Source organism: Colwellia demingiae (assembly GCF_007954275.1).
Classification (GTDB): Bacteria; Pseudomonadota; Gammaproteobacteria; order Enterobacterales; family Alteromonadaceae; genus Colwellia; species Colwellia demingiae.
Genome location: NZ_VOLT01000011.1, coordinates 57,672 through 164,188, shown reverse-complemented (window position 1 = coordinate 164,188; position 106,517 = coordinate 57,672). Strand labels below are relative to the sequence as shown.

Sequence of the window (106,517 nt, the reverse complement as noted above, 5' to 3'; positions counted from 1 at the left end):
GCCAACAAGGTGAAAGGTTGATTTCCCAATATCAATTCCAAGAATGTTAATAGTAGACATGATGATTCTCCTCATTTAATAATCTCCCTAAGTGTAGCTTAGGGGAGGCGGACCATCTTATTAGCGCTTTAGATATAATACTCTAATTCACCTTGATTCTTTAAAAGGTGAATGTCCGCAATGGTGGCATTTGCGACTATTAGGATGAGGGATAATCAGAGTTGATACGTCTATGTCTCCTGCAAGCTCATAGCTGCCGTACATATTCGATTCTTGAACGTTAACTATCAGCCTAAATCGGTCGTTATCTTTTGTTCATCTAGCTGAGTCTCTTCCTTAAGCCAAGCGGTAAATACATCCAGACGTAATTTTTTCGCCGAATTAGGATCAAAAACAAAGTATCGTTTAAAGGATATAGGGTGTTTAATATTAAAAGGTATAACCAATTGCCCGGTATTAACGTATTGAGAAAATAGCGCTTGCGATGCTAAGGTAAAACCATGACCACTCAATACCGCACTTAACGCCATATCTCCAGTACTCACTTCAGTCCATTTTTTATGACCTCGATAGTTCTTAACGCCAGCCTCCTTAAACCAAGTAGGCCAGTCAATGCGACCTTGATTTTCTAAACTCACCAACCAACAATTTAGAATATCTTTTGGCTCTTTAAATTTATACTCCTCTACTAGTTGTGGAGAGCAAGCGGGATAAACATGATCTTCGGCAATAAATTCATAAGCCATACCATCACTTGTATCGGTTTCGTTAGCCGTTATAAAACGTATAGCTAAGTCTATATGACCTTGGCGAAGGTCTTCAATACTGTTGGAAGAAACAATTTTCACTTTGATTTCAGGGTATTTAATTGAAAACTTATACAACCTAGGCATAAGCCATAAGGAGGTAAAAGCTTGAGTGGAAGTGATCGTTAAGGTACCAGCCACCTCTTCAGTTTGAATACTATTAAAACCTTTTAACAGTGCATCAAACGCTGTTTGAGTCGCAATATATAGCTTCACACCACTTTCGGTTAATTCCATCTTTCTACCGTTACGCGTAAATAAGCGACTCCCCATAGCCGCTTCTAACTGCCTCATTTGCTGGCTGACGGCCGCTTGTGTGACAAACAGTTCTTTTGCTGCTTTACTGTAACTTTGATGTCGGGCTGCACTTTCAAAACTTCGTAAATTATTCAACTGCTTTAATCTTTTATCCACCTTTACTCTCCTTTATTCCATAAAACTATAAAAAGAAAACATTCTACATAAGCTGTGCTTATTGGTAGGTTAAATTTTTATTGTTGGTTCATTAGTGTTTATCTAGTCACAATACCCTTAAGCAACATAAAGAGGTAATTAAAATGAACACACAAACAACCGAAAATACCAATAAATATATGACGAAAGTACTTAAATCAAAAAACTGCTGTGAAAATATAGCTAACTCTTTAAGTACTTTCAATCGAATACTTTTTAACACTTCAAATAAGCTAGGGTTATCGAAAGCGATTTATCAAAAATAATAGTAATATCAGATCACATAAATTGTTTTTCTAAAAAATAAGAAAAAATATAGGACATTACTCATGAAAAAAACTAAATACCTAACGTCTCTATTAATCTCTTGTGCCTTGCTAATACCTTTAACAGTCTTAGCTGGTGTTAGTAACGTTGCTACAAAAGCTGCACAATATGCAGAATCAACATATCAAAAAGAAATGCTAGAAAGCCTACGTCAATTAATGACGTTTAATACCATAGCAGTAGAGGGTTTAACCTCTCCAGATAATCCTGAACATCAAAAATTTAAAGTTGAGCTTTCCAAACAAGCAAAAGACTTAGGGTTTGACTACACCGATTATGGTTATGTGGTGGTTATTGGCTTAGGTGATAACAAGCAACGTGTCGGTATGATCACACATGGAGATATCCAACCTTTTAATCCAAGTAAATGGGCACAATCCCCTTTAACGCTAGATCAAACCTCTGAGCCAGGAAAACTTATCGGTAGAGGTACTGAAGATGATAAAGGACCAATAAGTAATGCCCTTTATGCGATGAAATCAATTAAAGATTTAAAAATAAAACTAAAGAAGCGTATCGAATTGTATGTTTATATGGCCGAGGAGTCTGATTGGGAACCATTGCGTCAACATATCAAACTGCACTCTCTGCCACAACTCAACATCACCCTTGATTCCGAATACCCTGTAGTAACGGCAGAAAAAGGTTATGGCACCATAAGCATGACTTTTCCTAAAACAAACTACACATCGAGTAAATCGTATGTCAGTGAATTTACCGGTGGCTTTTTTGGTAGTCAAATTCCAGAAGATGCTCATGCAAGCATTGAGAATGCGAATGAAAAATTACTAAGTAAAATAAAGCAAAGAGCTAATTCTCACGTTGGTATGAGTTATAGCTACCAATGGCAAGGTGAACGCCTAAACATTAGCGCACTGGGTAAATCAGCTCACTCTTCTAAACCTGAATATGGTGTGAATGCTATTACTCACTTAGCAGATTTATTAGCGGTAAATCATTGGCCAAACAATGATAGCGGCGCTTTGGTTAATTTTATAAATGATCATCTTGGCTTAGGTTTATATGGTAACAAGTTTGGTGATATCGCCTATAGCGATGATTTTATGGGCCCAATGTCGGTACAAGCTACCGTACTTAAAGCAACAGCCACAGGTATGCAGCTAAATATCAATATTCGTCGACCGAGCGGTAAAACCACCCAGCAACTAAAAGATGAAATAAACTCAACGTTAGTTCAATGGCAACAACAAAACCAAATAAAACTAGTAGAAGTAAATAATGAAATTAATGAACCTTTTGTGCAAAAAAATGCGCCGCAAATAGGCACATTACTTGACGTATTCTCATTTTATACAAACATAGTTGATGCAAAATCAATCTCTATTGGTGGAGGTACTAATTCGAGACTTTTCCCTAATGCAGTCAGTTTTGGCCCTTCAATGCCAGGAACTCAATACACAGGGCATTCAGAGCATGAATTTATTACCATGAAACAGTTTGTATTAAACCTGAAAATGTACACAGCGGTACTGATTGAGTTAGCAAAGTGAACCCCCTTCGACTGAAGAATACGAGTTTTCTCGGAATTGATAGTTAGAATAACAGCACGTAAAGCAAGCTATCCTTGTTATTTTAATACTTAATTTATTCTGGTGACATAAATTATTAGATGAAGTCTCATCCAATCGAAAGAAGAGTCTATTCATTTAGCTTACGATGCGGTTAATTTGAATCTTGACGGCATAGAAGATGTTATCAGAAAAGATGGCGTCGATGTCCATGATGATTGGTGGACTCACACGAAAGAAGGTTATTAAAAATTTGTGATCAAAATATCAAAGATAATTTCGAACATGAACCTTGGAGTTGTCATAAAACACCTCCAAGTTCGATTAAAAGAAAACGTTAAATTCAATCTGAACTAATTAAAAACAAATTAATTATGTTAACTAAAATATCTACAGCAATTGCACTCGTCGTTTTGCGGTAGTAATAACGGCTTGTGCAAACAACGACTTTCACAGCTTATGTCAGCTATGCTTGAAGATAGCGGACATAAGAGTGAGGTAAGCTCTTACAACAAAAAGTTAACGCATCCGGTTCAAGTCAATATTTTTTTGGGGTAAGGATTTAATTCTTCCTATACTCTCCTATACTTTTACATGCACACAATTTAATAATGTGAGATGTTCAAATGACTAAAGAAAAAACAACTACATGTTCGTGTGATGGTGGCTCTATTGAATGCCCTGGTGATTCCTGCGGTTGTCACTGCAATTCGGAGCGATGCATCTTTACTTGTGGCGACACCTTAAATACGGGTTTCTCATCTAATGTAACTCTAATGGTCACAAAACGTGATGACACTAAGCCTGATCGTAATAAAGATAAATTAAAAATACGTTCAAATGGACTACCTCTTGGTCAAGTTGCACTAATGCTTAATAAGGACTATGTCGGAGAGGTGCTTGTACCTATAGGTCGTATAGATGAAATTACAACACTCGAAATAAAAGGTTCACTCGAAGAAATTTGTTACAGACTAGGTTTTACTCTACAGCCCAAAACTAAAGCTTGACCTAGTCACTTCAATTCATACACGCGGACTACTTAAAGTGGCGTCATTTTCGCAATACGACGTCGGTTAGCCAGTGATGCTAAGCGTTAATACCGTCTATTCCAAATTAATATCTAAGTCGGTTAGGGGGCGAAACAGCCTTAGATGTAATGCTCAATTTATTTTTAAAAAGGCCAATGACCGCTTTGGTGACGAAATAGACACTTTATTATGATAAGTCAGTGTCTAAACTAGGTCTTCTTAGTGAGCTAAGGCGACATAAAAAATAGAATATGCCAGAAAATTTACTACTCGTTTGTGGGGTTGGTTTAAGCTCATTGCTGCCAGTGGTGTATCATCTTTAAACGCCGAATTTTGCAACAAAGTCGTCATGCCTAGAAACGTATCTTGATTAAAATCTACCGTCCACTATGGCAACTTAGCCGTCATGAACAGCATTCAAACTAATTGCTGCTATATGGAGTAAAGCTGTCATATATGATCAAATATTGGATATTAACTCATGGCACAAAGAACTAAAAATTTATAAATATTTGACCCGTACTATGACTGTTTGACTAAATAACAAAGACTTTTAGATAAACCATACTACTGCTACTTTTATAAGCCACGATACATAAAGTCAATCATCTTTTGCTATTCTATTTTTCAGAATTGAATAATGTAAAATTTTATACTATACCTCATTTGCCCCAGTAGTAATGTTGTTTGGGTGAACCTAATTATTTTAAATGGAGAATAAAATGAAAGTAAAATTTTTCACCTCACTCCTCTGTGTGCTGGCTATTACCTTTATTTCATCCGCATTTGCAGAGACCAAACCTAACTATGATTCAATTGCCGATAAAATGGTCAATCATTCTTTGAGGGTGCAACCGGGAGAAAATATCATCATTTCAGGTACGCCAGCTGAACTTGAATTGTTAGCAGCTTTATCGGTGGCAACATCAAAAGCAGGGGGGAAGCCCATAATTCAACTGAATATGCCTCAAGCCAATAAACGTTCAATAATGGAAACACCTCTCAAATATTTAGAAATGCCATCAACCTATGACATTGCACAAATGCAACACGTAGACGGTTTTATCAATGTTGGTTCAATTCAAGACCCATCTCTTTTTAGTGATGTTCCAGAAGAAAAACTCGCGGCAATAAGACAGTCATCAAAGCCTTTCAATGAAGCATTTAAATCCGCCAATTTTAGGAGTGTATCTTTAGGGCAAACGGGTGGTATTCCGACTAAAGAGTATGCACAATTTCGCAACGCAAATTATTCAGCAATGTTGTCTAACTTTTGGAATGCTGTAGATACTGACTATGAGGATCTTGACTCTTCAGCTAGAAAGCTAATCAAGTTAATGAAATCGAATACCAAAGTAAAATTAACCTCCAAAAACGGCACAGATCTTAAATTTGAATTAGCCAATAATGTAGATCCTAGAATCAATGCAGGGGCTACAGATGCAACTAGCGCATTATCTGGCCCTGCACAAGTTTGGCTTCCTGCCGGTGAAGTTTATGCTTGTACCAATCCCACAAGCGCTACAGGAACACTTGTTGTACCCAGCATGCCATTTCGTGGAGTTACCATTGAAAACCTAAAAATGAAATTTGAAAAGGGGCGCTTGGTAAGTTTTAGCGCAAATAAAAATGAAAAGCTGTTAAAAGATTATTTCGCTTTGTCTAACGGTGATTATGGCGTGTTAGCGTTAATTGACATTGGTTTAAACCCGAACAGTCAACCAATGAAAAAATCTTATTATTATTCTTGGGAAATGGCTGGTGTTGTTAGCCTATCGATGGGTAACAATAACTGGGCAGGTTGTGCTGTAGAGTCTGATGCAGGGCTTTCTTTTAATTTATCAGGAACAACACTAACATTTGACAACGAAATAGTTGTTAACAAGGGTAGACTGAATAATGCTGTCGGTGATTAATTTTATATTAACAACAAACCGTATTAACAACATTACAAAAGCTCTTTTCTGTATTGAAGAGAGCTTTCATCTATATAACTACTAACATCACTTCGCTTTCTAACTATTATTCGTTTAGATGAAAGTATCATATGTTTTCAAAAAGAAGATAATCCATATAAATGTAAAATAACTTTTTCTGACCAGTTACCATAAAAAAATGGGTTTTTAAAAAGTGTATGTACTACCCAGCAGGTCAGTAAACTTGGCGCTAATAATCGTCAAAAGCAACTAAAAAGATTAAATGCCGTCCATGGCTAATTATTTCTCTATTTTATGTATACTGGATAATCTGTATAGCCTTTGTTGCCTCCGCCATACATACTCGTTGGGTCTACCTCATTTAATGGCCAGTCATGTTTAATTCGTTCAGGTAAATCAGGATTAGCAATAAATGGTCGTCCAAAACCAAAAATATCACCATTACCTTCAGTCAATATTCGAAGTGCTTTCTCTGGGGTATATTTACCTGCATACATAATTAAGCCATCAAAGGTTTTTCTGACGTCTTTATAAAAGTCTTCAGGTAAATCTGGGGCATTATCCCAATCAGCTTCAGCAAGTGATAAATAAGCAATGCCTATGTCATTTAAAATTTTAATCGCTTCGATATAAGTTAGATGAGGGTTACTTTCAACTAAGCCTAAATACACTCTAACTTCATCTGTACTTTCAAATAATGGCGCAAATCTTACACCGACCTTATCTGGCCCCATAACACTCGCAACAGCTTCAGTTATTTCTTTTAGAAAACGTAAACGATTTACTAAATTACCACCGTACTTATCGGTTCTATTATTACTATGTTCAGAGATAAACTGATTAACAAGGTAGCCATTAGCACAATGTAATTCAACACCATCAAAACCTGCTTCTTTGGCATTAATTGCCGCTTGTTTATACATTTGTACAAGCTGTTCAACCTCTGTGGTAGATAATGCTCTTGGATCACTTGGGTCTGCCAAAGCGCCTTCTTCTGGGGCGGTTTCAATAAAAACCTTAACCGTATCTGCCTTTAATGCCGATGGGCCAACAGGAGCTTGCTGATCCGGTTGTAATGAAGTGTGAGAAACTCGTCCTACATGCCACAATTGGCAGAAAATAATACTACCTGCATCATGTACCGCTTTTGTCACATTTTTCCAGCCAGCTACTTGTTCTGGGCTATGAATTCCCGGTGTCCATGCGTAACCTTGTCCTCTTGGCTCAATTTGAGTCCCTTCTGTCACCATAAAACCAGCACCCGAACGTTGTGAATAGTACTCTGTCATCAATTGATTAGGAATATTACCTGGCTGATCACTTCTTGAACGTGTAAGTGGTGGCAGAACAATACGATTCTTTAAGGTGTATGGGCCTAATAATGTTTCATTAAATAGTGGAGAAAATTTCATTTTATTGATTTCCGTAAATATGATTAAAAATTAAAATAAATCAAATGGTGATTTATTTAGGTAGATCAAACTGTTTTATTTTGGTTATAACTAATTCTTCATACCATCAGAAGAGCATAGGCACTTCATCTGAAATATTTTTCATTGAAATTAGTCGAATAGCACAATACTTCTTACTTCAATACTTATCCGTGCTAGTGATTTTTCATGACTCATAGGCAATGAAAATGCACTATGAGGAGCCCTTGAAATCACGTTATTTATGTCGCTATCAAAGACTTTAAAATTAAGCTGTTCTTGCGATGTCATTCGAGGATAAAAATACCAACGATTATTTTCGTTATAAGTAAACGCCTCTATTTCTCCGATACGGTCAGGGTAAGCCACTTGTAGTTTTTGGGATTGTTCCGGTTGAAATGTTCTAATATCCCCAAGTGCTAAAGGACTATCGAGTACTTCATCAACTAAAGGGATCCAAGTATTTATAAATTGAAATTTTTTATAATTATGCGGATTAAGACCATTTTTTTTCAGCTCGATACTAAGACGGTTTTCTGCCGAACTAACAACGTAATCGTTATGTACCGTATGAATTGGAGAGCGCTTTTCTTTACGCGTTAAATTATCTTCAACCGAGCGAATCGTATGATCAAAAACAAGGCCTTGGCTGGCATTTGTTTCATTCAAGAGATGTTTTATGATTTGTGGATACAATTCAGTTTGAACAACGTTATCGTCAAAATAGTTTGAAACAACATAGCCATTTTTAGCTAAGCCAAAGCCGTCACTATTAAGTGATGGGGTTTGACTCAGTAAACGAGCATTCATTATTTCAACGAGCCGAGTATCAACATGTTCCGTTAGCTTAGTTGCACTTTTCACTGTGGTTGATAAATCAAAAGCGGTGCTAGTATTTGACTTTATATAATTAATTTCAGCTTTGATTGATGACTGTGTTTGCTTTGGTCTATCCAATAACATAATGGCTCCTATCTGCGAAATACTGTAACGAATGACTTTGATGGGAGGTATGCTAAACTCTATTCAATACAAACAAAAACAATATAAACTTGTTAAGGATACAATTATTAGTGGTATCAATAGGCTTGATATAAAACAACTGCGTGTTCTTCAGTTGTTACTACAGGAAAGAAATTTGTCTAAAGTGGCAAATGTAATGGGTTTAACTCAACAAGCGATTAGTGAACAACTGAAAAAACTAAGAAATACCTTTGACGATGAAATGTTTATCAGAACCAGTAATGGCGTGATCCCAACCCATGCTGCGGAAAAAATGGAGCATAAAGTCAATCATATACTTTCAAAAATTGACAATTTAATCGTGGGTGAGAGATTTAATCCCGCTGAACTTTCCGGGGTTTTACAGATAAGTGCTTCGGATTATGCCTTAGTCACTATTTTGCCAATGTTACTGAAACAAGTGAATAAACAAGCGCCGAACTTGAAAGTAATCATTAGAGATTTCGAGTCTGATAATTTAAATCAGCTAATGGTGACGGGCGAGCTTGATCTAGTTTTTACCTTCCCTGAGTTTATTCCAGAAAATTACCCCTATATGCGTTTATTTGAAGATCACCATGTTTGTGTGACGGGTAAAAACTCAATATATCGTGATAAGAAATACAGTCTGAAAGAAATAGCGCAGCTGCCGCAAATCGTTATTTCACCCTCTAGACCCAACCTAAAGGGATCACATGATTCCTGGTTTGCAAAACAAGATCTGAAAAGGAATATTGTAATGTCTCTGCCAAGCTTTTCCTCAGCATCGAGCATAATAGAGGTTACAAATACTATTGCTTTCCTGCCAGCTAGATTATTACCAGACGACAGGTTGATTGCCATTGAAATGGAAGAAAGCCCACCTAGCTTTGATGTTATTGTTGCTTGGCATAAACGTTCAGAGAATAATCCATTACATAGGTGGTTGTTGGATATCCTTGATGGTGATTTTTGTTCGTAGCACAAATTAAGACGATAATTAAGCGTAGCGCTTCATTGCCCATGTAACCATTGTCGGCAAGCATATCATGACAAGTGCAGATCTTGATGAAGCGGTAAAGTTTGCTTTACCGAGTCGCTATCAAGTGAGTTATTGGGGTAAAAATAATCTCGAAAGTTCAACAGATCCTAGTATAAATTAAAATTATTTTATCGGTGAAGGTGTCCCATGAGGAGACGAGCGTAAATACTGAGGAGGCGCAGTAACTTGTTCTCCCAACTCAGCTGCTGCATGCCAAACCCAATGAGGACTGTACAAAATAGCTCTGGCTAGGGCAACGGCATCAGCCTGATCAGAAGCAATAATATTCTCTGCCTCTTGAGCGTCAGTGATAAGTCCTACCGCAATAACCGGAATTTCCACAACCTGTTTAATGGCCGTTGCGAAAGGTACTTGGAATCCTGGCGCGACAGGTATCTCTTGTAATGGACTTAAACCAGCAGTACTAACATGAATAAACTGACATCCTCTTGCCTGCAGTACCGTTGCCAGAGTCCGACTTTCATCCAAGTCCCAACCATCTGCAACCCAATCAGTAGCAGAAATGCGTACCCCTAATGTAATTTGATCGGATACGGCCGCTTTTACCCCGTCAACAATCTCGAGCAGCAAGCGCATGCGGTTTTCAAGACTGCCCCCGTACTGATCACTGCGCTGGTTAGCTATTGGCGATAAAAACTGGTGCAATAAATAACCATGAGCCGCATGCAATTCAATGGCGTCGATACCCAGACGCTCAGCCCGTTTGGCGGATTCGATGAAATCGTTAACAATGCCGTCAATCTCTTCAAGTGTCGCGGCGTCTGGGATAGGTCCATCGTTATCAAATGGCAAGGCTGAAGGGGCGATAGTTACCCAGCCATTGATTTGCTCTGGCTCAATAACCTGACCACCATCCCATGGCTTTTGAGTAGAGGCTTTACGTCCAGCATGAGCCAGTTGAATTCCGATAGGCATGGATGAATACTTGCGTACCGCTGACAACGACTTAGCTAAGGCTCGTTCTGTTCTGTCATCCCATAAACCGAGATCACCATAGCTAATACGGCCTCGCGGATTAACCGCTGTGGCTTCCAAAATGAGCATGCCTGCTCCAGACAAAGCCATTCTTCCCAAGTGAATGGTATGCCAATCGGTTGCTGCTCCATCTTCTGCTGAATACTGGCACATAGGCGCAATAATAACGCGATTTGTTAGGACTAACTTGCCCAGTTTTAGGGGGGAAAATAGGTTACTCATAAAATATACTCATTAACATTTAAATGTGTTAAAAATCAGGCTTTAAAACAGCCAATTTGATACGAAACCTCACGTTTCACTAATTCGTTTTAATGACTTGTGCGCATTGCAGAAATTAATACTGAAATCGTTATCTGCCGACTAAACTTATGAAGAGGGCATATGTTTTAGCAACACTAGGGTCTGTTTATCTTTAGCGACTTACAAGGTTAAAGTTTTCAGCTGTTGGTACGCCAAAAGGTCTTGACGTCAAAATCTTTTGAAGATTTAAATCTGCTGTTTGAGTCATGTTCATTCCTATCAAAAAAGAGTTAATGTTGAAGGGGAGTCTAAATAACTGCTATGCAGGGCGATTAATAAAAGTCGGCGTGATAACTTTTAGCACGCCATTTTTACTTCTCTTATGATTACAATGCTAGCGTTAATATCTCGCGGCTTATTTCTAAGGTTATATCACCTTGTTCGCCAAGTGCCGTCAGACCATTTTGCTGTAATCGTTCAATCAATAAATCGATATCTTTGCTATCAAGATCTACGTCAGATAAGCGTGTTGGTACCTGCATTTTTTCGAAAAACTCTTCAGTTAAACGAATAGCTTGATCAATACGCGCGTCGTCATCTCCTTCGGTAATCTGCCATACACGTGTTGCATATTGTAGTAATTTTTCACGTTTTTGCTCTTTACGTACTTTCATTACCGCAGGCAATACAATAGATAAAGTACGTGCGTGATCAATACCAAAAGCACCGGTAAGTTCATGACCTATCATGTGAGTTGACCAGTCTTGTGGTACACCTGCGCCAATAAGACCATTTAATGCCATTGTAGCCGACCACATTATATTGGATCTAACGTCTAAGTTTTCTTTAGTCGCAGGCAATAACGCTTTTGGTCCTTCTTCAATTAAGGTTTGCAATAACCCTTCACTGAAGCGGTCTTGAACCTTGCCATTAACACTGTAAGTTAAGTACTGTTCAATAGTATGAATAAAGGCATCAACTACGCCATTACTTATTTGACGGTCCGATAATGACAAGGTCACACTAGGGTCTAACACGGCAAATAATGGACGAACCAAAGGACTTTTAAAAGGTCGTTTATTACCATATCGTGTTACCACTGCGTTGCCATTACTTTCAGAGCCTGTTGCAGGCAAAGTTAATACAGCGCCAATAGGCAGTGCTTTTGTGAACGTTTTCTGTTTAGCAAGAATATCCCATGGATCATTTTCTTCACCGTTACCCTCATACAAGGCAGCAGCAGCAATAAATTTAGCGCCATCAATAACAGAGCCACCACCAACGGCAAGTAAGTAATCAATACTTTCTGCTTTGATGATATCTTGAGCTTTCATCAACGTATCATAAGTTGGGTTTGGCTCGATACCCGAAAACTCAAACCAAGTATGTTTACCAAGGGCATCAATCACTTGTTGATATACGCCATTGCTTTTAATTGAGCCGCCGCCATAAACCACCAATACTCGTGCGTTTAGTGGGATTTCTTTTGAAATAGCTTCAATTTGTCCTACCCCAAAATGAATATGTGTTGGGTTTTGAAAATTAAAATTTAACATCTGTATTCCTATATTTTTATCTGACAAGTGAGCCAAACGCTTTACTAAACGGATTAACTAAGCTGGTTAACTTAAGCTGAAAGGTGAGTTAGTAATTTCTCAGCGGTTAATGCTGAACTTGCTGGGTTTTGACCCGTAATAATAAGACCGTCTTGTACTGCAAATGCATGCCAATCTTCTGCTTTTTGATATTCGCCGCCACGTTTAATTAGTTCGTCTTCAAGTAAAAAAGGTACAACTTCTGTTAATTGCACTGCTTCTTCTTCGCTATTAGTAAAACCTGTTACGGCTTTGCCTTTAATAGCAAAATCGCCAGAAGCTTGTTTTACATTTAATAAGGCTGCGCTGGCATGACAAACTGTCGCAACGGCTTTACCTGCGTTAAGAAAACTTTCAATCAAAGTGATTGAGTCAGTGTTATCAGTAAGATCCCATAATGGACCATGACCACCTGGATAGAACACACCATGAAAATTACTTTCGTTAAGCGAAGATAATTTTACTGTAGTTGCAATTTTAGCTTGAGCAGCATTATCGGCGTCATAACGTTCTGTAGCAGCAGTTTGGAAATCAACAAGTGTGCTTGTTGGGTCAATAGGTGCTTGTCCGCCTTTTGGTGTTGCCAATGTGACTTCAACACCTGCATCGATAAATGCATAATAAGGGGCCGCAAATTCTTCAACCCAAAAACCAGTTTTTTGGCCTGTGTTACCAAGCTCATCGTGTGAAGTAAGTACCATCAATATTTTTTTAGTCATTATCATTCATCCATTAATCTGTATAAGTAAGTGAGTCTATGTGTGTGTTCATTTTCAATAAAGCTAGTATATGCCCAGAAATCTAGATGAACAATGCAGATAAAATTGACAACATTGTATTAATAATTGATACAATAAATACTTGGACGACTTAAAAGTATGGTTGTTATTGCTCAAGTCATTGAACAAGGCAGCTTGAGCGTCGGAGCGAAATATTTAGGTCTATCGCGAGTGGTAGTCAGTTATCATTTGAAATAGCTTGAAGCACAACACGAGGTAAATATTGGCTCGTAAACTGTGGTGCTCCTGAGTATTTTCTTCAATATGGAAGCCCAAAGAGTCCAGCAGATTTATGTAATCATCAATGGGTAATTTATAAATTAACGTCAGGTGTAGTAACCCTAGCTAAAGGCAGTCGTTCAATTAGCGTTAGCACCAAAGGAAATATTAGTACCAACAATGCAGCTGTAAGTACCACGCTTGTTGAAGAGGGGCATGATTTAGGTCGTTTCCTACTTATGACGTTTGGCCAAAAATAAGGCAGGCACCTTAGAAACAGTACTTAATGATTACACGTTTAGCGATATCAATGTTTATGGGGTATTTCCTCCCGGCACGGCTTACTCTAATAAGACCCAGCCGAGAGAGTAGTTGAAATAACTGGTAATTAGTATCCAGTTATCTCCGCATAACCTTTACCATTAAAGCCTCCTGTTGCTTTAACTCGGCCTTCCCAATAGGGAATAGTTAATTTATTGCGCGAATCTTTGGTGATACTTTCAATCATAATGGATGGGGTATTAGGTAATTCAACTTGCCACTTACTCGGGTAGTCGCGGTTATCTATTGTCACTGTTTCAACGACAGACAGTTTAATGTTTTCTTTTGAAATATCCGTTGATTCACCATTAGGCGATATGCGAGTACCGCGGCAATAATCATAAGGGTTTCCGTTACTGTCTCTGCTGCTTTGTCCGCCATTTTGTTCTGCTCTTTGTTCGGCGCTTCGAATGCAAAACAGCATTAGCCCTTTTTGTTCTGATTTTTCTGACTTTTCTGACTCGGAGTCTACTAGGCTAAACCAGTCCCAACCAAGTTGATTCTTGTCGAGTAAACTGGCAGACCATTCTCTGTCGTACCACGCATTACCTGTCACTTTATAGGTTTTGCCATCAAAAGTGAGACTGCCTTTTGCCTTTAAAAATGGATAACTAAAGTAATAAGACGCATGGCCACTTTGTGTTTTTTGGCTGTAACCCTTGTCGCCATGAAATGTTATTGGGCTGTCGCTTAGTGTTAATGCTATTTCGTAATTTTCATGTGCTGCTGTTAGCTTCAGTGGTAAAAAGTCTTCATTGATACTGCTCAATTGCCAATTATCAATGGCGGCAGCAAACGGTGAGCTAGTTACTTTGGCTTGGCCCGCTCGTGAAAAACGTTCAAACGCAACATGCGCTTGTTGGTGCTGCATTGCAAAGTGGGCAAAATATAGGTTGTTATCCCACCATTTTGATTCAACTTTACTTGGCATTAAGGTGCGAAATAGTGTCCATTGAACACCGAAGGTTTCACCGGTGTCACTTTGCAAGTTAGCCGTTAAGTACCACCATTCAATGCCTTGATCTGCATGAATACCATGATCCTTGGGGAAGACTAATGGTGTGCCCCTTGTTACTGGCTCACCACTGGTCAGTTTCAATGCAGACGATGCTTGTTTTTGCTCCACAGGCTGACAAGCAGATAGCAATAAAACAAAGCACACAATTAACCTTTTAATTCTCATTTTAATCACGAGATCATAGCTCCTTGGCTTCTAAACTAGTTAATTTTCGTATCGGTAAATAAGCACATAAAACGGATACAGCAACCAGCGTTAAACACATTATGAGTAAACTGGTTAAATCTAAACTAAAGTGAATGGTCCAGCCAAACGCAATCGGCATGACAAACTTTAATAAGGCAAAGCCAAGTGCAAAGCCCAGCGGAATGGCAAATAAGGCGGTAAATAACACGATACCTCCGGTTTGTAGCAACTTCATGGTTAATAATTGCTGCTGTGTTACCCCTAAGTTGCGTAATATGGTTAATTGCTTTAATTGATTAACACTTAAACTTAATAGACTGGTACAAAGACTTAATAAGGCAATGGCGAGAATAAAACCATTGAGCGCTTTGGTCACTACAAAGGTATCGTCAAATAAGGCATTGGCTATTTGTTTAAAGCGTTTGTTGGGCAAAATTAATGTACTGTCTTGTTTGAACTCGTTAACTAAACGCTCAGTAAACACAGCAAGGGTAGTACTACTTTTTAGGCGAATTGAATAACCCACATATTCTGTATTTAGTACTGCTACTTTTTGTCGTTTTTCTAAGGTGAGTAGTGACATACTTGGGTTACCATAATCATAAAAGAAGCCCGTTATACGGCAATTAAAGTGTGTTGAGTTTTGCGTAAACACCGCGACATCACCTAATGAAAATCCAAATTTAATGCTACTTTGTTCATTAGCCAAACAACCTTTATCCGTGAAGTTTTTATCACTGATAGCTAAACCTGAGGTAAGTGAGATTTGCTGATAATGTTCAAAGCTTTCACCAAAGCTTGAAAGCTTTGCTGGCACATTATTTACTTTGCCCTCACTTTTCATATAGATGCTTATTTGTTCAACTTCAGGCAAATTACTGAGTGTTTTCCTAAAATTTTGATCAATCTTATCTGAGCGCAAATAAATATCTGCACTCAGTTGTTTTTCAAGGTGTGCATTTAACGTAGTACTAAAGCTTTTCACCATAATTTGCATGCCTATGGCACTACCAAGAGCGACTAAAATGGCAATAATGGCAATATGTAAGTCTTTTATGTGGAATCGCGTATCGGCATGTAACCACTGGGTTAGGGGATTAGTTAGTGGAAAAGGTAATGCCACCAAACCCGATAGCGCTTTAGGCACCAGTAAAATAAACAAGACCAACAAGGTAAAGCACAGCAGTAACGCTTGGTATTCACTAGTCGCGTAATTAAGTAACCAAATTAACCCCACCAATGTACTCGCCAATATGCCGTAAAACATAAATTGACCTTTATTGGCAACTTGTTTGGCTTGTGTTAACAATATTACCGCTAGCGCAGATATGTTAAGTGAAAAACCCAATAAAACATTTGACCATTGCCAATGAATAACCAGCGCTTTATCAAGTTGATACAAACCTACCAAGGTGCGATTTACATCAAGTACGAGCCCATTAGCAATGAAGTAGCCGCCTAATGTCCCTATAAGCGCGGTACAAATACTGACAATAACGAGTTCAATAGTAAGGCTAAGTTGAATACTTCGCTTGGTGCAGCCCAACAATTGCATTTGTTTTAACAGTTTTTTTCGTGCGGTTAGGGTAAGTTTTATCGCGTTAAAGCTAAGAAATGCCGCAACAATATAGCCAAGCATGGCAAGTGCGGTAAGATTAAAAAAGAACGCTTGTGACAATACATCAAACGATTGTTGCTGTGCATCAACTAGCTGTGCTTGCCCCGCAATCAACTGTTTTAGTTGAACCAATTGCTGCTCAGTAACATGTGACAATTCAATAAAGCTAAGTTGTCCTTTAGCATTTAGTAAATAATCAGCATGGGCAATGTCAGTAATTGCCCAAAGTCCAATACCTTGCGTTAAACTAATGTCTGGTTGATGTTGGCCATTTTGCAGGACAAATTGTGCTTGGCTGCCCATTGTTTTATATATTCGATCAGCAAATTGTGAGTCTACTAACAAGGTAGACAGGGAAAAACGGGAGGGCGTTTCATTGTCATTTTTATCATGTTGTTGGTCTTGCGCATTATTTCGCTGAAAATGATTCAACCATAACAAGGTGTCTACGCCTTGTATGGCTAGCGATTTGCCTTCATTGGTTTTTAATCTACCGCGTAAAACAGGTTGCGCATTTATAAAACCATGTTGCCGTAAATTTATCCATAAATCACCATCAATAGTCTGTTTTCCCGTGAGTGGTTTAATTAAATGCGTGATGGGATTATTGATTAATGCGGATGAATGTTGGTAGCGTGTTTTTGCTTCTTGATTAAGCCCAGAAATTGCAGTTAATAGTGCGCTACCTAAACTAAACCCTAAAATAAATAATGCCATCAACCAAGGATGTCGTCGATAAAACGCTATATGAGTCGTTAAAATCAGTTTAATTTCATTGGTCGAATTACTCAAAGTGGCCATCTCTTAGCACTTTAACTTGATCAAAATAATCTGTTAATTGATGACTATGAGTCACCATCACTAAGTTGATTTGTCGTTCACTGCATAACTCGGTAAGTAGTTTAACCACTTGGTGTGAACGCTTTTGATCTAAGTTGCCTGTCGGCTCATCGGCAAAAATGATCTGAGGTTTATTCAGTAAGGCTCTGGCGATACCGACTCTTTGTTGTTCACCACCAGACAGTTGATGAGGTAACGCATTAAGCTTGTTTTGTAGCCCTAATTCTTCGACAAGAGGAGCAAACTCACTAGCCGCTTGCCCTGGAAAGTTTAACTTGTACTGAAATAAGATATTTTGCTTTACGGTTAGGCAATCTAGTAATTGGTAATGCTGAAATATTAACCCTATTTTACGGCGATAAAGCGCGAGTTCTCGCTCATTAAGTGATGAAAGCTCTTGGTTATTAACACTGACTGAACCACTATCTGCTTGCAGCAGGCCGGCTAGAATATGTAAAAAGGTGGTTTTACCTGAGCCACTATCACCAAGCAATGCAAGATGCTGTGCTGCGGGTACAAACAAATTAAGCTTATTTAAAATGTTTTGTTTGTTATCGCCATCATTACGGATAAAACACAAATCTTTTACTTCAATCACGGTAACTCCTTGTTAGCCTATGGCATTTTAGCGTAAAAATGACCGTTATGTCATTAAGGTTGATGCAGATAGCACTGGATATCGTTCAGCTGTTATCGTTGGTAAAGGAAATAAAGAACAGGGTGCGATAACCGACTTTAAACACGTGTTCAATACTGTGCTAATGCGGTGATAGTATCGCTATGTGAGAAGCAGCCTGAAAGGGAGTAAGAATAGGGCACATTAGTCCCTTTATACACTACTTGTATTTATGTAATATTTTCTTAGGAATATGACAATAATCATTGGGGAAGCGAGTTAATCTTTCTTGGTGTTCCTCATCGCTTTTCACATAGTTTAGCAATGGCAATATTTCCACGACAACTCTATCAGCATCCTCACGGCGCGTAATATACTCAATAGCCGTTTGGAGGTGGTTGTTTTGTTCACTGTATATTCCCGTTCGGTATTTCTTACCAACATCTTCACCTTGTTTATTGATGCTGTATGGATCAATTATTTCGAAAAAGTAACCTATAAGCTCAATAACATTAACCGCATCTGGATAGAAGATAACTTTTACGCATTCAGCATAACCATCATAACTACTAATGGTTGTATCGGTTAAGCCATTAGCTCGACCTGCTTGTGTTGCAACAACGCCAGGTAGGTGCTTAATAAATTCCTGTACTCCCCAAAGGCAGCCCCCAGCAAAATAAATAATTTCTTGTTCGTTGTGATCATTCTTATTATGTTGTTGTGTTTTCATAGTTGGTCTTAACAAAAAAGGAATTAAGTTTTACGAGTTATATTCGTGATTATTGTAATAATGAATAAACCGTAATAGCTCTGTTTAATATGTGTTCAGTAGTAAACCATTATCCATTGAGAATTGTTATCATGTGTAATATTTTACCCGCTAAGATATAATGTTGATTAACGTAACGATTACTGCCTATCATACGATATATTCGTGTAGTTGTTCTAATATGTTAAGCCCACTCTATAGCACAAAGATGCGGAGAGACTCTTTCTTCTAGCTGGTCATACGCCAGACTGAGTGGAAAAGTGAAAAACAATCGTTTTTACAAATAGATAAAACAGTGTAAATAGAGAACATAAACATGATTCGAGTTGTACAAGTTGCTTTGCCCGCTTTGTTAGTTAGCCTATCTACCTTTTCATCGGCATCCGACGATACTCACGCAATAACTGATGAAGTAAGCACTAAAATAAGTGAAGAAGTCAGTAGTGATATTGAGAAAATTACAGTTGAGGGCTCAACCACGGCGAATACTAAGCCTGTGGGAACCTTTGGTTCGCCAGTTTCTAATCTAGAATATGATCCACGCGTTGACCTTCAGTCACGCAACATGGCAGAAGCTCAAGCCGATGTAACGATTCGTGGTGGTATTTTCGAGAATACTGGTTTTAGGGTAGGCAGTGCGACGTTACTTGATCCACAAACTGGACATTACTTTGCGGAAATTCCTATTGCTCAGGAAATGTTGAGTAACGCTAATGTACTGACTGGTGCAGATAATGCGCTGCTCGGTGTTAATAGCTCGGTAGGTACCGTTTCTCGGAATTGGACACCAATAAAAACGGCAGGTAGTGCTTCAATTGGCGCAGGTAATAACAACTTTAATTTACAGCGAGTACACAGCGGTGTAAGTATGGCACTGGGTGATTCTATCGATTGGACGCTTGGTTTAGAAGGTGAATTCTCTCGCTCTGAAAGTGATGGAACAATTGAAAATGGTGATCATGATTTTCAACGAGCCTCTGGTCGTATTCAGTTAGTTGGACCATCATCACAGACCGATCTGTTTTTTGGTTCTCAAGACAAATTCTTTGGCTGGCCAAATATGTACACGCCATTTAATGTCAATGAAACTGAAGATCTTGAAACACAACTATTGATACTTAATCATAAACAGGAATATGCGCAAGACAGCACATTTGAAATTTCCACTTACTATCGTAATAACAAAGACCATTATGTATTTTCACGTGAGAACCCTGATGTATTTGAAGCTTTTCACGAAACTGATGTTAAATCGATAGCCTTATCTGGTCGCCATGCGCAAACAGCATCATTTGCACTGAATTATTCAACACAGTTTATAGCAGACAGTATTAAATCAACCACGCTAGAAAATAATTTTACCTCTCGTCATTATTACAAGCTCAGTGTATTACCTGAATACCGAATGGGTCTACAAAATGATCAAGAGTTAACTTTCCGTCTCGGCGCGGCTTTTGACGATACTAATCGTGACGATTCGCAAGTATCACTGATTGGTGATATTACGTGGGATACCGTAAATGCTGACGATACTTCTCAAACGATTTATCTTTCTTATGCAGAAGCCAGTCAAGTCGCAGGTTATACGGCTATAGGTGGAAGTGATACTGGTGGATTGTTTAGAAGTAATTATAATCTTGAGCGAGAAATAACTAAAAATATAGAACTAGGTTTGGCACTAGATCGTGAAACTTGGCGCCTTGATTCTGCTATTTTTTATCGACAAGATAATGATTTAACCGATTGGACTTATAGTTTGAGTTCAACTTCGGCTCGTTCAGCAAATCCGGTTGATATAGATACCTTAGGTTTAGAACTACTTGCGGTAAAGCGTTTCGACAACGCAGAAATAATCACTAGTTATACCTTCCTTGAAAAATCGGAAAATTATGGGGCTGCGGATATAGATGCTAGCTTTTATGCATTGAACTTCCCCGATCATCGGGTAACTTTAGGTGTTATTTGGCATCCTAGCGACATCGTAGAAGTTCGTGTTGATAATGAGTGGCGCAAACAAGAAGAAAATATACTACGAAACGGTGATGACGATGCTTTATTCACCCACCTTTCATTAACGATTTCTCCTACGCAGATTAAAGGTCTGGATATTGTGCTTGCAGCAGACAATCTTTGGGATGAATCTTTTGAAGAGATACCTGGTACACCGGGTCGTGGAGAGCAATACACTATCAGTGCTACTTACAACTGGTAAAACTGTATAAGCATTTGCATCGGCCCTAGCTTTTTGGTTGGGGTCAATTGACACTAATTATTCGAGATTTTTGATGATTTATCTAGTGATCCCTACGCTGATTTGGGCTTTTTCCTTTGGTCTTATTGGCAACGCACTTAAAGGTCTTAACCCGCTTCAAATAGCAGATACTCGCCTGTTACTTGCGCTAATTGCCTTTCTCCCTTTTATAAAACTAGGTAATACCAACGGGAAGGAAAAATGGCAGCTCATACTGCTTGGTGCACTTCAATACGGTGTAATGTACACCTGTTATCTTTCCGCTTTTCGCTATCTACCATCACACCTTGTTGCGCTATTTAGCGTACTTACGCCACTTTATATCGTTATTATTAACGATCTTAGACAACGTAGTTTTACCCCTTGGTATTTAGTAGCCACTATACTGTCTGTTTTTGGTGCCGCAATTATCAAAATGGGAAATATAGATTCAAACGAAATTTGGCTAGGGTTTGGCCTTATGCAAGTAGCTAATCTGGCCTTTGCTTTTGGGCAAGTTTATTATCGCGATTGGAAAAAAAGTCGAACACATATTAACGACAGCTCTATCTTTGGCTTTTTATACCTAGGTGCAGCCATTTTTACTACCATTGCGACGCTATTAATTTCTCAGCAACCACCCATTCCATTGAACGCAACACCAACACAGTGGTTCGTTTTAGTTTATATGGGCTTTATTGCTTCAGGACTGTGTTTTTTCTTTTGGAATAAAGGCGGAACTCAAACAAGTGTCGGTGTATTAGCAACGTTTAATAATGCGGTTGTGCCCCTGGCTATGTTTGCTTCCTTGTTTATTTTTGGTGAAGCTAAAGGGGGAACACCAGAAGAAATGCTCAGACTTGCCATCGGATCCCTGTTGATAGTGTCTGCGCTGTTAATTGCAAAACGAAAATAATTGGCTAATCTCAGTTCACTTATGTTCATGTAGTATCACGCTTACAACTAATAATTAACTAGAGCTATTCTAGTTAATTGCCATGCTGGCTCCAGTATGGCTTAACCAATCGCTCCTTTCTCATTTAATACCATCCACTTATCGACTTAAACATTATTAATTCGACCTGTACAAAATAAAATCAACCTCAAACCCTTACTCTAACTGACCAGATAGAGTGTTTTCATAAATATGTCTATTTAATATGCACTTATTAGTTGACTATTTGGTCAATAATAACAACAATCTTACCGTTAAATAACAAAACTGTAACATTAATCGTTCAGAATCAAGTTGAAGTTTTAACCAATAGAAGTACTTTTTTAACGTAAATTCATTGAAAATTTGGAGAAATTAAATGAAAACTCGTAAGGTAGTGCCAAGTCTGTTTTTTGGCAAAAATAAATTAAAATTAAACTCGATTGCACTTTGTGTTGCTACAAGCTTTGTTAGTTACAGCGCTTTAAGTGTCGATACGCTGTGGTCTGAAGATTTTTCTAACCCAGCATTAAACAATAAAGGGGCGATTTTTGAAACAATCAATATGGACGGTGTTACTCGTTGGTCTATTGATGTTACTAATGCGCAATTAACAGCGAACAGTGATTGGTTTAAAGTTACCAATAACAAGATTGAAGCAAGAGATGTCGATGGTCAGGTAGATTGGTTGTCAGAGATAATTGATATTCAGGGTAAAAATAACCTTAATATGTCTGTGCTAGCAGAAGAAAGTGGCACTCTTGAATCAGCCGACTATTTTGATCTTTCCTATTCAATAGATGGTGCGCCTTTTGTTAAGGTAGAAAACTGGGAAGGTAAAGGCAGCAGTAGTCACACCTTGATTGATGACTTTACCTCTGCCGCCATAACACAAAGCATTGCAGAAGGAAGTACGCTGCAAATAAAAGCTTCTATGGCAAACAACTCAGGCTCTGAATACATTCGCTTGGATAACGTACTCGTTACTTCTGGTATTGAAGATGGAGGAGGCGATAGTGGTCAAGGCCCAATCATTGATGCTTGTTTTAATTGCCCGGATTTAAGTCCAATAGAAAATGCTGAAGAGTTTGATGATACTAATTATTACGCTGCTGTGTTTAATGCCATTGATTCGGTACAAAGTACCGAGGTTATTCGAACTAACATCAATGAAGTCATTTCAGCAAATCATAAGCAGTTAACCTATTCAGAAGCATGGACAGCATTAACCGTCACCGATGAAGATCCGCTGAACCCTGATAATGTTATCTTATTTTATCGTGGTATTTCCAAGGCAAAAAACTCAAACGGTAGCGGTTCACAATCAAGTAATCCTGATAACTGGAACCGTGAACATGTTTGGGCAAAAAGCCATGGCTTTCCAAGCTCTAGTGCCATGGCATATTCAGATATTCATCACTTAAGACCTACTGATATATCCGTTAACTCTTCAAGAGGTAACTTAGATTTTGATAATAGTGATGCCCCTTTACCAGAATCTCCCGAAAATCGGGTAGACGGAAATTCATTTGAACCAAGAGATGCGGTAAAAGGTGATGTTGCCCGCATCGTCTTATATATGGATACCCGTTATGCCGGTTTAGATTCTGTAACACCAGACCTACAAGTTGTTGATAGCTTAACCTCGGGCGGAGAAGCCAAATTAGGTAAGTTATGTACCTTGTTAACCTGGAGTGAAGACGATCCTGTCGATGACTTTGAAGTTAATCGAAATAATAAAATTTATGAGTTTCAAGGAAACCGTAACCCATTTATTGATCACCCTGAATGGATTGCCACGCTTTATAGCGCATCATGTTCAGATGTTGATCCGGTTGACCCTGTTGACCCGACAGATCCTCCTGCACCGGGAGCCGATTTATTTTTCTCTGAATATGTTGAAGGTTCAAGCTTTAATAAAGCAATAGAGATTTATAACCCAACAGACAGTGCGATTTCATTGGAGAATTATCAATTCAAGCTTTATTCAAACGGCAGTCTAACAGCTACTGGCACCTATACATTAACGGGTGAAATACTCGCCAATGATGTGGTGGTACTTGGCTCTAGTCAAATTGCAGATGACAGTTTATTAGTTCCATTTATCGACCATTTTGTAAGTGCTGTTAATTTCAATGGTGATGACTATGTAGAGCTAGTTCATGGCGATAAAATTATCGATAATATTGGCACTTATGGTGTGAGAGAAAATTGGGGTAAAGATACTTCATTAGTACGCTTATCTTCAATAACATCAGGGGATATCGACCGCACAGATGAATTCATTAAAGTAGATCAATGGCAGTCAAATCCTAAAGATACCTTTGAAAATTTGGGCTCACATCTAGTTGATACTTCTCCGACAGATCCTGGAACAGGTGAAGATCCTGTCATCGGAATGTGTAGTGATGAGGCTGATAAAATCAATTTCATTCAAGGTAGTAACAATGATTCAACCGTTATCGGGGAAGTTAAAGTTATTGAAGGTTCTGTCACTTCAGCCGTGCCAAGCTTAAAAGGCTATTTTGTACAAGAAGAAGCTGACGATACTGATGCTGACTTGATGACCTCTGAAGCGATATTTGTTTACTTTAATAACATTGCTAATTTTCCTAGTGTGGGCAATAAAGTAAGAATACTGGGCACCATTAAAGAGAGTTATGGCCGTACGCAATTAACGGCAACAACAGACTTTATAGATTGTGGTGTTGGTGAACCAATTGAGCCTACAATGGTTTCTTTACCGGTTTCAAGTATCGATTATTGGGAAACTATCGAAGGTATGTCAGTTAGTTTTAATGAGTCTTTGAAAGTTAGTGATACTTATAATCTAGCTCGTTATGGTCAGCTAACACTCTCGAATGGGCGCTTAATATTACCTACGAATATTTATAACGCAGGTAGTCAACAAGCGGTTGATTTAGAAGATAAAAATAGCCGAAATAGAATCACATTAGATGATATAAACAACACGCAAAACCCTGATAATGTTCCATTTCCAGCACCTGGTCTGAGTCATGACAATACTTTACGCTTAGGTGATTCTGTTACGGGTTTATACGGTGTCATTGATTATAGTTTCAATGCATATCGTGTTTTACCAACAACAACGCCACAATTTACTGCAACTAACGCACGAACGTCACATCCTGATATTAATGAAAGTGGTTCCTTAAAAGTAGCAAGTTTTAACGTTTTAAATTACTTCAATGGAGACGGTGCTGGTCAAGGTTTCCCTACTGCGCGCGGTGCAGATACGCTTGAAGAGTTTACCCGTCAAAGTAGTAAAATTGTGTCTGCGCTTAAAGAAATCAATGCAGATATTGTTGGTCTGATGGAGTTAGAAAACGATGGTTTTGACAGTAATTCAGCGATTGCAGATCTTGTTGCACAGCTAAATAGTCAAGTAGGAGAAGGAACGTACAATTTCGTTAGCCTTGACCAAGCAGGTGTTGGTGGCGATGCAATTGCAGTAGGCATTATTTATAAACCCGCTACCGTCGCAATAGTAGGTAACGCCGTTACGACTAATCAAAGTCCTTTTGATTTTGGCAACCGTCAACCACTGGTACAAACCTTCAAAGAAATAGCAACTAATGAAGAGCTAACCATTGCGGTTAATCACTTTAAGTCGAAAGGAAGTTGTGGCAGTGCCTCAGGCAATAATCTTGATCAAGGAGACGGTCAAGGATGTTGGAATGAACTGAGAACACAAGCAGCTAGTGCATTAACCACTTGGTTAAGCACAAATCCTACAGGCTCATCTGATGATGATTTCTTAATTATTGGTGACTTGAATGCATATGGTAAAGAAGATCCCATTAATGCCATTACTCACAATGACTATCATAACTTAGTCGCTAAATTTATGGGCAGTGCTGGATATTCATATAGTTTTGGTGGTGAAATTGGTTACTTAGACCATGCACTTGCCAGTGATAATTTAGCGAGCCAAGTTGTTGATGCAACCGTCTGGCATATTAATGCTGATGAACCGCGGATATTTGACTACAACACTGAATATAAAACATCAGAACAACTTTTATCTTACTTCGCTGAAGATGCCTATCGTGCATCAGATCATGATCCCATCATTATTTCACTGAATTTACAAAGTGAGGTTGAACTTATAGGTGATTTTGATGGCGATGCAGACATAGATCGCAATGATGTGACTCAATTCTCGATGATGGTTCGCCGTGGTGAAACAGGTGATATTCGACATGACTTTAATAGCGATAGTGTCGTTAACAGTCTTGATGTCAGGGCATTGATGTCTTTATGTACCCGTTCACGTTGTGCAACAGAATAATTCATTCAATAAATATAAAAGGAAATATCCATGAAAAAAATAATAATGTTATTAACAATGCTTTTAGTGTCATTCAATAGTCAGGCAACATTACTTTCTGTTGAATTTAATCAAGACAGTTATCAAGTTGGTGACGTATTAACTGCAGATTTTATCATCAGTGATATTGAAGAAGATGGCTTGGGTTTCCAAAAGTTATTAGCTAGTTTCGATTTTACGCTGTCGTGGGACAATTCAATAATCGATTATGTCTCTAGCAGTTTTGGTAATAAACTCAATGTAGGTGTTGCTGGTAGCGATCAAACTGTTTTTGATATTATGACTGAAAGTGTCACCTTATCTGAAATCAGTTATGCTTGGTGGGATGAAATTTTACCAGTGCAAGATGGATTGAGCCAATTTGTTTTAGCGAGTGTTAATTTTAACGTTACTGGCGCTGGAACAAGTATTTTAGGTTTAACTAATGTTATCTTTGGTGATGACTTTGGAGCATCTTTCACCGACGTTAGCAGCAATAACATATCTTTTATCGTTAATTCATCAGTTCCTGTTGATGTACCAGAGCCAATGACAATGGTGTTAATGTTAGTCGCATTAACGGTATTGGCTCGTCAAAGAAAACTAAATTAAAGAGGATTAAAGTAGATTTTGGTTAATTTTCATTAAATTGCACAAGACAAACTGGTGTTAGTTTAACTAATTAATTCAAGCCCTAACTGTGATGTTAGGGCTTTTTTGTATATCAACAGAAAATCGTTTATAAAATTCTATAAACATCTGAATTAATTCAATAAATCACGCTGCAATTAAGGAAATGTTAGTAGGGCGCTTTAGCATGAATTTCTGTATACATTTCATCTCTTTTGCAGCTTATTTAGACTATCAATACGTTTTTTAGCGATAATTTTATATTGCTTAAATTACGATATTTAACAACCAATCCCTTTATGAATAGTACTTGTGGCGTGTTTAGTATAAATATTAGCCTGACGCTACGTGAATTCTAATAAAGTTTGTCGGTGATTACGGGTTAATAATTACATAGCAACTTGTTTTAGTTGACGATATTCGTCACGTTATTTAATGCTATGTTAATTCACCTGAGATTGCTGCTGCCAAGCTTACCTAATCAACCTTTCTTCTTTTACCACTTTCAGCACGTTTCTTGTTTTCACTTTGAACATAGACAGTATCGGTTGTTGCCATACTTGCATGACCAAGATCTTCAGAAATATCCTTAAGAGGGCGCCCACGTTCAATTTCCATACTTGCTCCGGTATGCCTTAACCAATGGGCAGACGCTTCTTTCAATTTTAAAGCCTTATTTTCACCTTCCGATCTACGCATATTCTCATGCGCTTGGTCAAAAACACTTTGTACTAAACGTCGTAAATGTCGAGATGTCATACCGCCTTGACCACGTACTTTTTCAACAAGAATCGAATTTTCATTACTTGATGGCAAACCTAATAAACCACGAGAAGAACGATAACGCTCTAAAAAGGGTAAAAAGTCGATAGGAACGGTGATATCACGTAACTTACGGCTTTTACCAAATACTTTAAGCCACCAATTTTCATCGTCATCTTGCCAAAAGTGTCCCATTGTTGGGGACCAATTTGGTCGCTCAGATAGTTCTGAAATCCTTAAAAAGAGAGTTTTTAATGCCGCAATAACAAATAAATTGCGTTCAAACATGGGATCTTCATCAGCCATAGCAACAGCAGTGTCTAAAACATATTGCCATTGACTAGCGGTTAAACGTTTAATTTCTTTTACTTGTGAATCAATTATAAAGTGACGGCAATCTTTTTTAGCAATTTGCGCAGGGTTACCAATACAAAAATCTTCAGCCATTAAGTAGTTATAAAAAACGATAATGGCGGTAAACATTGATGAAAGTGTTTGTTGTGATGGACGATATTTTTTCTTATCAATAACATAGTCAGATTTTAGACTTTTAGGAGCTTGAATTTTGTATGGAAACCAAAGTTCATTAGCTGCAGAATAACCATTAGTTATTTTGAAACGTTCTTGGTTTGATGTACCAATCCAGTCAACTGGTGGTTGCCAACAAAAGTCAGCATATTCAAGTAAGTCTGATTTACGTAACTGATCGATTGGTTTTTTCTTTTCAATGAATGACCACAAAAGAAAACGTTCAACGTCATTTCTAAATCGCTCATATGTATGTGCAGATTTGTTTCTACCAATATAGGTTAGGAAAATCTTTCCCCAATTAAATTGTTCAAGCCACCAGGGTTCATTTGATGAAAATATTTTATCTAACTCAGGATAGTCATCAAAATCGAAATCACATAAATCAACGTATGGTGGATATAAAGGGACAGGCTTATTTAATAACATTATTTGTAAAACCAAGCAGATAAGGCAGATGAAGCTAGTTTAAATCATTATACCCACTATGTCCAATACTGAAGAGTATCGGACATAGTGGGTGGTGTTTCCTATGCTCTACTTATTCAGATTACCCTTGTTCAGGCTTTATTACTAGATTGGTACTGTCAGCACACTAATCGTAAACATATAGTCTTAAAGCGCTATACGAACATTTCCGCCATTTAGTATTTATAAATATACAGTTTTGAAAATACCACTTTAATTTTATTTTAGATTCACTCTTCGTATTTCAAGCGGTAAATTCTCATTTTCTAATCGTGCGCTACGTGCATGAAATAAATTTTAGTGTAACTTACCTCGTTATTTTTCACACACATGACGATGGAATCTTTAACAAATCCTTGAACTGCTGATTTAACTAAAAAGTTAGCTGGCAATTGAATAACATTAGCTCAGCGTAATTTGAAAATACGAAGTTGGATTTAATCTTTCTACTGTATTTTTAATTTTATCATTATTGCTTCACAATGATTTTTTACACTGCGTCTTGATTACCAACTTGATTACGGCTGTTATCATCACTTGATGTGTAAACCAGTTTACTGGTGGCTAATATTTTATTGGTAACTATCTAATTATAACTTCTAACTCTTATCACTACATATGGTTCCAATGACTTTCACAACGCTAACGTGTAATCAGTGCCTGGACTATTAGTAATATCCTACATCAACCCATGTTTACATTTTTGAATCTATGTCTTGCGTTTACATCTCAATATCACATCTCAACAATGTTACGATTTCATTTATCTATTCTTAACATTGTAGTTTTAGACTTGATAAAATAACAATAATATCAATGCTTCGCTATTTCACACTAAGTTGCTATAAATGGTTAAAATGTAATTTTAGTCGTTAATTTAATGATAAATTCATTCGTTAACAGCATGAAATACACCTGATATCTGTGATGACATTAATAATACAAAGGCAGAAAACACTCACTTATTTGTCATTTTTACCTATTTAAACATGGTTATAAGTATGATTTTACTACTTAACCACCCTGCTTCCATGCCCATTTTATAGCCGTAATATTTCATGATATTTGGCAACATCAACATCAAACTGAGTATGTTGCATTAAATGGTCACGCATCGATTCACTGGCTTCTGGCTCACCGTGGACCAGTAGAACTTTAGTTTTGGGATGTAATTTCGAAATCTGCAACCACTGGGTAATATCCTCATAATCACCATGGCCCGATAATCCATGCAATACTTCAACTCTCGCTTTGACTGGTAACCACTTGCCATGTATTTTTACATTGTCCTTTCCAGCCAACATTTTGGCCCCTCGGGTACCGCCAGAAAGGTAACCGGTGAATAATACCGTAGTACGATAATCATCTAATAAACGTTTCAGATGATGCAAAATTCGTCCACCAGTAGCCATGCCACTACCGGCTATAATAATATGAGGCATAATCAATTCAGATAACGCTTTCGATTCGTCCACTGTTCTAGTGAACGTTGCAACATTACACATTTCAAGGCATTGTTCGTTGCTTAGCCGATTCAAATCAAAATGTTCACAATAAATATTGAAAACATTGATCGCCATGGGACTATCAAGATAAACAGGTAACTTAGGAATGAGTTCTTTTTTCATCAAGGTTGCGAGCATATGTTGCACGGCTTCGGTTCTTCCCACAGCAAAACTCGGTATTAAAAGTACGCCTCCTTTTTTAGCTGTTGAATTTACAATTTCAGCAAGTTGTTCAAAAGCATCTTCCTTATCATGTAGTCGATTGCCATAAGTTGACTCAAGGAGTAATAAATCTAGTGCAGGAAGTGGTTTCGGCGGATACATGATAATGTCATCGGGACGTCCAACATCACCTGAAAATCCGACACGTTTACCATCAGCTTTTAGGATCACACTCGCAGCTCCTAATATGTGCCCAGCACTTTGCAATTCTATGTCTATATCACCAATTTTAAATTCTTCATTGAAGTCTACTGCTTTAAACAGGGATAGACATGCCTCGGCTGTTGCCTTGTCATATAAAGGTTCCGGATTTTCATGTCTACTAATTTTGTGTTTGCCATAAAATTTAGCATCGTCTTCTTGTATATGACCACTATCGGGTAGCAAAATAGAGCATAAACTAATCGTAGCTTGATGAGCATAAACGCGGCCACGAAAACCTTGTTTATAGAGAGCGGGAATAAATCCTGAATGATCTAGATGTGCATGGGTAAGCACTATGGCGTCTAAGCTTTTTAAATCTAGTGGTAATGGTTCTCTGTTTCTTGCTCGAAGCCATTTATAACCTTGATATAATCCGCAATCAACCAAAATATTGGTGGTACTTGTTTCTACAAAATATTTTGAACCGGTTACTGTTCCAGTACCACCCAAAAATGTAATATTCATCGAAAAACCTCACTAATTGTTAGATAACCGGTTAGCTATGGTCGAGATTAAACTAGGAAAATTATGGAACTAATACAATTGGTATACCGACAGTATGAGCAAGTTTATTCGCTACACTTCCAAATAAAGTATCAGCAATACAAGATCTACCTTGGCGGCCAACAAATAACATAACGGCATTTGTATCTTCAACTTGTTCTTTTAATATAACTGCTGGATCACCCCAAAGTAATTCAGTGGTAATATTCAGCGTTAAGCTATTATATTTTTCTACCAATGGCGTTAATACTTTCGCCCTAACTGTTATTTCTTCCGCTTCCTTATCTAATACAGGGGGAGCTGCACCCTCAATTATCATTGGGTGCAAATATGGCCAATCTATCACAGTAACTAGCTTTACTTTAGCATGCGTTTTTTCAGCTAAATGAATTGCCCGATCAGCAGCACGTTCTCCCCACTCACCTCCATCAACGGCTACTAGATATAATGATTTACTCATTTTAATTCTCCTTATAATTAGTTATAAATACGATTTACTTAACTCCCTCGTTATAACCATAATACGGATAATCACTTCTTCTAAAGGGAGTTAATTCATAACTCGACTGTAAAAAAGTTACTAGGTTTACCAATTCAGTGACTGTCATTACATCGTTATAAACCGTCATTTTAGACACACCCTCAGTTTGAATACTGTTAAGTTTATAGCCTTTTGCAAATTTATGAGATGGATTTATGACTGAGGTAAGTAAATCAGCGTAAGTTTTCACTTTGGTTGTTTTTCCACCAAGGTACACCGAGAATTCGGAGTTATCATTTCCCTCAGGTAGTGGCTCTAATCCATCTATACTATGACATGCTAAACATTGGTATTTTAAAAAGACAACTTTGCCTTCTTCACTATTTCCTTCGGGTAAACTAAAACCCTTAGGCGATTCAGGTCCTAAATCACAGCTGAATAAGCCAACTGCAACGAGTGCAAATATACATAATGTTGAATATTTCATATTCCCTCCTAAATTTTAAATATTTAAGGAATACTAAGATCTTAGTTTGCTGCTTGTTTTTTAGACAGTAACTATGTTTAATTATCTTGAGGTAGATCAATTTTTATTCAGTTAACTTGAATGGCGAAGAAAAATTGAATTTTGGCTGGTGACGTATTTTGTTTAACAAACAACTTATCAATTCAATAAATATCAAATAGCCCATTAATAGTAAATTGGCAACCTAGGTGGTGGTGCAATTACTAAAAATGGAAACAGCGTAGATCATCTTTGTGTACTAATAAGCGCTGTATTTGATATTGAATTGAATCAGTTTGAAAATAGATTTATCGCTCAATATTTTGGTTCTTGATTATATATTAAAGATCTCGAAGACAATATAATGCCCTAACACACCTGAGTAGTTATTTATGCTCTCGATATTTCGGATCCGTCCAACACTTAGGTAGCTCTTCTCCTGAAAGAAAGATTAAATCCACTTTATTAAACTCTTGTGGATCTTGTAATTCTTCACCTACTTGGTAACTTCCTAAAATTTTATCATGAAATAAATTAGTTAAATCACAAAGTCTTTCTACATCTACAATATCGCCGTTATTTCTATTTTTTAAAAACATACCAAACTCCTAGGGATCAAACTTTTTCGATCCTTTATCAATACATCTAAAGTATAGAGCCAAATAACCAAAATTACGCATCGACAGAATTATTATGTTAGCTCAAGAACCAACTTGCTAATAAGCAAACTTTTAATATATTTCGATAAATCGGACATGTGGCTATCCGTACGGACAAGCGCCGTAACGCATCGGTTTTCAGCGTGAAGGTTTCAACCTTTACTATAATGTGTATATATCAGCGTCTGAGCGTTTATGCATTTCACCTCGGTCAATTAAGCCATTAATTGCCGTTTGTACCTGATCAATATTGTGAGAGTATCTTTCATTGGCAAGCCACTGATTACATATACGTTGTGCTGAAGCTGATGCGGTCGGGTGCACTGAAAGGTAATTGATAATACCTGTTTGGATTTCACTGTGGATGTCTACCATTTTCATTATCACTATCCTCATGTTATAACGTTACATAAATAAGTTTAGTCTGATTTATTGCATTTTTCCTGCGCTTAATAGCTTTACCTTTTACATGTTAACTACGATGAGTCGTAATTAGATCTACATCAACCTAATCACTAAATAGAAATATTGAAAATAATCTAATTCGGATATCTGAACTCAGTTCGGGTGTCACCAGTACCCGAAACTCTATTTCCATTATTCACTATATAAAAAAGCCTCAATAAAGAGGCTTGGATGAGAGTTGGTGATTAAGTTAGTTACTATTCGACTGACTTAATATAGATGCTGCTGAAATTTTAGCTAGATTTCCGCGCCAATATAGTCGCAAACTGTAATTTAGCGCCATTGTGCATAGTACCTACATCTTCATTATACTTAATCAGCTCCCATCCTTCATAAGCTTCACGTAATTGATCCGTTTTTAGGGTAAATGGGAAACCAACTGGGCATGGGTGTTCTTCAGTACTCATGGCGCAAACAATCAAGTTATAACCACCTGCAAGAGTGCGTTTTTGCATATCGGCAAGAATATCATCAACACGAGTTGGGTCCATAAACATTAACGTTACGGTACAGCTAATAAATCCATAGTCCTCACCAAAATTTGCATTATTTATGTCGTATACCTTAGCCTTAATATTATCCATCTTCTCTTCATTAATAATACTTTGCAGCATATTAATGGCACCGGGATTAGCATCTATTGCGGTTACGTTAAATCCGAGTTGGCCAAGGTGCACAGCATTACGCCCATTCGAACACCCCATATCTAACGTATCGCACGGCTCAATAATTTTACACGCTTCTACCACTTCACTATGAGCAGGGTTTAAACCGTAACGGCTATTTAGATCAACTACCATGATAACTCTTAATTTTTTGAAATTAGGACGATTATCTTACTACTAATCTCGCCTAATTAACCTTGAATGGGCACCTTTTGATGAGGTAGATCAATGTTTATTTTGTTAAGTTAGTTCGATCAAGACTAAGGCTACATTGTGCTTAAGTATGTGTTCTTGTTTAAGCGTTTTTCTATAGGTTCGTAGGTTTAAAAATATATTTTCCCAGCAATCAATTTTTTGACTAGGAATATTGCTCAGCTGTTCTTGTAAAAAAGAGATTGAAGCGCCCTGCTTATACCATTCTTGTTCAGTACCAGATAAAGGCATGGCAAGGTCGTCAATATTTTTAATAGTTAACCAATAATCTGCATCGCTGGTTAACGCAATTTCAATACCTTTTGGATCCACATCACTAAAGCAAACTAAGGGTACTTTTCCCTTAAAGCGACGGAAAAATTGATAACTGGTATTTGATGTTTGCTGCGCTTTAACATCACCACGATAAAGCCACAAAGCCTGAGTTAGATCTAAATTATTACTAAGGCAATTTGTATTGGAAATTTTATTATTAAGGGATGCTAAATTAATCGAGGTTAAGTTTGCCATTACGGCAAGGTTTTCAACTAGAACGATGGATGTGTGTTCAACAGATTGAATATCATCTGCTTTTATATACATACCTAATGACGTTAATGGAGATATTTCATGACAGTTTTGGTTAACGTTAAGTTCTGACAGGCTGTTGATCAATATAAAATCTTTGCTAACGGCATAACTATTGTCTTTTTCATTTCGAAATTTTTCTGAGGTGGTCAGTCTATCTTCTTTAATCGGATAAGGGTCTTGTCTTATATCAAGACTAAGCGCGCTTTGAATTTCGTCACTCAGTGCTAGAAGATTATCGAGTGTAAAGCTTAACCATTGTTTGTTAATATCGAGCTGACCAAAATTATATTCTTCATAGAGCTTTGTTGCTAAAGCTGAATTTTTTATCTGACCACCCTGTCGATATTTTTGAAATTTATCTTGGGTAAAATTATAAAGTTGTTTATTCATTACTGTTTTCATTTTGCATTCCTTTGCTACAATTTAAAACTAACTTAATAAAAACGTTAAGTATTTTAACTAAGCGCTTAATTCAGTTTTTAATTCGCCTCTTAGTTCGATAACTACATCACTATAACGATAATTATCAGTGGTACCGGTAACAGCAACGCCTTTCATTTTTATATTCAGTGCATTTTGTTGTGCGCTGGTTAACTTACAGTAACAACTAAACACTAACTCTATCCAGGCTTTGGGTGCAATGCTTTGTGACTGATCAAGCCAAGAGTCTTGGTATTCTTGGTAAAAACTTAACGCTGAAACCGCGCTATTATTAATGATCACGTGCTCGAATAATAATTCGGTTTGTTGCTCAAAAAAATCTTCTTCCGCGGCAAGCCTTTCAATAGGTTTTACGCTAACTTCACCTGTAACTCTTGTTTTAATTGGGGTAACGACACTTTGCTTACGCAGTGACTGTACCAATTCTAGTAAGGGTTGTTCAATATCTGTTTGCTTGGTATCAACATAACTTCGCAGTGGCATCGGCGGCGAATATTTGAGTGTTTCGGGTAAACTTGGCAGTTCAAAAAGGTTTTCATCAAGGTCAAATTCAGGGTGTTTACGTAAGAAACGTGCCATGTTTCGTAATTGACTGGCCTGCTTTTCATCTCGACGTAAGCGAAACAAGCTAATGCGCATATTATCAATAATCAAACGCAGCTTTGGTAATATTTGGTTATACCAGTAAACAAAACTCGAAATTTTACGGGCGAATTCATTAGGACACGCCCAATCTAGCCATTCGTAACAGTCTTGCGGGTCAATTTGCTGCAGTTCATTTAACAATTTTTGCGCGTGTGAAAGATAACGTTCATTTTGTCGTATTTTATTAGACAAGCTACTAACAAAACCAAACTGGCTAACAATAGCAAAATGCATAGTATCTAAGTTATTGTTTAAACTGTCTTTAGTTTCGTAAAGTAAATCATCAAGTTGATCTAAATAATACTCGGCATCTTCTTGCTCTTTGGCCTTTGTCGCCAATTCGTAATCTTTTGCTACTTCATCAATCGCATCAATCACTTTACCCATATCGGTAAGTTGTCGATAGCTTGATTGTTTGCGCATCAGTCGATTTAACATGCGCTTAAGATCGGTTGTTACTCGATATTCACCAGGAGAATCATCAGGTCTAATCAAGCCAGATTTATGCAACAAACTAAGGGTGTTAGCATCTTGATCGTCACTTGCTATAGAGCCATAAACATAGGCACTAGCGAGTAAGTCATTGTATGCACCAATTTGTCTGAGCAAACTTGCAACTTGAGATGAATCAAAACCAGCCATTAACGTTCTCCATTAAAGCTTTTGTTAAAACTGCCATTAAGACTTGTCATCAAAACGTCCATTAAAAAAGCAGCTCATCTTGTTGGCTTTTTTCTTGTTCAGGTAAAGTGACTAACTCGGCATCATTTAAGAATTCAATGAGTAAGTAAATTAAATCAAAACGTGCCGTAGCATAATACCTACTGCTGCCTGCATTTTTACGAACAAAGTAATGCATTTCTTCAAGTTTTTGAAAAACCATTACTAATTGCTCACGCGTTTCTGTTTTATTCGTTTTGAAAGGCTTTATCGAAGTCAACCGACGTAATTGTTCGCTTAGCGTTTGATCATGTTCAAAAGGTTCAAATAACTCATTGATATTAAGTACTGATTTAGCACGAATAGGTAAATCTGCTTGAGTGGCCGTTAACAATAAATCTAAAAACTCAACTAAGGGTCTAAAGGTATTACGCATTTCACTAAATAAAATACTGAGCTCGTGATGGTTGCTGTCATCCACTTGATTGAAGGTACAATAATAGGCATCAGCACTGTCGAGGTAAGTGAGTTTTCTATCTAAATTTGATAGAAAATCATTCACTTTATCGTTATTACTTTCTGCTTTTAAGTACAGATATTCTGCTTCATAAGCCGTTTGACAAATTACCGTGCCACACAACAGCTTTCGAATACTTTCTTTAAACATGATTTGACTCCCCTGATGTTTCCTTTTCAGGATCTTGTTCTGGCTCTTGTGGAGTAATGGCTGTCTTATTATTACGTTGGGCTAATAACTCATCTAAACGAGATTGTGGAATATCTGCATGGTAAATTTTATTGTCTTTTAATTTATAATGACGGTTATATAAGGATAAAATATGGCGATCAGTCGATGGTGAAGCAGATAACATACTGATATGGTTGTCATTAAACATTTTTAATAACAGGTCAATATTTTCAGCGGCCAGTTCACCTAATTCATCTACTGGCAAAATTATTTGGCTAGCATGTTTACTGTCACCACGTAACATAGCTAACAAACCAGCAAATAAAGACAACATAGCTAAATAAGATAAACCTGTAGAGCTTACTTTTTTAAGTTGCTTAGCATTACGCGCATGTTTCACTTGGCCTTTTTCGACAATGGTAAATTCTAAATCAAACAAATTATTGTGCGCTAAAACAAAACCTTCATTGGGTAAATAACTCGCCAACTTTTGCATGGCGAACACTAAATCATCGGGTACTTCACCAAGGCCATCACGTAATTGATCTTTATATAGCTCAAAAACTTCGGCAAATTTTTGCAATGGTCCCCAGTAATCTAACTCTTCTTGCTTCATTACCGTGGTGACATTGATATCAGCTAACGCTTCAAAATGCGCCAATGCAGTCACTTTGGTTGATAACAATTTACCAATACGTTTTATATTACGACCAAAGTTTTCGATGTGCTGATAAAACTCGTTGATCATGGTGGCATTCACAGTCACCAATTGATAAGTACTTTGCTGCTTTTGGTCTGCGCTATTTAATAACTCGCTAATAGGCTCACGATATTTAAACAGTGCTGTTGCGCCAGAGTAGTTATCGTTGTCGTGTAATAGCTTTTGCCAGTTTTCGAAAAGCTCACTACCGGAGTGATCTTTCCTAAAACGTTCACTAAAAGTATTTAACTGACTAGATAATCGTTTTTCAATGGTTTTAAATTGTTGGTAATAATCATGGAAAAAACTAACGGTTAAATCCGCTTGGTTGGCTGGTTCTTCATCACAAAGCTCACTGTTAATTGCTGACATTTCGCACAAGCGTTTATTATCATTGAGTTGCACTAATAAATCATCAGTGGCTTGTTTTTCTTGATTATTCTTTCTAATTAACTGTTTTAATTCGTTTATATTGGTTGTTAACTCAATACGGCTATCTTCATAATTTGTTTCTATATTACGTTTGATAATTTTTCTGTTTTGATTCTCTTCAGCCAACGCATCACGATGACAATAACGCTCATTCATAAAGCTGTTATAGTCGCGCGCCTTTTGTGCAAACACCGAACATTGCTGCAAGTCTTTTTCTAAAGTAACTCGCGTGGAAATACGTTTGTCTACTTCTCCTTCAGGATCAAGTTTTTCTATATCAATCGCTTGCTGTTTTTTAAGATCCAATAAACGTTGTTTGGTATTACTGAGCAGCGTTGATAGTTGCTCAGACAATAGTGTTACCTGATTGTCTCTATCACTTTCAACCACCATACTTTTTTCTAACTTGTCGTTAGTCAGTTCACGTAATTGCTCTGCTTTATTTTCTTCAAAGCTGTGCTGCTTTTTTTCTAGTGCTTTTAATTGTTGATGAAAGCTTTGTAATTGCGCCTCAATCGTTTGGCGGTGTGCTTTAATGGCCAACTGTTTTTTAACGACCAAGCTTTCTTGCTGCGTTTTTAATTGACCTAACGTTAGCTGTTGCTGATTCAAACTTTGTGCTTGTTCAGTTACCGTAACTTTGAGTTGATTAATTTCTTTGGCAATAAATTTTAACTGTTCATCAAGCTGTGAAATTTTATCTGTTTGCGTTTGTAACTTAGTTTCGATAACTTGACGCTTTTCTCGCAGCTGCGCTTCATCTAAAAATAAAGAATCATCACAAGGTAATTGTTGTAAATCTATTGATAAACCATAAAGGCTTGCCGGTGCGTTGTTACCATTATTGCTGCTTTCTACCCACTGTGGATTTAAATCAGACCGCGATAATTGTTCGGTAGTAAGCAAACGACCAATAGTGTCTTGCCAATTAGCGGCTTGAGGTTCATTAATAAGATAATGATGTAAAGAGTCGGCTTGCGGCAGCAGTTGTAATTCAACCTGGTGATAATCTTGTTTTAACTGTTCAAGATAACGATTAACTTCACTGCGTTGTGTCAGTTGCTGGTTTTGCTGTTTCTCTAATTGATATTGCTGCTTTTGTAATTCAGAGGCTTGTTGTACCAACTGATTAGTATTTTGTTGAGCTTGCGTTAAGGCAACAATGTTCGCTTCTATATCAGCGGTTAATTCCTGCGGTATTATTGGCTGAGCAAGTTGTTGGTTAGCCGTATCTACTTGATATTGTATTTGTTGCTGATCTTTCTGCAGCTTAAGCTCTTCTTTATGCAATTGGGCATTAAGCGCGTGCTCTTGCTGATGAAATACTTCATTAATATGTGATAATTGATCATTAGACTGAGTCGATATCTGGGCTGATTTTTCTTTATTGCTGTTGATGCCTTTAAGCTTTTCTACTTCCATTTGCTGAATAAGCTTATCGAATTTTTGTCCTATTTTACTAATATTACCTTCAAAGGCATCAATAACGGCGATCACTTCATTCAGTTCAGCTTGAATTTGTGGTGCTTGCTCAGCCTTAATTTGATAACTACTAGCATCATCATCATCATAATTAAGTTTATCTTCATCAAGTAGATCGATTTTACTTAAATCAGCTTCAATTTTAGCAATGAGATCAAATAAGGCTTTTTGATATTGTTCTGTGGTGTTTGCTAATTCTCTTTCGAGTTTGTTACGTGTTTCAATACTGCTTCTTTTAAGGGCATCTCTTTCTTGCTGTTTTATTTCAAGGCGTCCTTGATGCGAGATGATTTCAGCGTGAAGGTGTTGTAATTTATTGACTAAACTAGCAAAGGCGCTGAAATCGTTTTGCCAAACAGAAATTTTATCCGCGACTTTTTTAATGGCGCGACTGGCCTGAATATCAGCAAGCCAGTTAGTAATATCGGCTTTATTTAAACTGAGCTGTTCTTTTTCATCCGTGGTATCACGAGCAAGATGATCGCTAGCAATAGCGACTAACATACGTTTAACTGCTTCAAAATCTAGATTTTTTTCTATGGTTCCGTTAATCACTTTATCAATATGTGGACATGCCTGTTCACTAAAAGAAAAACGGTTTTGCAGTAATCTTATTTCTTTGTGTTTACGACCACTACGCAAATTTTGAATAACTTGACGGTATTTATCTATGCCTAAAAATTTGGAGCTTTCTTTACCAATATTACGGTAATTTTTTTCTATTTCATTGATAGTAAAAGGTTTAGCCTTACTACCTGTAATGCCGGAAATAAAATACTGACTGTCGTAACCGTCATCAATAAACTTAAAGTGCACACCTCTGCCATCACTAGTGGCTAATACTTGGCATTTTTGTCCGAAGGGTCTTGCGTATTCGTACACTAAAATACTGGATTCGCGCGGTAAATAAAAGTCGGCAAAGTTTTTTGCTTGGTCAACCTTGCTAACAATATCACTAGGTCGCATGCCATAAAAAAGTGGTAACAAACGCATTAGCGAGGTTTTACCTGCACCGTTTGTCCCTTCAAGTTGAGTGTGACCAGTTAAATCAAGTTCGTTTACCTGTCCTTGCCAAAAACTGTCGATAATAATGATGCGTAGCAGCGAATAGCCATGTTCTGCCATAGTGTGACCTTAGGAGATGTTATTTTAGTAATGTTGAGTAACGTTAAAGTAGAGGTTGTATTTTTAGTACAAGCGCAGGGTCAATTTTTACATTGAACCAGTTTATACGCCAATCTAAATGAGGTCCGGTTGCCCTGCCGCTTTTACCAACTGCAGCTACCACCTGCCCTTGTTCAACAGTATCACCTTGTTTTACATAGGAGTTACTTAAGTGTAAAAAAGTAGAGCTTACACCCTGACCATGATCAATTATCATGGTGCCACCCGAATAAAACATATCAGGTACCCAAAGTAATACCGTACCAGATGCCGGAGCTTGAACCGGATCGCCAGTGTTACCAGCATAATCTAAACCAAAGTGTGGGTTTTTAGGTACGCCGTTATAAACACGTTGGCTACCATATACGCCTGTAATTATCCCTTCAATGGGCGGAATAAAACCTTGGGCAAAATAGTTGAGTGAACTGGCAACTTTTCGAGCAGTTTTAACCTGCTTGCTGTCTTGTCTCGCTCTGGCAACCGATTTTGGGTTAGGTTGCATGATGCTTTTTTTAATACCTTCGATACGCTGAATATTATAACTACGTTTTTGTGGCATTAATGTTTTCTCTACCCGATCACCATTAACCGAGGTGATCACTAATTGATAGCTTTGCTTGTCGTCACGGGAAAAGCCAAAGGTATAATCACCGGACTTTGAAACGGTGATCACTTTACCATTTAAGGTTACTGTATTTTGCGCTAACGTTTTACCAACCAGTAAACCGCCCTGCTTAATTTCGCCGGTTAATGCTATCTGTTCTTGCTCTGCCAATACTTGAGAGCTGGCAGTAAAACTAGTGATAAGTGCTAAGGAAATTAAGGTTTTGCTCAATGTCTTAGTAAAGGTATTGTTTATTGGGTTAACCATGAACAATTGCCCCTTTAGCGACGCCTTCATAAGCAATAACTTTCACTTCATTATTTGCCAGTTCGCTATATTGCGCTTTTATTTGTCTTAAAATAAAGTCTGCTAATAATTCTACAGTCGAATCACAATCAACCACATCAAGGACTTTGCTATCGACGGCGATATCAAATCGACCTTGAGGTGCATGGTAACTAAAATATTGGTGATCGGGTGTTAAATTGTTTATTGCTTGAGCTGATAGCTGAATATCGCTGGCAGAAATTCTGTCAGCTTCACTGGCAATATAAATATCTTCCCAGCGCTGACACCAAGCTGCTTCTAGCTTAGCGCTTCTTTCGCCATCGACTAAAATTTGTATTTTAGAACGGTGACCATGTGCAATACGCTGGCAATTACCATCATGTAACTTTAAGCCATGAGTATAATGATAATAATCACTTGGAATATTTTCAGGACGCAATACTAGTGTCAAACCTTTTACGTTATCTGGCAAGTGCGCCAAAATAATAGCCGTTAAGTGTTTAGTCACCTCAGGTATCGTGATGGTTAAACAATCAATTGAGGCAAAAGCACACGCTGGAGATTGTAAATAGTAACTTGCTACATCAATGATAAAGTCTATCGTTTGATGACCGTCATTATGCGGCGATTCTGCCAAGGTTAATGCTTGCTCTTGAATAGGCAACAACAGTTTATGGTCAACAGCATCATCAATAATGGCCTTGATTTGCTTTTTTACCACGGCAAAATCTAGCACCATACTCATTTCATTTAACGACCCATCGAGAAGTACGTCAACAATCCAGCTCTCACCAACAATACCGCGCTGCTTACACAGGTATGAAAAATCAATAACGGTAAGATCGTCTACAAATAATTGCATTTTTTTCCTTAAATTAAACTCAGTTATACTTTTGCTTTCTACTTTTTTTATACGGGGTATACATAGCCCAAACTTTAGCTTTTATTTAGTCTTTACTATAATAAAAGCCTAAAGCCTAAGCTTAGTGGAAGTAATAATTAACCTTCTACTTGCCACAAAATATCTTCATCGGCACGAACAGGCACAACAACATCATCGCCAAAGGTCATAGTTGCGGGTACTAGCCATGCTTTTTTAACTAACGTTATTTTATCTGTGCTTACTGGTAATTGATAGAAGTTTGCACCATTAAGGCTGGCAAACGCTTCTAATTTATCAAGGGCATTTTCTTGTTCGAACACTTCAGCATATAACTCAATAGCTGCGTGGGCAGAATAAACACCAGCACAACCACAAGCTGACTCTTTAGCATGCTGTGCATGTGGCGCAGAGTCAGTACCTAAGAAGAATTTTTTGTCGCCGCTTGTTGCTGCTTCTATTAATGCTTGTTGATGAGTATTGCGTTTTAAAATAGGTAAACAGAAGTAATGCGGACGAATACCGCCAACTAACATGTGGTTACGGTTAAACAATAAATGATGAACGGTAATAGTAGCGCCAACATTGTCACCAGCAGCTTTAACAAAATCTACCGCATTTTTAGTGGTGATATGCTCTAACACGATTTTAAGATTAGGGTAGTTAGCAACTAACGGCTGTAAAATTGTATCAATGAACACTTGTTCTCTATCGAAAATATCAATATCAGCAGCGGTTACTTCGCCGTGAATTAATAATGGCATACCAACTGATTGCATTGCTGCAAACACGTCAGTTAAATTGGCAACATCAGTTACACCCGATGAAGAGTTTGTGGTTGCGCCGGCTGGGTATAGTTTTGCCGCATAAACTATACCTGATTCTTTCGCTTCAATAATATCTTGTGCGCTGGTGTTATCTGTTAAATATAAAACCATTAATGGCTTGAAATGAGCACTTGGTGCTGCAGCCATAATTCGCTGATAGTAACTTTCTGCTAAAGCTGCATCTGTTACAGGTGGTACTAAATTTGGCATAACAATAGCTCTACCAAAATAACGGCTAATATCAGCTACCGTGTTTTTTAATACGGCGCCGTCACGTAAATGTACATGCCAATCATCAGGACGAGCGATAGTTAGGGTTTTACTTAAGGTATTATTTGAGATATTGCTTTCATTTGTCATGAGTATTTCCAATTTTTCTAATTACAATTTATATACCATCAAAATACTAGTAATTCATCGATGAGTGATGTGACTCACCTTGATACTGTAGTAAGTGATTGTTATATATTATTTAAATTTTTTACTGTCGCATGATGCAATAAAAGTAACGCGATACTTTCTTGTAACGCGTTACGATGGTTATTGCTGTTTTATTACTCTTCTGGGCTCTGATCACTTTCGAGTAAAGCCATTAACTGTTCTTTTAAATTTGGTGGTACTTTATAGATTATTAGTGAGTCATTATGTGGATTATAAACGACATCTTGACCAAAATGACTGCGTTCAAAGCTTAAACTTATGCCATTACCGTAGCCTGAATATTTAGTGATTTTGTTAACCACAGCTTGTTCATGCGGAAACGATTCTTCAATTGGGTATGATTGCGTTTGGCAGAATTGATAGAAATCTTGTTCTGAACCTGCGCTTTCAATAACCTTCCCTACCTCTTGAAGTGATACATCTTGAGAGCTCGCTTTTTGCTCTTTACAGTAACTGAGCAAATCTTTACGTGTTTTTTGCTTCTCTGCTGGGTCTAGTTGATTAACTGAAACATAATCTTCGACAGCTTGTACTAATGTTTGTGTTTGCTCTTTCGAGTTTAAACCTTCTTCACAGCCTAAAAAATCTAGAAAGAAGTCAGACACTTTACGACCAGCTCTGCCTTTAACAAAAGAAATATAACGGTTGCCTTGGCTATTATCTTTGTAATCGAATAAATCAATTCGAGCTGCGAGTTGTAGTTTATTTGTATCTAGGTGCTGCGCGGCTGAAATATTTAACTCGCCGTCAACACTGTAATGCTCTGAAATAGGGATAACCGCAACAAATAAGTAACGACCACCCATGTATTCATAATGACATATAACAAAATAACCTGTCTCTTCTATGTCATATTTTTCGATTTCATTTTTTAATACATTGCCCGCTTGCACACTAAATTCATAAAAATTTTGTTGTTCAGTTAAGTAACTTTCCATTAAATCAACAAAGCGCGCTGAATCACCTTCACTAGGCATCGATGAAAAACTACCATAAGCCTTACTACCCTTTGCATTATAAATGGCATGTAAACCATCAACAAAGTTGGTGACTTTCGCATTTTCTTGTGCGAACTCAGTGTTTTCTGGCCCTAGGCGTAATACTACTTCACCTGTTTCTTCTTTTTTAGACAAAAAATGTAGTGCAATGTTATTAATTATTAAGCTCATATGATTCTTATGTTCAGTTACTGATGTTAATTAAAGTTAGTGTTCTGTACTGTATGACTGTTATTTTTATATCAGGTATATATTAAAGTGTGCAGGCATTTGATAAACTAGAGAAATTAAATTTATCATTAACGAAAACTATTATTATGCCTATTGTATCTAAATATTCGAACGAACGTGTAGAAAAAATTATCCAAGATTTGTTAGATGTTCTTGTGAAAGAAGAAGTAACGCCAGATTTAGCCCTAATGTGTTTAGGTAACGCTGTTACTAACATTATTGCCCAAGTACCTGAAAGCAAACGTGTTGCTGTTGTAGACAACTTTACTAAAGCCTTAAAACAATCGGTTTAAATCCTTTTATTTAATTTTACCTGCAACAATAAGAATTATTATCAATGGTTTCATTTGATACAAAAAGCTACAGTAAAAAACTATTACATTTGATCAGTTGGAGCCATTGGTTCACATTTTTCAATATTTTAGCAGCAATTGCACTCTCCTCTTACTATTTATTTAGTGAAGCTGCACCAACGACACTCTTTGGTCAGGCCTACTTAATAACTACCTGGGTGAGTCATATTGCGTTTCTAACCTTTATGAGTTTTGTTTTAGTGTTATTTCCATTAACACTGATTCTGCCACACACAAAGTTTATTAGAACGAGTGGCTCTGTCATTTTTACCATTGGTTTATTACTTCTCGTATTAGATGGCTTTATTTATAGTCGCTTGGGTTATCACTTAAACGCCTCTTCTAGTGCACAAATTATAAGCTTGATACAAGACTTAGCGAAAGAAAACAGTCTGTTGTATACCTTCATTGGTGCACTGGCTATCATTATCTTAAGTTTTGAATTCATTGTAAGTAATTACGCATGGAAACATTTGAAGCAATTACAAAAAACAATCTTTGCTCGTTTTGTTATTTTTGCTTTGGTTTTGTCATTCTTCTTTAGTCATGTAAGCCATATTTGGGCTGATGCTAACCTTGACTATGATATTTTGCGTCAAGACACAGTGTTACCTTTGTCTTATCCTGCAACAGCCAAAACACTATTAACCAAATATGGTTTATTTAACATTGAAGATTATATAGAGCGTAAAAATAGCCCTCTATCATTTAGTCATGCTATTCCTAATTACCCTACTATTGATTCAAGTCTTTGCCTCAATGAAAATGCTGAGACAGCGCCAAAGAATTCGACCTTCTTGATCCTAACAGAGCAACAAGTATCAATTCCTCAGCTTAATCAATTTATTCGTCGAGCAAGTGCCACCACCTTACATTTAACCAATAATATTGATACTGGCCTTAATGATGATGCTTGGTTTAATCTACTTTATTCTCTACCGAGTATTTATCAAGACGATATTCTCAAACAAGGTATTAAGCCGCTATTGTTCCAGCGTCTAGATCAACAAGCTCTTACAACCAGCTTAACGGTTATCTCTGATGAGTTTTCAGCAACTCTGCAAGATCATACTGTTGCGGACGATTCAACTATGGATGGTACTATTACTGAACCTCGTTGGTTTGAAGCCTTATTTAGTGAAAAAACTGAACTAGAAAATGTCTCGAGTTTATTGTTTGCTGAAAAGTTAAATAATAAAGCACCTGGCTTACATATTATCTACTTTAAAAATAGCCTTGCTATTGATGCTAATAAGGCAGAAAAAAATAATAACCAATATCAATTCGAATTATTTGTTGATGCCCTACTTCTTGCTCAAAAGCAAAAAAGTCTAAAAGATATTATTTGGATCAGCTCTATAGGTAATCAAAATAGTGAAACGCGTTTAAATACCAAACCTGCGTTATTTATTTACCCGCAACTTGGCAAAGTCAGCCATAAGGATATTACTTTTAATACCAGTAATATGGACTTACAACCAACCTTGATGAATCAATGGTTAGCTTGTAACGTTACCGGAAATAATAATGGCAGTGATTTACCAACATTGAATAAAGATAGAGTCATTGCCAATACTACTGATAAAGGCATTATTATCTTTGATAAAGATAAATCTGTTTTTGTTGACCAAAATGGCAACTTTCAAAGTTACTCGCGTCAATTCTCTTCGCCAATAACCGTGAATGAAGACTTTCCATTAATGATTGATGGCGTACATTTTATTAAGTTGTTTACCCAGCAAGAAAAGCTGTAAACGACTTAATATAAGGCATATAGGATAATAGTTAGCCGTTTAGTTCACCTAGGCTAACTATTCTCTTAATTGTCATTGCATTACGTTGATAAATCATTAATATACAAGCGGTAAACTTGTTAAACCCTAGAGTTTACATTGTCGGGGTATAGCGCAGCTTGGTAGCGCGCGCGCCTGGGGGGCGTGAGGTCGACAGTTCGAATCTGTCTACTCCGACCATATTAGTAAAATAAATCAGCCACTTAGTAGTAATGTAAAATTACTCTTAGTGGTTTTTTTGTGTCTGGATAACCCATGACTAACTAGATTAAAATTATTTTCATTTTTTTTTGAATTAATACTTATATACAGTTAATCAAGTCGGTATTATTTCTAGTGGATAACTTTCATTGAAGAAAGAGTTAGCTGTAATACTGCCATGAACGTAAGAGTTAAGAGGCCTACATTGCACATACCTAAACTCAGTTAACATCATTACGCTCTGGTGCTTTACCGTTCATAGCCTTAATCATATCTCCATTACTCGGCTTTTAGTTTGCGTTTTCATCGTATTCTCGATTTTCTGCTCACGGCTGAATAAAACAACCACCAGCCGCATGATGAACGTACTGGTCATTGTGGTGAAAGCGTAAACTTAATCTATTAATTATTGATTGGATTAAGCATTGGCTTTTGACCAAACAACTTCCCGTTTCTCGCATCTTTTTCAACCGAGTATGCTTCAGCACTGCTGTTGACTAGAACATATTGGTACTCTAAATGTTCATGGATGTATCGTTTGGTAAGTGTATCTAACTTTAATTGACCATTTGCAAACAAGGGTAAGTCACTTTGCTTAAGCGTTGGTATAACCAGTCTATTAGCGACATAGACACAAAACTGGTCACCACTTAAACGGCCTATAGCATGACTGTGCAGTCTTGTAACTAAATCGTACTTTTTCTTATGCTGATTTTTCTCAATTTCGCACCCAGACATTCCACAATAAAATAACTCATCATCATTCCAAATAGCATAAATTCCTGCTGACACACTCGGTATGTCTTTATTTGGCCAATCAGAAAACTTAAATAGTTTAGAAAATATCATCATTTACCTGAAATAGTTAACGCCATATTAAGTGACTAAAATAGTTGGTTATAATTTTGATGAACAAACAAAGTCAACGGTATTTTGTCCGTTTTAATACCTTAATTGTAGCTTGAATATTATCTGTCGTGAACTAAAGTTGATTAGTAGCTAATGATTTTCAAGGATTGAATGAAATGGATCAACAACTCCCACCACCGGCACTTGTAACAACATGACTTAATGTAATACACAGTAAAAATATGTCTAATGACATTATTATCGAGCGTTCGCATTTACTTTGTTATTATTTTGGCTCTATCAAGTCGGTATTATTTCTAGTCCATAACTCTTATTTAAGAAAGAGGTGTTGTAATACAACTATATCGTTTTCCTAAAATAGCGGAGCAACTAACCCTAATATTCATAGCTGCTTTATTTGCTTGAGCTAAACTGAATCCATTCATTAAATAATTATCTTTCACTATATTTGCTTTCTTGAAAAAAACATCATTAGCTCGTTTTATCTCTTTTTCTCTAACCGTCAAAGATTCATCACTCCACTTGTATATTAGTTTTATCACTGTATTACTCATGGCTTTTCCTTAATTTTGGTATTTGTTTAATCTTGATTTGAATGATACGACCGAACAAAGGTTAAAATTGATATTTCACGAACGTGTGTGATATTAATTAACTTATATAGTTTTCAGCATGAGCATTAAATAAAACCTATTTATTTGACTCTTACGCCGACATTATCGGCTTTTATTGAAGCAACTAAGATTCATGCATTGAATCCATACAGGTATCTTGCAGAATGTAATATCGACCCAAAAACAGTAAGTACAAATGAAGGTAATTTACCTGTTATAGATTTAATAAAGTTATTGAGTAGTGTTTGTGATGACTTGGGTTATATTCCTTCGTTTTAGCACTAATCCCGTAAGATAATCTACTTCAATCTACCTCATACAAAGTCAGTGAGGTTTCAAATCTTTTGGCATTTAACTCACCAGAAGCTTTATTCACTTTTTCAAGAAGCACGAAACAGTTACACCACTTCATTGGTGAAAACATCAGTAACTAAAGTCAGAAAGTAATTACACGTTCAAACATTATTTATAATTAAATTTGCTAATGCACCCTATTCAACCAATATATAACGCCTAATTTCCTTTTAGGAACTATGTATCATCTTTTTGGAATAAACGTTATTCCAAAAAACTTTTTAATTTCAGACATGATGAACACGATAACAACGGTGAGAAACGCTCAAGAAATTGAGTACTGCAGATAAGTCGAAGGCGATGCAGTCATTAACCTTAACAAGAATTAAATCCTGAACTTATACCGGATTAATAGCAGCTACTTAATCAAAAACATGAAAAAATTAATAACAACAGCATTACTAACAACAGCACTATCTTTTAATGTGTTAGCAAACGAAAAATGTGGTGATGAAGAGACTAAAATAATAGCAATGCAAGAAAAAAGCCTATATTACGGTGGAGAGAAAACAAGTTATTTTTTGGCATATACTAGGGTAACTATAGGCTCTGGAGGCCTGATTTACGCTGCTGTTAATTCAGCGTCAGGAATAGCTTTCTTTAGTTTCGTGGTATTTTTGGGAGGCGCGCTGGATATTTACATCAATAGTGAGAATGATGAAATAATAGAACAATTAACTGAAAAGCTCTGTGATTGATAATTCTGATAATGTTCAAAATTGTAAAAAGTACAACGACTGATGATTACCACTGTGCTTGTTTTACTATAGGCACACACATATCCATAAGCCACTGAATCTTTGGTGAGCATCTTCTGGCAGCTTTACATATCATAGCTACATCTGTTGGGGTATTTTTCTTCTTCTCATCATTGGTAAGGCTATAGGTGTAGTGTTCATCCATTAACTGGCCTGACAAATATTGGCTATCTATAATGATACCTGGCTTAATCTCGGCATCCAGTAATTGGTACATTCCACTATATTCGTTGTAATTATCGAAAATAGTTTTGACAAACTCTCCTTGCCGATTGCCAATAAATTGGCCACTTACAGACATAATTTTCTTTTGATATAAGCTCTGCGGCCTGTTTTTTAGAGCGTGCACAGCTATATCAATCTTCTCTTCGAGAAGTAACGCTTCACTGTCTAAGTTCCACTCTCGCAGCTCAATTACCGCAGGGGTTTTCTGCCTAATCTTAGTAATCAATAATTTACCAATGGGGATAATAAAAGGTGCAGCCAGATGAATGGTAATTTTATCAAGCGCTAAAGGATTAAAGGATTCAGGTTCAAGGGCCTTCTGCATCAGCGCTAACGCTTCTTTTACCTTAGGAGCAATAATACTCGCGTAGCTTGTTGGCTCTAACCCAGTTGCCGTTCGTACAAATAACGGATCTCCAATATCATCTCGTAATTTTGATAACACCTTAGAAACATAAGATTGCGAGCGATTAAGTTTGAAAGCGGCTTTTTGAGTAGATCCCGCATGATACAGCGTAATAAACACAGAGAGAGAATTAAGGTCGAGTTGTTTCATAAATAATCAGGTATCCGAACAGTCGTTGATGCCTTGTTTACCCTGTTTTTATACCAGATAAATAGCTCAATCAAGTGAAAGGTCATGAGCATCAATCACTATATTAGTTATTATTTTTCCAAAGAAAATTAACAGCTCAATACCTTGAATTGAGTGTCATTGGCTATCCAAGTAACTTGCGTACTAAAGTTATTGTTGGTAATAAAACAGAAATTAAAGCATATTAAAAACCCATACAAGTAACACGTAACCATGTAAATTCTTGTTTTATATGTATAATAATCAATTACATCATCACAGTGTAGACTATTACTATTTCGAGCATAATAAGTATGTATTAATAAAACCAAATAAATAAAGCTAACCTTATTAATAAACATTAGGCTGTATTTTCCGATTTAATTGATAAGATTTATCGCGCTAATCATTATTAAGTAAAGTGATTTTATTCGAATACGTCTGTAAAAAATAATGAATACGATTAGAGCGTCTTTTCGACAACATCACTCTAATTTTCCCAGCAAGTAAAGCTTCACTTCGCTTCACTTTAACTAATGGGACAAAAGGTTTGTTATCAATGCTGATAGTGGTCATGTGATGACATATTGCTTTGATTCTTGCTTCTTCGATATCCAATGATCCAATCCTAATAGAAGTTATTTATGCGTATGATAACTAGCGCAAAACTTATAACTGCTTTAAGTTGTTTTGGAAATGTGTCTTTTTGTTTTTACTTACAGAATTAATCACAATGATAACAGAGAGATAACAAACTATTTACACCAAACCTTGCCGCCGATCATTTTAAAGGCTGGTGTACCCCTAATTAAGCAATCTCGTGCAAACACCTTATTACACTTTGGGCATGTACATGGCGTTTCGGTAAAGTTTTGACTGATGCGTTCTTTGAAACATTTAAGTAAAGCGCCCTTACCCCCTTTACGGTATTTAAATAGGAGGAAGTTGCAGCCCTTGCAATATATATCAACTGTTTTGCTCGGGCCTTTTTTATTGGGTTTTGACATTGTTTAGTTATTTCTTAGCAATACCTAGGGCAGCTAAATTATTAGCCATATCTTGGGCAGCAGACTTTGGTGAAATATCGTCATCAATTTTAACTATTTTACCTTCTTTAGAAATATAGAAAGTCACGCGACTGGCAACTTTAAACATATTAAGCACCTGATATGCTTTAGCCGCTGATTTAGTAGGATCACTTAACATAGGGAAGTCAGCGCCCGTTTTCTCAGCAAAGTCTCTGTTATCATCAATAGGGTCAACGCTAGCCATAACGTAACTAACATTAAACTCTCGAATAAGATGTCCTTGTTCTGTCAACGATTTACATTCAATAGTACAACCTCGGGTGTTTGCCATTGGATACCAAGCTAATACCACTGCTTGTTTGCCTTTGTAATCACTTAATTGGTAATAATCACCTGTGGTAGCTTGTAACTTGAAATTCGGTGCCGTGTCTCCCACTTTTAAATCTGTTGCCAACGCGGAGAATCCAACGAGACTTGCTAAGCTACAAATGATTAGGATAGATTTTTTCATACTGTTTTTCATATTAAAGTTCATGTTAACTTTCATGTTGTTACTCTTTATTTAAAAAGGAGGATATAAGAATTAGCTACAGTGTATGGTGTTAGTTCGTTGATTAAAAGTTATTAAGTGACATTCTTAAAACGATCCCGGTAATAAAAACCTTGTACAAAATCACACTTAAGCTGTTGAGCTAGTTGCAAGTCTTCATACGTTTCTACCCCTTCTAAGATCACTTTTTTGTTCGCACTATGCGCGTAATCAATAATTGATTTGACTAGTAACATGAAATTACTATTTTTTTGGTTTTGCACAACAAATTTATCTAGCTTTATATAGTTAACCAATTGAATTACTGAAGTAGAAATCATAGATTGAGGATTACACACATCATCTATAGCCGTGTGAATATTGCTTTTCGCTAAGTTATCAATCATGGCCAAGCTCATAATGGCATCATTAATTTCTGAGTTTTCAATTAACTCAACTACAACATTAGACTTTTTAAACGCTTTAAATAATTTTAGAAATGGATTGCTTTGATCAATGACACCACTAGAGAAATAAGAATCTTGATCCAAATTAACAAAAATATCATAGTCATCAACTGCATACGATAATTGTAATTTTTTTTGCTGGTATTCAACCTGGAACAAACTCAGTGGGCTTGTATGGAGTGACTCGTAAACAAGGTCTGGTCGAATAAGCTCATTATCAGCAGAATAGAATCTAGCCAGAGACTCATAGGCAAAAATCTCTTGGTTTTTACAACTAACTATTGGCTGATATTCAACACCAAAGCGTCTATTTTCGATTAGGTCGATTAAACACTCAGGGTTGATTAATTTTTTATCTTTCATTCATTGCAGCCGACAATTTCTTATTCGGCCATTCCTATAACAACTATTGAACAATAACTGTAAATAAGAACCATTATCATGTAAAGAAGTGTTTAACTAATCGCGATTGATTGCCATCAATTTGCGCGTTATAGCCGGAATATCGGTCATTGTTTCACCATGATTGATAAAACTTAGTTCATCATCGATATATGCGGGTTCAGTTGACTCGACGTTTTGTTCTAATTCACAGGGATCTGTTTCAATAGCTTCTTTGATAGGCTCAGGTTTACCGCTACTTATGCCCGACCCGATAATCAATATTTCAATTTCTGACGTCAAATTTGGATCAAGACTAACACCCGGTACAATCAGCACAGATCGATTAGTGACTCTTGTTCTGATGCGATCAATCAAACCATTGTAGGTCGATAACTTAGGCTCTGATTTACAAAATAATTGAAAGATAATACCTTTCGCTGTGTCAATGTTTGCAATAGAAACAAGTGGGTTATTAAGAGCCTGATCAAGTGCGTCGAAAGCTTCTTCTTCTGAATTAGCTTTACCAACACCAAGGATAGATTCACCTTCAAAAGACAAAATTGTTGAGAAATCATTTTTGTCGACATTGACATAGCCAGTTTCATTCAACATTTGCACTAAAGCAATTAATAGGTTTTTAAGCACTTCATTACTTTGGTTAAAAGCAGAAAATAAACCAACAGTTTCACCTAAGCCTGCAAGTAAAAGATCGTTTGAAAGCGTAATATAGGCATGTATAGGCTCTTTAATGTCATCAATACCTTGTAGGGCATAATCCATTCGAGTTTGCCCTTCTGATTCAAAGGGTAAAGTCACAATAGCTAAACAGTTAATATTTAGCTCGCGTGCTAATTTGGCCACTAAAGGACTTGCACCAGTACCAGTGCCACCACCAAAACCTGCAGTAATAATAACGATGTCGCTATCCATTATCGCACTACGAAGCATTCCTTCACTCTCTTGGGCTGCTTGATAACCTATACTCGGATCTGAGCCTGCGCCGTAGCCATTTGTTAAGTTTTCGCCTATTAGGATTTTGTTTTCAACGTTAATGCTATTTAATGCAGCAAGATCAGTATTAACGGCAACGAGGTTAACTTGGCTTGATAAGTTATTTTCATGGAGCATATTTACTGTGTTACACCCACAGCCACCAATGCCCACTACAGTAATCAATAATTCTGGATTACCCTTTAAAAGTTCTTTCATATTATTCCCTAATCAATCACCTAATCTGTTCCCTAATTTTTTATTGAAGCTTAGAGAGAGCCAACTATTTATTGGCTTACGTTAGGTTATATTTTTGACGAATTAATCTTTCATTAATCTCATTATAGAGATCAAATTCTGCATGATCCACACTAAATAGATAACTCTAGACACTCTTGTTTAATTATTTGTTATCAGAAATTTTTCTATAAATATTTTCATTGTTAAAAACCTTTAAAAATTTGTATTACAAATTCTCTTAGGATAATAAAACACCTCTATCAATAGTAAACAGTCACCTACATAATGATTCAGGGGTTGTCGGGGTTATTGTAATTTACTTATAGGAGTTATCGGGGTTACTGGAAGTATTTTAAATGGAGTTGTCAGGGTTATTAAGATATTGATATAAGGAGTTGTTAGGGTTATGATTATTTATGGGCCGTTTTAGACGCGTTAGGAGTTAAAATGAAGTATGCAATTGTGTTTGTTTACGATGATAAAAAATCAGATTATCAGGTATCAGTACCCGATCTTCCTGGATGTGCAATTACAGAAAAAACCATTGATTTAGGCATGGAAGAAATTACAAAAGCGATTAAATCTCACCTTGCCATATTGGCCGAATACGGTGAAAAAGTGCCTAATGCAAAGGGATTAGAAAGCCATCGACAAAACTATATACTGGAAAATCCGCATACCTTTTCACAAGCTTTTTGGGCAATAGTAAGTATTGATATAACCCCTTACCTTGGTAAGAGCCATAAAATAAACGTAACTTTACCTGAATTACTCATTGCCCAAATTGATGACAAAGTAAGTAAATCTTCAGATTACAAAACGCGATCTGGATTTATTGCCAGTGCTTGTTTTACTGAATTGGAAAAATAGTATCGGTTAGTTTTTATAATTGATTTCGAAATTAATTATAGGAGGTAAATTAATTTCTAACATTGGAAATGATTTGGTGTTGTGAAATTTTTTAAGTTGTTGCCCAGAGAGATTCAATTTTATTAAATCTGGTTCGCTTACCCCTACTGTAAATTTTTTAGGCGCGAGTTAAAGTAAACGAAGTTGGATTTGATTTTGGGTAAATTGACTTAAGTGAACGTTAATCCATTTTAGAAAAGTAAAAAAACTTATTAAACCAACACAGATAAGTTAATTTTGTTCGCCGCACGACTAATTTTTTCAATGTAAGAAACAGCTTTACCCTCTTCATCAACATCAGCTATAAAATCGAACTGTGCCATCTTAGGTATGGGTAGAATTTTCTCTAACTCGGAAATATTTTCTGATAGATTATTCATAGCATCATTAGAGGCACAATTTGCTATCCAAGCAACACAATTTAGGCCGTCTGCAGTAATTGTTTCATACGTTAATAACGCATGATTTAAACAACCCAATTTCATATTAACGATTAAAATAACTTCTAGGTTAGTAGCTTTGACAAAGTCTGATAGAAATTGATAAGTCGGTTTATTGTTATCACCACTTTTATCAGCATTATTATGAGATAAAACTATTATCTCACCAAGCGGTAATCGCCAACCTCCAGCACCTTCAACTAACGTAATGTCAGCGTTAAGTGATTTAACTTGTTGGTAATTATGATTTATATCCTCAATCGTAATTTGTTTATTTTGTTTTTTAGCCGCAATGTGAGGTGCAATGGGTTGTTCAAAAGCAATAGGGTTGATGTGGGAAATACTTTGACCACAGTTGGCAAATTCACTAAGTAATTTTGCATCTTCATTAACCAGTTGGCCGTCGACTAATTCACAACCTGCAGAAATGGGTTTAAAGGCCGCAACTTTCATCTTCTCATTCGTAGAAGCATTTATGTGCTGAGTAAACGCATGAATTAAAGCGCAGCTGACAAATGTTTTTCCAGCATCGGTATCTGTTGCAGTGACAAAGAATTGTTTCATATTTATTTCTTAAGTAAGGTAAGGTTTCTTAAATTAGTTTTGTGTTCGATGTTATTTCGTTGATCGTTCGACATAGTACAATAATAAGTAACATTAAAAAGCCTTAGCACTTTTTACAAAGGCTAAGGCTTAAGATGTGGCGTGCGTGATAGTTACCGTATGTAATTATTTAACTGATTTGTTTAAGTTAGTTATTTAATTTAACCACTAAACCAGAAAACAAACGATAGGTTGCTGGATAAATACCACTGGGCTCAAGAAAATCTTGATAATGTTCTGTCATTTTAAACCATTTGTCTTTTCCTGACAGCCCTCTATTTTGTTTCTGTGCTAAATGATTAGCACCTAAGCCTTTTAACTCACGTGCTAAATGGATTACATTTTGATATTCCAAAACAATATCTTGGCACTTTTGTTCAACCAACTTACCGTTTTCATTATTGAATAAAGTATTGAGCTCAGTAACCGTTTTAAAATCGATAACGTGTTGGTCATCGTCTACTTGTTTCCAAGAAGATTTTAACTCGTGTAATGTGCCGTCTACTAAGGTGGTGAAAATAAGTAATCCACCTGGCTTTAAAACTCTTAACATTTCAGTAATGGCTTCATCGAGTGGATCAAACCATTGAATGACTAAGTTTGAATAAATGAAATCTATGCTGTTATCTTGAAGTGGTAATTTATGGGCATCGCCTTCTAGCCATACTATTTTTTTATTACGGTGTTCTTTGGCAAAATGAAGCATCTCATTTGAAATATCTAAGCCAATAACTTGGCTATATGTACTCGCTAATAAGTCAGTAAAAAAACCAGTGCCTGAGCCTAAGTCTAAAACAGTTAGATCGTTACGATTCGGTAACCAAGGCATTAGATGCTTACCGGAAAAACGTTGTAACCTTGCTGATACATCATAAGATTTACTGGCAGAGCCAAAACTTTTTCCAATATTTACTCTGTTTGTGTTTTTATGTGCTGTTTGAACCATTAAGCTATTGCCTTATTAATGCATTCTGCTAAATATATGATATCTTTAGTATTATGGTTAGCGCAAATGGTAACGCGTAATCTTGAGCTGTTAATTGCAACCGTTGGTGGCCTTATCGCGGTTAACCAAATACCTTGTTTTTTGAGAGTATCACTCACGGCAAGTGCTTTTTTCTCATCACCAATTATTATGGCATGAATTGAAGATTCAGTGGAAACTAACTCGATTTCTGGTGCCAGTAGTTGACTAAATAACGTGCTTAATTCAGTGATTTTTTCTCTGCGCCAATGCTCTTTTTGAATAAGCTCAATGCTTTTTCTGGTCGCCCAGGCGATAGCAGGTGATATTGCCGTAGAGTAAATATAGTGGCGCGAGAAATTGATCAAGTACTCATGTAAGTCTTCAGTACAGGTTAAAAATGCACCGCTGGTTCCAATTGCTTTACCCATTGTTGCCATCGTGATATCTACATCAGCAAAGTGATTACTGCCCTGTCCTTCGTCACCAATAACACCAATACTATGTGCATCATCTAAATAGAGCCAGGCCTGATTTGATTTCGAAAGCTGAGCAAGCTCTAACACTTTAGCTCGGCAACCATCCATACTAAATACGCCTTCAGAGGCAATAAGTTTATTAGGAGAGTCTACCGCATTACTTAATAATGTTGTTAAATGTTTAATATTATTATGATTGAAACGTTTAACTTTTGCTTTGCTATGATAAGCACCGTCAATCATAGACGCATTACTAAGCTTATCTAAATAAAAATGGCTTTCTTGATTTTTACCTAATGCTTGAAATAGCGCTAAATTAGCGGCAAAACCACTAGAGAATAATAAGCACTTAGGTTTATTTAACCACTGACAAATATCAGCTTCCAATGCTTGATGAGCATAGTGATAGCCCGTAACTAAACTTGAACTACTGGAACAAACGCCAAATCGGTCAGCTCCCTCTTGTAACGCCTTGTTTATTTCAACATGATTATTTAAACCTAAATAATCATTAGACGAAAAATTAAGATACGACTTTCCATTTATAACAATTTCATTGCCCTGGCTTGTTGTACTATTACAAACCAACTGACGATATCGAGACTTAGCTTTTTGCTCATTAACATCATGTTGAATAAAGTCAAAATTCATAAATGATTATCTACTTAAATGGATAAGTTTAATAAGATAGTAGTAGCTTTAATCGCTAGCAACTACACGCTAGCGATCTATTCTGAAGGTATATACCCGTTCACTCAATATCTATGTTTCAGAGTCTAATCTAAATGGTCACGGATATAACGATTTATGCTGATGCGTTGTAAAACAAGTCACTGTTTTGTTGATCAACAATCGCTGTTTTAATTATCTTGTCTGATAACTCAGTATCGCCAGCTACAGTCTCAGTATTTATACCTAGTTTTTCAAACAAAGCAATATCCTGATTAGTTTCTGGGTTTTCTGCGGTAAGTAATTTACAACCATAAAAGATTGAGTTAGCACCTGCAAGAAAACACATGGCTTGCATCTGCTCATTCATCGCAGTACGACCGGCTGATAATCTAACATGACTATTTGGCATCATGATACGAGCAACAGCAATACAACGAATAAAGTCAAAACTCTCTAAATCATCAATATTAGCTAAAGGTGTGCCTTCAACTTTAACCAACATGTTAATTGGTACACTTTCAGGTTGTGGGCTTAAATTTGCAAGTTGTATTAATAGTGATGCGCGATCTACGGCTTTTTCACCTAAACCAACAATACCACCACTACAGACTTTCATACCGGCACTACGAACATTGGTCAATGTATCCAATCTATCTTGAAAGGTTCGGGTAGTGATAATTTGATTATAATGCTCTGGAGACGTATCTAGGTTATGGTTGTAATAATCTAAGCCGGCACCATTTAACCTGTCGGCTTGTTCTTCCGATAACATACCTAACGTCATGCATGTTTCCATACCAAGGGCCTTAACACTCTTAACCATATCTAGTACATACGGCATGTCGCGTTCTTTAGGATTACGCCACGCAGCGCCCATACAAAAACGGGTTGAACCCATTTCTTTGGCTCTTTGTGCCGCTTCTAATACTTTTTCAACGGCTAATAAACTTTCTTTTTCTAGGTCAGTTTTATTACGTGCACTTTGGGAACAGTATTTACAATCTTCCGGGCAAGCACCGGTTTTAATCGATAATAAAGTACTGACTTGTACTTCATTAGGGTTAAAATTTTCTCTATGAATCGTTTGTGCTTTAAACATTAGGTCATTAAAAGGCATAGCAAATAATGCTTCTACTTCTTTTAAATTCCAATTGTGACGAAGGATAGAATTCAACGATTGTGCTTGTGTTGATAATGGCGGTGTTAGTACTGCTTCTGACATATTTAAATCTGACATAGAACTCAATTGCATCTAATTAACTTAGCGAGTAGTCTAGCCAGACTACTCATGATGTCAACGACTAATAACACTTTTGGTTAACAAATGCACAATAAACATACAATTATGACCCCGTCTGAACAAAACTCACTACTTCGTTTTGATAAAGAGAACGTTTGGCACCCTTATACTTCAATGTCAGAGCCACTACCAAGTTATTTGGTTGATAGTGCACAAGGCGTAACAATCAACTTAGCCAGCGGTGAACAACTTATTGATGGTATGTCTTCATGGTGGTCTGTTTTACATGGTTATAATCACCCAAAGTTAAATGCAGCCCTTGTGGAACAAGCGTCAAAAATGTCGCATGTTATGTTTGGTGGTTTAACGCATCAAAGTGCTATTACCTTATGTAAAAAATTAATTGATTTAACGCCTGCAGGCTTAGACAAAGTCTTTTTGTCCGATTCTGGCTCAGTGAGTGTTGAAGTCGCGATGAAAATGGCTCTTCAGTATCAACATGCAGTCGCTGAAAAAAACAAGATTACATTAACTAAAACTAAGCTGTTAACCGTTAAGAATGGGTATCACGGTGATACCTTTGCCGCAATGTCGGTATGCGACCCTATAACGGGTATGCATCAAATATTTGAACAAGTATTAATGCAGCACTACTTTGCTCCGGCGCCTACGATAAAGTTTGGTGAAAAATGGTCAAGTGATGATGTTACTGAGCTCTCAGCCTTATTTGCAGAACACCATAATGACATAGCTGCATTTATTATCGAACCTATAGTGCAAGGCACGGGTGGTATGCGTTTTTATCACCCTGAGTATTTAAAAGCCTGTCGCATACTCTGTGATAAGTATGATGTGTTACTTATAGTCGATGAAATAGCTACGGGGTTTGGCAGAACCGGTAAACTATTTGCCTGTGAATGGGCAGGCATTAATCCAGATATAATGTGTTTAGGAAAGACCCTAACAGGTGGTTATATTACCCTAGCAGCAACCTTGTGTACTACGCACATTGCACAAACCATCAGCGAAGGCGCTGCGGGTTGTTTCATGCATGGGCCTACGTTTATGGGAAATGCCCTCGCCTGTGCTGTTGCGAATGCTAGCATAGATTTATTATTGGAAAATGATTGGCAATCTCAAGTGCGAGGTATCGAACGTACTCTTGTTAGCCATCTTAAACCGTTAGAAAAACATGAAAGAGTAAAAGATACGCGTGTGCTGGGAAGTATTGGCGCAATAGAGTGCAAACAAAGTGTTAATGTAGCGCAGATACAAAAACGTTTCGTTGAATTAGGTGTTTGGATCAGACCTTTTGGCCAACTAATCTATATTATCCCGCCACTAATTATCACCACAGAGCAATTAATTACTTTGGTTAATGCCATGGCAACGGTTTTAGATGAAGATGAATGTTTTAACTGATTAGTTTAACTTTTAAAATTGTTTGAGTGATTAATTAGTTAAGTGTGCAGTCATCAGTTTACATCACTATTACTGTACCTTAACTAATATATAGACTAACCAAGTCAGGTTAACTGCTAGTAAGAAGATCAAGTTACCAAGAGGCGCATCACTGCGGCGCCGACTACGATATTTATCCGTCATTAGCGCTAAATAACTACCCAGAGCACTAAGCCATAACAAAATATAAAGATAACCCGTCAATGGAGTTAACCAAAATTGGCGGATTTCAATGTCATAATAGCGTAATACCCCATAATCTTTATCAGGCGCAGCATAATAAGACATCACCAGCGCGATAATAAAAAGTAACCAGCTAAGTAGGACTAGTGTTATTTGGGCGTAACTCCAAAAGTCTGTTGCTGTTCTCCGGTCAACTTTTTGCTTTACCTTGGCAAATTCATCACTATTTTGTTTCATTACCGCTGCTTTCATCCATTTATGCGCTTTATACTACTATAGCAAATGCACAATTAATAAATCCAATGGCTATTTGTTATTTTCATTGCAATTAAGCATTGCAATTAAGCCTTGTCACGGTAACATATCACCCCATTTTCAGCATAATGCCAATTAGTTAAGATTTATCCCTCACTTAGCGTGATGGAACATAACGAAATTAACTTGGTATAACGCAATTTCAATCAATTACATAAGAATAAGAGGTCATTAAATGTCAGTTATAGCAATTACTGATGTATTAGCGGGTAACTTCCCTGTTAATGAGAGCATTACCGTCCACGGTTGGATCAGAACACGCCGTGACTCGAAAGCTGGTATTTCATTTTTAGCACTACATGACGGTTCATGTTTTGATGCTATTCAAGCCATTGTACCTAATGAACTCGACAATTATGAAAGCGATATTCTTAAATTAACGACTGGCTGCTCAGTAAAAGTCACCGGTATTTTGGTTGAATCTCCTGGTAAAGGACAAGCATACGAAATACAAGCAACTGCGGTTGAAGTACTAGGTTTCGTTGAAGACCCTGATACTTATCCAATGGCTGCTAAGCGTCACAGTATTGAATTTTTACGCGAACAAGCGCATTTACGTCCTCGTACCAATATTGGCGGCGCGGTAACTCGTGTACGTAATTGTTTAGCGCAAGCTGTTCACAGATTCTTACATAGCAAAGGTTACTTCTGGATTAGTACTCCACTTATCACGGGTAGTGATTGTGAAGGCGCTGGCGAGATGTTCCGTGTAAGTACATTAGATATGGAAAACTTACCACGTAACGATGAAGGTAAAGTTGACTACAACAAAGACTTCTTTGGTAAAGAGACCTTTTTAACGGTATCAGGCCAATTAAACGTAGAGGCATATTGTAACGCGTTATCAAAAGTTTATACTTTTGGACCTACTTTTAGAGCAGAAAACTCTAATACTACCCGTCACTTAGCAGAGTTTTGGATGGTTGAGCCTGAAATCGCTTTTGCTGATTTATCAGACGCGGCAGATTTAGCAGAAGAAATGCTTAAGTATGTATTTAAAGCGGTACTTGAAGAGCGTCCTGACGACATGGCCTTCTTTCAACAACGTGTAGATAAGACTGTTCTTGACCGTTTGAATTCAGTAATCAATACCGACTTTGTTCGCCTTGATTACACTGACGCTATCACTATATTAGAAAACTGCGGTAAGAAATTTGAAAATCAGGTATCTTGGGGAGTAGATTTAAACTCTGAGCATGAGCGTTATTTAGCTGAAGAGCACTTTAACGGTCCAGTAGTTTTACAAAACTACCCGAAAGATATTAAGTCTTTCTACATGCGTTTAAATGATGACGGTAAAACTGTTGCTGCTATGGATATTTTAGCACCAGGTATTGGCGAAATCATTGGTGGTAGCCAACGAGAAGAACGTCTTGACGTATTAGATAGCCGTTTAGAAGAAATGGGCTTAGATATTGCTGATTACGGTTGGTATAGAGACTTACGTCGTTACGGCACTGTACCTCACTCTGGTTTTGGGTTAGGTTTTGAACGTTTAGTAGCATATGCAACAGGCATGCAAAACGTACGTGACGTAATTCCATTCCCAAGAACACCTAACAACGCAGCGTTTTAAGCATAAATTTTAGCATTACGTTAAAGTTAACGTGTTAGGCACTGAGTTAGAGACGAAAAAGGCGACATAATGTCGCCTTTTTTATTGCCTAATCAAACGAGATTTATTACCTAACAGTTATATTTAAAGCTGTTGGTAATCAATTAACAGTGATGATTAATTAGCTAGTATCAAGCTACGATTAAACACGTCGTTAGCTACTGCCAAAATGTCACTTTATCTTGATAACTTTTGGCTGGTTTTGTATTACATACTTTACTTGGGGTGCCGATATATAAAAATCCGGCGATGTCATTACCTTCCTCAACCCCTAAACCTTGTTTAACCGTTTCATTGTACGCAAATCCTCCAGTACGCCACATAGCGCCATAGCCAAGTGAGAATGCAGCCATTTGCATAGCATGTGCACAACAACCCGCGGTAATTAACTGCTCTTGTAATGGTACTTTATTATGTTCAACGTATTGTGTTGATATAACAATAATCATCGGCGCTCTAAATGGTTTTTTAGCTACTTTCGCCATTTTCTCATTTAAGGCATGTTCATCTATGCTTGCCCCTTCAATGAGTCCAGTTTGGCTAGCCATGTTGATAGTAGTTGCTTCAACATAGATATCACTTAATCGCTGTAAACCTTGTCCGGTAATAACATGGAAATGCCAAGGTTTTAATCCGCCATGATCCGGTACTCGCATACCGGCTGATAATAAAGTGGTTAGATCTGCTTCAGTTGGCGCAGGATCTGTTAAAACAGGCGTTGACTGTCGTTGTAGTAATAATTCAATAGCGTCCATAAAATACCTCTAACAAGTGGTTATCATAGAAGTTTATCGTTAAGTTTGTGCTTGTGCACGTTGTTATCAGAAAAAGTTAAAATAAAAATTAAATATCACGTAATGATTTTTATCCTTGACTTAAATTTACCCAACCGCCAGTATGAATCGTAACTGAGCTGTAAATTAAAACTAAAGATAAACATAAAGATAATTTAAACAATGCAAAGCACCTTACTCGCCATGATAAATATTCGAAACCATAAAGCGATTGCTACTAGCTGTCTGTTTGTGGTCAATCGACTGTGGCTAGTTAATCGCCAGTCAAGTTGGCCTCCCCTCTGCGAAGCATTGAAAAATCATAATTAATCAAATTTAATTAGTTCACTTTTAAAGCCGCAGAAATCACTTCTTGCGGCTTTTTTGTTTTCTCAATAGTTCCCCACAAAAACCGCAACTTTCTGCTTTATATCAAACGGATTAATAAGTTAGTCCACTTGATATTTACTTTAAACACTAACTTTAACGACAGAAATTTTAAATGTAAAAAAGGAGAGAGAAATGTCAGTGTCAATTGCCTATTTGGCGGTACTATTAATATGGTCTACCACCCCATTGGGTATAGTGTGGAGTAGCGAATCAATTAATCCGAGTTTAGCAGTACTACTTAGAATGCTAATCGCCTTAGTATTAGGCACTCTAGTGATTAAAATACGCAATATTCATATTCCTTGGCACAAACAGGCAGTAAAGTTATACAGCTTTTCGGCGTTAGGTATTTTTGGTGGCATGCTCTGCTCTTATCTATCTGCAGCTTATTTATCGTCTGGCATTATTTCTTTGGTCTTTGGCTTATCACCCGTTATCTCGGCATTATTAGCAAAGAAAATATTAGCAGAGCCCAATATAAGTGGTATGCGTAAATTCTCTATGGCTATTTCATTAATAGGTTTAGCCGTAGTTTGCTCGGATAACTTTAACTTAGCGGATGATGGTATTTACGGAGTCATTTTTATATTAATGGCGGTATTTTTCTTTAGTTTAAGTGGTGTATTAGTTAAAAGTGTCTCATTGGCTATTCATCCATTGGCGACTACGGTCGGGGCGCTATCGGTTGCAACACCACTGTTTTTAGCGAGCTGGTTATTATTGGATGGCACTTTGCCGATTGAGACCTGGCAAGCAAAATCACTTTGGGCAACACTCTATTTAGGTGTATTTGGTTCCTTGATTGGTTTTTATGCTTATTTTACCGTGTTACAGAAATTATCAGCCAGTAACGTAACTTTGATTACTCTAATTACGCCAGTGATTGCTTTGACCTTAGGTGCAGTATTAAATGGTGAGGTTATCAATGACAAGTTGATATTAGGTGCGTTTATGGTGTTATTGGGATTAAGTATTTATCACTTTGGTCATTTACTGCCACGATTTAAAAAGAAGAAGCTCAGTCGTTAGTTACACGATAACTACTCTGCTCTTGATATATAAATTATCTAGGTGTTAGTGTTTTAGTAACGGATATAAAAAAAGCTGAACAGAATTTTATTCTGTTCAGCTTTATAATTTTAATGAATTAGAAGGAATGGTTATCTAATCAAAAATACAATTAAGTATTATAGGACTAGTTAACATAGACCCAGCTAACTAAAGCGTTTCTCTTCTATCAAAAATCGTTTGGCAACAAAATGATCAACACTGGTATAACGCCCTGCACCAATGAAGAATAATGACAGCAGCATAATAAAGTAGGTAGTAGAAAACTCTATCCCGTTATTTAGTACTACAATATTCCCTTTTTCATAAAGCCAATCGGTATTACCATTCTCTTCAATCAATTCTCGCATTTTTTCAAGGCGTGTCGCTGTTTGTTCGCTGTTATCTAAACTTGCTTGCGCACTATCAATACCAAGCCAAACAGCCACTTTAGCTGGGCTAATATCGCTATTAGTTGGGGTAATAGCAAACCAGCCATTATCAGCATGCACTGATGTTGCAGCAACAATCATGGTAAACATTAATGGAATACTAATTAAACGTGTTAATGCACCAAATAATAATAACCAACCGCCAAAAAATTCTACCAGAATCACTAAATTAGCCAGTAAAGCTGGGAATGGTAAACCTAAACCCCAATCACTATTACCAAACCAAGCAATAATATTAGGATCAGCCATGATGGCACTAAAACCTGTAACCTCTTCATTAAGCATTTGGGTTTTACTAAAACCGGCCATGATAAATACGGGAGCAAGGTATAGCCTCAGTAATAAAGCAGGAATACCGTCAAAGTTTTTAAGTTGCGCTAAAAAGCACTGGTAGTAATGTTGTAATCTTTGCATAGTGGTTATCTTTTAATAAAATAATACGATTAATAGTAAGAACGTTTAAACCAGTAAAGTCTTTCAAAACATATTAAAAAAATGTTGGAAGTCATATAAATAGTTGTAAAAAGGCAATTGCCATAAATAGTTACAATCTACCTTAGGTCATTTGTTAAGTTTTAGTAAACATTAAGGTAGTATAGCTCTGAGTTTTTAATTTAATCAATTTAAGATAAATATATATGAATAATAATCCAGGCATTATAAAACGGATCTTTTCTTCAATTTGGCGAGTATTAACGTTTACCCGCTCTGTTGTGCTAAACCTAGTATTTTTTATACTGTTATTTTCATTCATAGGCGTCATCCTATCAAGCGGTGAAGAGCAAGTAACAGTGCCGGAAAAAACGGCCTTAGTACTGAACCTTGTTGGTGATGTAGTAGAACAAAAGCGTGAAGTTGACCCTATGGAAGCTTTTGTAAGTGAAGCCATGGAACAACAAGATGATAAACCAGAAGTTTTACTAGCAGATATCCTTGATGTTATTGGTAAAGCTAAAAAAGATGATCGGGTAGAAATATTAGTTTTACAACTACAAGGCTTAAATAGATCTGGCTTAACTAAGTTGCAAGACATCGCAGCAGCGCTAGAAGACTTTAAAAGTAGCGGTAAACAAATTATTGCCCTTGGTGACCAATTTTCCCAAGACCAATATTACCTTGCTAGTACAGCCAATGACATTTGGTTAAATCCACAAGGTTTCATGTTACTTGATGGTTATGGCCGTTATAAAATGTACTTTAAATCGGCATTAGAGAAATTAGCGATAAACCAACATATTTTCCGTGTCGGTACTTTTAAATCAGCAGTTGAACCTTTTATTCGAGATGATATGTCTGATGCCGCCAAAAAAGCTAACAAACTTTGGTTAGCTGATCTATGGATGCAGTACAAAGAAGATGTTGCTGAGCGACGTGGTTTTGGTGTTGAAAATTTTGATGAGAACATTGATAACTTAGTTGCCAAATTTAGTGCAGCTGATAGTAGTTTTGCTCAATATGCATTAAAAAATAACTGGGTTGACCAATTGAAGTCACGCCAAGAAATGCGCTCCGAGCTAATTGAATTAGTGGGAGCAAACAAAAAAGGTGATAGTTACAACCATATTGGTTACAAAAACTATATGGCTGCTACTAGCTCCGCTATTGAAGAAAGCGCTGCGCTAGCGGAAAAGAGTAACGATAAAGTTGCCATTATTGTTGCTAAAGGCACTATTTTAGATGGTACTCAAAAGCCTGGCACCATAGGTGGTGACAGTACAGCTAAGTTACTGCGTAAAGCAAGAAATAATGATGATGTTAAAGCGGTTGTACTTCGTGTAGATAGCCCTGGTGGCAGTGCTTATGCTTCAGAAATTATTCGTCAAGAAGTTGAGTTATTGAAAAAAGCAGGCAAGCCTGTCGTTGCTTCAATGGGTACTTATGCCGCTTCAGGTGGTTACTGGATTTCAGCACCGGCTGATAAAATATATGCTGCTCCTTCTACTATTACAGGCTCAATTGGTATTTTTGGCATGATGATGACTTTCGAAGACTCATTAAGCAAAATGGGTATTTATACTGATGGTGTTGGTACCACTGATATTGCTGGATTTGGTCCGACTCAAGCCCTAACTCCAGGTATGGCTAATTTATTCCAATTATCTATTAACCGAGGTTATCAAGAGTTTATACAACTTGTTGCCACTAATCGTGATATGACTTTGGAAGAAGTAGATGCGATTGCTCAAGGACGTGTTTGGTCTGGTAAAAAAGCGAAAGAGCTAGGCTTAGTTGATGAACTCGGTAATTTAACTGATGCTGTCATTGCTGCCGCAACACTGGCAAAGCTTGAGCAATATGACACTTTGTTGATTGAAAAAGAACAATCTTCACGTAATAAAATCATCCAACAATTATTGGGGCAATCATCAACATTAGTAAGCTTATTCACAGCAAATGAAGAACAAATTGCTATTGATTTAGCGACTAGTTCAGTGAACAGCAAACCATTATCGCAATTCATTACTATGATGAAAAATGAATTAAGCCTTATGAATCAGTTTAATGATCCGCAGGGTCGTTATACGTTATGTGTTGCTTGTGGTGCAAACTAAAACCCGCCATAGATTCATAAAAACTATTTAATCATTACACTGTGTAATGGTTAAATTAAAGAGGTAGTTAAGCAATTAACTACCTCTTTTTTATATAAAAATTCCCACGAGTACTAATCTGTAAAAAGGGATGAACAATACCCTCTTAATTTACACAGTAATGATATGTCGTTGTAATGCAAATTAGCGCGTTTGCTATCACGGCTATAGCAACTTTCATGCTTGCTAAGATATAATATTGTTAAAGACTGATCACATTAATGTATCCCCATATTAATGAATATTGATCACATTAAATTATCGAAATAAATAAGTAGTCAAAGTTATGATGAAAAAAAGAATTTACGTTGCATACACTGGCGGTACCATTGGCATGATGCAAAGCACACAAGGCTTTGTTCCGGCTAAAGGCCATCTTACTGAATCTATAAATGCCCTGCCTGAATTTCATCGTAGTGAAATGCCTGAATTTACCATTAGTGAATATCAGCCTTTAATTGATTCATCAAACATGACCCCAAGTGATTGGCAACGTATCGCTGATGATATTAAAGCTAATTATGATGACTACGATGGATTTGTTGTTTTACATGGCACCGATACCATGGCGTATACTAGCTCGGCATTATCTTTCATGTTCGAAAATTTAAGTAAACCTGTCATTGTAACAGGCTCACAAATTCCGTTGAGTCAACTTCGCTCTGATGGGCAAGTTAATGTACTAAACGCTTTATACATTGCCGCTAATTACCCAATCAGTGAAGTAAGTTTGTTTTTTAATAACAAACTTTATCGCGGTAACCGTTGTATTAAAGCCTATGCAGATGGTTTCAATGCTTTTGATTCGCCTAATATGCCAGTATTACTCGAAGCGGGTATCAATATCCAGTTAGTTGCAGGTACGCTTGCACATTTGGTAGACAAGGTTGAGCCTTTGCAACTTTCAACTATCACTCCACAGCCGGTTGGTGTGGTTCACCTATACCCTGGCATAAGCAGTGAAGTCATTGATAATGTAATAAAACAACCGGTTAAAGCACTAATATTACGAAGCTACGGTGTTGGTAATGCGCCACAAGATAAAGCCTTACTCGCTTGTTTAAGAAAAGCCAAAGAACAAGGTATTGTTGTTGTAAATTGTAGCCAATGTATTAAAGGTACGGTGAATATGTCGGGTTATGCGACGGGTAATGCATTAAGTCAGACAGGTGTTATCAGTGGTCATGATATGACTTTGGAGGCGACATTAACCAAGTTACATTATTTATTAAGTAAAAACCTAAGCTATGATGAAATGTGCCAGCAGATGGATAAAAGTCTACGTGGCGAACTTACCTAAATGTTGAATTTAGTAAGCAAATAAAATAGAAAAAAATACTACTAACCGGACTATTTCATTAATCCGGTTAGTAGCGACCTGAAGAGATAACCTTAATCAGCGGTTTGCTCATCGTGCAATTCAATATTTAGCTCTAACACGTTTAAATCGCCATCTTTTTTATCAAGATTTATAGAAAAACTTTCATCAGATACTTTAATGTATTTACGCAAGACCTTAAGAATATCTTCAGTAAGCTGTGGTAAATAATCTGGCTGTTTATTACGACTATTACGCTCATGCGCAACAATGATTTGCAGGCGTTCTTTGGCTTTAGATGCCGTTGTTACCTGCTTTTCTTTTTTACGTAAAAAATAATCTAAAAGTGCCATGTTATCCTCCAAACATACGACTGAAAATGCCTTTTTTCTCGGCAACTAAAAATCTAAATTCAACTGTTTCACCTAATAGGCGTTCAATAACATCCTGATAAGCTTTTCCTGCATCACTTTCAGTATCTAAAATTACCGGCTCACCTGCATTCGATGCTTTCAGTACTGCTTGTGACTCTGGAATCACACCTAACAAAGGTATCGATAAAATATCTTCAACATCCTCAACACTCAGCATTTCACCTTCTTCTACACGTTTAGGAGAATAACGAGTTAATAATAAATGCTCTTTTATTGGATCTAAGCCCAGCTCTGCTCTGCGTGAACGACTTGCTAACATTCCTAAAATACGATCAGAATCACGTACCGATGAGACTTCAGGATTGGTAGTAACTATCGCTTCATCAGCATAATACAATGCCATCATAGCGCCTGCTTCAATGCCTGCAGGTGAATCACAAACAATAAAATCATAGCTTTTACCAAGCTCTTCTAGCACTTTACCGACATTTTCTTTGTTTAACGCATCTTTATCACGCGTTTGCGAGGCTGGTAATATCGACAAACTGCTAACGCGCTTATCTTTAATTAATGCCTGATTTAATGTTGCTTCACCATTTATGACATTAACGAAGTCGTAAACAACGCGACGTTCGCAGCCCATGATCAAATCAAGGTTACGTAGACCAATATCAAAATCGATTAAAACGACTTTATGACCTTTTAACGCCAAACCAAGTCCAATTGCAGCACTTGATGTTGTTTTACCAACACCACCCTTGCCTGAGGTAACCACTATTATTCGTGCCATTGACCGAATATCCTTTATAAATTAATAATTAAATAAGTTTTGATGACGTTAGTTCGCTGTCAGTCAAATGAATATATACAGGTGAACCCCAGTGTTGCTCCATCGACTCACTTAGCCAATAATTACCATTAATAGAGACCAATTCAGCCTCAAGATTTTGGCAATAAATTTGCGCTTTGTGATGACCTTTTGCGCCGGCAATGGCTCTACCACGTAATGAACCATAAACATGAATATTACCGTCGGCAATAACCTCAGCGCCCGCTGAAACAGAGCCAATTACTACGAGGTTTTGATCTTTAGCATAAATTTGTTGACCAGAGCGAATTTGCCCTCGGTGGACTTTGTCTGTGTATAAATTACGTTCAGGAATAGCAGCCGTTGCTTTGGTCTCTGTTGTTAGAGCCTCTTCTGCAATAGCTGCTTTTTTTGAAGTATCAACTCTTGTTGTATTCACAAAAGAAAAACCAAGTTCACGAATAAGTTTACGTTGTTCTTTATCCACCGAACCAGTGAAACCGACGAAGGTGAAATTGAATTCTTCAACTAAGGATTTTACCGCTTGGTAATCAAGTGAACAATCTAGTTGTTCTATATTAACTACGACAGGCACGAGGTAAAAAAAATCAGGGGCTTGAGCCACTTTTTTTACTAAATCAGCACGGATATCTGCTAATTTTGGTGTTTTCAAATGTAAAACAGACAGGGTAAAGCTTGTACCTTTAAATTCAATGCTGGCATCAGCCATAATGAAGGTTTTCCTAAATAAGACAACTTAATGTACCGAGATAAAATTCCCAGTATTACTGCAACCTTAACCAACAGATAACGGAAATACTGAAAAAGTAACAGCGTTTAAAAGCTTATATAGCCAAGCCACTTGAAGATGCGTGTTTCAGGACGCTTGAACGATTCATGTTCAGACGTCCCCGCTGGGCTGGTTTAAATGCATTGATCACTGGGCGAAAATTAATCCGCTTGGTATAAAGCGCTTTTTAATGTAGAAATCAAAGCATTTTCACCGTGTTGATAACGCTTAATTTTATTATTCGCTATTAACAGTGAATAACTTAAATTAATTGACGCAACCAATAAAGCACGCTCGCTGTTAGCCATACCATTTTTTTTCTTAATGTCAGCACACATAACAGCAAGGCTGTTAGCTGCTTGATTTAAATCCTCTGCTTGTTCAGCTGAGCAATTAAACTGGTGTTGCTTGCCCATTATTTCAATGCTGATACCTTTAGAGTCTTCAGCAATCATTAATTAACCTCTTCTACACTTTGTAATTTACCTAATAGGCTTGTTAATACACTGTTGGCTTGTTTTTGCTTTTCTTCACCGTCAAGTGCTTCAAGTTGCAAAGTTTCATTTTCATCAAGCAACAATGATTTTTGCTGCTCAAGTTCAGATACTTGGCTTTTTAGTTGGTTATTTTTTGCAATGATGTCTTCAATCAGTTGTTCGAGTTGAGGGAGAGTATTTTCTAACATAAGGCGCTCTTGTTAACTGTAGTAAATTAAAGGCGCAAATTTAATCTAAAGTGAGACAGAATGCTACTCTTTAGCACGATTATTGTCGTATTTTATGTAACAATTTTCATCGTAAGGAAGGATTAGATAATAACGTTCAAAAAACACACGCTAATGTTAAAAATCATACAATTACAATTGATTATTTTAACGTTGTGATTTTTGAGATAAAAACATATAAACGCTTAAATTTAAAACAACGAACTTTGATAACGCTCCTAGCTAATCTATTTTTCTCTTAGGTACAGCAAAGTTTGCATAAATTGTGGTAGCACCACCCGCAATAAGAGAAAGCATAGCAACCCCAAACATTGCATTATTTTGAGATTCAAAAGCCAATAGATATAAACCTAACGCAACAAAAAACAAACCACCTATGGCAAAGGGTTTTGGATGTGATGTTATCAGCCCAGATGATCGGAAACCTGTTACTGCTTTAGTTTTAGAATGGGAAGACGCTTTACGTTTGTGTTTATTTGTTGGCATCACCAACTCCTTAAATTTTTATTAGTTACTGCGTGTTACTACATTAGTTACTGTCACGTTGTCATAAGGACTACGAGATATGAATATTGATATTAATACCCAAGTTATCGGTTGTTTCGCGAACAATTCCAGTATCTTTGAAAAGAAGATAGTTCCCTAACTGCGACCCTTGTTATATAACATCTTCACGGTTTACTCACAGCAGCATATTATGAATAGGAATCAGTAAGCTTAGTGCCATAATACTTAGTTCATACTAGTTAATATCCCACAATGTCAAATAATTAGAAACGATGAAGATCAACTTTTTATCAATAATTAGATATTACTGAAGTGTAGTAGTTATTAACTCACCTAACAAAGAGATAACTGTGGCTATATTCAGCAGATTAATTAACTTGCCTAAGGTTTGATGGTGTTTGTCCAGTCCATTTTTTAAAAGCTGCTCTGAAATTCGACACATCATTGAAGCCGATGGCACAGCCTATATCTTCTATTGTTAATTGAGTTTCGATTATTAACTTTTTAGCCGCACTACAGCGTAACTCTTTCACTATATCTCTAAAACTTGTGCCTTGCTCAGATAACTTTCTACGCAGTGTTCTTGGGGTGAGATATAAGTCACTCGCTAAGTTTTCAGCACAAAGATCCTTATGCATATTCTCAGCTATCCATTGATTTATAGTGATTAAGAATTCATTTTTTGTTGCCACTGAACTTAACACCCTATCGCATTGGCTAAGCAATAAAGGCATAGCAAAAGGGTTACTTTTAGGAGTGTTTAATGACAATTTATCGTCATCAAAGACAAATTCATTATACGGATTTCCGTAAGTTATTGGGCAGCCAAAAAAGTCTTCATAACCTTGATGATGTTTTGGTTTATCAAAACTAAAGCGTAAAGCATCAAAAGAGAAGTTTTCGCTATCCATACAGTCTCTGACCAAAGACAGAACAATTACGCACTGTAGTTCAATATTAAATTCTTCTAAATCAATGGTATGTAAAAGATCTTCAAAACGAAAGCACGATTGTTCCGACTCACCATCAACATGTAGTGACATATTAACCGTCTTAGTAACCAAATTATGATAGCGGATAGAAAACTCTAGGGCTGACCGTAGGCTCTTACAGCATAATAATGTACAGCCATATAAACCGTAATCTTTAGGTTTTATGGCTGATCCCAACAGTAAACTCATACCAGGTATATCTAATGCCACAACATTACGATAAAAAGAAACTATTTGATCCTTATTTATTTGATATTCACGATCATCTAATCCATACGGTTCAATATCAGTCCCCTTTAATAAGCATGATAAATCAATACCGCTTTCAGATAACGTGGTCGAAATAAAGTTAAGTTTATGAGCAAATACTTGACCGGTAAAATTGGCAGGCAAACTATTTTGTTGAACCATATCATTATTTCTCTTTTTATTATTTAACACCAGTTAACCACAAATTGACCGCTTTTCACTCAAAGTTGACCGTTTATCACCTTATCTTCACTATCACTGATCTTTATATTATCAGGGGCTTTTGAACTTTCATGTTTGTGTGTTGCTCAAGGTAAAAGCGTACCAATGGTGACGCTTGTTCTACTTTGTACCGAAAGCAAACAAGTAGCTGTAAACATAGTGCAAAGCTCAAAAGACCATAACAATAATTATAATAATAGAGTGAGATAACATGAAAAATAAGGCAATAAAAAGCATATTCACCTTGAGTGCCTGTGCTTTAGCAATTAATGCTGCAACAGCTCAAGAGCAAGCAACATTAGAAGTTATTCAAGTCACCGCGCAAAAAAGATCAGAAAATGCACAAGAAACACCAATATCAATGAACGTACTTAGTGCAGACGATTTAAAAGAAAAAAGCATAGAAAAAATTGATGATTTACAATATTCCGTACCCAATTTACATATGACAGAAACAGGTATCAGTACCCAAATGTTTATCCGCGGCATTGGTACGGGTAATAACCAAGGTTTTGAACAATCTGTTGGTCAGTATATCGATGGTGTACATTATGGCCGCCAACAATTACTGCGCATGCCGTTTCTTGACTTAGAAAGAATTGAAGTCTTAAAAGGTCCACAATCAATCATGTTTGGTAAAAACTCTGTAGCGGGTGCGCTTAACTTATCTTCAGCTAAACCAACACAAGACACAGAAATTCATCTTGGTGTACAGTATCAACCTACCATAGGTGCTACTGAATTTACTGGTATGGTATCAGGCGCTTTAACTGATACTTTGTCAGCAAGGTTAGCCGTTAGAGACTATTCAGAAGATGGTTATGTTGATAACACGTTTAAAGAGCGTGATGAGACAATTCGAGAAGAAAGCGCCGTTCGTTTGAGTTTAATGTGGGAACCAAGAGATACCATGAACTTCTTATTCAAAGTAGAACAAGATGAGTTTGATGGCATTGGGCGACAAATCGAAGTGATTAAGGACGAGCCATCTCTCGCAGGATCCCCTATTCCAGGTGCTACCTTTAGTCAAATACTAGGGGCTTTAGGTCATCCTAATGCAATATCGGAAAGTGAATTTAATTATGAGCGTCAAGCTGATGCAGAAGAAAGTAATAACAACAGCTTAACGAATACAACGTTAACGGCTAACTTCAAATTAGGGGATTACACCCTTACCTCTATATCAGGTTTTGTTTCCTACGATTTTGTTGAAACTTGTGATTGTGACTATACTGCAGCACCTATTTTTTCAGTCATCATTGATGAAGAATATGAGCAGTTCAGTCAAGAAATTAGGTTAGTTTCTCCGGTAGGTGAAAAATTCGATTGGCTAGGAGGGCTTTTTTATCAAACCAGTGAGCTTGGCTTTGATGACAATATTAAAATACCAACCAACAGCGTTTTAGGTTTATTGTCTGGTGGTGCACTATCGCCTTTAACCGGACAAGGTGCAGGTCGTAATTATCAATTAGACACAGATATGATTTCTGCCTTTTTTCAAGGGCGTTATCACTTTACCGATGCATTAACACTTACCTTAGGCGCCCGTTTTACTAGTGAAGAGAAAACATCATCTCGTATTATGAATATTACTGATCTAGGTACTGGTGATATTACGACCAATCCTATGGCACCGGCCTTATTTGATGCTGTCTTTGGTATTCAAAGTGAACAAAGTCCTTTGTCACCCCAAGGACATAACTTAACTGGTGATCGTAAAGAGAATTCTTTTACGCCACTAATTAATATCAGTTATAAAATCGATCAAAATATTATGGCTTATGCTTCTGCCACCACAGGGTTTAAAGCAGGTGGTTTTGATGCCAGAGCTAATAATGTTAATTCATGGGAATTTGAAGAAGAAGAAGCCACTGCCTATGAAATGGGAATAAAGTCCTTATTGCTCGACGATACCTTAGAAATAAATTTATCTTTTTACCGCACCGAATACGACAACCTACAGGTGAGTCAGTTTGATGGTGTACTCGGCTTTAATGTTGGTAATGCTAAAGAAACCGTTGTTCAAGGAGTTGAAGTAGAGGGTCGCTGGATAATACTTGACGGTTTATCAATGCAATATGGCATTGCTTATTTAGATCACGAGTACAAAGACTTTACAAATGGTAACTGTCATAGCAGACAAGTGCCTGATGGTGATATAGGTGCTGATGGTAATCAACTGTGTGATTATACGGGTAAATCTGGACAATATACCCCTAAATTTACCGCGAGTATTGGTTTTGACTATTTCACTGATATTTCATTTTTAGGCTTTGAATACTTCAGAACTACGTTAGGGCTTTACCACTCTGCAAAACAAAATGTTGATGTTAACTTAAACCCGCTTTATGAAGTTGACGCTTACGACAAAGTAGATATACGAATTGCCCTTGAAAGTGAAAATTGGAACATCGCTTTGTTTGGTAAAAACATAACAAATGAAGAAGTGTTAACGTATGTGGGTAATAACCCATTATCGGGTAGTACCTTTGGCACAGATACTTTTTATGGCTTTGTCGACCGACCAGCGGTATATGGTATACAGCTAGATTATAAATTTTAGTTGAGTCCAATAAAGTGTAGTAAATGTTAGATAGCTTTACTTGACTTTACTTAAACTAAAGTAGAAAACGGACGTTTAATTGTTGTATTTCAATATATTAAAATATGATTACAACAATTAAATGTCTTATTCTCCCCTTTTTATTCCTAGACTGGTATCTTGAAGTAAAGCGGGAACATATCACGGATAACTAGAGTATTATTAACCACAACACTTTTTATATTTTTTTTCACTGCCACATGAACAAGGATCATTACGGTTCGGAGTTTTGTCAAATCGAGTCGTCGTTGGCTTATTTAATAGGCCTTCAAGTTCAATAATGTTTTCTTCTACAGCATTATCTACCGTAATTTCAGCAAATAAGTCGTTATCGCTTACTAACTTTGTTATTTCTACTTTTCTTTCTTCACTACTAACCACTAGCGTTAATGGTTGTTTTTCACTACCAAGCTTAACGGAACGCTGATTATTATAACCTGTGGTTACATGGTTCTGTCTGGTGTGAATACGCCCTTTGTAATAAAGATCGTGCATAATGGTTCTCCGCTAATATTAAAAACTTGATTTAAGCGCGGCAGTATAACGTAAAGTAGTAAATAGTCGACTGTTGAATTAAGAGTCGGCCTATTAATTTTTCATTAGCATAAATGAAACAGTCATTAATCAATTTTCATTGCCTAACAGCTTGCCAGTCATAGTAGTTGAGATTTAGTCAGTTTTACTTCGATTACCTTTTATCATTGCGTGATTTTTTTCCGCCCAATCGATTAAATGACCCACGGGCGTTAATACACTTATTCCCATTTCCGTTAAGTCATAAACTACTTTTGGTGGACTTTCATCATAAGCAGTACGTGTTATGTACCCTTCTTGTTCTAGTTCTTTCAATACTTTGGTCAAAACTTTTTGAGATATATCACCAATCGTCCTTTTAAGTTCATTAAAGCGCGTTGGTTGCTCTGATAAGACAACAAGAATGAGCAAACTCCATTTATCACCAATACGATTAATTACATCACGAATAGGACAATCGAGCGCACCTTTTTTATCAAGTACCGTTACTTTATGCATGTATAACCACCTTTAATTCAATAATTCTAACCTAGTTACCTCAAGGTGCCTAATTGACACTTAGTATCTCAATGATACCATTAATGCTGAATTTGACCAATAGGACTATAAAGATGAAACCAACAACCTCATATATTGCCGCGGCAGCGTTTGCAGCCACAACAATATTAAGTGCATGCAACAGTACGGTAACTGAGCCGAATAACCCAAAGGTAAATAGCCCAATGAAAGCAATAGCAGTAAAAGCGCAAGATGCATTTTTTAAAGATCACGATGCTAATGAGATAAAAAAATACTTTCGTGAAGATTATATTCAGCATAATCCACATGTTCCTACTGGTATTGAAGCTGTTTTAGGTTTTTTGCCTGTACTAGAAAAAGCTGGAACCACCTATCAAACACATCGTTTATTAGAAGATGATGAATTTATTGTTATGCATAATACCTACAGTAATGCAGAAAGTTTTGGTGCAAAAGACGTAGTAACTTTTGATATTTGGCGCATGGAAAATGGACAAGTCGCAGAGCATTGGGATGCAATTTCACCCGTTATTGTAGCTACAGCTAGTGGTCGTTCACAATTTGATGGGCCAACACTTGTTACTGATATAGATAAAACTAAAGAGAATAAGCAATTAATTGCCGACTTCATGAGAGATGTACTTTTTGGTCAGGCTCCAGAAAAAATTAGTGAATACATCAGCACTGAGCAATACGATCAACATAATCCGATGGTTAAGGATGGATTAAAGGGGCTAAATGAAGCAACTACTTATTTGATTTCCCAAAACAATATGTTTGATTACCATAAAGTTCACCGTATCTTAGGTGAAGGTAACTTTGTTTTAGTACAAAGTGAAGGTCGATGGAATGATAAAGCACAAGCCTTCTATGACATGTTTCGCGTAGAAGAAGGTAAAATAGTAGAACACTGGGACATTATTCAAGAAGTCCCAGAAAAGATGGCTCACGATAACGGTATGTTCTAAATAAAATAGCGCCTAAATAGGCGCTATTTTTTACATTCTAAAACAACTTGTTTATCCAGAATTGATAATAATATTTTAAATGCACTGTGCAACTTGGTTAACTCATCTTTTGTCGTCGGATAAGAGCTTGTCTGACGATTACTAATAAGCTCCTCTGCGACAAAGTGCACAACATTTTGAGCCTGCTGTAATTCATTAATCCATAAATCTTCAAATAATTTTTCCTGTCTGAATCGAATAATCCATTTGTCAAAATGACAACTCATAACACATTCATCCATTGTTGCTTTCATATCCCCTTGTAAAAAGTGTACTACATTTTTTAGCCAGTGATTTAGTATCAATTCAAGTTGTTTCACTCTTTTTACTGGAAGTGTCATCTCCACCTCACTGCTGTTTAGCCAAGTTTGGTTAGGTTTGTACTCTTTAATCCAGTCCACTAACATATTGGCAGGCATAGGTTTTGAAATGGCATAACCTTGTGCATTATTACAACCCATTAAAAGTAACATGAGCCCATGTTCTGTCGATTCGACACCTTCTGCAATGACGTTTCGGCTAAATGACTTACTCAGTCCAATCACACCATCAATAATGGCGAAGTCATCAGGATCGATTAAAACATCTCGAACAAAGCTTTGGTCAATTTTGATAGTATCAGCAGGAAGTTGACGAAGATGGGATAGTGACGAGTAACCTGTACCAAAATCATCTAATGCTATTTTAACGCCTAAATCATTACGACAAGCGCTAATAATTTTACTAATACGTTCTAAATTTCCTAGGGTACTACTCTCTAACACTTCTAATTTGAAATGATGAGAATCGATATTTTGGTGGCGATGGAGTGCGGCATTAAGACTATCAAGGAAACAAGTATTTAAAAATTGCATAGCAGAGACATTTACACTCATTTCAATATTGATACCCCGATTGTTTAATCGTTCAAGCTGAGTCATACCTTGATCAATTACCCACTCACCAACTTGGATTTCTATGTCTGTACCTTCAATCGAGGGTAAAAATTTTAGTGGTGATATGAGCCCTTTAACAGGATGCTGCCAACGAATTAAAGCTTCAACACCTATTAACTTACCCGAAGCCATATTTACCTTTGGTTGGTAATAAAGACAAAACTCATTGTTAATCAAGGCTTGCTGAATCTCATGTAATTTAACATGCAGTAGACTTGTTTTTTGTGCTTGCTCTAAATCAAAGAGCTGGTAATTCTTTTTCCCTTGTTGTTTTGCTTGATACATAGCTTGGTCAGCATGACGTAATAAAGAATCTAATTCCACGCCATCTGTTGGAGAGAGGCTAACACCGATGGATGCACTGATATCGATGGAGTTTTCGTCAATAAAGTAAGTCGCACTAACGGAGTGAATAATTCTTTCAAGCATCTCATAACACTGACTCGTTGATTTTATATCGCCCAAAAGCATAGAAAATTCATCTCCCCCAAGGCGTGAAACTGTATCTTCAGATCTTAAGGCCAATTGAAGGCGATGGGCTACTTCAATCAGTAGTTTATCCCCCGCATCATGACCATAAATGTCATTAACAGGCTTAAAGTCATCTAAGTCTAGAAAGCAAACTGCGAGCAATGTACTTGAACGCTTTGAATGGGCGATGGCTTGATTGAAACGGTCGTGTAGCAGTGTTCGGTTAGGTAATCCGGTCAGAGGATCGTAATGAGCCATTCGCTGCATACTTTCTTGTTGCCGTTTGCTATGCGTTATATCTGAGAACATACCGAGATAGTTAACTATTTGACCATCAGAATCTTTCAGTGTTGAGGTGGTGAGTAATTCAGCGTAAATCTCACCATTTTTCCTGCGATTCCAAATTTCACCTTGCCAATATCCTAGTTCGGTGATTTGTTTCCACATAATAGTATAAAACTGAGGTTGCTGTTTACCTGAACTGAGAATATTAGGAGTTTTACCTATGACTTCTTCTCGGCTGTAGCCAGTAATATCTGAAAACGCGGGGTTAACATCAACAATGATTTTATCCGCATCTGTAATTATGATGCCTTCATGCGTATCACTAAAGACACGAGATGAAAGTTTGAGTTTCTTTTCGAGTCTTTTATGGTCAGAAATATCAACAATACTAACCGCTACATTACGGAAATTATTTGTTGATGAGGGTGTTTGAAATGAGACAAGTGCCTGAATTTCTTTCCCGTCTAACGACTGAAAATTCGCTTCAGATAGAAAGGTTTCTTGATTAGACCATATGGCACACATTTCGTTAATAAATACGTCAATTGCATCAGCACCGAAAGTTTTGTCGATGTTACTTATAAATTCAGCTTGGCTAGTTGCACCAAAGAGTTTTAACGTTGCATTATTGACAGAATTAACTTTAACCATGGCCGCTAAATCCCAAGCAAGGTCAATATTTTCATACAAGTGAGTTTTTAGGTCCTCAACTCCTTCCTGCCTTAATTTTTCCAGTGCTATTACCACCGTAGAAAAGTCTTCACTCCAAATAGACACTTCAGTATTATTAAAAATAGCTTCAAAGCGTTCTTCACTTTCATTACGAGAAGACTCAGCTCTTCTAACCAGAAAGATGACAAGAAATGCGGTTAAGATACTCGATAAGATAGTAAAAATGAGTAAGTAGTAGAAAGAGGTTTTGCTTAAATCATGAGAGTCTTGACTACTGTTTTTGAACTCAAGTGCTTTATTACCAGCAAAATTGATTAAAAAACGCATGTTCTGGTTTAGTTTTTTAACATGATCTGCGCCTTTACCGGTGGTAATACTAGCCGCTAATTGATCTTGGTTATTACGCTTTAAAGCAAGTACTTCGTCGCGAATAGATTTCCACTCAACAAAAGTTGTGAAAGCGACATTAATTTTTTCTTTATCCCCAAGAAAACGATCTTTGATTAATTCAAAATGGCGATAGACTTCATGTTCATGTTGATTTACCAAGGAGATAGCTACGTCCAAGTCACCTTTGTTGCTAGCTAACACAACGTCCTTCATATATCGGTGCATAGCAAGTATGTCGCCATTTGCTTCTAATACAGCAATACTGACCGAAAAGGGGTGTTTATACATTTTATCATTGAGATCTGCATGCTTTTTGTTTTCTTGTACCGCCATGAAGGCGAATAACACCACTAACAAAATTATGATGATAAAGCCAAGCGAAATGACCTGTATAGAGGATTTAGCCTGTGATGATCCAAAATCATTCATGCCAGCTCTATTTCCGTTAGTAGCTGTTTAGATAGAAAAGTACTTATCATTTTTATCTCAATCCTTTGGTCAAGTACAATAATGTAAGTCGGTATCCCACCATAGTTAATGGCGATAAATATTAGTTCTTTTTACCTCTGCTAATATTAATTTTTTGAATTAAGGCAATACCTTCACTTTCCATACTAGGTCGTTCGTTATTGTAAGTCCATAATTATTGTGTGGTTTTGTTGGTTTATTATTAAACATTACGGTGAATGTTTTGGCTATAACAACAAAGATTATGATTCGATTAAACGTTCAATAACTGTATTTTATTTTAAATGACAGAAACACGTGCAACTTACTGCTCTGACATTACCAAGGTTTTAATTTTCAGTGCTTTTTCAAAGTGGTCGAGTTCATGAGTCATAATCCACCATGTTGCCGCTTCCATCAATAAATCAGGGTTATCATTTTTATTGGCAAAAAATGCATAAAAGGATAAACCGACATTAGTGCCCTTTTGCGCCATTTTTTTATCACACACAGCAATGATCTTTTCTTGCAAACTTTTACGCATACATTAATTTCCTTTTGATATTCTACACACTTCTTTTTTATAGGAGTAAAAAAGCCAGTAAGAGATCCTTACTGGCTATTAATTTACGTAATGTTAACTGTAACTTAAACAGATTAACCGAAAATTCTATTTATCTTCGAAATAGAATTTTTCACGTTTATTATCGTAATTACCAATTTCATTCATGGTATCGGCATTATACAAACGGCCATTAATCATAGTATGGGTGACTTTATCACTTAGGCGGATATCCTGAGTGATGTCACCATCAATAACAATTATGTCAGCGAGTTTACCAACGGTTAATGAACCTAAGTCTTTATCCAAACCAAGTGATTTTGCTGGAGAAATAGTTGCGGTACGAATGGCTTGCAGTGGCGACATACCACCTTGTGCCATCATCCACATTTCCCAGTGCATCGCTAAACCTTCGCGCTGTCCGTGACCACCAGCATTAACTACTACACCTAAGTCTTGCATTTCTTTTGCAACTTTTGCTACGTTAAAATGATTGTAATGATGAAGCGGTGCTTTTGGTCGACGCATAGAGCGGGGATCTAAAAACTCACTAGGCACATATTGACTTAAACGAGGGTGTTCCCAAACATTAGTCGTATCATACCAATAGTTTTCGCCGGAAATACCGCCAAAAGCAACGCCCATGGTTGGCGTATAAGCCATATCAGATTGAGACCACAATTGTTTGATATCATCATAAATTTTAGCGGTAGAAATTGAGTGTTCAAGCGTAGTATGTCCATCAACAACCATGGTTAAGTTATGTTGTAGTAATGAGCCCCCTTCTGGTACCACCATCATTTCTAATTCGCGCGCTGCTTGAATAAACTGCTGACGTTGGTTTCGACGTGGCTGGTTATAGCTTTTAACACTAAAGGCCCCTGCTGCTTTTAAACGTTCAACGTGAAATTTAGCATCCTCAAGACTATCAACATGTGACGTATAGCCAGGGATAGTGGCACCATACAAAATAGTACCGGTTGAGAATAATCGTGCTGCAACTATCTTACCGGATTTTTGCATTTCACTGGCGGCAAAAAATTCAGTGGTATCGTTGGAAGGATCATGAATTGTGGTTACACCCAGCGCCAAGCCAGCATAATTTTTCCAGTTTTGTTGTGGAATAATTTCATTACTGCCTTGCGGACCATGAGCATGTGCATCAATCAAACCAGGCATCACTGTTTTGCCAGTAATATCAATGATGATCGCATCACTTGGGATGTTAACCTGCCCTTTAGTGCCTACGGCTTTGATTTTGTTACCTTCAACAAGGACCACACCATTATCAATAACCTGCTCACCTTCCATAGTGATAACTTTACCGCCAACAAAAGCAACATGACCAGATGGAATATCAACTTTTTGTTTATAACTTAAGTTAATGACATTGATGTCGTTAACGACTGCAGATACATTAGATTCAAGCTCTGCCTCATCAACATTGTCATCAGATGTTTTAGCCGTAATATCAAATAAACCTTTTATTGATGCTTGATATAAATCAGCACCAAGGCTCCAATAAAGCTCGTTTGATTTACCATTCCAATTAATTCCTTCACCAGCACGCATTGATAATTGCTCTACCGGTAAATTTTCAGCTTTAGGACCTATATCAATAACCTCACCACGCTCGACAAAAGGTGTGACAAAAACTTTAAAACGCTCCGCAAAAGCAAGGTAACTACCATCCGGTGATACCCTATATTCTGACGCAAACTTGCCTTGATAAAGTTTCGTATCATGTTGACCATCTAAATCGATTCGTGAAATATGAGGAGTTTCCCCATCACGTGTCACATAGATACGATCATTTTGCACACCAAAGTGTGGTTGTATCCCCTCTTCAGTCACAAGTTTAGCCTTACCACCTTTTGCTGAAACCGCGTAAATACCTGGGTTTAAGCCCCAAGTAGGGTCAGTAATATACCCGCCACTGACTTTACGATAGACAACGGTTTTACCATCAGGTTAAAAGCTTGGTTCAACGTATTTTCCTGGTTCACGCGTTATCGGTTTACCTTTACCACCTCTGCTAGAAACAACACGTACTTGGCCTAAATTTTTATCATCCCAACTCACATAAACAATCTTTTTACCGTCACGGGAAAAACTGGGGTTTAACTCGAACTGGCTTTTTTGTTTAGTTAAACGTTTAGGTTTCCCCTTTGGCAGGCTCTTGGTATAAAGGTTCCCCATAGATTCATAAACAGCAAGCTTACCATTAGGAGAGACTTTGACATCACGGAGCATTTTAGTATCAAAGGTTTTTTGATCTAAATCTTGTGGGAAGCGCACCGCTGTTTGAATTTTCTTTGTTGTTTTAACATGAAAATCAATCACTTTAGCTTTCTTCGATGTCAGTGATAACTTATTTATTTTTCCTCCTGACCAGAAAACGATCCCGTCACTGTCAGGTGTCCATGACATAGTAGGATATACCCCATGAATGGCCCAAGTTTCTTGCATATCACGGTCTAAACCATCATAAATTTTGCTTTGTTCCCCGCTTTTAAGGTTGTACAGATATAAATTTGATTGAAAATCATCGCGACTAATAAACGCTAAATACTTGCCATCAGGTGAAAGTGTCGGTCTTATTGCACCACCTTTACCTGATACAACCACCTTAATTTCGCCCGTTTCAAGCTCAAGACGCTTAATTTTGTAAATGCCTTTTTCAGAATCTTTAGAATAATGAAAGGATTTACCTGGCGTAGCATCTTGTGAAAAATAGACATATTTTCCATCATGAGAAAATGCTGGCTCACCTAAATCTTTTTGCTCATTTGGGCGTTTAGTTAGCATTACACCATTACCACCCGACTTGTGATACATCCACACTTCACCAGCACCTAGAGAGCGAGTACCTGTGTAATGTTTACGGCCAACAATATAATTACCATCTGGCGACCATGCAGGGCTATTTAATAAACGAAAGGTTTCGGTCGTTACTGCTTTTGCATCACTGCCATCCGCTTTCATTATCCATAAGTTGTCGCCACCATCTTCATCAGATGTAAACGCTATGTACTTACCATCGGGGCTAAAACGTGGTTGCATTTGCCAAGCAATATCAGTCATCAAGGGTGTCGCTTCACCGCCAGAAGCCGGCATGGTGTATATATCACCTAATAAATCAAAAATAATAGTTTTGCCATCGGGACTTAAATCAACATTCATCCAAGTACCCGAACGTACGTCTATATCAGCCGTAGTAAAGTTTCCTTGTGGCGCATTAACAGACCATTTTGGTGTTGTTTCTTTTATCGTTGCTGTATTAGCATTAGTAGATGATTCAGTAGGTGTTTGTGCAAAAGTGCTAGGTAAAGCCAACAAAACACTGAGAGCAACACCTGAAAGTAATAATTTTTTAGAGAACATATTTTTCGACGGCATGAATGAGTACCTTAGACGTGTATATAGGTTAAATTTATTATTTTTTACTTATTTTTCATTACTTCTACTTAATCACAACCATTGATAAGATGTAAGCGAATTACGATGGTTAGTTGAAATTGTAAGATACATAGCACAAGTGAAAAGTTGACGTATTGTACGCCTTTGCTGCCAGTCTGAACGGGTAGTAAGCAATTTGTGAGTTTGGTTTGGGTATTGCTTAATTAGTGACTTGATTCTTCTCTTAATTACTTATTGAAACATTGGCCTATAGAAAGCCAATACTTTGTTTCTCTGATTTTTATTTTAAATTTTACGATAATGACTTCTAAATCGTTGATTGCCAATAACCGACATCTAACCAACGATCAAATTTTAAACCAACTTCTTTAAAATGAGCCACTTTCACCATGCCAAATTTTTCATGTAAAGCGATACTAGCTTCATTAGGTAGGGTAATTCCACCAATAGCACTGTGAATTTTTTTACGCTTCAGTTCATCAAACAATACTTGATACAATTTCGTACCAAGTCCTTTTGAAATCTGCTCAGGGGATAAATACACAGTCACTTCAACTGAAAAACGATAAGAAAATCTATCTCGCCATTTAGTCGCGTAGGCATAACCCATGATTTTGCCCGACTCATCTTCTGCAACAAACCAAGGTAAATCATCGGCGAATATTTGTGTTATACGCTTTAATATATCTGAGGTTGTTACGGCTTTTTCTTCAAAGGTCACAACAGTATTTTCAATGTAATGGTTGTAAATAGAACAAATACTACTTACGTCTTGTTCTTTGACCGCTCTAATCATTACCTTGGTTTCCAATTTCATTCTTTATCGCTTTTATCTCGGCCTTACACTGTGCATTGTCTTTAGATGAACCCTGTGAACAAGGAGTAGATGAATCACCACCTAAATCACGTTGAACACTATAATACACGCAGGATGAAAGTAAAAAGGTACAAAGCAAAGCATAAATATGTTTCATAATGAATCCTTTAATAAGTTATTTGGTTTTAATCTGTTTTGGTCAGCATAGGTAAGATATTTTTTAAACTGAAAGGATTGCTATTACGGCCAAGGTCGCTGGCTTTCTGCATCAATCCAAGCATTAACCCAATCAGGCACATCAAAGTTTGGTGTGGATTTACCATAGGCAGCTAAAACTTCAGTAGCAGGTACTAAACCCTGCTTTGAAGTAAACGCAGCTTTAATTAATGCAGATGAGCAAACTTTATCTTTGATGTGGGTTTCTTGCAAAAAGTAAAACCAGCGTCCGTCATGACAAATAACCTGAGTAGTGACGGTGAATTTTTTCCAAAAAGCTATTCTTCTGCGATAGCGCACACTAGCACCACCTACAGCAAAGGCCCATTTATTCTTTCTCATCAGGCTAAGTAAACCAGTACGTAAAGCGAAATCCCAACGACCAAACTCCATATACGTTAAATGACGCGCATTATTAAGTTCAACAAATACATCAATATCAGTTAACCCTGCACGACAGTTCAGCACGCTTTTTTCATCCAAATTCATCTTAGGACTATTTTTGGCCTTAAACAGGGTCGTAATTAACTTAATATACGGGTACATACTTTGTTTCTCTTAGTTTTTATTTTGTAAAACAAGAAGTAAGAGTACGCGGTAGTATTAAAGAAGGAAAGTAGTAAACTAATTTTAATAGATATTTTTGGCCAAATTATTTCTATTTTAGACCGTGTGTGCTATCGAGACAAATCAATAACATAGTGATAGCCCCACCGTTGAATGCTAAAAGATTTGATCATGATTGAAAGTGATGATTAGTTTTTTGTGACGCAGATAAAGATTTTTACGGTCAATAGCGGAGTAATTATTCTTCGATGAATTATCAAATTATCCATTAAGGAAAGCGTCGAATTACGGCTCCTTTTGGTAGCGTTATTATTAACATCTACCATGAAGATTTTATCACTTCGACTAAATTAATTAACACCACTTGTTAGTGTCTGCAATGCTTTAGTCATGGTTTGTTTACCTTCTTCTGTCACTATCATGTTATTAAGCATTCTTTGCTTAAATACACACTGCTGCGTTAAAGCTGAAGTAGATTCAGTATTTACTTGTTTATCCGCAGGTCGATATGGGGAGTTTTTAACTAACTGCATTACGTCTGGAAACCGCTTTTTAAATAACGTAAGCGTTTCATTAAATGCCACTGAATTTTCTTTAGGACACAATGCCAAGGCGCCATCGGTAAGTTGATAAATCCCCTTCACTATTCTACTTTTTTGTTGTTCCTGTTCAGATAAACTGGCAGCAGTTACTGTGTGAGATAATAAAACTAACATGAGGGTAAAATAAGTTTTCATCGCTTTATTCCGAGTATTTTTTATCAGATGAAATAAAAAATCAGTTTACTTCGTAGATAAGAAGCAAACTGATTTTATAAACATTTTAGATATACTTTTGATTATTTCGTTCAGTGCTCAGTTTTCTATTAACAAAATTGAGCACTCAAGTGCAATTGTAACTTTCAATCTATTGGCAATAAATAGCTTTCAAGCGATCGATTAGCGGTAAGTCACTCTCAATAAGCGCACCTAACATCAGCCAATCAATCAGTAACTTATTCAAATCAATCTCAGTACCTGAAAGCATTTGCTCTTGCATTAATTGAACTTGAACTTTCATACGTTGATCGGCTAACTCAGCCGGTGAACCACTTTTGCCAAGTATTTCAATTTCTAAGGTTTTATCAAAACGAGCACTACTTTGAGCTTGTTTGGTTAACTTAACATGCTCTTGGAAACGTTTTTGCCAAAAACTGGTCATATTATTGTAAACAGCTGATGTTTGTAATGCTTGTACATCTTGATTGTTTTGAGCCTGTAAGGACATTAACTCAAACAAGTTTGACCACGTTTGTTGCTCTTTAGCTTGGGTCTTACTTTTAATGAGTTGCTCAATTTTCTTAATGATTTTCTCAATACGCACAGCAACAGACTTGATAACAGGTCTACATGCAATAACATCTTTGAGTAACATTTCTGCTTGTTGCGCAATCGACTGTAATGCTTGCTTATCATCTTCATCTGTTAAAGCATCAAGAGACTCTTCAATGACAACTACTTGTTCAATAAACACTTGTTGTTGAGTTGATAATACTGCTTGTTGGTCAGATTTAAATTGTTGTCTTTTACCAAATAATTCATCATTAACTTGACGGAATTTCTGCCACAGCTGATTTTCTTGATGATTACCGGCAAAACCTATTTCACGCCATGTTTGTTGTAACTCTTTAGCCGAATCAATTGCTGCTAACACATCTTCATTTGCTAGTAACTCTTCAGCTTTAGCGATTAATGCTTGTTTTGCTGTGATATTGCTTGAATGAAAAACACTAATAGCGCTTTTAATCGGGGCAATAGCTTCTTTAAATTTCAGCTGCAATTTTTTGTATTGGTTACGATCAACTTCACCAGCATTATTCCATTGCTGTTGTAAATTATTGAGTTGACCGTCAAGTTGTTTAAAATCAGGCTTTGCTGTTTCTTCTGAATCATTAAGCTGTGTAACAAACTGCTCTGCTTTTGCTAATATTTTTTGACGTTGATCTAAATGCTGTAAACGCATTTTATCTTGCTCAGCATAGAATAAACGACAAGGAGCAAACGCTTGTTCACAGCGTTGATTAAATTGCTCATTAAGTTGCTTATCTACATCTTCATCAGCATGACCTAATGAATTCCAGGTGCCACGATACTCTTTAACTTTTTTTGCTTGCTCATTGGGATTATCCAATGGCGTTTCCACCAATGTTTGAATAGCTAGCAATAACTCTTGCTTGCGTGGTGTAGCGATATAATGTTCCCAATCGCTAAGCTCGACCATTTTTTCACTTACTTGGTCAAAGTCACGTTGTAATTGTTGTAACTGTTGAACAGACAAATGGTGAATGCTTTCTTTCACGCCTTTGAACAAACCAAAACAAACTTTGTACTTACCATTATTAAGTAAACGTTTTATGTCTTGTAGTTTCTTCTTGTGTTGAAAGAAAAGTTCTTTTTGCTGACTTTGCAATGACTTTAGTCCGCCCTGCCAAGTAGATACGATTTCTTTTTGAGCTTGCACAATAGATTCTGGTAAAATACCGGCAGTTTTCTTTTCAATAACGCGCCAAGCTTTTAACCAATCATTATACGTTTCTTGACGGTCGTTCAACTCTTCTAATGACTTAGGTAAAGTCAATTGTGATATTTTAGAAATTAAGTGGGTAGCTTGGCTAACCGATTCAGCAATTTCAGGTATTTCATTCAAACGCTTAGTCAGTTGCACAACTTGGGTAATAAAAACCTGTTGTTCATCTTTGTTAAGTACAGAAGCTTTTATGTTTGTTGTTAAGTTACGCAGTAATTCTTTAAAAGATTCTTCATCAAATTTGTCACTAGCAAAAACGGCTGTCGTAATAGATTGGCTAATATGATTTAGCTGTTGAGTAAATTCTTTTTTGTCTTGCTGCTTATCATGCGATAACTTGTCAGCGATGATTTGCTGCTGATAATTTTCAGCTTTAGCAATGAATAGTGTTTCTAATTGACTAATAATATTTTGATATTTATCACTAAATGCTACGTTTTTTTCTTCTGTAAAAACATCAAAATTAAGTGCTAGTGTCTGCCATTCATTAATTAACTGTGCCTTACGGTTTTTATAAACACCATAATCACCAACATCTTTTAGCGCTTGTAGTTTGGCTAAGGTCAATTGTATTTGTTTTTCTAATTTTTTCGGCTTTTCAATGGCAGCTTGTATAGCGCTTAGTTTATCTTCAATTTGTTGAGCTAAGACCTCATTGCATGCTTTTTTACTTAACTTCTCTAAAACCTTGGCATCATCAACTTGGTTAATTATGTAAGATTGAAAGTCAGGGTTTTGTTTTTGGCTAAAGCTGTGCGTTAGTAAATGAGTTGTTGTTTTGCGCGCACTAATTTGCTGATAAAGCGCAATCATAATAGCGCTATCTTGCTCGTGGGCAAGCCAAGCTTCTAATAAAGCTGTTCCCAATACAGGAGTTGTTTCTTGTTGGGCTAATAGTATTTGTTTTTGCTGTGCGCTGATCACAACATTGTGATCAGTGGTTAAAATATCATGAACTTGTTTAGCAGCAAATTCTTTTACTTTTACTTGATTATTATCCTGACTTGCTTGGAGGTAGCAATCAAGAGTCCCTACTTTGATCAAGGCAGCTCGGCGCACTAAGTCACTGGTATCTTGCTTAATAAGATCCGTTAATATGAGTAGTTGCTCACTGTTATCAGCTGATAATTCATCATTAATTGCTGTGATACGAACAGTCGCTTCTTTATGTTGCCACTTAACTTTTGTTTTAAATAATTTGGAGAAGATCATAGTTTTTTTAATTCTTTCAGTTGGAGAATAACGAGAGCTATTTAAATGCAGGCTTACAGCTCATTGTTACTGAAATAAGCGATATCCGCTTGTGTTGGTTTAGTACAGCTTTTCAATTCTTCTTCTGCTTTATAGCTAGAAAATTCAGATTTCAACTGACGTTTGTTTTTTTCAACAACGTGGCCGTCAGGGCCGATAGTAAGCATTTCATCATTTTTCAGATGTCGGGCTTGATAAGCCATACTCAATTGTAAAGCAGTAGCACGTTGCGCTGCATCCACAACGGTACCTTCTGGCCATTTTCCTGTTTCCGCAGCACATTTTAGGCGTAAGTACATGTCATTTGACATGGCGTCTATGGTTTTAATTACATCCATTAGAATTCCGAGGTATAAGTTGTATGAAAATTAGTTATATAAATTGATTCGTTGTATTTACGTCTTGTATCAGAACAGATTATCTTGCTTTGCGTTTAGTAAAGAGCAGCATGGCACGAATGATTATGTACATGACAAATCCAATAATGGCACTGACCATCGCTAGATTATGTTGCCAACTGCCTGGTTCGACCCCGTCCCAAAACATAAAGAGGAATCCACCACAAAATAACAACATGGCAATAAAAGAGTAGTTCATTAAACGTTGAGTTTTATTGATTAAATGAACACGGTTTAGGCTGGCAAGTTTATCGGAGTCGATCTCAGATAAATCAAGGTTACAGTGATTACAGGTTTTTGCTTTATCGGAGATTTTTTTCTTACAACCCGGACAATTAATAACGGCCATTTAAATACTCATGTAATGATAGTTAAAACGTTTAAGCAGGCGCTTTACTTATAAAAAGCAAAGCGCCTGATTTAATGTCGCTTAGTATACCTGACCTATTTTGCTATTTCACTAAGCTAGCGGGTGGAAATAGCTAAGAATGGCTTAAGAAACTGTTAAGTAGTCACTAAATATTTACTTAATTGCCAGTCCTTTATTTATTTACACTCCTCCTTGATAGAAAACAAGACAGCATAAACGACCGGAATAACGCCTAACGTGAAAACAGTAGAAAACAGTAAGCCACCAATAATGGCAATAGCCATAGGTTGCCAAAAAGCCCCTCCTCCAAGGTATAGTGGAATTAAGCCAAAAATGGTGGTCGCCGTTGTTAAAACAATCGGTCTGAGTCTTTGCTGAGCTGCATTAATAATAGCTTGGTAAGGATTTCCAGGAAGTGCTTGCTCCTCAATTTGTATACGTTCTAATAATATTATAGCGTTATTAATCACAATACCGGCCAATGAAACTATGCCTAATAGTGTCATAAAACCGATGAAAGATTGCCCCACTAACAAACCACTCGTTACTCCAATAAGACCTAAGGGAATGGTTAACAATATAATGAATGCTTTTCTCAATGAATTAAACTGTGCAATAAGTAATAAAAGTATAATAAAGCCTGCAATAGGTAATTTTTCACCTATTGATTTATTCGCCTTGCCTGACGTTTCAAATTCACCACCCAATTCATAAGAGTATGAGATTGGCCAATTTTTTTTCTGTTCTTCAAGCCAAGGCAGTAATTCTTTAAATGCCTGGTTTGCGGTAATGGTGTTATCTATTTGGCCACCAACGGTAATGGTTTTTAAGCGATCACGACGTAAAATTTTAGCCGATTCCCACACCACCTTAATATCGGCAACTTGTGTTAGAGGCACTGAACTACCATTCGCCTGAGAGTACACTGCGAGTGCTTGTAATTTACCAATGTCTTGGCGATCACCAGCCTGGGTTCGCATAGTAATTGGAATAACGATATCTCCTTCCCTATACTGACTTAACTCTAATCCCGACATGCCTGTTTGTAATGATATAGCTATATCTTTACTCGATACTCCCGCTCGACGAGCACGACTTTGGTTAATATTGACCTGTAATTTTTTAATTGGCATCCCCCAATTATCACTAATCGCTTTTACTCCGTTGATAGCGCTCATTCGCTTTTTAACTTGCTCAACCAGTGTAAATAACTGTTCAGTGTCAGTGCCATTAATACGAACTTCCACGGGATTTTCAATAGGAGATCCATTTTCTATTTTGCGAAGTTTAACTAATAAATCAGGAAAATTATCCCAACTAAAGCGTTCCAATTTTTCCATGGTTTGATCCACTAACGCATTGTTTGTTACATTGATAACCATTAAAGCGTAGTTACTGCTGGTCGGCTTAGGGTTATGCGTTAGTAAAAATCGTGGTCCACCATTTCCTACATAAGTAACCCAATTAGTCACGCCTACGTCCTCATCGGTTTTAGCTTTCAACTCTTCATTAATAAAGCTTTCAATACGTTGAGTAACTCGCTCAGTCGCAGCTAAAGTAGTACCAATAGGCATTTCTAATTCCATTTTGAAAAAGGCACGGTCGGAAGGCGGGAAAAATAATTTAGGGATGAATGAAAGTCCCCAAACAGCCATAACAATCATCACTAAGGTTACTGATAATGTTACCCAGCGAAAACGAAGTAAGTTATTTAATAACGTTCGGTATGTCACCAATAATGGGCTATCAACCTTACCCGTTATATTTTTAACCTTCATAAAGTTTACACATAGCATAGGGATAACTGTCATCGACAATACCCAAGAGCATAATAAAGTAATGCTAACGACTTTAAAAAGCGAAGCAGTGTATTCACCTGTCGACGATTCGGCCAAAAATATAGGTAAAAATGCCGCCGCAGTGGTAAGTGAGGAAGTTAATAGGGGTACTTTTAATTCATTAGCAGAGTCCACTGCTGCATCGATAGCTTTTTTACCTTTCTCCATCGACACCATAATGCTTTCTGACATGACAATTCCGTTGTCAACTAACATACCAAGGGCGATGATTAAAGCCGCTAAAGAGATTTGGTCAATACCTATATTAAAGAGCGACATGATAAGTATCGCAAAAATCATACTGGCTGGAATGAGCACAGCAACGATAAGTCCTGTTCTAAATCCTAAGCTAAATAACATCACTAAGGTAACAATAATAACAGCTTGAATTAAATTGCTAGAAAAATCATCTACCTTCTTCTCTACATCAAAAGGAAGAAAAGACACCGCTTCAAACGTTACACCAATAGGGTAACTTTGATTCAATTTGGCTATTAGTTCATTCACTTGTTGGCCAAGTAATATATTATTACCGCCTTGTCTCATCGCAATAGCAATAGATAAGCCCTGTTCTCCTGAGAGGCTGACTTTATTTTGCACCGGGTCGACATAACTGCGCTTGATAGAAACCAGATCACTTAAATAAAGCAGACGATCACTACCGGGTACTTGAATAATAGTTCTTTTAATTTCATCAACATTTTCAAAGTTACCACTGGGTTCAAGGGTGATTTGTTCATTATCCACGGTAATACTTCCCCCCGAGATAATAATATTTCGACTGGATAACTGCTCACTTAATTGGCTAGGAGAAATGCCTAAATTTGCTAAGTGTGCGTTATCATATTCAAGGAAAATATGTTCTTGTTGTTCGCCGAAAACTTGTACTTTTGCCGATTCGGATAAACGAAGCATGGCATCCCTTGTTTGATCAGCAATATCTTTCAACTCACGGTAATCATAACCTTCACCAGTTAAGCCAATAACAATACCAAAAACATCACCAAATTCATCATTGACCACTGATGGTTGACTTTCTGCGGGTAACTCGACTTGAGCCGCTTCAATTTTTCGTCGTAAGTTATCCCAAATAGGACGTAAATTGCGGTAACTTTCTTTGATATTAACGCTAATAATTGAGATACCCGTACGTGATTCACTTTTAACAAAGTCTAATTCAGGTAATTCTTGAATAACGCGCTCTAATTTATCTGTAATGAGCATTTCTACTCGCTGTGGGCTAGCACCTGGAAATTGGGTAATAACTTGTGCAGTGCGAATGATAAAACCAGGATCATAATCTTTAGGCATATTTTTATACGCATTAATGCCAAAGAAAATTATCACCACCAACAACATAAGCGTTGTTCGATTGTTGGTAATTGCCATACGTGTAATATTCATAGAATGTTTCTGCTGTTTTTCTTAGTAAAAGTTGTAGTTAAATCAATCGCTTGGTTAAATTTAACTAAGCTGCCTGCAGATATCTTGCTCATTCCAGCGGTGACTACATGGTCACCAGACTGTAAACCTGAATCTAAACCAGAAAACACTTCAATACCTTGTGCGGTGATATTGCCAATAACCACAGCTTCCCTGACAATTTTCCCAACACCGGGGTTATGTTCTTTAACAACAAAAACATAATTTCCTTCGCTATCTTTTAATACCGTATGACTTGGTAAATAAAAGTTTGGATATATTTGACTTTCATGACGTGGAAGTGCAACCCGAGCCTTAACTGATGCCGTCATTCCGGGTAAAATTACATAACCTTTGAGTGCTTTCATGGTAAAAATAACTTCATAAGTTTTACTGTGTTCGTCAGCAAGGGTTGCCACTTCACTAAACTGTAATGGGAAACTGTAATCTTTAATCGAATTAAAGGTAGCACTAACAACACCTTGTGCGGCGTTCTTTTGCAGATGGATCATGATGCTTTCAGGGATATTTACAATCAACTGAATTTGGCTTAGATCATGAAGTCGAACGATTGGTTCTTTAGCATTGATCTCCTGATAATTCTTGCTGTAAACCTTAGCAATAACGCCATCAAATGAAGCGCGTAATGTACTGTAATCTAGATTGTTATTTGCACTTGCTAGTTGTGCTTTAGCTGATTGAGCACTGGTTCTAATTTGGTCAAATTCCGAGGCAGAAATATAATTAGTTTTAATTAAGTTTTTAGCACGTGATAAATCAGCCGTTGCTTTATCATAATGCGCTTGTGCTTCCGCTACATAGATTTTTAAATCGGTATCATCAAGTTTCGCGATAACATCGCCTGTGTTAACTTTATCGCCTTGTTTAACTAAAAAATGCGTTAAGTTACCTGATATTTTAAATGCTAAATCAGCCCGATTAACCGCATCAACCACGGCCGTAAACTCTAACGCTTTGCTAACATCAACAGTCTCAACCATTAAGGTTCTTACTGGTCTTAGCTCTGGAGCGACTTCTATTTGTTGTGTCTTTTCACAAGCGCTTAATAAAATAGTTGCGAAAATGGCGATAACTAAAGGTTGTTTAAATAGGTCAAAATTCATCACAGATAAATCCCCTGGTTGATTAATCATTGTTTTTATAACGTTATATTTGACTAGTGATACTAGGATTATGCTTCACCGTGCTTGTCAGCACGTATTTCAACTAAGCGGTCAACAAACTTTGCAGCCCACATATCCAGTAACTCTTTAACCACTGTCATATTATCTTCGCCTGAGTTGGCGATGGTGGTATCAACATATTTAGTACTAATGGCAGCAAGAATTCTTTCTCGGCGAATGCCTTTTAAAAATTCGATTTCAACGGAGACTTTGGTGGTGACATCACTCTTGTCAGTTATTTGCAAATAAGCAAAGTTACCAGCATTCATTACCATGCGAAAAGGAACAAAATCGGTAGGCATTAACTCAGGTTCATCAAACTTTACCCCAGAAAATGCACCTTGTATGATGATTGTTCTCGGCCCCATAAGCTCAACAACTTTATAGTTATTGGCAAGCAATCTAGCGCGCATTTGTTGATGGAAATATTGTGACAATTGATCCAGCTCTTCAGGGCTGAATTTAGCTTCAGGACTCGGTGTTACCCACATTTCAAAAGGCACTAACTTAACTCGTTTCATATCAGCAATCATGTCTATGGTGAAATTTTTACTTCGATAAACCTTGGTATAATCTGGGTCATAAACATCTTCAAACCCTTCGTAGTCTTTGAGAAAACCTGATTGTTGTTGATCAGTAATATTCATACACCCACTGAGCAACAAAGTAACCAGTAAAATAGTGGTTACTGTAGAAAACGTCTTTTGTACTTTTAATAACATAACAAGCCTAGATAAATGAATTATTTACAGCGCTATAATGCTAGAATTTAGTTAATCTAGCTCAACATCTTGTGCCATTTACTGTGCCAAATAGGACAATCTACATTAAGTAGATTAATTTCTAGAGCTAATTAATATGTTCAACGACATGATGTTGCCCGTATAAGTAATCCATAGAGAATTTATGAGCCAAACGACCCTTGCCACTATTCCTCGCCTCATCGGCCAAGTACTTTCTATTTATGATATAGCGCCCGAAGCCGTTTTTTCAGCTGCAGGGATAAATATCAGTGATAACGCTCAAAACCGAGTACCGATGGATAAAATGGCTAAATTGTGGGCACTAGCGGTACAAGAAACTAAAAATAATGAACTTGGTTTAGTCGCCGCTACATTGTTTCAACCCACTTATTTGAAAAGCATTGGTATGGCTTGGCTTGCTAGCGAAAATTTAGAAGAAGGTTTAAAGCGTTTTATTGCCAGTAGTCAATTGATCAATACCGACATGAAGATAGCGTTAATAGAGCGTGATGGTCCAAACGGTGAAGAAGTGTTAATACAATACCAACGTCAGTTAACGACCAATAACAAAATTAAAGCCCATCATTGTGCTATTGAACTGGGTATTGGCTTTTTCTTGAAAATGTTTCGATTAGTGGCCGGCAAAAGTATTCCCGCTACTGGGGTATATTTCACTTTTGCCATTGAAGACAATAACCAAGCTTATAAAGATTATTTTCAATGCCCTGTTTATGGCAATCAAGCAGTAAATGGTATTTCATTTTCCAAGGTTCTGCTAACTGAAACGTTGCCGACGCATGATGTTGAATTAGTTGAAATGAACGAAATGGTCATCAACAAACATTTAGCTGCTATGGATAATGGCGAGACCAGTAGTCAAGTCATTAAAATAATTAATGAATTGTTACCTTTAGGCTGTCCAACAGAAGAAATAATTGCCTACAAACTACATATGAGTAAACGTACTTTGCAAAGAAAACTGAGTATAGAAAAACAATCATTTTTAGCCCTACTAACATCAGTACGCCTTATGTTAGCTAAACAAAAATTAGCCATTAAAAACACATCAATTACTGAAATAACCTACCAATTAGGTTACAGCTCACCCAGTACTTTTGCCCGTGCTTTTAAAAAGCATACCCAACTTTCTCCCCTTGAATATCGTAGCCAATTATAAAGCTAGTCATGTAAGTGTAAAATCTATTAATCCTACTTAGCTTATAAATACCAAGAGTATTCCTAACAAGTAATAAATAACAAATACCCTGTACTTCGCACTCTTTCCTCAAAAAAATCCAATAAAAAAGCCGTTCATGATGAACGGCTTTTTTCAAATCAATGAGGTTAACTAACCTGCAGTGTCTTTGTTCGTTTCTTTATTTGCTTCAGGGTTTTCCTTAGCAAAACGCTCTTCCCAGAAATCTGCATTTTCAATGCCTAATTTCTTCGGGTCGAAAGTGAACTTTGTTACGCCTGCTTTTTGCTGTGCTTCATAATCTTTTAATGCTTTTATCGCAGGTTTTGCCATAAAGAAGATAATGATAATGCCGATGATATTAAGCCATGCCATCAAACCAACACCAATATCGCCCATACCCCAAGCTGCGCTTGGTTGTGCTACCGTTCCATAAAATACTGCAGCCATCATTACCAATTTTAAAACAAATCGTAATGCCGGAACTTTAATGGTTCGGTTGATATAAGAAACATTATTTTCTGCAATAAAGTAATAAGCAAGTACTGTAGTAAAAGCAAAGAAAAATAACGCAATAGCGATAAAAGGTTTACCAAAACCTGTTAACACGCTGTCCACGGCAATCTGCGTAAATGCAGGACCACTGATAACAACATCGGCTGCAAGGTTTTGAACTAGAAAAACGCTGCTTCCTTCAGGCATTACATTGTAAGACTTAGTAATTAAAATCATAAATGCGGTAGCTGAACAAACAAATAAGGTATCAATATAAACAGAGAATGCTTGAACTAAACCTTGTTGTGCAGGATGTTCAACTTCTGCAGCTGCTGCCGCATGAGGTCCTGTTCCCTGACCAGCTTCGTTTGAATAAACACCACGTTTAACACCCCAACCTATTGCAGCGCCAAAACCAGCCATAGGCGTAAAGGCATCAGTGATTATTGACATGAAAATAGCAGGCAAAATATCAAGGTGTAATGCAATAATAACACAAGCAATTATGATATAAGCTAATGCCATAAATGGTACAACAATTTGAGTGAAGTTAGCGATACGCTTTACGCCACCAAAGATGATAAAACCTAAGATTAAAACAATAAGCGTTGCTGCATATACCTTAGTTAAAGGCAAGTCTCCTAAAAATGAAGGTACTGTGCCACCGTTACCAAAGACATTAACCAGTGCATCGCCAATACCGTTAGACTGAACAACGGGTAATAACACACCACAAGCTATTATCGTTGAAATAGCGAATATCCATGCATACCATTTTTGTCCCATCGCTTTTTCAATATAATAAGCTGGGCCACCACGGTAAACACCGTCTTCTTCTTCTTTATAAATTTGCGCGTTGGTAGATTCTATATAGGCTGTTGCGGCACCAAAAAATGCCACAATCCACATCCAAAAAACAGCACCTGGACCACCAAAACCAATTGCCGCAGCAACACCAGCAATATTACCAGTACCTACACGACCTGATAATGAAACAGCTAATGCTTGAAATGATGAAATACCTTTGTCTGAACTTTTACCTGACAGTAATAAGCGAAACATTTCTCTAAAGTGACGTAATTGAACGAAGCGCGTTAGTATGGTGAAAAATAAACCTGTACCTAAACACAAATATATAAGCGCAGGGCTCCAAATGACACTGTTAATACTATTGACTAATTCTTGCACAGTTAACTCCTGTTGATTATTATTATTTTTGTTGTTCTTATTTTAAACTAGCGTAAGTCATCTACCATATGATAAACGCCAGTTAGGAAGTCTCTGCCTAGTATGCTACTGCGCTCGTCAGACCAACCGACAATGTAATCAGGCAATAAGTCATTATCTTTAAATGGCATTTCGATGGTGTAAGCTAAACACTTAAATTGGTTACCAACCCAGTTAGTACCCACAGTAGTATTTGCTTTACCTGGCTCGTCTTTGTCATAACCACGTTCATCTTGAAATTCAGGTGTGATAGCGATCATAATTTCTTTAAACTTATCTTCAAGTGCTTTATGACGAGCATCATAAGCAACAACGCCTTCACAACCAGCAACAAAGTTTACTGGTAAAGCTTCGTCGCCATGAACGTCAAGGAACATATCAACACCTGTTGCTAGCATTTTTTCGCGTACAAGAAATACTTCAGGGCTTCGTTCCATCGTAGGCTCTAACCACTCACGATTTAAGTTTGCGCCAACAGCATTAGTACGTAAATGACCACGTGCACTTCCATCTGGGTTCATATTAGGCACAATATAGAATACCGTTTTGTTTAACAAAGCACGGGCAACGCCATCATCTTCATCAAGTAAACGGTCTAACATACCTTCAACAAACCATTCGGCCATAGTTTCACCTGGATGTTGGCGAGCAGTGATCCAAACTTTACGTTTACCTTCGCCTTCTTCACCAATTTTAAGCAACGTCATATCACGGCCATCAAGTGTTTGACCTAACACTTGTAACTGACAATCAAGGTGCATTTGCGCATTATGAATTAAGTCTTGATGACGTTCATAGCTATAAGGTGCAAAGTAGGCAAAATATACCGAGTCATATTCAGGGGTTAACGTGATAGTAAGTTTTTCACCATCATATTGGGTAGGTACACGGAACCAATGTTCACGATCATAAGAAGCAACTGCTTGGTAATCTTCCCAACCTTCAACATAAGCCGCTTTGCCAGCATTGTTTAAATGCATTACATGCTCTAGACGATCGCCATTAGCACTTAGGTCAGTTTGCAACTTAAAGTGAAACCATTGATAAAAATCAGACTGATTGTCTTTTTTTATTTCTAGTTGAATATTGCTTGCATCAGATGCATCAATAACTCGAATGTTACCGCTGTCAAAATTGTCAGTAATTTGCATAATAATTATTTCTTAGATTGTTTGGTATAAAACCAATGAATAATTGAATAAGACAGTGTACACAAACAATTTGAAGATCACTATACAGATCTAATTAAATATTTTTTATAATGATCGTAAATATAGCCCTAATTCGGAAGAATATCCCATAGATTTGCCAATAATCACATTTTCTTCATTTAAAACGTAATAACTGGGATAACCACTGATTTCAAAAGCATGCTTAATTGCTTCATTACCCAAGGCAATAGGAAAGGTTAACTGATGTTGGCTGGTAAAACCCATGACTTCTTTCGTACCGGTATAGTCCATTGCTATGGCAACAACATCTATATGCTCGTTCTTTTGAAACAAGGCTTGTAAATTACCGATGCTGGCATGACAAACCTGACACCAAGGTGCAAAAAAATACAATATAGTGGTTTTGCCTTGAGCATTTAAGGAAACGGTATCGCCCATCAAAGTTGGGACTTTATCTATGTCTAGACCTTGAGTGGCAGTGACAACTTCTTTCAACGGCGTATCTGTCGCTAACATACTGGTTTCTCTTAGAAAAGAAAGCAGTTGAAAGGCAACTAGAAAGATAATAGCTTGAATTGCAAAACTTCGTAGCAAAGGAAATTCCAGAAATAAATAAATGTGTCTAGCTTAATAGACCCGACTACCCTCATTTTTATTTTGTAAAATATTGTCTAGATTTTTATGAATATGTGATTTGCTTTAAGATTATTCTTTACTATCGGATAATAGGATTAACTTGCGAGCGGTTAATTAAAGAAGATGTTAATACTTGAAAGCCGTAATCAAAGGCTCTTAGAAGGTTTTATGGCTACTTTATTAAGGTATGTTCTTTACTTAATAGAGTAGCCATATAAGTTTATTTATCTTTGTTCTTAAGTAATTTTCTAATGAGCGTGGACACTAAAAATGAAACACCAAAACCAACAACAAAATAGAGTACAAGCGCAAAGGTTTCCAAATTAGACGTATAAGACTCACCACTTTCAAGCAGGCATTTAGCGGAGGAATAGTCAAAAGCGCCGCCGTGATCTAAGCAATCATCAACCACTAAAAAGGTATGTAGCGACCAAATAACAAATAAACTAGTTAAAACACCAACGAGTGTCGGTAGAAGTGTACGGTTCATATAATAGTAAAACCTAAGCTGGGAGTGTAAAAGCGAGTAGAGTAACAGATAAAATGAAGTGAAACTGCACTCACGTGACAAGTTATAACTTTAACCTTTAACTAGAGCTGCTATAAACATCCGGTTGATGCAATTCCATGAAAGATGCCGGAGAGCTTAATGCGGTAAAGCCAAATTGCTGATATAAACCATGGGCATCACTAGTAGCCAGTGCCATTCGGCGAATTCCTTGTAACTTTGGATGTGCTATAATTTCTTGCATTAACCACTTGCTAAGCCCTTTACCTCTATGCTCTTCAAGTACAAAAACATCAGATAAATAGGCAAACGTCGCGTTATCAGTAATCATGCGAGCAAAAGCAACTTGATTACCACCATGAGTAAAAACACCAAAACATAAAGAATTATTAATGGCTGTTTCCATGGTGTTTATTGGAATATTCTTAGCCCAATAAGACTGAGACAAGTAACCGTGAATGACGGACAAGTCCATATCGTTAATTTGTGAACTGATTTTATAACCTACAACCAATGAAAACTCCTCAAAGTACTCGCTTTTGCATACAAGTTACCATGGCTTAAAAACAAGTTCGATAGTTTACACTTTTATTACGGAAATAAAAAAGCACCGAGTAATTGCCCAGTGCTTTTTAATTAACTTAAGTATTCGTAGTCAAATGTTTTATATTTTCAGTTCAGTTATTTACCAATAATACGTGTTTTAGCATTTGCTGCCATGTAGGCAAATATTGCATAGCTTGCAACATTGTGACGTAATTTTGCAGGATCTATTTTATCAAGCGTATCATCTGCGGTGTGATGATAATCAAAATAATCGGTACCATCTTGCGATAAAGCAAAAGCAGGAACCTTAAACGGTCTCAGTGGAATAAGGTCTGGTCCGTTTCGCGCAGAGTTATTAGCGATGTACTCAACATTTAACGGTTTTAACATAGCAGCAATTTCGCTTACCAAAGGTAATGAGCTAGCATGAACATTAGATTCAAAAGCCCAGATTTTATCTGCACCAAAATCAGACTCTGCTGCCGCTACAATATTTGAAAGCGTTTTTTCATTTGCTTTTGCATAAGCTTTAGCGCCCCATAAACCAAATTCTTCTGCAGCAAATAATACTACTCGAATACTACGTTTAGGCTGACCTTTTAAGGTGGCGAATTTTGCTGCAGCCATTGTAATAGCAATACCTGCGCCATCGTCTAATGCACCAGTACCTAGATCCCAAGAATCTAAATGACCACCAATCAGTACATGTTCATTAGGGAATTCACTACCGGTAAACTCACCAATAACGTTGTAAGAAGTGCCCTCACCCATTGATTTCGCTTGCACATTAATATTGATCGTTACTGGTTTTCCTAATGCGACTAAACGATGTAATTGATCAGCATCTGCATTTGATATAGCTGAAGAAACAATTTTAGTTACCCCTTCTTCATAATGACTACCACCAGTATGAGCAAAACGATGAGTTGCAGTACTTACTGAACGCATTACATAACCTACAGCGCCTTTTTGTGCGGCGACTACTGCACCACGACTTCGTGCTTTAACCGCAGGTCCGTAACCATTGCCATCCCGGTCACGATCCATACGGTAGTTAATAAAAACGATTTTACCTTTAGCAGCATTGTCAGCAGCATTTTCTAATTCAGCTAAGTTTTCAAATTCAATTACTTGAGCTTCAATACCCTCTTTAGGTGTACTAATACTATTACCTAGCGCGGTTATATGAAGTGTTTGCGGTGCTGGACTAACAACAGCCGCCGATTCAGAGTAACGAATCCATTTAGGAAAAGTAGCTGGCTCGGTCCATACTTTGTCAAAGCCCATTGCTTTAAACTGAGCTACCGCCCATGCTACACCAGCTTTATCTCCTGGAGTACCGGGCATTCTAGGCCCTACTTCGGTCGTTAAAGACTCTACTAAGTTCCAAGCGAGGTCACTTTCAAGGGCCTGCTTTTTTATGTCTGCAACTTGCGATAACTGTTCCGCAGTAAAGTTATCGGATTTCGCGTGTGCTTGTGAAGTATTAAAGCTTAATGAAGCAAAAATCAGTGCTGATATCACTGAAGTAAAACGTTTATTCATAGAGTAATGCCTACTATTATTTAAGTAAGTGGGTAAATAAGTAAGATGAGATTTTCGACTAAACAGGCTTAGCGTTTTTTCTTTTTCATACTGACCACGTCTCTTGCTATAGCAAGTAACTCAGGAGAGATATCATCAGCACCACTTTTAATTAATTTGCTGACATCACCTGATGAAAATAGTGAACCGCGCTCAGATTTTACGCCTAATGATCTAACGTAATCTTTTGTTTTACCTGTGCTAGCAGTATCAATATATTTAAAAATTATTTGTTCATTAAAACCCTGTGGCTCTTGCTTCAAAGTTTCGATGGTTTCAGTCAGTGTTTTAATCTCTGACTCTAGTGTTGCAATTAAATCTGCTATATCTGTATATGGATTCATGAAGTTATTTGGCTCTTATTGGATTAACTGACGATGCAATAACGCACCCAGAATAGGTACAAGTGAATTTACCTCACTTGATTTTTTACTATTGTACAGTGAAAAAAACTGAGTAAATAGTTTAGCTGTACTCAGATCGTACTTTTATTGAAAGCACTAATGTTGTCATTAAGGAAATGAATGTGTACAACATCAATGTTGGAATGTAAATTTGCAGGGTAAAACCCTGCTTTATGATTGATAATGCAGAAGAGACTACATTTTTTCTTCTCGCTCTTCTATGCATTCATCGGATCCCATCTCAAATATTCGACAAACCCAAGGTCTGTTCTCATAAATACTACACATGAGGGTATCTCGATCCAATGCTGAGCACCAACCATCATCAAAACGTAACATGGTTTCTTTACCATACTCATCAACATAAACATGTCGATCAGGAACCCCTGTTTCAGTAAGAAGCATAACTTCTAAACTACAACAACATGCCTCACAGTTTGCACAAGTGACTTCAGGAACCGGTATGTTTTTTACTTTAATGGTCATAAACTACAACAAAAAATTTAATGGCGGCTAGCATACGCTAAACGCGAAGCTTTCACGAGTTGATAGCGCACTAACTACACATTAAATGGATAAATTTTTACAGCACATTACGCCACAGTAAAAGAAAATGTTAATTTACAGTCAATGTATTTGAGCATGCGGTTCACTATTAGCGGAATATCAACAATACCCGACGCCGAGTCAGAGTTGACAGAAACAAAGATATCGCATGCTTCAATCTCAATTCGTTGACGAACGTAGTAATCATTTATATCTTCAAAATTTTGCTGAGTTAGCGGTACACAAGCGACATAACACTTATTTTCTAAGTCTTCTTTATGGGTAGAGCCTAAAATTTCTCGCACTAAAGAATAGGCCTGAAACTTATCTAAACTAAGAAATCGGAAGCTTATTTCAGCTTCCATATTAGAATTATTCACCTAACTACCTTCAAGTTCA

The 106,517-nt window shown here is 37.0% G+C and carries 92 protein-coding genes, 1 tRNA gene and 2 pseudogenes (1 of these 95 only partly in view); 22 read left to right on the top strand and 73 right to left on the bottom strand.

From position 1 onward, the window contains the following. Positions 1 to 287: 287 nt before the first annotated feature. On the bottom strand, positions 288 to 1,220 hold the full coding sequence (locus ESZ36_RS18745) for a LysR substrate-binding domain-containing protein (protein ID WP_146790682.1): 933 nt from the start codon (positions 1,218 to 1,220) through the stop codon (positions 288 to 290). Between the two features lie 368 nt (positions 1,221 to 1,588). On the opposite strand from ESZ36_RS18745, the gene ESZ36_RS18740 reads away from it, so the two are divergent. From ESZ36_RS18740 to ESZ36_RS18725, 3 genes are all read left to right on the top strand, one after another. Continuing rightward, positions 1,589 to 3,097 (top strand): dipeptidase, encoded by a 1,509-nt coding sequence (locus tag ESZ36_RS18740; RefSeq protein WP_146790680.1) that lies wholly within the window; start codon positions 1,589 to 1,591, stop codon positions 3,095 to 3,097. A 794-nt stretch (positions 3,098 to 3,891) separates the two neighbouring features. Beyond that, positions 3,892 to 4,125, top strand: coding sequence for a hypothetical protein (locus ESZ36_RS18730; RefSeq protein WP_146790678.1), 234 nt, complete (start codon positions 3,892 to 3,894; stop codon positions 4,123 to 4,125). Positions 4,126 to 4,868: 743 nt separating this feature from the next. Beyond that, complete coding sequence (locus tag ESZ36_RS18725) at positions 4,869 to 6,062, top strand: aminopeptidase (protein WP_170235882.1); 1,194 nt, start codon at positions 4,869 to 4,871, stop codon at positions 6,060 to 6,062. Positions 6,063 to 6,370: 308 nt separating this feature from the next. On the opposite strand, the gene ESZ36_RS18720 is transcribed toward ESZ36_RS18725, so the two are convergent. Continuing rightward, positions 6,371 to 7,495: an alkene reductase gene (locus ESZ36_RS18720; protein ID WP_146790674.1), complete on the bottom strand. Its 1,125-nt coding sequence runs from the start codon at positions 7,493 to 7,495 to the stop codon at positions 6,371 to 6,373. Positions 7,496 to 7,645: 150 nt separating this feature from the next. Continuing rightward, the gene (locus ESZ36_RS18715) at positions 7,646 to 8,476 is read right to left on the bottom strand and encodes a CmcJ/NvfI family oxidoreductase (RefSeq protein ID WP_146790673.1); all 831 of its coding nucleotides are present in this window, start codon (positions 8,474 to 8,476) and stop codon (positions 7,646 to 7,648) included. 106 nt (positions 8,477 to 8,582) lie between these two features. Here ESZ36_RS18715 and ESZ36_RS18710 point away from each other — a divergent pair, with 106 nt between their 5' ends. Beyond that, positions 8,583 to 9,476 (top strand): LysR family transcriptional regulator, encoded by an 894-nt coding sequence (locus ESZ36_RS18710; RefSeq protein ID WP_146790709.1) that lies wholly within the window; start codon positions 8,583 to 8,585, stop codon positions 9,474 to 9,476. Positions 9,477 to 9,659: 183 nt separating this feature from the next. On the opposite strand, the gene ESZ36_RS18705 is transcribed toward ESZ36_RS18710, so the two are convergent. The 3 genes from ESZ36_RS18705 to ESZ36_RS18695 form a co-directional block, all read right to left on the bottom strand. Then, positions 9,660 to 10,754 (bottom strand): NADH:flavin oxidoreductase/NADH oxidase, encoded by a 1,095-nt coding sequence (locus ESZ36_RS18705; RefSeq protein ID WP_146790670.1) that lies wholly within the window; start codon positions 10,752 to 10,754, stop codon positions 9,660 to 9,662. A 407-nt stretch (positions 10,755 to 11,161) separates the two neighbouring features. Further along, entirely contained in the window at positions 11,162 to 12,331 is a 1,170-nt protein-coding gene (locus tag ESZ36_RS18700; protein ID WP_146790668.1) for an iron-containing alcohol dehydrogenase, read from the bottom strand. A gap of 71 nt (positions 12,332 to 12,402) precedes the next feature. Then, a complete protein-coding gene (locus ESZ36_RS18695; protein ID WP_146790666.1) occupies positions 12,403 to 13,089 on the bottom strand; it encodes a type 1 glutamine amidotransferase domain-containing protein in 687 nt (228 codons plus the stop codon). Positions 13,090 to 13,385: 296 nt separating this feature from the next. Here ESZ36_RS18695 and ESZ36_RS22985 point away from each other — a divergent pair. After that, positions 13,386 to 13,740: pseudogene (locus tag ESZ36_RS22985) on the top strand (type 2 periplasmic-binding domain-containing protein); the annotation flags it as partial. Between the two features lie 16 nt (positions 13,741 to 13,756). Here ESZ36_RS22985 and ESZ36_RS18685 read toward each other — a convergent pair. The 4 genes from ESZ36_RS18685 to ESZ36_RS18670 all read right to left on the bottom strand — a co-directional run bounded on the left by ESZ36_RS18685 (position 13,757) and on the right by ESZ36_RS18670 (position 18,697). Next, a complete protein-coding gene (locus tag ESZ36_RS18685) occupies positions 13,757 to 14,872 on the bottom strand; it encodes a lipocalin-like domain-containing protein (protein WP_146790707.1) in 1,116 nt (371 codons plus the stop codon). A gap of 13 nt (positions 14,873 to 14,885) precedes the next feature. Beyond that, entirely contained in the window at positions 14,886 to 17,312 is a 2,427-nt protein-coding gene (locus ESZ36_RS18680; protein WP_146790664.1) for an ABC transporter permease, read from the bottom strand. Next, positions 17,296 to 17,949, bottom strand: coding sequence for an ABC transporter ATP-binding protein (locus tag ESZ36_RS18675; RefSeq protein WP_146790662.1), 654 nt, complete (start codon positions 17,947 to 17,949; stop codon positions 17,296 to 17,298). The genes ESZ36_RS18680 and ESZ36_RS18675 overlap by 17 nt, the downstream gene beginning before the upstream one ends. A 238-nt stretch (positions 17,950 to 18,187) precedes the next feature. Further along, positions 18,188 to 18,697 carry a peptide-methionine (S)-S-oxide reductase gene (locus tag ESZ36_RS18670; RefSeq protein WP_146790660.1) on the bottom strand — a complete coding sequence of 170 codons (510 nt, stop codon included), beginning with the start codon at positions 18,695 to 18,697 and terminating at the stop codon, positions 18,188 to 18,190. Between the two features lie 355 nt (positions 18,698 to 19,052). Between ESZ36_RS18670 and ESZ36_RS18665 the strand changes: the two genes are divergently transcribed. The 4 genes from ESZ36_RS18665 to ESZ36_RS18650 all read left to right on the top strand — a co-directional run bounded on the left by ESZ36_RS18665 (position 19,053) and on the right by ESZ36_RS18650 (position 26,842). Next, a complete protein-coding gene (locus ESZ36_RS18665) occupies positions 19,053 to 20,948 on the top strand; it encodes a TonB-dependent receptor plug domain-containing protein (RefSeq protein ID WP_146790659.1) in 1,896 nt (631 codons plus the stop codon). A gap of 73 nt (positions 20,949 to 21,021) precedes the next feature. Next, positions 21,022 to 21,882 (top strand): EamA family transporter, encoded by an 861-nt coding sequence (locus tag ESZ36_RS18660; RefSeq protein WP_146790705.1) that lies wholly within the window; start codon positions 21,022 to 21,024, stop codon positions 21,880 to 21,882. Between the two features lie 397 nt (positions 21,883 to 22,279). Continuing rightward, a complete protein-coding gene (locus ESZ36_RS18655; protein ID WP_146790657.1) occupies positions 22,280 to 26,212 on the top strand; it encodes an ExeM/NucH family extracellular endonuclease in 3,933 nt (1,310 codons plus the stop codon). A 30-nt stretch (positions 26,213 to 26,242) separates the two neighbouring features. Further along, a complete protein-coding gene (locus ESZ36_RS18650; protein WP_146790655.1) occupies positions 26,243 to 26,842 on the top strand; it encodes a PEP-CTERM sorting domain-containing protein in 600 nt (199 codons plus the stop codon). A 495-nt stretch (positions 26,843 to 27,337) separates the two neighbouring features. Here ESZ36_RS18650 and ESZ36_RS18645 read toward each other — a convergent pair whose 3' ends face one another. From ESZ36_RS18645 to yejK, 15 genes are all read right to left on the bottom strand, one after another. Then, positions 27,338 to 28,579 carry a tyrosine-type recombinase/integrase gene (locus ESZ36_RS18645; RefSeq protein WP_146790653.1) on the bottom strand — a complete coding sequence of 414 codons (1,242 nt, stop codon included), beginning with the start codon at positions 28,577 to 28,579 and terminating at the stop codon, positions 27,338 to 27,340. Between the two features lie 1,079 nt (positions 28,580 to 29,658). Further along, complete coding sequence (locus ESZ36_RS18640) at positions 29,659 to 31,014, bottom strand: MBL fold metallo-hydrolase RNA specificity domain-containing protein (protein WP_146790651.1); 1,356 nt, start codon at positions 31,012 to 31,014, stop codon at positions 29,659 to 29,661. Positions 31,015 to 31,075: 61 nt separating this feature from the next. Further along, positions 31,076 to 31,513 (bottom strand): universal stress protein, encoded by a 438-nt coding sequence (locus tag ESZ36_RS18635; protein WP_146790649.1) that lies wholly within the window; start codon positions 31,511 to 31,513, stop codon positions 31,076 to 31,078. 34 nt (positions 31,514 to 31,547) lie between these two features. Beyond that, entirely contained in the window at positions 31,548 to 32,021 is a 474-nt protein-coding gene (locus tag ESZ36_RS18630) for a cytochrome C (protein WP_146790647.1), read from the bottom strand. Between the two features lie 404 nt (positions 32,022 to 32,425). Beyond that, entirely contained in the window at positions 32,426 to 32,638 is a 213-nt protein-coding gene (locus ESZ36_RS18625) for an acetyltransferase (protein WP_146790645.1), read from the bottom strand. 222 nt (positions 32,639 to 32,860) lie between these two features. Next, a complete protein-coding gene (locus tag ESZ36_RS18620; RefSeq protein ID WP_246129170.1) occupies positions 32,861 to 33,079 on the bottom strand; it encodes a hypothetical protein in 219 nt (72 codons plus the stop codon). A 317-nt stretch (positions 33,080 to 33,396) separates the two neighbouring features. Beyond that, complete coding sequence (tehB, locus tag ESZ36_RS18615; protein ID WP_146790642.1) at positions 33,397 to 33,963, bottom strand: tellurite resistance methyltransferase TehB; 567 nt, start codon at positions 33,961 to 33,963, stop codon at positions 33,397 to 33,399. A gap of 105 nt (positions 33,964 to 34,068) precedes the next feature. Further along, positions 34,069 to 35,013, bottom strand: coding sequence for a DUF7281 domain-containing protein (locus ESZ36_RS18610; protein WP_146790639.1), 945 nt, complete (start codon positions 35,011 to 35,013; stop codon positions 34,069 to 34,071). Between the two features lie 57 nt (positions 35,014 to 35,070). After that, on the bottom strand, positions 35,071 to 36,339 hold the full coding sequence (locus tag ESZ36_RS18605) for a hypothetical protein (RefSeq protein WP_146790638.1): 1,269 nt from the start codon (positions 36,337 to 36,339) through the stop codon (positions 35,071 to 35,073). 61 nt (positions 36,340 to 36,400) lie between these two features. Continuing rightward, positions 36,401 to 37,024, bottom strand: coding sequence for a hypothetical protein (locus ESZ36_RS18600; protein ID WP_146790636.1), 624 nt, complete (start codon positions 37,022 to 37,024; stop codon positions 36,401 to 36,403). Continuing rightward, positions 37,017 to 40,784 (bottom strand): ATP-binding protein, encoded by a 3,768-nt coding sequence (locus tag ESZ36_RS18595; protein ID WP_146790634.1) that lies wholly within the window; start codon positions 40,782 to 40,784, stop codon positions 37,017 to 37,019. The genes ESZ36_RS18600 and ESZ36_RS18595 overlap by 8 nt, the downstream gene beginning before the upstream one ends. Before the next feature lie 43 nt (positions 40,785 to 40,827). Further along, positions 40,828 to 41,694, bottom strand: coding sequence for a M23 family metallopeptidase (locus tag ESZ36_RS18590; protein WP_146790632.1), 867 nt, complete (start codon positions 41,692 to 41,694; stop codon positions 40,828 to 40,830). After that, entirely contained in the window at positions 41,687 to 42,577 is an 891-nt protein-coding gene (locus ESZ36_RS18585; protein WP_146790630.1) for a 6-carboxytetrahydropterin synthase, read from the bottom strand. Before ESZ36_RS18585 ends, ESZ36_RS18590 begins: the two co-directional genes overlap by 8 nt. A gap of 137 nt (positions 42,578 to 42,714) precedes the next feature. Next, complete coding sequence (gene pyrC, locus ESZ36_RS18580; RefSeq protein WP_146790628.1) at positions 42,715 to 43,782, bottom strand: dihydroorotase; 1,068 nt, start codon at positions 43,780 to 43,782, stop codon at positions 42,715 to 42,717. Between the two features lie 194 nt (positions 43,783 to 43,976). After that, positions 43,977 to 45,032, bottom strand: a complete 1,056-nt coding sequence (gene yejK, locus ESZ36_RS18575) for a nucleoid-associated protein YejK (protein ID WP_146790626.1) — start codon at positions 45,030 to 45,032, stop codon at positions 43,977 to 43,979. Between the two features lie 89 nt (positions 45,033 to 45,121). Between yejK and ESZ36_RS18570 the strand changes: the two genes are divergently transcribed. From ESZ36_RS18570 to ESZ36_RS18560, 3 genes are all read left to right on the top strand, one after another. Further along, positions 45,122 to 45,385, top strand: coding sequence for a YejL family protein (locus tag ESZ36_RS18570; protein WP_425457419.1), 264 nt, complete (start codon positions 45,122 to 45,124; stop codon positions 45,383 to 45,385). Positions 45,386 to 45,429: 44 nt separating this feature from the next. Continuing rightward, complete coding sequence (locus tag ESZ36_RS18565) at positions 45,430 to 47,199, top strand: DUF3413 domain-containing protein (RefSeq protein WP_146790624.1); 1,770 nt, start codon at positions 45,430 to 45,432, stop codon at positions 47,197 to 47,199. A 142-nt stretch (positions 47,200 to 47,341) separates the two neighbouring features. Further along, positions 47,342 to 47,418 (top strand) — tRNA-Pro (locus ESZ36_RS18560). A 136-nt stretch (positions 47,419 to 47,554) separates the two neighbouring features. Here ESZ36_RS18560 and ESZ36_RS23220 read toward each other — a convergent pair. The 3 genes from ESZ36_RS23220 to ESZ36_RS18550 all read right to left on the bottom strand — a co-directional run bounded on the left by ESZ36_RS23220 (position 47,555) and on the right by ESZ36_RS18550 (position 48,863). After that, the gene (locus ESZ36_RS23220; protein WP_425457418.1) at positions 47,555 to 47,674 is read right to left on the bottom strand and encodes a hypothetical protein; all 120 of its coding nucleotides are present in this window, start codon (positions 47,672 to 47,674) and stop codon (positions 47,555 to 47,557) included. A 167-nt stretch (positions 47,675 to 47,841) separates the two neighbouring features. Then, a complete protein-coding gene (locus ESZ36_RS18555) occupies positions 47,842 to 48,288 on the bottom strand; it encodes a hypothetical protein (protein WP_146790622.1) in 447 nt (148 codons plus the stop codon). A gap of 335 nt (positions 48,289 to 48,623) precedes the next feature. Then, positions 48,624 to 48,863 carry a hypothetical protein gene (locus ESZ36_RS18550; RefSeq protein WP_146790620.1) on the bottom strand — a complete coding sequence of 80 codons (240 nt, stop codon included), beginning with the start codon at positions 48,861 to 48,863 and terminating at the stop codon, positions 48,624 to 48,626. 788 nt (positions 48,864 to 49,651) lie between these two features. Here ESZ36_RS18550 and ESZ36_RS18545 point away from each other — a divergent pair. Next, on the top strand, positions 49,652 to 49,975 hold the full coding sequence (locus tag ESZ36_RS18545; RefSeq protein ID WP_146790618.1) for a hypothetical protein: 324 nt from the start codon (positions 49,652 to 49,654) through the stop codon (positions 49,973 to 49,975). 46 nt (positions 49,976 to 50,021) lie between these two features. Here ESZ36_RS18545 and ESZ36_RS18540 read toward each other — a convergent pair whose 3' ends face one another. The 6 genes from ESZ36_RS18540 to ESZ36_RS18515 all read right to left on the bottom strand — a co-directional run bounded on the left by ESZ36_RS18540 (position 50,022) and on the right by ESZ36_RS18515 (position 54,451). Next, entirely contained in the window at positions 50,022 to 50,816 is a 795-nt protein-coding gene (locus ESZ36_RS18540; RefSeq protein ID WP_146790616.1) for a LysR family transcriptional regulator, read from the bottom strand. A gap of 420 nt (positions 50,817 to 51,236) precedes the next feature. Further along, positions 51,237 to 51,452 (bottom strand): hypothetical protein, encoded by a 216-nt coding sequence (locus tag ESZ36_RS18535; protein WP_146790614.1) that lies wholly within the window; start codon positions 51,450 to 51,452, stop codon positions 51,237 to 51,239. 137 nt (positions 51,453 to 51,589) lie between these two features. Further along, positions 51,590 to 51,841 carry a hypothetical protein gene (locus ESZ36_RS22980; RefSeq protein WP_146790612.1) on the bottom strand — a complete coding sequence of 84 codons (252 nt, stop codon included), beginning with the start codon at positions 51,839 to 51,841 and terminating at the stop codon, positions 51,590 to 51,592. 7 nt (positions 51,842 to 51,848) lie between these two features. Next, the gene (locus tag ESZ36_RS18525; RefSeq protein ID WP_146790610.1) at positions 51,849 to 52,409 is read right to left on the bottom strand and encodes a peroxiredoxin family protein; all 561 of its coding nucleotides are present in this window, start codon (positions 52,407 to 52,409) and stop codon (positions 51,849 to 51,851) included. 77 nt (positions 52,410 to 52,486) lie between these two features. Next, complete coding sequence (locus tag ESZ36_RS18520; RefSeq protein ID WP_146790608.1) at positions 52,487 to 53,221, bottom strand: EAL domain-containing protein; 735 nt, start codon at positions 53,219 to 53,221, stop codon at positions 52,487 to 52,489. A 96-nt stretch (positions 53,222 to 53,317) separates the two neighbouring features. Continuing rightward, the gene (locus ESZ36_RS18515; protein ID WP_146790606.1) at positions 53,318 to 54,451 is read right to left on the bottom strand and encodes a cell division protein FtsZ; all 1,134 of its coding nucleotides are present in this window, start codon (positions 54,449 to 54,451) and stop codon (positions 53,318 to 53,320) included. A gap of 468 nt (positions 54,452 to 54,919) precedes the next feature. On the opposite strand from ESZ36_RS18515, the gene ESZ36_RS18510 reads away from it, so the two are divergent. Continuing rightward, complete coding sequence (locus tag ESZ36_RS18510) at positions 54,920 to 55,342, top strand: type II toxin-antitoxin system HicB family antitoxin (protein WP_146790604.1); 423 nt, start codon at positions 54,920 to 54,922, stop codon at positions 55,340 to 55,342. A 251-nt stretch (positions 55,343 to 55,593) separates the two neighbouring features. Here ESZ36_RS18510 and bioD read toward each other — a convergent pair whose 3' ends face one another. The 4 genes from bioD to bioB form a co-directional block, all read right to left on the bottom strand. Then, positions 55,594 to 56,385 (bottom strand): dethiobiotin synthase, encoded by a 792-nt coding sequence (gene bioD, locus ESZ36_RS18505; protein ID WP_146790602.1) that lies wholly within the window; start codon positions 56,383 to 56,385, stop codon positions 55,594 to 55,596. Between the two features lie 187 nt (positions 56,386 to 56,572). Beyond that, positions 56,573 to 57,370 (bottom strand): malonyl-ACP O-methyltransferase BioC, encoded by a 798-nt coding sequence (gene bioC, locus ESZ36_RS18500; protein WP_146790600.1) that lies wholly within the window; start codon positions 57,368 to 57,370, stop codon positions 56,573 to 56,575. After that, positions 57,370 to 58,518, bottom strand: coding sequence for an aminotransferase class I/II-fold pyridoxal phosphate-dependent enzyme (locus ESZ36_RS18495; RefSeq protein ID WP_146790598.1), 1,149 nt, complete (start codon positions 58,516 to 58,518; stop codon positions 57,370 to 57,372). Before ESZ36_RS18495 ends, bioC begins: the two co-directional genes overlap by 1 nt. 154 nt (positions 58,519 to 58,672) lie before the next feature. After that, positions 58,673 to 59,656: a biotin synthase BioB gene (gene bioB / locus ESZ36_RS18490; protein ID WP_425457421.1), complete on the bottom strand. Its 984-nt coding sequence runs from the start codon at positions 59,654 to 59,656 to the stop codon at positions 58,673 to 58,675. Between the two features lie 207 nt (positions 59,657 to 59,863). Here bioB and bioA point away from each other — a divergent pair, with 207 nt between their 5' ends. Then, a complete protein-coding gene (gene bioA, locus ESZ36_RS18485) occupies positions 59,864 to 61,201 on the top strand; it encodes an adenosylmethionine--8-amino-7-oxononanoate transaminase (protein ID WP_211357810.1) in 1,338 nt (445 codons plus the stop codon). A 69-nt stretch (positions 61,202 to 61,270) separates the two neighbouring features. Here the strand turns inward: bioA and ESZ36_RS18480 are convergent, their stop codons facing one another. Further along, positions 61,271 to 61,660 (bottom strand): hypothetical protein, encoded by a 390-nt coding sequence (locus ESZ36_RS18480; protein ID WP_146790596.1) that lies wholly within the window; start codon positions 61,658 to 61,660, stop codon positions 61,271 to 61,273. A gap of 253 nt (positions 61,661 to 61,913) precedes the next feature. Here ESZ36_RS18480 and asnS point away from each other — a divergent pair, with 253 nt between their 5' ends. Next, a complete protein-coding gene (gene asnS, locus ESZ36_RS18475) occupies positions 61,914 to 63,314 on the top strand; it encodes an asparagine--tRNA ligase (RefSeq protein ID WP_146790594.1) in 1,401 nt (466 codons plus the stop codon). Between the two features lie 197 nt (positions 63,315 to 63,511). On the opposite strand, the gene ESZ36_RS18470 is transcribed toward asnS, so the two are convergent. Continuing rightward, on the bottom strand, positions 63,512 to 64,108 hold the full coding sequence (locus ESZ36_RS18470; RefSeq protein WP_146790592.1) for a nitroreductase family protein: 597 nt from the start codon (positions 64,106 to 64,108) through the stop codon (positions 63,512 to 63,514). A gap of 540 nt (positions 64,109 to 64,648) precedes the next feature. On the opposite strand from ESZ36_RS18470, the gene ESZ36_RS18465 reads away from it, so the two are divergent. Continuing rightward, positions 64,649 to 65,545 (top strand): DMT family transporter, encoded by an 897-nt coding sequence (locus tag ESZ36_RS18465; protein WP_146790590.1) that lies wholly within the window; start codon positions 64,649 to 64,651, stop codon positions 65,543 to 65,545. A 185-nt stretch (positions 65,546 to 65,730) separates the two neighbouring features. Here ESZ36_RS18465 and ESZ36_RS18460 read toward each other — a convergent pair whose 3' ends face one another. After that, a complete protein-coding gene (locus ESZ36_RS18460) occupies positions 65,731 to 66,429 on the bottom strand; it encodes an HvfX family Cu-binding RiPP maturation protein (RefSeq protein WP_146790589.1) in 699 nt (232 codons plus the stop codon). 224 nt (positions 66,430 to 66,653) lie between these two features. Between ESZ36_RS18460 and sppA the strand changes: the two genes are divergently transcribed. Both sppA and ansA read left to right on the top strand, forming a co-directional pair. Further along, positions 66,654 to 68,567, top strand: a complete 1,914-nt coding sequence (sppA, locus tag ESZ36_RS18455; RefSeq protein WP_146790587.1) for a signal peptide peptidase SppA — start codon at positions 66,654 to 66,656, stop codon at positions 68,565 to 68,567. A 325-nt stretch (positions 68,568 to 68,892) separates the two neighbouring features. Further along, entirely contained in the window at positions 68,893 to 69,906 is a 1,014-nt protein-coding gene (gene ansA / locus ESZ36_RS18450) for an asparaginase (RefSeq protein ID WP_146790585.1), read from the top strand. Positions 69,907 to 69,998: 92 nt separating this feature from the next. Here the strand turns inward: ansA and minE are convergent, their stop codons facing one another. The 7 genes from minE to ESZ36_RS18415 all read right to left on the bottom strand — a co-directional run bounded on the left by minE (position 69,999) and on the right by ESZ36_RS18415 (position 74,530). Then, the gene (gene minE / locus ESZ36_RS18445; protein ID WP_011043392.1) at positions 69,999 to 70,277 is read right to left on the bottom strand and encodes a cell division topological specificity factor MinE; all 279 of its coding nucleotides are present in this window, start codon (positions 70,275 to 70,277) and stop codon (positions 69,999 to 70,001) included. Between the two features lies 1 nt (position 70,278). Continuing rightward, positions 70,279 to 71,088: a septum site-determining protein MinD gene (gene minD, locus ESZ36_RS18440; RefSeq protein ID WP_146790582.1), complete on the bottom strand. Its 810-nt coding sequence runs from the start codon at positions 71,086 to 71,088 to the stop codon at positions 70,279 to 70,281. A 28-nt stretch (positions 71,089 to 71,116) separates the two neighbouring features. After that, positions 71,117 to 71,836, bottom strand: a complete 720-nt coding sequence (gene minC / locus ESZ36_RS18435; protein WP_146790580.1) for a septum site-determining protein MinC — start codon at positions 71,834 to 71,836, stop codon at positions 71,117 to 71,119. A 221-nt stretch (positions 71,837 to 72,057) separates the two neighbouring features. Further along, positions 72,058 to 72,351: a cell division protein ZapA gene (locus ESZ36_RS18430; protein WP_146790579.1), complete on the bottom strand. Its 294-nt coding sequence runs from the start codon at positions 72,349 to 72,351 to the stop codon at positions 72,058 to 72,060. Beyond that, the gene (locus tag ESZ36_RS18425) at positions 72,351 to 72,581 is read right to left on the bottom strand and encodes a DUF904 domain-containing protein (RefSeq protein ID WP_146790577.1); all 231 of its coding nucleotides are present in this window, start codon (positions 72,579 to 72,581) and stop codon (positions 72,351 to 72,353) included. Before ESZ36_RS18425 ends, ESZ36_RS18430 begins: the two co-directional genes overlap by 1 nt. 261 nt (positions 72,582 to 72,842) lie before the next feature. Further along, positions 72,843 to 73,106, bottom strand: a complete 264-nt coding sequence (locus tag ESZ36_RS18420; RefSeq protein ID WP_146790575.1) for a hypothetical protein — start codon at positions 73,104 to 73,106, stop codon at positions 72,843 to 72,845. Positions 73,107 to 73,495: 389 nt separating this feature from the next. Further along, positions 73,496 to 74,530, bottom strand: a complete 1,035-nt coding sequence (locus ESZ36_RS18415; RefSeq protein ID WP_146790573.1) for an AraC family transcriptional regulator — start codon at positions 74,528 to 74,530, stop codon at positions 73,496 to 73,498. Positions 74,531 to 74,801: 271 nt separating this feature from the next. Here ESZ36_RS18415 and ESZ36_RS18410 point away from each other — a divergent pair, with 271 nt between their 5' ends. After that, positions 74,802 to 77,153 carry a TonB-dependent receptor gene (locus ESZ36_RS18410; RefSeq protein ID WP_146790571.1) on the top strand — a complete coding sequence of 784 codons (2,352 nt, stop codon included), beginning with the start codon at positions 74,802 to 74,804 and terminating at the stop codon, positions 77,151 to 77,153. A 201-nt stretch (positions 77,154 to 77,354) separates the two neighbouring features. On the opposite strand, the gene ESZ36_RS18405 is transcribed toward ESZ36_RS18410, so the two are convergent. Next, on the bottom strand, positions 77,355 to 77,687 hold the full coding sequence (locus ESZ36_RS18405; RefSeq protein WP_146790569.1) for a PBPRA1643 family SWIM/SEC-C metal-binding motif protein: 333 nt from the start codon (positions 77,685 to 77,687) through the stop codon (positions 77,355 to 77,357). A 174-nt stretch (positions 77,688 to 77,861) separates the two neighbouring features. Next, the gene (locus ESZ36_RS18400) at positions 77,862 to 78,224 is read right to left on the bottom strand and encodes a winged helix-turn-helix transcriptional regulator (RefSeq protein ID WP_146790567.1); all 363 of its coding nucleotides are present in this window, start codon (positions 78,222 to 78,224) and stop codon (positions 77,862 to 77,864) included. 113 nt (positions 78,225 to 78,337) lie between these two features. On the opposite strand from ESZ36_RS18400, the gene ESZ36_RS18395 reads away from it, so the two are divergent. Continuing rightward, positions 78,338 to 79,213: a nuclear transport factor 2 family protein gene (locus ESZ36_RS18395; RefSeq protein WP_146790566.1), complete on the top strand. Its 876-nt coding sequence runs from the start codon at positions 78,338 to 78,340 to the stop codon at positions 79,211 to 79,213. A 23-nt stretch (positions 79,214 to 79,236) separates the two neighbouring features. On the opposite strand, the gene ESZ36_RS18390 is transcribed toward ESZ36_RS18395, so the two are convergent. The 13 genes and pseudogenes from ESZ36_RS18390 to ESZ36_RS18330 all read right to left on the bottom strand — a co-directional run bounded on the left by ESZ36_RS18390 (position 79,237) and on the right by ESZ36_RS18330 (position 97,784). Further along, complete coding sequence (locus ESZ36_RS18390) at positions 79,237 to 82,434, bottom strand: EAL domain-containing protein (protein WP_146790564.1); 3,198 nt, start codon at positions 82,432 to 82,434, stop codon at positions 79,237 to 79,239. 343 nt (positions 82,435 to 82,777) lie between these two features. Beyond that, on the bottom strand, positions 82,778 to 82,996 hold the full coding sequence (locus ESZ36_RS18385) for a DUF6500 family protein (protein ID WP_146790562.1): 219 nt from the start codon (positions 82,994 to 82,996) through the stop codon (positions 82,778 to 82,780). A 126-nt stretch (positions 82,997 to 83,122) separates the two neighbouring features. Then, positions 83,123 to 86,398: pseudogene (locus ESZ36_RS18380) on the bottom strand (amidohydrolase family protein). Between the two features lie 343 nt (positions 86,399 to 86,741). After that, a complete protein-coding gene (locus ESZ36_RS18375) occupies positions 86,742 to 87,251 on the bottom strand; it encodes a GNAT family N-acetyltransferase (protein ID WP_146790560.1) in 510 nt (169 codons plus the stop codon). Then, positions 87,223 to 87,408 (bottom strand): hypothetical protein, encoded by a 186-nt coding sequence (locus ESZ36_RS18370; RefSeq protein ID WP_146790558.1) that lies wholly within the window; start codon positions 87,406 to 87,408, stop codon positions 87,223 to 87,225. Before ESZ36_RS18370 ends, ESZ36_RS18375 begins: the two co-directional genes overlap by 29 nt. Before the next feature lie 83 nt (positions 87,409 to 87,491). Further along, positions 87,492 to 88,013 carry a thioesterase family protein gene (locus tag ESZ36_RS18365; protein WP_146790556.1) on the bottom strand — a complete coding sequence of 174 codons (522 nt, stop codon included), beginning with the start codon at positions 88,011 to 88,013 and terminating at the stop codon, positions 87,492 to 87,494. 371 nt (positions 88,014 to 88,384) lie between these two features. Beyond that, on the bottom strand, positions 88,385 to 88,771 hold the full coding sequence (locus ESZ36_RS18360) for a hypothetical protein (protein WP_146790554.1): 387 nt from the start codon (positions 88,769 to 88,771) through the stop codon (positions 88,385 to 88,387). Positions 88,772 to 88,940: 169 nt separating this feature from the next. Continuing rightward, complete coding sequence (locus ESZ36_RS18355) at positions 88,941 to 91,811, bottom strand: DUF349 domain-containing protein (protein ID WP_246129169.1); 2,871 nt, start codon at positions 91,809 to 91,811, stop codon at positions 88,941 to 88,943. A gap of 53 nt (positions 91,812 to 91,864) precedes the next feature. Continuing rightward, entirely contained in the window at positions 91,865 to 92,188 is a 324-nt protein-coding gene (locus tag ESZ36_RS18350) for a YeaC family protein (protein WP_011043374.1), read from the bottom strand. 79 nt (positions 92,189 to 92,267) lie between these two features. Continuing rightward, positions 92,268 to 92,597: a hypothetical protein gene (locus ESZ36_RS18345; RefSeq protein ID WP_011043373.1), complete on the bottom strand. Its 330-nt coding sequence runs from the start codon at positions 92,595 to 92,597 to the stop codon at positions 92,268 to 92,270. 197 nt (positions 92,598 to 92,794) lie between these two features. Then, positions 92,795 to 95,860, bottom strand: coding sequence for an efflux RND transporter permease subunit (locus tag ESZ36_RS18340; protein WP_146790552.1), 3,066 nt, complete (start codon positions 95,858 to 95,860; stop codon positions 92,795 to 92,797). Then, positions 95,857 to 97,002 (bottom strand): efflux RND transporter periplasmic adaptor subunit, encoded by a 1,146-nt coding sequence (locus ESZ36_RS18335; protein WP_146790698.1) that lies wholly within the window; start codon positions 97,000 to 97,002, stop codon positions 95,857 to 95,859. Before ESZ36_RS18335 ends, ESZ36_RS18340 begins: the two co-directional genes overlap by 4 nt. Positions 97,003 to 97,070: 68 nt before the next feature. Next, the gene (locus ESZ36_RS18330; RefSeq protein WP_146790550.1) at positions 97,071 to 97,784 is read right to left on the bottom strand and encodes a DUF3313 domain-containing protein; all 714 of its coding nucleotides are present in this window, start codon (positions 97,782 to 97,784) and stop codon (positions 97,071 to 97,073) included. Positions 97,785 to 97,968: 184 nt separating this feature from the next. Here ESZ36_RS18330 and ESZ36_RS18325 point away from each other — a divergent pair, with 184 nt between their 5' ends. Next, the gene (locus ESZ36_RS18325; RefSeq protein ID WP_146790548.1) at positions 97,969 to 98,982 is read left to right on the top strand and encodes an AraC family transcriptional regulator; all 1,014 of its coding nucleotides are present in this window, start codon (positions 97,969 to 97,971) and stop codon (positions 98,980 to 98,982) included. Between the two features lie 171 nt (positions 98,983 to 99,153). Here the strand turns inward: ESZ36_RS18325 and ESZ36_RS18320 are convergent, their stop codons facing one another. From ESZ36_RS18320 to ESZ36_RS18275, 10 genes are all read right to left on the bottom strand, one after another. Further along, complete coding sequence (locus ESZ36_RS18320; RefSeq protein WP_146790546.1) at positions 99,154 to 100,683, bottom strand: alanine/glycine:cation symporter family protein; 1,530 nt, start codon at positions 100,681 to 100,683, stop codon at positions 99,154 to 99,156. 47 nt (positions 100,684 to 100,730) lie between these two features. Then, the gene (locus ESZ36_RS18315) at positions 100,731 to 101,873 is read right to left on the bottom strand and encodes a M14 family metallopeptidase (RefSeq protein ID WP_146790544.1); all 1,143 of its coding nucleotides are present in this window, start codon (positions 101,871 to 101,873) and stop codon (positions 100,731 to 100,733) included. 105 nt (positions 101,874 to 101,978) lie between these two features. Further along, positions 101,979 to 102,488, bottom strand: a complete 510-nt coding sequence (locus ESZ36_RS18310) for a TlpA family protein disulfide reductase (RefSeq protein ID WP_246129168.1) — start codon at positions 102,486 to 102,488, stop codon at positions 101,979 to 101,981. A gap of 262 nt (positions 102,489 to 102,750) precedes the next feature. After that, a complete protein-coding gene (locus tag ESZ36_RS18305) occupies positions 102,751 to 103,020 on the bottom strand; it encodes a hypothetical protein (protein WP_146790542.1) in 270 nt (89 codons plus the stop codon). Between the two features lie 97 nt (positions 103,021 to 103,117). Beyond that, positions 103,118 to 103,552 carry a GNAT family N-acetyltransferase gene (locus tag ESZ36_RS18300; RefSeq protein ID WP_146790540.1) on the bottom strand — a complete coding sequence of 145 codons (435 nt, stop codon included), beginning with the start codon at positions 103,550 to 103,552 and terminating at the stop codon, positions 103,118 to 103,120. 167 nt (positions 103,553 to 103,719) lie between these two features. Beyond that, positions 103,720 to 105,129, bottom strand: a complete 1,410-nt coding sequence (locus tag ESZ36_RS18295; RefSeq protein ID WP_246129167.1) for a M28 family peptidase — start codon at positions 105,127 to 105,129, stop codon at positions 103,720 to 103,722. Positions 105,130 to 105,197: 68 nt separating this feature from the next. Beyond that, the gene (locus tag ESZ36_RS18290; protein ID WP_146790538.1) at positions 105,198 to 105,512 is read right to left on the bottom strand and encodes a hypothetical protein; all 315 of its coding nucleotides are present in this window, start codon (positions 105,510 to 105,512) and stop codon (positions 105,198 to 105,200) included. A gap of 255 nt (positions 105,513 to 105,767) precedes the next feature. Beyond that, entirely contained in the window at positions 105,768 to 106,058 is a 291-nt protein-coding gene (locus ESZ36_RS18285; RefSeq protein ID WP_146790535.1) for a YkgJ family cysteine cluster protein, read from the bottom strand. A gap of 107 nt (positions 106,059 to 106,165) precedes the next feature. After that, complete coding sequence (locus ESZ36_RS18280; RefSeq protein ID WP_246129166.1) at positions 106,166 to 106,498, bottom strand: hypothetical protein; 333 nt, start codon at positions 106,496 to 106,498, stop codon at positions 106,166 to 106,168. Beyond that, positions 106,499 to 106,517, bottom strand: partial view of an SMI1/KNR4 family protein gene (locus tag ESZ36_RS18275; protein ID WP_146790533.1) — the 3' portion only. The gene runs 440 nt beyond the window's last position; the window shows 19 of its 459 coding nt (coding positions 441-459); the start codon falls outside the window, past its right edge — the gene reads right to left on this strand; it ends in the stop codon at positions 106,499 to 106,501.

What these genes read in the sequence shown, in the direction of transcription:
- ESZ36_RS18740 (WP_146790680.1), top strand. Translation starts at nt 1,589, where the DNA reads ATGAAAAAAACTAAATACCTAACGTCTCTATTAATCTCTTGTGCCTTG.
- ESZ36_RS18730 (WP_146790678.1), top strand. Translation starts at nt 3,892, where the DNA reads ATGGTCACAAAACGTGATGACACTAAGCCTGATCGTAATAAAGATAAA.
- ESZ36_RS18725 (WP_170235882.1), top strand. Translation starts at nt 4,869, where the DNA reads ATGAAAGTAAAATTTTTCACCTCACTCCTCTGTGTGCTGGCTATTACC.
- ESZ36_RS18720 (WP_146790674.1), bottom strand. Translation starts at nt 7,495, where the DNA reads ATGAAATTTTCTCCACTATTTAATGAAACATTATTAGGCCCATACACC.
- ESZ36_RS18715 (WP_146790673.1), bottom strand. Translation starts at nt 8,476, where the DNA reads ATGTTATTGGATAGACCAAAGCAAACACAGTCATCAATCAAAGCTGAA.
- ESZ36_RS18705 (WP_146790670.1), bottom strand. Translation starts at nt 10,754, where the DNA reads ATGAGTAACCTATTTTCCCCCCTAAAACTGGGCAAGTTAGTCCTAACA.
- ESZ36_RS18700 (WP_146790668.1), bottom strand. Translation starts at nt 12,331, where the DNA reads ATGTTAAATTTTAATTTTCAAAACCCAACACATATTCATTTTGGGGTA.
- ESZ36_RS18695 (WP_146790666.1), bottom strand. Translation starts at nt 13,089, where the DNA reads ATGACTAAAAAAATATTGATGGTACTTACTTCACACGATGAGCTTGGT.
- ESZ36_RS18685 (WP_146790707.1), bottom strand. Translation starts at nt 14,872, where the DNA reads ATGAGAATTAAAAGGTTAATTGTGTGCTTTGTTTTATTGCTATCTGCT.
- ESZ36_RS18680 (WP_146790664.1), bottom strand. Translation starts at nt 17,312, where the DNA reads ATGGCCACTTTGAGTAATTCGACCAATGAAATTAAACTGATTTTAACG.
- ESZ36_RS18670 (WP_146790660.1), bottom strand. Translation starts at nt 18,697, where the DNA reads ATGAAAACACAACAACATAATAAGAATGATCACAACGAACAAGAAATT.
- ESZ36_RS18665 (WP_146790659.1), top strand. Translation starts at nt 19,053, where the DNA reads ATGATTCGAGTTGTACAAGTTGCTTTGCCCGCTTTGTTAGTTAGCCTA.
- ESZ36_RS18660 (WP_146790705.1), top strand. Translation starts at nt 21,022, where the DNA reads ATGATTTATCTAGTGATCCCTACGCTGATTTGGGCTTTTTCCTTTGGT.
- ESZ36_RS18655 (WP_146790657.1), top strand. Translation starts at nt 22,280, where the DNA reads ATGAAAACTCGTAAGGTAGTGCCAAGTCTGTTTTTTGGCAAAAATAAA.
- ESZ36_RS18650 (WP_146790655.1), top strand. Translation starts at nt 26,243, where the DNA reads ATGAAAAAAATAATAATGTTATTAACAATGCTTTTAGTGTCATTCAAT.
- ESZ36_RS18645 (WP_146790653.1), bottom strand. Translation starts at nt 28,579, where the DNA reads ATGTTATTAAATAAGCCTGTCCCTTTATATCCACCATACGTTGATTTA.
- ESZ36_RS18640 (WP_146790651.1), bottom strand. Translation starts at nt 31,014, where the DNA reads ATGAATATTACATTTTTGGGTGGTACTGGAACAGTAACCGGTTCAAAA.
- ESZ36_RS18635 (WP_146790649.1), bottom strand. Translation starts at nt 31,513, where the DNA reads ATGAGTAAATCATTATATCTAGTAGCCGTTGATGGAGGTGAGTGGGGA.
- ESZ36_RS18630 (WP_146790647.1), bottom strand. Translation starts at nt 32,021, where the DNA reads ATGAAATATTCAACATTATGTATATTTGCACTCGTTGCAGTTGGCTTA.
- ESZ36_RS18625 (WP_146790645.1), bottom strand. Translation starts at nt 32,638, where the DNA reads ATGTTTTTAAAAAATAGAAATAACGGCGATATTGTAGATGTAGAAAGA.
- ESZ36_RS18620 (WP_246129170.1), bottom strand. Translation starts at nt 33,079, where the DNA reads ATGAAAATGGTAGACATCCACAGTGAAATCCAAACAGGTATTATCAAT.
- tehB (WP_146790642.1), bottom strand. Translation starts at nt 33,963, where the DNA reads ATGGTAGTTGATCTAAATAGCCGTTACGGTTTAAACCCTGCTCATAGT.
- ESZ36_RS18610 (WP_146790639.1), bottom strand. Translation starts at nt 35,013, where the DNA reads ATGAAAACAGTAATGAATAAACAACTTTATAATTTTACCCAAGATAAA.
- ESZ36_RS18605 (WP_146790638.1), bottom strand. Translation starts at nt 36,339, where the DNA reads ATGGCTGGTTTTGATTCATCTCAAGTTGCAAGTTTGCTCAGACAAATT.
- ESZ36_RS18600 (WP_146790636.1), bottom strand. Translation starts at nt 37,024, where the DNA reads ATGTTTAAAGAAAGTATTCGAAAGCTGTTGTGTGGCACGGTAATTTGT.
- ESZ36_RS18595 (WP_146790634.1), bottom strand. Translation starts at nt 40,784, where the DNA reads ATGGCAGAACATGGCTATTCGCTGCTACGCATCATTATTATCGACAGT.
- ESZ36_RS18590 (WP_146790632.1), bottom strand. Translation starts at nt 41,694, where the DNA reads ATGGTTAACCCAATAAACAATACCTTTACTAAGACATTGAGCAAAACC.
- ESZ36_RS18585 (WP_146790630.1), bottom strand. Translation starts at nt 42,577, where the DNA reads ATGCAATTATTTGTAGACGATCTTACCGTTATTGATTTTTCATACCTG.
- pyrC (WP_146790628.1), bottom strand. Translation starts at nt 43,782, where the DNA reads ATGACAAATGAAAGCAATATCTCAAATAATACCTTAAGTAAAACCCTA.
- yejK (WP_146790626.1), bottom strand. Translation starts at nt 45,032, where the DNA reads ATGAGCTTAATAATTAATAACATTGCACTACATTTTTTGTCTAAAAAA.
- ESZ36_RS18565 (WP_146790624.1), top strand. Translation starts at nt 45,430, where the DNA reads ATGGTTTCATTTGATACAAAAAGCTACAGTAAAAAACTATTACATTTG.
- ESZ36_RS23220 (WP_425457418.1), bottom strand. Translation starts at nt 47,674, where the DNA reads ATGATGTTAACTGAGTTTAGGTATGTGCAATGTAGGCCTCTTAACTCT.
- ESZ36_RS18555 (WP_146790622.1), bottom strand. Translation starts at nt 48,288, where the DNA reads ATGATATTTTCTAAACTATTTAAGTTTTCTGATTGGCCAAATAAAGAC.
- ESZ36_RS18550 (WP_146790620.1), bottom strand. Translation starts at nt 48,863, where the DNA reads ATGAGTAATACAGTGATAAAACTAATATACAAGTGGAGTGATGAATCT.
- ESZ36_RS18545 (WP_146790618.1), top strand. Translation starts at nt 49,652, where the DNA reads ATGAAAAAATTAATAACAACAGCATTACTAACAACAGCACTATCTTTT.
- ESZ36_RS18540 (WP_146790616.1), bottom strand. Translation starts at nt 50,816, where the DNA reads ATGAAACAACTCGACCTTAATTCTCTCTCTGTGTTTATTACGCTGTAT.
- ESZ36_RS22980 (WP_146790612.1), bottom strand. Translation starts at nt 51,841, where the DNA reads ATGTCAAAACCCAATAAAAAAGGCCCGAGCAAAACAGTTGATATATAT.
- ESZ36_RS18525 (WP_146790610.1), bottom strand. Translation starts at nt 52,409, where the DNA reads ATGAAAGTTAACATGAACTTTAATATGAAAAACAGTATGAAAAAATCT.
- ESZ36_RS18520 (WP_146790608.1), bottom strand. Translation starts at nt 53,221, where the DNA reads ATGAAAGATAAAAAATTAATCAACCCTGAGTGTTTAATCGACCTAATC.
- ESZ36_RS18515 (WP_146790606.1), bottom strand. Translation starts at nt 54,451, where the DNA reads ATGAAAGAACTTTTAAAGGGTAATCCAGAATTATTGATTACTGTAGTG.
- ESZ36_RS18510 (WP_146790604.1), top strand. Translation starts at nt 54,920, where the DNA reads ATGAAGTATGCAATTGTGTTTGTTTACGATGATAAAAAATCAGATTAT.
- bioD (WP_146790602.1), bottom strand. Translation starts at nt 56,385, where the DNA reads ATGAAACAATTCTTTGTCACTGCAACAGATACCGATGCTGGAAAAACA.
- bioC (WP_146790600.1), bottom strand. Translation starts at nt 57,370, where the DNA reads ATGGTTCAAACAGCACATAAAAACACAAACAGAGTAAATATTGGAAAA.
- ESZ36_RS18495 (WP_146790598.1), bottom strand. Translation starts at nt 58,518, where the DNA reads ATGAATTTTGACTTTATTCAACATGATGTTAATGAGCAAAAAGCTAAG.
- bioB (WP_425457421.1), bottom strand. Translation starts at nt 59,656, where the DNA reads ATGCCTTTTAATGACCTAATGTTTAAAGCACAAACGATTCATAGAGAA.
- bioA (WP_211357810.1), top strand. Translation starts at nt 59,864, where the DNA reads ATGCACAATAAACATACAATTATGACCCCGTCTGAACAAAACTCACTA.
- ESZ36_RS18480 (WP_146790596.1), bottom strand. Translation starts at nt 61,660, where the DNA reads ATGAAACAAAATAGTGATGAATTTGCCAAGGTAAAGCAAAAAGTTGAC.
- asnS (WP_146790594.1), top strand. Translation starts at nt 61,914, where the DNA reads ATGTCAGTTATAGCAATTACTGATGTATTAGCGGGTAACTTCCCTGTT.
- ESZ36_RS18470 (WP_146790592.1), bottom strand. Translation starts at nt 64,108, where the DNA reads ATGGACGCTATTGAATTATTACTACAACGACAGTCAACGCCTGTTTTA.
- ESZ36_RS18465 (WP_146790590.1), top strand. Translation starts at nt 64,649, where the DNA reads ATGTCAGTGTCAATTGCCTATTTGGCGGTACTATTAATATGGTCTACC.
- ESZ36_RS18460 (WP_146790589.1), bottom strand. Translation starts at nt 66,429, where the DNA reads ATGCAAAGATTACAACATTACTACCAGTGCTTTTTAGCGCAACTTAAA.
- sppA (WP_146790587.1), top strand. Translation starts at nt 66,654, where the DNA reads ATGAATAATAATCCAGGCATTATAAAACGGATCTTTTCTTCAATTTGG.
- ansA (WP_146790585.1), top strand. Translation starts at nt 68,893, where the DNA reads ATGATGAAAAAAAGAATTTACGTTGCATACACTGGCGGTACCATTGGC.
- minE (WP_011043392.1), bottom strand. Translation starts at nt 70,277, where the DNA reads ATGGCACTTTTAGATTATTTTTTACGTAAAAAAGAAAAGCAGGTAACA.
- minD (WP_146790582.1), bottom strand. Translation starts at nt 71,088, where the DNA reads ATGGCACGAATAATAGTGGTTACCTCAGGCAAGGGTGGTGTTGGTAAA.
- minC (WP_146790580.1), bottom strand. Translation starts at nt 71,836, where the DNA reads ATGGCTGATGCCAGCATTGAATTTAAAGGTACAAGCTTTACCCTGTCT.
- ESZ36_RS18430 (WP_146790579.1), bottom strand. Translation starts at nt 72,351, where the DNA reads ATGATTGCTGAAGACTCTAAAGGTATCAGCATTGAAATAATGGGCAAG.
- ESZ36_RS18425 (WP_146790577.1), bottom strand. Translation starts at nt 72,581, where the DNA reads ATGTTAGAAAATACTCTCCCTCAACTCGAACAACTGATTGAAGACATC.
- ESZ36_RS18420 (WP_146790575.1), bottom strand. Translation starts at nt 73,106, where the DNA reads ATGCCAACAAATAAACACAAACGTAAAGCGTCTTCCCATTCTAAAACT.
- ESZ36_RS18415 (WP_146790573.1), bottom strand. Translation starts at nt 74,530, where the DNA reads ATGGTTCAACAAAATAGTTTGCCTGCCAATTTTACCGGTCAAGTATTT.
- ESZ36_RS18410 (WP_146790571.1), top strand. Translation starts at nt 74,802, where the DNA reads ATGAAAAATAAGGCAATAAAAAGCATATTCACCTTGAGTGCCTGTGCT.
- ESZ36_RS18405 (WP_146790569.1), bottom strand. Translation starts at nt 77,687, where the DNA reads ATGCACGATCTTTATTACAAAGGGCGTATTCACACCAGACAGAACCAT.
- ESZ36_RS18400 (WP_146790567.1), bottom strand. Translation starts at nt 78,224, where the DNA reads ATGCATAAAGTAACGGTACTTGATAAAAAAGGTGCGCTCGATTGTCCT.
- ESZ36_RS18395 (WP_146790566.1), top strand. Translation starts at nt 78,338, where the DNA reads ATGAAACCAACAACCTCATATATTGCCGCGGCAGCGTTTGCAGCCACA.
- ESZ36_RS18390 (WP_146790564.1), bottom strand. Translation starts at nt 82,434, where the DNA reads ATGAATGATTTTGGATCATCACAGGCTAAATCCTCTATACAGGTCATT.
- ESZ36_RS18385 (WP_146790562.1), bottom strand. Translation starts at nt 82,996, where the DNA reads ATGCGTAAAAGTTTGCAAGAAAAGATCATTGCTGTGTGTGATAAAAAA.
- ESZ36_RS18375 (WP_146790560.1), bottom strand. Translation starts at nt 87,251, where the DNA reads ATGAAATTGGAAACCAAGGTAATGATTAGAGCGGTCAAAGAACAAGAC.
- ESZ36_RS18370 (WP_146790558.1), bottom strand. Translation starts at nt 87,408, where the DNA reads ATGAAACATATTTATGCTTTGCTTTGTACCTTTTTACTTTCATCCTGC.
- ESZ36_RS18365 (WP_146790556.1), bottom strand. Translation starts at nt 88,013, where the DNA reads ATGTACCCGTATATTAAGTTAATTACGACCCTGTTTAAGGCCAAAAAT.
- ESZ36_RS18360 (WP_146790554.1), bottom strand. Translation starts at nt 88,771, where the DNA reads ATGAAAACTTATTTTACCCTCATGTTAGTTTTATTATCTCACACAGTA.
- ESZ36_RS18355 (WP_246129169.1), bottom strand. Translation starts at nt 91,811, where the DNA reads ATGATCTTCTCCAAATTATTTAAAACAAAAGTTAAGTGGCAACATAAA.
- ESZ36_RS18350 (WP_011043374.1), bottom strand. Translation starts at nt 92,188, where the DNA reads ATGGATGTAATTAAAACCATAGACGCCATGTCAAATGACATGTACTTA.
- ESZ36_RS18345 (WP_011043373.1), bottom strand. Translation starts at nt 92,597, where the DNA reads ATGGCCGTTATTAATTGTCCGGGTTGTAAGAAAAAAATCTCCGATAAA.
- ESZ36_RS18340 (WP_146790552.1), bottom strand. Translation starts at nt 95,860, where the DNA reads ATGAATATTACACGTATGGCAATTACCAACAATCGAACAACGCTTATG.
- ESZ36_RS18335 (WP_146790698.1), bottom strand. Translation starts at nt 97,002, where the DNA reads ATGAATTTTGACCTATTTAAACAACCTTTAGTTATCGCCATTTTCGCA.
- ESZ36_RS18330 (WP_146790550.1), bottom strand. Translation starts at nt 97,784, where the DNA reads ATGTTATTAAAAGTACAAAAGACGTTTTCTACAGTAACCACTATTTTA.
- ESZ36_RS18325 (WP_146790548.1), top strand. Translation starts at nt 97,969, where the DNA reads ATGAGCCAAACGACCCTTGCCACTATTCCTCGCCTCATCGGCCAAGTA.
- ESZ36_RS18315 (WP_146790544.1), bottom strand. Translation starts at nt 101,873, where the DNA reads ATGCAAATTACTGACAATTTTGACAGCGGTAACATTCGAGTTATTGAT.
- ESZ36_RS18305 (WP_146790542.1), bottom strand. Translation starts at nt 103,020, where the DNA reads ATGAACCGTACACTTCTACCGACACTCGTTGGTGTTTTAACTAGTTTA.
- ESZ36_RS18295 (WP_246129167.1), bottom strand. Translation starts at nt 105,129, where the DNA reads ATGAATAAACGTTTTACTTCAGTGATATCAGCACTGATTTTTGCTTCA.
- ESZ36_RS18290 (WP_146790538.1), bottom strand. Translation starts at nt 105,512, where the DNA reads ATGAATCCATATACAGATATAGCAGATTTAATTGCAACACTAGAGTCA.
- ESZ36_RS18285 (WP_146790535.1), bottom strand. Translation starts at nt 106,058, where the DNA reads ATGACCATTAAAGTAAAAAACATACCGGTTCCTGAAGTCACTTGTGCA.